This is a genomic window from Methylibium sp. (assembly GCF_035762065.1).
Taxonomy (GTDB): domain Bacteria; phylum Pseudomonadota; class Gammaproteobacteria; order Burkholderiales; family Burkholderiaceae_C; genus Methylibium.
In genome coordinates this window covers 1-109,173 of record NZ_DASTPW010000044.1, presented here as the reverse complement: position 1 = coordinate 109,173, position 109,173 = coordinate 1, and the positions used below count along the sequence as shown (strand labels likewise).

The window sequence follows — 109,173 nt, the reverse complement described above, 5'->3', positions numbered from 1 at the left end:
CGCTGTCGGTGCTGTCGCCCACGCAGTGGCAGGCGCTGCAGGCGCTGGGCCTGCGGCGCCTGCGCGATCTGCGCGGCCTGCCGCGCGCCGGCGTGCAGCGCCGTTTCGGCCGCGAGCTGCCGGGCGCGCTCGACCGTGCCTACGGCGACGCGCCCGACCCGCGCGCCTGGCTGCCGGTGCCCGAGCGCTTCGCGCTGCGTTGCGAGCTGATGCAGCGGGCCGACGATGCCGCCTCGCTGAACACCGCGGTGCAGGCGCTGCTGCCGGCGCTGATCGGCTGGCTGCAATTGCGCTGGGAGGCGGCGAGCGTGCTCGCGCTGCGGCTGCGTCACGAGCATGGCCGCGCGCCGCTGCCCGATACGCGGCTGCTGCTGCGGCTTTCGATCCCGAGCCGCGATGCCGACCAGCTCGCGCTGCTGTGGCGCGAGCGGCTCGCCCGCCTCACGCTGGCCGCGCCGGTCTACGAGATCGCGCTGGAGCTCGACGCTTCGGTGCCGCACGGCGGGCGGCCCGGCGAGCTGCTGCCGGTGGCCGGCGGGGACGCGATCGATCACGCGGCGCTGCTCGATCGGCTCACCGCACGCCTGGGCGCCGAGCGCGTGCTGCGCTGCGAGCCGCAGGCCGACCATCGGCCCGAGCGCGCGCAGCGCATGACGGCGGCGATCGCGGCTGTGGAGGCGAAGCCACCGATGCCTCGATCGACGGCGCAGCGGCTCGCCCGCCCCGCCTGGCTGCTCGATCCTCCCGAGTCTCTGGCCTGCGACACGCACGACCGGCCGCTGCACGGCGGCGGCCCCCTGCAGTTGCGCTCGCGGCCGGAGCGCATCGAGGCCGGCTGGTTCGACGGCGCGCTGGTCTGTCGCGACTACCACGTCGCCGAAGGCCGCGATCACCGGCTGCGCTGGATCTATCGCGAGCGCCGGCTCGAAGCCGACGAGCGCGGTGCACGCTGGTTCCTGCACGGCTGGTTCGGTTGAAGGCGCGCGATGCCGCAACCCGCACCCCCGAAGGAGCCGCGCCCGGCCCTGCCGCCGAGGCCGCCGCCGGACGCGGCACGGCCGCGCCTGCCGGCCTACGCCGAGCTGCACTGCCGCTCGAACTTCAGCTTCCTGACCGCCGCGTCGCATCCCGGCGAGCTGGTCGAACGGGCTGCGCAGCTGGGCTACGACGCGATCGCGATCACCGACGAGTGCTCGGTCGCCGGCGTGGTGCGCGCCCACGAGGCGTTCAAGCCGCTGAACAAGGCCGGCGTGCCGATGCGCCTGGTGATCGGCAGCGAGTTCGCGCTCGACGCGACGGCGAGCGAACCCGCGTTGCGCCTCGTCCTGCTGGCGCAGAACCGCGAAGGCTATGCGCAGCTGTGCGGGCTGATCACGCGCGGGCGCATGCGCAGCGCCAAGGGCGGCTACCGGCTGGGCATCGACGATCTCGATGCGCCGCTCGCCGGCGCCGGCCACGCGAGCGGCGCGCCCGACTGCTTCGCGCTGCTGATCCCGGATCGCGGCGACGACCGCGCCACGCTGCTCGCGCAGGCCCGCACGCTGCAGGCGCGCTTCGGCCCGCGTGCCTTCATCGCCGTCGAACTGCTGCGCCGCGCCGACGACGACGCGCTTGCCGAGCGGTTGATCGAGGTCGGGCAGGCCAGCGGCGTCGCGCTGGTAGCCGCTGGCGACGTGCGCATGCACGCGCGCTCGCGCAAGCCCTTGCTCGACGTGCTGACCGCGATCCGCCTGAAGCGCAGCGTGCACGACTGCGGCCTGGAGCTGCCGGCCAACGCCGAGCAGCATCTGCGCCCGCGGCTCGTGCTCGAACGGCTCTACCGCCCGGAATGGCTCGCACGCAGCGCGGCACTCGCGGCCGAGTGCGAATTCCGGCTCGACGACCTGCGCTACGAATACCCGGCCGAGATCGTGCCGCCCGGCAAGCGCGCGATCGACCACCTCGCCGACCTGACCCGGCTCGGTGCAGCCGCGCGCTACCCGCAAGGCGTGCCGGCCGCGGTGCTCGCGCAGATCGACAAGGAGCTCGCGCTGATCGAGGAGAAGCGCTACGAAGCCTTCTTCCTCACGGTGCACGACGTGGTGTGCTTTGCACGCCGGGAGAAGATCCTCTGCCAGGGCCGCGGCTCGGCCGCGAATTCGGCGGTCTGCTTCTGCCTCGGCATCACCTCGGTCGATCCGACCCGGACGACGCTGCTGTTCGAGCGCTTCATCAGCCGCGAGCGCGACGAAGCGCCCGACATCGACGTCGACTTCGAGCACGAGCGCCGCGAGGAGGTGATCCAGTACGTCTACGGCAAATATGGCCGCCACCGCACGGCGCTCGCCGCGGCGCTGGCGACCTATCGCGTGCGCAGCGCGGTGCGCGACGTCGGCAAGGCGCTCGGCGTCGACGAAGACCGCATCGCGCGGCTCGCGAAGAGCCATCAGTGGTTCGACGCGCGCGATCAGCTGCCCGCGCGGCTGCGCGAGGCCGGCTTCGACCCGGATGCGCCGATCACCCGCCAGTGGCTCGAACTCAGCTGGACGCTGATGGGTTTTCCGCGCCACCTGTCGCAGCACGTCGGCGGCTTCGTGATCGCCAAGGACGAGCTTTCGCGGATGGTGCCGATCGAGAACGCCGCGATGAAGGATCGCTGCGTCATCCAGTGGGACAAGGACGATCTCGAGTCGCTCGGCCTGCTCAAGGTGGACGTGCTCGCGCTCGGCATGCTCACCGTGCTGAAGCGCTGCTTCGGCTTCATGCGCCAGCAGCGCGGCCTCGAGTGGGACCTGGCCGCCGTGCCGCAGGACGACGCCGCGACCTACGAAATGATCCAGCGCGCCGACACCGTCGGCGTCTTCCAGATCGAGAGCCGCGCGCAGCAAAGCATGCTGCCGCGCCTGAAGCCGCACGAGTTCTACGACCTGGTGATCGAGGTCGCGATCGTGCGGCCGGGCCCGATCAGCGGCGGCATGGTGCATCCCTACCTCAAACGCCGCGAAGGCAAGGAGGACGCGAAGTCGCCGAAGCCCGAGCTGGACCAGGCGCTCGCCCGCACCCTCGGCGTGCCGATCTTCCAGGAGCAGGTGATGCAGATCTGCATGATCGCCGCCGGCTTCACCGGCGGCCAGGCCGATGCGCTGCGCCGCGCGATGGCCGCCTGGCGCCGCGGCGGGCATGTCGACAAGTACGAGCGCGACATCGTCGAAGGCATGCAGCGCAACGGCTACGACGAAGCCTTCGCGCGCAAGATCTTCGAGCAGATCAAGGGCTTCGGCGAATACGGCTTCCCCGAGAGCCACGCCTACAGCTTCGCGCTGCTCGCCTACGTGAGCGCATGGTTCAAGTGCCACGAGCCGGCGATCTTCACCGCGGCCTTGTTGAACTCGCAGCCGATGGGCTTCTATTCGCCGTCGCAGCTGGTGCAGGACGCGAGGAAGCACGGCATCGAAGTGCGCTCCATCGACGTGCGCCACAGCGATTGGGAGTGCACGCTGGAGCCAGCGGACCCGCGCGCGTCATCGGTTGCCGTGCCTGCTTCGGCCACCGCGCCCCAGCCGGCGATCCGACTCGGCTTGTGCATGGCCGCCACCTTCAACCGGCCTGCGGCCGAGCGGCTGATGCAGGCGCGTGGCCGCCGGGCGTTCGCGAGCCTCGACGACCTGACCCGCCGCGCCGCGCTCGAGCCGCACGAGTTGCAGGCGCTGGCACGCGCCGATGCGCTGGCCGGCTTGGCAGGCCATCGCCGCGAGCAGGTCTGGGCCGCGACCGGCCAGCAGCGCCGCACCGCCCTGCTCGCCGACGCCGCCCAGCACGAGGCGCCGCTCGCGCTGCCGGCCGCGCCGGAGGGCGAGGCGATCCTGTTCGACTACGCGGCCACCGGTCTCACGCTGCGCCGCCACCCTCTTGCGCTGCTGCGCCCGCGGCTGGCCGCGCGCGGCTGGCGCAATGCCGACGAACTGGCCGCGCTGCGCGACGGTGCACGTGCCTGGGCTTGCGGCATCGTGGTGATGCGCCAGCAGCCCGAGACCGCGAAGGGCACGATCTTCGTCACCCTCGAAGACGAGACGGGCCCCGTCAACGTGATCGTCTGGAAGCGCGTGCGCGAGCGGTACCGTCAGGCCCTGCTCGGCTCACGGCTGCTCGCGGTGGGCGGCGAGTGGCAGAAGTCGCCCGAAAACGTGATGCATCTCGTCGCACGCCGGCTGGTCGACGTGACGCCGTGGCTCGGGCGGCTGGGGACGAGTTCGCGGGACTTCCACTGACGAGGCCCGCCGATCGGCCTCGCCGCCGCCTCAGTAGTCGCTGCCGGCACTTCCCGGCGCGAGGTTGTCGAACTTCGTCAGCGGCTTCAGGAAGGTGAGCTTCGCGGTGCCCGTCGGGCCGTTGCGCTGCTTGGCGATGATGATCTCGGCGACGCCCGGCTCCTTCGACGCGTCCTTGTTGTAGTAGTCATCGCGGTAGATGAACATGATCACATCGGCGTCCTGCTCGATCGCGCCCGACTCGCGCAGGTCGCTCATCATCGGCCGCTTGTCGGTGCGCGTCTCGACGCTGCGGTTGAGCTGCGACAGCGCGATCACCGGGCACTGCAGCTCCTTCGCCAGCGCCTTCAGGCCGCGCGAGATCTCGCCGAGCACGGTCGCTCGGTTCTCCTCGCTGCCGCCGCCGCTGCCGCTCATCAGCTGCAGGTAGTCGACGACGATCAGCCCGAGCTTGCCGCACTGCCGCGCCTGCCGGCGCGCGCGCGCGCGCAGCTCGCTCGGCGTGAGCGCGGCGGTCTCGTCGATAAAGATGCTCGACTTGCTGAGCTTGTCGACGGCTTCGGTGAGGCGGCCCCATTCGTCGTCGCCGAGCCGGCCAGTGCGCAGGTGCTGCTGGTCGATGCGCCCGAGCGAGCCGACCATGCGCAACGCCAGCTGCGCCGCGCCCATTTCCATCGAGAACACGACGGCGGGCAGGCCCTCGTGCACGGCGACGTTCTCGGCGATGTTCAACGCCAGCGCGGTCTTGCCCATGCTGGGCCGCGCCGCCAGCACGATCAGATCGCCCGGCTGCAAGCCCGCCGTCATGCGGTCGATGTCGTAGAACCCGGAACGCACGCCGGTGACTTCCTCGGCGCCGTGATCGGCAAGCTCCTGCACCCGATCGATCAGTTGCAGAGACAGCTTCTCCATCGTGAAGAAGCCCTGCTGCGAACGCGAGCCCTCTTCGCCGATCTTGAGGATCTTTCCTTCGGCCTCGTCGACGATCTGCGTGACGGCCCGGCCTTGCGTGTTGAAGGCCGCGGTGGCGATCTCGTCGCTTGCCTCGATCAGCTTGCGCAGAACGGCCTTCTCGCGAACGATCTCGGCGTAGCGCCGGATGTTCGATGCGCTCGGCACGCTTTGCGCCAGCGCGTTGAGATAGGCGATGCCGCCCGCGTCGTCGGCCTTGCCCGTCGACTGCAGCTTCTCCAGCACCGTGATGACGTCAGCGGGCTGGCTCTTGTCGACCAGCGCACCGATGGCGCTGAAGATGAGCTTGTGCTCGTGCCGGTAGAAGTCGCTCTCGATCAGCACGTCGGCCACGCGATCCCAGGCGTTGCTTTCGAGAAGCAAGGCGCCGAGCACGCTCTGCTCGGCCTCGACCGAGTTCGGCGGCACGCGCAGGTGCGCGACCTCGCTCTCGCCGCGCGACGGGTCGCCGGGCTGAACGACTCTCAACATGTCCTGATCCTCGTCGAGCGCTTCGTGGGCAGCATCCGGGCCGACCCCTTGTTGACGACGCAGCGCAGAAACTGTGAAGAAGCTGTGCGGTGCAGTGGATAACGTATCGCACAAACGAAGAAGGCCGGCAGTGCCGGCCTTCCGCAAGCAAACGACGTGCGCTCGTCAGTCGGTTTCGCCGACCACCGTGACGTTCACGTCCACCACCACGTCGGTGTGCAGGGCGACGGTGACCGCATGCTCGCCGACGGTCTTCAACGGTCCGTTGGGCATGCGCACCTGCGACTTCACGACCTTGTAGCCGGCCTTGTTCAGCAATTCGGCGACGTCGTGATTGGTGACCGAGCCGAACAGTCGGCCGTCGACCCCGGCCTTTTGCGTCGTGGTCAGCGTCTTGCCGGCGAGCTTCTCGCCTTCGGCCTGCGACGCGGCCAGCTTCTCGGCGGCGGCCTTCTCCAACTCGGCGCGCTTGGCCTCGAAGGCCTTGATCGCCTCGGCCGTCGCGCGGCGCGCGGCGCCGGTGGGGATCAGGAAGTTGCGCGCGTAGCCGTCCTTGACCTTGACGACTTCGCCGAGGCCGCCGAGGTTGGCGACCTTCTCCAGAAGAATGATCTGCATGGCGGGATGCTCCTCGTCAGACCTTGTGCTGGTCGCTGTAGGGCAGCAGCGCCAGGAAGCGCGCGCGCTTGATGCAGGTGGACAGCTGGCGCTGGAAGAACGCGCGGGTGCCGGTCAGGCGGGCCGGCGTGATCTTGCCGTTCTCGGCGATGAAGTCGCGCAGCGTATCGACATCCTTGTAGTCGATCTCGGTCACGCCGGTGACGGTGAAGCGGCAGAAGCGCTTGCGGCGGAACAGCAGCGACTGGGTGTTGCGCTTCGGGCGCTTGTCCTTGCCGAAGCGGCCTTTTCCACGGGGCGGGGGCATATGAACTCCTTGCGAACTTGCGATGTTGGGTCGTCGATCAAATGGAGGCGGTGCGGACTTCGGTGATGTGCAACACGACGCCCCGGCCATTGCGCGCGGTGGCGAGGAAGCCGGAAAAACGTGCGGCGGAACCGACCGCGATGCTCCCCAGCTGCTTCGTCACCGGGCCGATCCCCAGGGCCTTCAGCTCCAGGGCGACCTTGCGGGCCATGCCAGCTTCGCTGGCGGTGGACTCGTGCCTGAGCGTCAAGTCCAGCGCCGGCAAGCCGGCGGGCGTGTAGCGCATCGCGCCGCGTTCGATCACCTGCGCGTCGAGGCTGGTGTGGTTGATGCCACCCGCCTCGCCGAGGGCGCCGCCTGCGGCAGCGGAGGCGTCGATCAGGCCGCGGCCTCCTGCTGCTGCGGCTGCTGGGACGACGCCGGCGCCTTGCGCGATTCCTCGCGCTCGACCGCCTTCATCATCACCGAGGGCGTGGTTTCGGCCTTGCTCTTGGCCACCGTCAGGTGGCGCAGCACCGCGTCGTTGAACTTGAAGCCGGTCTCGAGTTCGGCGAGCGTTTCCTTGCCGCACTCGATGTTCAGGCACAGGTAGTGCGCCTTCGCGAGCTTGTTGATCATGTAGGCCAGCTGTCGCCGGCCCCAGTCTTCGACCCGGTGGACCTTGCCGCCGGCTGCGGTAACGAGGCCCTTGTAGCGCTCGAGCATCGCGGGGACCTGCTCGCTTTGATCCGGATGGATCAGCAGGACGATTTCATAGTGACGCATCGTGGCTCCTTGTGGATGTCCGCCGGGTTCTCCGGCGGGAAGCCGCCCCGAGCGTCGACGCAGGGCGGCAAGGATGAAAAGCCGGCGAGTATAGGGGGATCAGGCGGCTCAGCCCGCTTCCGGCGGCAGCGGGCTGCGCAGCCGCTCCACCAGCGCCAGCGCCTTCGCGCTCGGCGGCGCCGACAGGAGGCTGCCGACGACGATCACCGCGAAGCCCAGCGGAACACCGAACACGCCCGCGGCCATCGGCTGGATGCCGAACCACAACGGCATCGGCTCGCCGATCCCGAACAGGCCGCGCAGCCAGGGCTCGCGCGTGACCATGTAGTAGAGCGTCACGCCCAGGCCGGCCAGCATGCCCGCCACGGCGCCCGCCTTCGACGCGCGCTTCCAGAAGATGCCGAGCACCAGCGCCGGAAAGAAGGCCGAGGCCGCGATCGAGAACGCCGCGGTCACGAGGACCACGATGTCGGCGGGCCGGTACGCGGCGACGTAGGCCGCCGCGAGCGCGACCCCCAGCAGCAGGATCTTCGAGATCGCGACCCGCCGCGAGGTCTGCGCCTCGGTGTCGACCAGCCGGTGGTAGAGGTCGTGCGACAGCGCGTTGGTGATCGTCAGCAGCAGGCCGTCGGCGGTCGAGAGCGCCGCGGCCAGCGCACCGGCGGCCACCATGCCGGAGATGACGTAGGGCATGCCGCCGATCTCGGGCGCGGCGAGCACGACGATGTCGGCACCGAGCCGCATCTCGCCGAGCTGGAAGACCTTGTCCTGGTTCACGTCGACGACCGACACCAGTGCCGGATCGACCCGCGCCCACGCGCCGATCCATGCCGGCAGTTGATCGAAGGGCGTGCCGACGAGGTTGTTGAAGACTTCGTACTTCACCATCACGGCCAGCGCCGGCGCGGTGAGGTAGAGCGCCGCGATGAACAGCAGCGACCATGCGACCGACTGCCGCGCCTCGCGCACCGAGGGCGTCGTGTAGAACCGCGTGAGGATGTGCGGCAGGCCGGCGGTACCCACCATCAGGCAGAACACCAGCGCGAGGAAGTTGCGGCGCGAGTCGTCGAACTCCATGCGGGCCTGCGCGTCGCCCTCGGGATCGCCCGCGTACTGCGTCGCATGGCGCGGCATGCCGGCCAGCGGCCTCGCGCGCTCGGCGGCCGCGTTGCGCTGGGCGATGTAGAGCCGGCGGGCCTCGGCCTCGGTGGCGGGCAAGGCGGAGAGCGCACGCGCCGCGGCCTGCACCTCGTTCAGCGGCGCGCCGCGCGAGCGCAGCTCGGCCAGCTGCTGCTCGGCTGCGGCACGGTCGGCGGCCATCGCCGCACTCACGTCCTTCAGCTTCGCTTCGGCGGCGGCGGCACGCGCCGCGAAGATCGCGATCACCTCGCGCTCCTTCGCATCGCCGATCAGCTCGGCCTCCTTCGCGGTGATCTGCCCGAGCTGCGCGCCGTAGGCCAGCGGCGGCAGCGGGTTGCCGGTCTGCTTGACCGACAGCCACACCACCGGCACCAGGAAGGCGAGGATCAGCACGATGTACTGCGCGACCTGCGTCCAGGTGACCGCGCGCATGCCGCCGAGGAAGGAACACACCAGCACGCCCCCCAGGCCTACGAAGACGCCGATCTCGAAGGCCAGCCCGGTGAGCCGCGAGGTGATCAGGCCGACGCCGTAAATCTGCGCGACGACGTAGGTGAACGAGCACAGCACCGTCGCGACCGCGCCGATGCCGCGCGCGAGGTTGCCGTCGTAGCGCTCGCCCAGGAACTCGGGAATCGTGAAGCGGCCGAAGCGGCGCAGGTAGGGCGCGAGCAGCAGCGCGACCAGGCAGAAACCGCCGCTCCATCCGAGGATGAACGCGAGCCCGCCGAAGCCGCTGAGGTAAAGCGTGCCGGCCAGCGTGATGAACGAGGCCGCGCTCATCCAGTCGGCGCCGGTCGCCATGCCGTTGTAGAAGGCCGGCACGCGCCGACCTGCTACGTAGTACTCGGCCGGGTCGGTCGTGCGGCAGACGATGCCGATCACCGCGTACAGCGCGACCGTCGCCAGCAGGAACAGCAGGCCGATCACGTTGCGCGACAGCCCCAGGTGCTCGAGCACCGCGAGCGCCGCGACGAAGGCGACGAAGCCGAGCGTGAAGCCCGCGTAGACGCGATGCAGCCGCCGCGTGAAGACGCTCTGGGTCTGCGCCTCGTTCATTCGGCAGGGCGCGAAAGGCGGCGGTCGAGCCGGTCCATCGCGCGTGCGTAGACGACGACGATCAGCAGGAAGACGAACAGCGAACCCTGCGCCGCCATGTAGAAGCTGAAGGGCCAGCCGAAGAGCACGACGTCGAGCTCGCGCGCGAAGAAAGCCATCACGAAGCTCGCGACGAACCACAGCGCGAGCAGCGCGGCCGTGAGCCGGCGCGTGGCGCGCCAATGCCGTTGCGAGTGACCGTCGACGGGCCCGTCCATCGCCGACGATGTTGCCGGCGCGGCGCGCCGCGGCGCCGCCCGGACTTACCCGCGAGTCGCGGGCGGCGCTCGCTTCGTCAGCGCCTTGCCAGCCGCTGCCAGGTCTCGACCACGGTGTCGGGGTTCAACGAGATCGAGACGATCCCCTCGGCCGCGAGCCAGTCGGCGAAGTCGGGGTGGTCGCTGGGTCCCTGGCCGCAGATGCCGACGTACTTGCCGGTCGCGCGGCAGGCGGTGATCGCGCGGGAAATCATCGCCTTGACGGCCGGGTCGCGTTCGTCGAAGTCCGCCGCGAGCAGTTCAAGTCCCGAATCGCGATCGAGACCGAGCGTCAACTGCGTCAGGTCGTTCGAGCCGATCGACATGCCGTCGAAGTGCTCGAGGAACTGCTCGGCGAGGATCGCGTTGCTCGGCACCTCGCACATCATGATGATCTTGAGATCGTCCTGGCCGCCGGCCGAGGCGCGCCGCAGGCCGTGCTCCGCCAGCATCGCGATCACCCGCTCGGCCTGCTTCAAGGTGCGCACGAAAGGCACCATCAGCTCGACGTTGGTCAGGCCCATGTCGCGCCGCACGCGCTTGAGCGCCTCGCATTCCATCGCGAAGGCGGAGCCGAAGTCGTCGCTGATGTAGCGCGAAGCACCGCGAAAGCCCAGCATCGGGTTCTCTTCGTCGGGCTCGTAGCGTGCGCCGCCGATCAGCTTGCGGTACTCGTTGCTCTTGAAGTCCGACAGTCGCACGATCACCGGCTTCGGCCAGAAGGCCGCCGCGATCGTCGCGACGCCTTCGGTGAGCTTGTCCACGTAGAACGCACGCGGCGACGCATGGCCGCGCGCCACCGACTCCACCGCCTTCTTCAGCTCGGCGTCGACGTTCGGGTAGTCGAGGATCGCCTTCGGGTGCACGCCGATGTTGTTGTTGATGATGAATTCGAGCCGCGCCAGGCCGACGCCGCTGTTGGGCATCTGCGCGAAGTCGAACGCGAGCTGCGGGTTGCCCACGTTCATCATGATCTTGATCGGGCAGTACGGCAGCTCCTCGTGCTTGACCTCGGTGATCTCGGTCTCGAGCAGGCCGTCGTAGATGTAGCCGGTGTCGCCCTCGCTGCAGGCCACGGTGACGAGCGCGCCGTCCTTCAAGGTCTCGGTCGCGTCGCCGCAGCCGACCACCGCCGGGATGCCGAGCTCGCGCGCGATGATGGCCGCGTGGCAGGTGCGCCCGCCGCGGTTGGTGACGATCGCGCTGGCGCGCTTCATCACTGGCTCCCAGTTCGGATCGGTCATGTCGGTGACGAGCACGTCGCCCGGCTGCACCTGGTCCATGTCGGCGATGCCGGAGACGTTGCGCACCGGGCCGGTGCCGATCTTCTGGCCGATCGCGCGGCCCTCGGCGAGCACGGTGTTCTTGCCCGGGTCGCCCTTCAGCTTGTAGCGCTGCTCGGCCTTGCCCTCCTGCTGGCTCTTCACCGTCTCGGGCCGGGCCTGCAGGATGTAGAGCCGGCCGTCGTTGCCGTCCTTGCCCCATTCGATGTCCATCGGGCGGCCGTAGTGCTGCTCGATGATCAGCGCGTACTTCGCGAGCTCGGCAACCTCGTCGTCGTTCAGCGAATAGCGGTTGCGCTGCTCGGTCGGCGTGTCGATCGTCTTGACGAGCTTGCTGGTCTTCCCGACCGCGGCCGCCTTCTCCTCGGGTGTGGTGAACACCATGCGGATCAGCTTCGAGCCGAGGTTGCGCCGGATCACCGCCTTCTTGCCGGCTTTCAGCGCCGGCTTGTGGACGTAGAACTCGTCCGGGTTCACGGCGCCCTGCACCACCGTCTCGCCAAGGCCGTAGCTCGCGGTGACGAACACCACGTCCTTGAAGCCCGATTCGGTGTCGATCGTGAACATCACGCCGGCCGAGCCGAGATCCGAACGCACCATGCGCTGCACGCCGGCCGACAGCGCCACGTCGGCATGCGCGAAGCCCTTGTGCACGCGGTAGCTGATGGCGCGGTCGTTGTAGAGGCTCGCGAAGACCTCCTTCATCTTGTGCAGCACGTCGTCGATGCCGACGACGTTGAGGAAGGTCTCCTGCTGGCCGGCGAAGCTGGCATCGGGCAGGTCTTCGGCCGTCGCGGACGAGCGCACCGCGAACGAAGCGCCCTCGCTGCCGGCCGTCAGCCGGGCGAACTCGGCGCGGATCGCGGCGTCCAGCTCAGCCGGGAAAGGCTGCGCCTCGACCCATCCGCGGATCTGCGCACCGGCTTCGGCCAGCGCACGCACGTTCTCGGTGTCGAGCGTCGAGAGCTTGTCGTTGATCTTCGCGTCGAGCCCGCCGTGCTTGAGGAACTGGCGAAACGCGTGCGCGGTGGTCGCGAAGCCGCCCGGCACCCGCACGCCCGAGGCGGCGAGCTGGCTGATCATTTCGCCGAGGCTGGCGTTCTTGCCGCCGACGCTGTCGACGTCGCTCATCCTGAGCTGCTCGAACGGGACGACCAGCGCCGTCGCATCAAACCTTTCGGTGGGGGCCATGGGGAAAACTCCGTGAAGTGAAGGAAACCTGTGGCCCGCGACGCGCCGCGCTCCGGGCCGACCGCGCCAACGGCAAGGCGCGAGCCCGGGCTGTCGCGAACGGCGAGACGGCGGCGCGCGCTGTTCGAATCGAGGTATGCCGCACCGCCGCCGAGGGGCAAATAATGCGGGCCATTCTAGAAGTCGCCCTTCGCGCAATACCCCCCACGGACCGGCCCCACGTCGCCGCCCGGCACCAGGATCGACATGCCAAATCGCACGGTCTTCTTCGTTTCCGACGGCACCGGGATCACCGCCGAGACCTTCGGCAACTCGATCCTCAACCAGTTCGCCGCGAAGCCGCGCCACGTGCGCCGGCCCTTCATCGACACGCCCGAGAAGGCCCGGCTGGTCGCCCGCGAGATCGACGCCACCTTCGCCGCCGAAGGCAAGCGCCCGATCGTCTTCATCACGCTGATCGATCCCGAGGTGCACGACATCGTCGCGCTCTCCAAGGGCCTGGTGCTCGACATGTTCCAGACCTTCGTCGAGCCGCTCGAGGCCGAGTTCGGCATCAAGAGCAACCACCGCGTCGGCCGCTTCGACGACATCTCCAAGAACCAGGAGTACACCGACCGCATCGAGGCGATCAACTTCGCGCTCGCACACGACGACGGCCAGTCCGCGAAGAACCTCGACACGGCCGACGTGATCCTCGTGGGCGTGAGCCGCTCCGGCAAGACGCCGACCTCGCTCTACCTCGCGATGCAGCACGGCGTGAAGGCCGCCAACTACCCGCTGATCCCCGAGGATTTCGACCGTCACGCGCTGCCCAAGCCGCTCGCGCCGCACAAGGAGAAGTGCTTTGGGCTGACGATCGCGCCGGAGCGCCTGGCCGAGATCCGCCACGAGCGCCGCCCGAACAGCGTCTATGCGTCGATCGAGAACTGCAGGCGCGAGGTGGCCGCGGCCGAGTCGATGATGCGCAGGGAGGGCATCGGCTGGCTGAGCTCGACGCACAAGTCGATCGAGGAGATCGCGACGACGATCCTGCGCGACATCCGGCCGGACCGGCTGATCTACTGAGCCTGCAAGCGCCGCGCCGCCCAGCTCCCCGCCCCGACCATCGCCGCCATCAGCCAGAACAGGCCGGCCGCGCCGAGCACGGTGCCGACGATGCCGAAGCTCAGGGGCATCAGGGTGCTGGAGACGTTGATCGTCATCGAGCGCAGCGCGATCGCCTCGCCGTGGCGCTCGTGCGGCGTGAGCTGGTGCAGCGTGCTCATGATCATCGGCTGCACCACGCCGAGCGCGAGGCCGAGGACCACCGCGCAGGCGCTCATCGTCCAGGCGGTCTGCGCCATCGGGTAGAGCGCGAAGACGGCGGCGACGACCAGCATCGACACCGCCAGCACCTGCGCTTCGCGCATGCGGTGCGCGAGCAGCGGGATCAGCAGTCGCACGCCGGAGACCGCGGCGCCGAACACCGCGAGGATGGTGCCGATCGCCGTCGCGCTCAAGCCGCGCGCGTGGCCGAGGATGGGCACGAGGAAGGCGTGCACGTCCCAGCTGGTCGAGAGCAGCCAGTTGACGAACAAGAGCCGGCGCAGGCCCGGCGTCGCCGACAGCTCGACCGCCGAGGCCCACAGCGGCCGCCTCGGCTGCGCGCGGGCCGCGGCACGCGCCTCGGGCGATTCGCGCGGCACGCGCCGCGCCCAGGCCAGCGCCGCCAGCGGCCACAGCGCGAGCACGGCGAACGCGCCGGTGAAGCCGACGCTGTCGATCAGCACGCCGCCGAGGAAGGCGCCGAGCATGTTCGCCAGCGAAGGCGCGAGACCGAGCCAGCTGAACACCCGCTTGAGCGCGGTGGCCGGCTCGTCGCCCTGCGCCTTCGCCTGGCTCGCGGCGGTGCGCCCCGCGGTGCGCTGGATCGCGATGAGGCCGCAGTTCGCGCCGGCGCCGCTCAGCACCGCCGCGGCGCACAACGCGACGAACACCGCGGTGACCGGCAGTTCGGCGGGCGCCGCGACGCCGACCGCGCCGCCCGCAAGCAGCGCACCGAGCACGGTCAGGCCCACGGCGATGCGCATCGGCCGGTGGTAGCCGTGCCGGTCGGCGAGCCGGCCGGCATGCAGCGCGGTGACGATCGGTGCGGCGGCGAACAGCGCGAGCAGCACGCCGACCGACCATGCGCTGAGCTGCCGGTCCAGCGCCCACAGCGGCAACGCGAGGCGCAGGCCGGCCATGCTGCCGTGGATGCAGAGCTGGCCGCCGATCAGCGGCATCAGCGCCGCGACGAGGCCTGCGTCGAGCGGCCGCTGGCCGGCGGCTGGCGCCGTCATGCGCGCCCGATGCGGGCCAGGTTCGGCGACACGGCGGGCGGCAGGTCGTCGGGCGGCAGGTCGTCGTCGCCCGCGCCTGCAGCGTCCGCGCCCGGCAGCAGCGCTTCGACGCGGCCGTCGTCGAGCGTCTCGACCGACTTCAGCTTGCGCTGCATCTGCCGGGTGCGCGTCTGCGCGAGGTCGATCGTGTCGCTCGCTTCCTTCAGCTTCTTCTGCGTCTTCGCGAGCACGTCGCCGAACTTGCCAAACTCGACCTTGACCGCGCCGAGCACCTCCCACACCTCGGCGCTGCGCTGTTCGAGCGCCAGCGTGCGAAAGCCCATCTGCAGGCTGGTCAGCGTCGCGAGCAGCGTGGTCGGGCCGCACAGCGTGACCCGGTGCTCGCGCTGCAGCGCCTCGACCAGCCCGGGCCGGCGCAAGGCCTCCGCGTAGAGGCCCTCGGTCGGCACGAACAGGATGCCGAACTCGGTGGTGTGCGGCGCGGCGATGTACTTCTCGCGGATCGTGCGTGCCTCGACGCGCAGGCGCTGCTCGATCGCGCGCGCCGCGGCCTCGGCGGCGGGCGCATCGGCGCGCTCCTGGGCATCGAGCAGACGTTCGTAGTCCTCGCGCGGGAACTTGGCGTCGATCGGCAACCACAGCGGCGGCGCGTCGTGGCCCGCGCCGCGTCCAGGAAACTTGATCGCGAACTCGACCCGCGCGCCGCTGCCGGGCACTGTCTCGACGTTCGTGCCCACCTGCTCGCGCGTGAACACCTGCTCGATCAGCCCGGCCAGCTGCACCTCGCCGAACACGCCGCGTGTCTTCACGTTGGTCAGCACGCGGTTGAGCGAGCCGACATCGCTCGCGAGCTTGCGCATCTCGCCCAGGCCGGCGTGCACCGCCTCGAGCCGTTCGGCCACTTGCTTGAAGCTCTCGCCGAGCCGCTGCTCGAGCGTGGCGTGCAGCTTCTCGTCGACCGTCTGGCGCATCTGCTCGAGCTTCTTCTCGTTGTCGGCGGCGAGCGCGCTCAGGCGCTGCTCGACCGTCGTGCGCACCTCGCCCAGGCGACGTTCGTTCGATTCGGTCAGCGCGCGCAGCTGCTCGGCGGTCGCGAGGCCGAAGCGCTGGAGCGCGGCGTCCTGGGCCTCGCGCGCAGCGAGCGCGCCCTGGGTCAGGCTGCCGGCGGTCGAGCGCAGCGTGTCGGCCATCGCCTGCTGCATCTCGCCGAGCTGCTTGCGGAAGCTGTCGATCTGCTCGTTCTGGCCACGCGCCGTTTCGCCGTGCTGCGCCAGCAGGGTCTGCTGGAAGCTGCCGAGCGCGTTGCCGAGCTCGACGCGCGTGCCCTGCGCGCTGCGCGCCAGTTCGTCGCGCAGTTCGCGTTCGAGCCGTTCGCTCGTCGCGGCGACCTGGTCGCGCACGCCGCCGTCGCCGGTCGAGCGCAGCACGGCCCACAAGACGATCGCCGTCAGCACCATGCTCGCGGCCGAGATCAGCCAAGGCAGCCAGGTCATCCAGTCCATCTGGACGATTGTCGGCGCGGCGCGACCTGCCGCTCGAGCGCGTCGAAGCTCCACTGCACGAACAGCGCCAGCACCGCGGCCGGCACCGCGCCGGCCAGCATCGCCTGGGTGTCGTTCAGCGCCAGCCCGGCGACGATGCGCTCGCCCAGGCCACCGGCACCGACGAAGGCCGCGATGGTCGCGGTGCCGACGTTGATGACGGCGGCCGTCTTCACGCCCGCCAGCAGCGTCGGCATGGCCAGCGGCAACTGCACGTGCCGCAGCACCTGCAGCGGCCGCAGCCCGAGCGACAGGCCCGCCTGCGCCAGCGCCGCCGGCACCCCGACCAGCCCCGCGTGCGCGTTGCGCACGATCGGCAGCAGCGCGTAGAGGAACAGCGCGATCAGCGCCGGCACCGCGCCGATGTGGTCGAGCGCGGCGATCAGGAAGGTCAGCAGCGCGAGGGACGGCAGCGTCTGCACGACGCCGACCATGCCGAGCATCCACGGCGCCACCCGCGGCCGCGCCCATGCCCACACGCCGAGCGGCACGCCGAGCAGCACCGCGGCCAGCACCGAGCCGAACACGAGCAGCAGGTGCTGGCCGACGAGCCGCGCGAGATCGGGCGCGAAGAGGCGCGCGGCGAAGCCGTGGCCCGCCTCTGCCGGCGCCGCTGCCGGCCGGGCGTCCGCGCCGGCCGTCGGCGGGAGGCTCGCGACGAAGCCCTGCGCGATCGACGCGAAGCTGCGGCGATCCACTTCGGCCTGCGCGTTCAGGTCGATCATCCGGCGCTCGCCGATGCGCCCGGCGAGCACCGCGAACGGCGCGGCGTCGAGCTCGCGGCGCATCAGCAGCACCGCCTCGTACTTGGGGAAGAAGCCGAGGTCGTCGGCCAGCACGCGCAGCCCGAGCCGGCCGATCTGCGCGTCGGTCGAATAGACGTCGGTCACGTCGATCTGCGCCGCCGCGAGCGCGCCGTAGGCCAGGCCGTGATCGAGCCCGCGCGGCGCCGCTTTCAAGCCGTAGGCGCCCCGCAGCGCCGGCCAGCCGTCGGCGCGCGCGAGGAATTCGTGCGACAGCCCCCAGCGCAGCGCGGCCGCCTCAGGCTTGCGCAGGTCGGACATCTTCTGGAGCCCGAGCCGCTCGGCATCGGCCTCGCGCAGCGCGAGCGCGTAGCGGTTGTCGAAGCCGAGCGGCACGGCCGCCTTGAGGCCGCGCGGCGCGAGCCACGCGTTCAGCTCGTCGAGGCTCGGCCTGCCCTCGCGCTTGAGCAGCTCGCGCACGATCGTTCCCGTGTACTCCGGGTAGACGTCGATCTCGCCCGACGCCAGCGCCTGCTCGAGGATGCCGGTGTTGCCGAGGCCCTGCCGGTGCACCGCGCCGATGCCGGCGCGCTCCGCCGTCTCGCGCAGGATTTCGCCGAGGACGTAGGACTCGGTGAAGCGCTTCGAGCCGATCCTGATCGGCTCCTTCTCGGGCGAGCCGATCCTGATCGGCTCCTCGCCGGGCGATGCGATCCTGACCGGCTCCGCGGCCATCGCGGTCGCAACGAGGAGCACCGCCGCGGCCCAGCACGCCAGCGCGCGGCGGCCGGCGCTCATCGGCGCGCGGCTTGCGGGTTGACGATCGCCGGCAGGTGCCGCCCGTCGCCGAGGCCGAGCGCGGCGAGCAGGTTGTCGGCCGCGAGCTGCGCCATCGCGCGCCGCGTCTTCATCGACGCGCTGCCGATGTGCGGCGTGAGCACCGCGTTCGGTGCGGCCAGCAGCGCCGGGGTCACGTGCGGCTCGCCCTCGAACACGTCGATGCCTGCCGCGCCGATGCGGCCTTCCGCGAGCGAACGCGCGAGCGCCGCGTCGTCGACGATGCCGCCGCGCGCGATGTTCACGAGCGTCGCGCCCGGCTTCATCTGCGCGAGCTCGGCTGCGCCGATCGCGTGGTGCGTCGCGGCGCTGTAGGGCAGCACGAGCACGAGGTGATCCGCCTCGGCCAGCAGCGCCGCCTTCTCGACCCAGCGCGCGCCGAGCGGCGCTTCCTGCTCGGCCGGCAGCCGCGAGCGGTTGTGATAGATCACCCGCATGCCGAAGCCGAGCGCGCCGCGCCGCGCGACCGCCTGCCCGATGCGCCCCATGCCCAGGATGCCGAGCGTCGCGCCGTGCACGTCGGCGCCCATCAGCTGGTCGTAGTGCCACTTGGTCCAGCGACCTTCGCGCAGGTAGCGTTCGCCCTCGCCGACGCGGCGCGCGCAGGCCAGCAGCAGCGCGAAGGCGAGATCGGCGGTGGTGTCGGTCAGCACGTCGGGCGTGTTGGCGACGAGCACGCCGCGCGCACTGCAGGCGTCGACGTCGATGTGGTTGGTGCCGACCGACATCGTGCTCACCGCCTTCAGCGCCGGGCAGGCGTCGAGCAGCGCGGCGTCGATGCGCTCGCTGCCGGTGCAGAAGAGGCCGTCGCAGCCGTCGAGCCTTCCGAGCAGCGCGTCGCGCGACCAGACCTCGTCGGTCGGGTTGTCGGCCACCTCGGCGACGCCGGCGCTCAGGCGCAGGGCCTCGACGATGTCGGGAAAGATCGCGCGGGCCACGAGCAGCTTCTTCGTCGTCGTCATCGATCGCCTCATCGGAACCAGATCAGGGTCATCAGCGCGAACAGCGGCAGCAGGATCGCGCAGCTCCAGCCCATGTAGCCGAAGAAGCTCGGCATCTTCACCCCGCGGTCTTCGGCGATGGCCTTGACCATCAGGTTGGGCGCGTTGCCGATGTAGCTCATTGCGCCCATGAACACCGAGCCGGCGGAGATGGCCGCGAGCACCGGCGCGAGCCGCGTCATCAGCACCTGCGCATCACCGCCGGCGAGATTGAAGAAGACGAGGTAGGTCGGCGCGTTGTCGAGGAAGGCCGACAGCACGCCGGTCGCCCAGAAGTACATCGCCGGGATCGGCTGGCCGTCGGCGCCGGTGACCGCGGCCACCACCGGCGCGAAGGCACCGGCGCTGCCTGCCTTCAGCATGGCGAGCACCGGCGCGATCGTCACGAAGATGCCGGCGAAGAGCTTCGCCACCTCGGCCATCGGCGCCCAGCCGAACTGGTTGTCCTCGTGCACGCGGCGCGGGGTGAGCTTCAGCGACGCGGCGATCACCGCGAGCAGCCCGGCATCGCGCAGCAGCTGCGGCAATCCGACCGGCGTGCCGGCCACGTCGAACACGACACCCGGCTTCCAGGTGCCGCTCATCAATACCAGCGCGACGATCACGCCGAGCAGCGCCAGGTTGGCGCGGCCTTCGATCGCGAAGCGCGGCGCATCGGGCGTCGGATCGCGGCGCGGGGCGCCCTCCTGCGCATCGAAGTGGCGATCGACCAGCCAGAAGACCGCGAGCAGCGCGCCGACGATGAACAGCGTCTCCGGAAGGAGCGTCCTCACGGTCCAGAAGAAGCTCACGCCCTGCAGGAAGCCGAGGAACAGCGGCGGATCGCCGAGCGGCGTCAGCGAGCCGCCGGCGTTCGCGACGATGAAGATGAAGAACACGAACACGTGCGCGTTGCGCCGGCGGTGGTCGTTCGCGCGGATCAGCGGACGGACCAGCAGCATCGACGCGCCGGTCGTGCCCATGAAGCTCGCGAGCACCGCGCCCACCGCCATCAGCCCGGTGTTGAAGCCGGGGCTGCCGTGGAAGTTGCCGCGCAGGTGGATGCCGCCCGCCACCGTGAACAGCGCGCACAGCAGGATGATGAAGGGCAGGTACTCGGCGAGCGCCGCATGCACCAGCGTCGCGCCGGTCAGCGGCAGGCCGAAGCGCTGCGCGAACGGCAACAGGAAGGCCAGTGCCCAAACCGCGGTGATCTTGCCGAAATGGTGATGCCACAGCGCGGGCACGAGCAGCGGCAGCAGCGCGATCGACAGCAGCAGGCCGGCGAACGGGATGGCCCAGGCAGCGGACAGGGAAGCGCCGTCGAGGTCGGCCGCGTGCGCCAGCGGCGTCCAAGCGAACAGGGCGAGGGCGACCAGGCGAGGCAGTGCGTTCATCGTGACTTTCAACAAGGAGCCGCGAGGCGACGGCACGCGACATGAGCGGCCGCCAGATCCCAGGCGGCCTGGCCGACCGTCTTGAACACCGGCGCCGGGCCGGCGGGCGCCGCGGCGCCGAGGTGATCGACGAGCTCGCTGACGCGCGACCAGTCGATGCCGGCCTGGATCAGGTCGCCGGCTTCGCCGCGCGCGCCGTCGAGCGCGTCGACGATCACCGCCCGCGCGTGCAGCAGCGACGGCGGCAGCTCGGCCATCTGCGGCCTGAAGGCGCCGACGCCGACGACGAGCAGGTCCTCCGGCAACTCGGCCGGCAGCACCGGCGCGAGGCTGGTGGTGAGCGCGATCGCCGCGTCGACTCGATCGACCGCCCCGGCCACACCGGACGCGACCTCGACGCGCAGGCGAGGCACTTCGACAGCCAGCCGCGCGGCCAGCGCATCGGCCTGTTCGCGCCTGCGGCCGACCAGATGCAGGCGTTCGATCGGCTCCAGCTCGGCGAGCAGGCGCGCGTGTTCGAGCGCCTGGGCGCCGCAGCCGATCAAGGCGATCGATCGCGGCGGCCGGCGCCCGAGCGTGCGCAGGCCCAGCGCGGTGACGGCGGCCGTGCGTCGCGCGGTGACGGTGGGGCCGTCGAGCAGCGCGAGCGCGCGGCCGTCGCGCGCGTCGCAGACGAGCACCTGGCCGTGGATCGTCGGCAGCCCGCGCCCACGGTTGGCCGGATGCACCGCGACCAGCTTCGCGATCGCGAGCGTCGCGTCGGCCGCTGGCATCGCGAGCCAGCTCGCGCCCTCGGGCAGCGGCAGTGCGAGGCGCTCCGGCGCGTGCAGCGTGCCGGCGCGCCGCGCACGCATCGCCGCCGCGACCGCCTCGACCAGTGGCGCGGCCGGCAGCAGCGCGCGCGTGGCCGCGGCGTCGAAGACCTGCACGAAGCTCAGTCGAGGAAGCGCGCGAAGCCGGCGACCGGCTCGCGGTCGGTCGCGAGCGTGTTCTCGACCGCGGCCGGGTCGGCATGGCCGAGCGCCATGCCGCACACCAGCATCTCGCCTTCGTCGAAGGCGAGCTCCTTGGCGATCACCCGGTGCATCGGCGTGAAGGCGGCCTGCGGGCAGGTGTCGAGGCCCCGGCCGCGCGCGGCGACCATGATGTTCTGCAGGAACATGCCGTAATCGAGCCAGCTGCCCTGCTCGAGGATGCGGTCGATGGTGAAGATCAGGCCGACCGGCGCGTCGAAGAACAGGTAGTTGCGGCCGTGCTGCTCGTGCATGCGCGCCTTGTCGGCCTTGCCGATGCCGAGCAGGCCGTACAGGTCCCAGCCGATCTTGCGGCGGCGGTCGATGTAGGGCGCGACCCACTGGCGCGGGTAGTAGGCGTACTCCTCCTGCTGTGCCGCGGCCTGCGCCGGATCGTCGTGCACCGCCTTCAGCGCGGCGGTGAAGCGCGCGAGCGTGGCGCCGGTCAGCACCCTCACCTTCCAAGGCTGGATGTTGGTGCCCGAGGGCGCGCGCGCGGCGACGGCAAGGATGGCCTCGATGTCCTCGCGCGGCACCGGCGTCGGCAGGAAGGCGCGCACCGAGCGGCGCGTGACGATCGCGGCATCGACCGCGGCGGTGCTCTCGGGTGTGACGGGCGAGGTGTTCAAAGCAGGGCCTCCAGCGTGGTTCGAAGCAGGGTCGGCAAGGCCGCGACCGGCCGGCGCGTCGCACGGTCGACGTAGACGTGCACGAAGTGCCCGTGCGCGGCCGAGGCCTCGGTGCCTTGAGCGAACAGGCCGACCTCGTAGCGCACGCTCGAGCGCCCGAGATGCGCGACGCGCACGCCCGCATCGATGCGCTGCGGAAAGGCGAGCGGCGCGAAGTAGCGGCACTGCGTCTCGACGACGAGGCCGATGACGCCGTCGTTCGCGTACAGGTCAAGCGCGCCGGCGTCGATCAGGTGGCCGTTGACCGCGGTGTCGAACCAGGCGTAGTACACGACGTTGTTGACGTGGCCGTAGACGTCGTTGTCGGCCCAGCGCGTGCCGATCGTGCGCCAGGCGCGGAAGTCGCCACGCGGTCGCGGGGCGGGCCGGGGCTCGGCGGGCGGACTGCTCATCGCGACGAATATAGGGGCGTCTCGGGCGTCGCCCGTGGCTGCCGGGGCCTTCGCTCGCGCCAGTCGGCGAGCGCCGCGCGCACGGTGTTGAGCTGCACCTCGACCGTCACCTCCAGGTCGCGGCCGTAGCCGCCGCCCATCGCGATCGCGACCGGGATGTCGCGCTCGCGGCAGGCATCGAGCACCCGGCGATCGCGCTCGGCGAGGCCCGCGGTCGTGAGCTTCAGGCGGCCGAGGCGATCGCCCTCGTGCGGGTCGGCGCCGGCGAGATAGAGCACCAAGCCGGGCGGCGCTTCGGCGTGGTGCCGCCAGAGCGCCGCGAGCGCGACGTCGAGCGCTTCGAGATAGGGCGCGTCGGTGCAGCCGTCGGGCAATTCGACGTCGAGGTCGCTCGCCTGCTTGCGGGCAGGGAAGTTCTTCGCGCCGTGCAGCGACAGCGTGAACACGGTCGGGTCGTCGCGAAAGATCGCGGCGCTGCCGTCGCCCTGGTGCACGTCGAGATCGACGAGCGCGACGCGCAGCAGCCGCCGATGCGAGCGATGGTGCTCGGCCTGCATCAGCCGAGCGGTGACCGCCAGATCGTTGAACACGCAATAGCCGGCGCCGCGATCGGCGAAGGCGTGATGCGTGCCGCCGGCCAGGTTCATCGCGACGCCCTCGCCGGCCAGCGCGGCGCGCGCCGCGGCGATCGTCGCGCCGACCGAGCGCCGCGCACGCTCGGCCATCGCCGGCGACCACGGGAAGCCGATCTCGCGCTGACGCACGGGCGGGACGGTGCCCTCGACGACGGCGCCGATCCAGTCGGGCTCGTGCGCCAGCGCGAGCTCGCCTTCGCTGGCGGATGGTGCCTCGACGAGCCGCACGCCGGCGACCTCGGCCGCGACGCGCTCGCGCAGCCGGCGGTACTTCGACATCGGAAAGGCGTGGCCCGCGGGAAGCGGCAGGACGAAGGTGTCGCTGTAGTGGGCAAGCATGGCAGCGGCGTGGCGAAACAGGACGGCTAGAACCGCCCCTCTAGATTTGCGGCAGCGCAGCAAAAAGCCCTTGCGCTGGGAAAACCGGCTTCTATACTTCCTTCATGCTGCAGCGCAACAAAGTGCCGCAGTCGTCCTCCCTCAACCACTCCGGAGCACTGCACATGATGACCGCCGAACAACTGATCGCCAGCCACAAGGCCAACCTGGAAACCCTCTTCGGCCTGACCACGAAGGCCTTTGAAGGCGTCGAGAAGCTGGTCGAGCTGAACATGCAAGTCGCCAAGTCGGGCATGACGGAAGCGGTCGAGCACGCGAAGGCCTCGCTTTCGGTCAAGGACGCGCAGGAACTGCTCGCGCTGCAAGCCAGCCTGCTGCAGCCGTCCGCCGAGAAGGCCGCCGCCTACAGCCGCCACCTCTACGAGATCGCGCAAGGCACGAACGCCGAAGTCGGCAAGATCGCCGAGACCAAGATGGCCGAATCGCAGCGTGCCTTCATGGCGCTGGTCGACAGCGCGGTGAAGAACGCGCCGGCCGGCACCGAGAACGCGGTCGCACTGGTCAAGTCGGCCGTCGCCGCCGCGAACAACGCGCTCGAAAGCGTCACCAAGGCCGCGAAGCAGGCGCAAGACGTCGCCGAGGCGAACTTCAACGCGCTGAACACCAGCGCCGTCAAGGCGACCACCGCCGCCAGCAAGCGCGCGCGCTGATCGGCACGGCCGGCGCGGCTCGATTCGCCCGCCGGCTTGAAACCTGCGAGGCAGCTCTGCATCTGAGTCGAGCGGCCGGCGCGCTGTGCAAGCGGCAGTCGGCAGGCTCCTGAAGGTTGTCTCCTCGGTACCTTCGTGAACTGGGTTCCAGGTACCTTGACCCGGGCTTCGGCCCGGGTCTTTTTACTTGCGCTGCGCTTTTCGTTTACAGCGTCTTTGCGGCGATCTTCGTCTTGAGCTCGGCCAGCGCCGCCAACGCGGCCTCCCGGCCGGCCAGCAGCGCGAGTCGCCTTGCGCCGAAGTCCGCGCCCGACACGCCCGCGAGCTTCGGCCGGATCACCACGTCGGCTTCGCGCAGCTGATAGGCGCCGAGGTTGCGGCCCATGATCGCGAAGGTCTGCAGAAGCATCTTCACCGCGTCGGTGGTCGGCTGGTCTTCGGTGGCGGCCGAGATGTCGACCGCGATCACCAGCTGCGCGCCCATCTGCTTGGCGTACTGGACCGGGATCGGCGCGACGAGGCCGCCATCGACGTATTCCCGCCCGCCGATGCTGACCGGCTGGAACACCGCCGGCACCGCGCTCGACGCCCGTACCGCCACGCCCGGATCGCCGCGCTGGAACAGGATGCCCTGGCCGGTGAGCAGATCGGTGGCGACGATGCCCAGCGGCGTCTTCATCTGCTCGATCGTCTTGCCGCCGGTGTGCTCGCGCACGTAGCGCGCGACCGCCTCGCCGCGCAGCAGGCCGCGGCCCGGGTAGGCCCAGTCGGCGAGCGTCGCCTCGTCCATGCTCAGTGCCAGCGCGCCCAGTTCCGCGCCGCGCTTGCCTGCAGCCCACATGGCCGCGACGAGGCTGCCAGCCGAAGTGCCGACCACCAGCTCCGGCTTGAGGCCCTGCTCCTCCAGCACCTGGATCACGCCGATGTGCGCGAAGCCGCGCGCCGCGCCGCCGCCCAGAGCAAGGCCGATGCGCGGCGGCTTCGGCGGCGGCTTCGGCGCTTCGGGCGGCAGCGCGGGAGCCGGCGGCGGGGCGGTGGCGCAGCCGGCCAGCGTGGCCATCAGCACGCCAGCGCCAGCCCTGGCGAGCACGCGGCGGCGTTGCGTGTCGTCGAGCGGTTCGTCGGGTCGGGTCATCGCCGAAATTCTAGGAAGCGGCCCTCGCCGGTCTGTGTCGATATGCGGCTTGCCAATAAGCAAGCGAGAAAACTGTTGTTCGTGCCGATCGAGGGCCTTCTTAAAGTGCCGCCCTTGCCGCGAGCCGACACTCGCGGCCCCGCGCCGCCCTCCACGCTTCCGCATGTACCAGTACACCGCCTTCGACCGCGCCTTCGTGCACCAGCGCGCGGCGCAATACCGCGACCAGCTCGCACGCCATCTCGCCGGCCGACTGCCCGACGAGGACTTTCGTGCGCTGCGGCTGCAGAACGGCTGGTACATCCAGCGCCATGCGCCGATGCTGCGGGTGGCGGTGCCCTACGGCGAGGTGTCGAGCCGGCAGTTGCGTGCGCTGGCACGGATTGCACGCGAGTACGACCGCGGCTACGCGCACTTCACGACGCGCCAGAACACCCAATACAACTGGATCCCGCTCGACAAGTCCGCCGACGTGATGGAGCTGCTGGCCAGCGTCGACATGCACGGCATCCAGACCAGTGGCAACTGCATCCGCAACATCACCAGCGACGCGCTCGCCGGCATCGCGCCCGACGAGCAGATCGACCCGCGCCCCTATTGCGAGATCCTGCGGCAGTGGTCGACGCTGCACCCGGAGTTCGCCTTCCTGCCGCGCAAGTTCAAGATCGCCGTCACGGGCGCGAGCGAAGACCGCGCCGCGACGGCGTGGCACGACGTCGGTCTGCACCTGCACCGCAATGCCGATGGCGCCGTCGGCTTTCGCGTGCTGGTCGGCGGCGGCATGGGCCGCACGCCGATCACCGCCACGGTGGTGCGCGAGTGGATCGACTGGCGGCAGATCCTCGTCTACCTCGAGGCGGTCGTGCGCGTCTACAACCGCTACGGCCGGCGCGACAACATGTACAAGGCCCGCATCAAGATCCTCGTGAAGGCCGAAGGGCAGAAGTTCATCGATGCCGTCGAGCGCGAGTACGCCGACATCCTAAACCTCGACACCGACGGCGAGGCACAGGTCATCCCGCAAGCCGAGTTCGATCGCGTGGCCGCGTGCTTCGCGCCGCCGGCGGGCGTGCAGCCGCGCTCGAGCACCGGCGACGGCGCGCCGGCCGATGCGCCGCTCGCTTACCGCCGCTGGCTCGAACGCAACGTGCATGCGCACAAGTTCGCCGGCCACAAGGCGGTGACGCTTTCGCTCAAGCGAGCGGGGCAGGCACCGGGCGACGCGACCGATGCGCAGATGGAGCAGGCCGCCGCGCTGGCCGACCGCTACAGCGCGAGCGAGCTGCGCGTCACGCACGACCAGAACCTGCTGCTGCCGTGGGTGCGGGAGAGCGATCTCTACGCGCTGTGGCAGGAAGCGAAGGCCGCCGGCTTCGCGACGCCCAACATCGGGCTGGTCACGGACATGATCGCCTGCCCCGGCGGCGACTTCTGCGCGCTCGCGAACGCGCGCTCGATCCCCGTCGCCGCGCAGATCACCGAGCGCTACGCCGACATCGACGAAGCCTTCGACATCGGCGACATCGACCTGCACATCAGCGGCTGCATCAACTCCTGCGGCCACCATCACAGCGGTCACATCGGCATCCTTGGCGTCGACAAGGACGGCAAGGAGTGGTACCAGGTCTCGCTCGGCGGCTCGGACGGATCGGCGCTCTCCGGCGGCGTCGCGGCCTCGACGCCGGGCAAGGTGATCGGCCCCTCGTTCGCGGCCGACGAAGTGGCCGATGCGGTCGAGGCGGTGCTCGACATCTACCGCGAGACGCGCTCGGCCAACGAACGCTTCGTCGACACCGTCAAGCGCATCGGCCTCGATCCGTTCAAGCAGGCCGCGAACGCGGTGCGGCGCAGCACGCGCAAGGAGGCGGCATGAAGTTCGTCGCGCGGCACGGCGACCGCTGGCGCAGCGTGGGCGGCGACGACGGCCCGATGGTCACGATCACGCCCGGGCCCGATCGTCTGCTGACGCTTGGGCAATGGCACAGCGTGCGCAACAGCTGGCCGGCCGGGCTGGAAGTCGGCGTCGCGCTGCCGAACGACGCGCCGGTCGAGGATTTGGCGGCCGACCTCGGCGGCGACGCGCCCATCGCGCTGATCGCGCTCGACTTCCCGAAGTGGACCGACGGCCGCGCCTACAGCCAGGCGCGGCTGCTGCGCGCCCGCTGGCGCTATGCCGGCGAGATCCGCGCGACCGGCGAAGTGCTAGTGGACATGCTGCCGCTGCTGCGCCGCACCGGCTTCGACGCGGTGCTGCTGCGCGCCGACCAGTCGATCGACGCGGCCGAGCGCGCGCTGGCCTTCTTCCACGGCCACTACCAGGCCGACGTGCACGAGCACCGCCCGCTGTTCGCGCTGCCGCAAGGCGAGGCCGACGCGCTCGCGCGCAAGCGCGCGGAGTTCGTCGGCGACGGAGCGTCCATATGAGCGCGATCGCGCTGTATGCCAAGGCCTCGGCCGACCACGACGCGAAGCTCGCCTACGCGATCGAGCTGCTGCACGAGGCGGCGGAGCAGCACGCCGGGCGCATCGTGCAGGCCACCAGCCTCGGTGCCGAGGACATGGTGCTGACCGACCTGATCGCGCGCCATCGCATCCCGATCGCGGTCGGCACGCTCGAGACCGGCAAGCTTCATGCGGAGACGGCCGCGCTGATCGGCCGCATCGAGCAGCGCTACGGCCTCGCGGTCGAGGTCTATCGGCCGCGCGAGAAACACGCGATCCAGTTCGTCCGCACGCACGGCGAGGACGCGATGCGCCGAAGCATCGAGCTGCGCAAGGCCTGCTGCGGGATCCGCAAGCTCGAGCCGCTGTCGCGCATGCTTGCCGAGCGCGACGCCTGGGTCACCGGCCTGCGCCGCGAGCAAAGCGACGCGCGCGGCGAGGTGCCCTTCCACGACCGCGACGACGCCGGCCGCCTGAAGCTCAACGCGCTGGCCGACTGGACCTGGGGCGACGTCTGGCATCACATCGCCGCCAACGAGGTGCCCTACAACCCGCTGCACGACCAGTTCATGCCGAGCATCGGCTGCGCGCCGTGCACGCGCGCGATCGCGGTGGGCGAGCCGTTCCGCTCCGGGCGCTGGTGGTGGGAAGACGAGGCGGCGAAGGAATGCGGGCTGCACGTCCATCACGACGAAGCGCCCGTGGCATCGATGATCGGAGAAGCGCGATGAACGCTCCGACGGACATGACGAGCCTGCGGCCCGAAGTCGATCACCGTCATCTCGACGCGCTCGAGGAAGAAGCGATCTTCATCCTGCGCGAGGTGGCCGGCGCCTTCGAACGGCCGGGGCTGCTGTTCTCCAGCGGCAAGGATTCCTGCGTGGTGCTGCGCCTCGCCGAGAAGGCCTTCAAGATGCGCCGGCGCGGCGGCGACGATCTCGGCGCGTTCGAGGGCAAGCTGCCCTTCCCGCTGGTGCATGTGGACACCGGCCACAACTTCCCCGAAGTGATCGAGTTCCGCGACCGCCGCATCGAAGAGATGGGCGAGCGCCTGGTCGTCGGCCACCTCGAAGACTCGATCGCGCGCGGCACGATCCGCCTCGCGCACCCGCTCGAGTCGCGCAACGGCCATCAAACCGTGACGCTGCTCGAGACCATCGAGGAGCACCGCTTCGATTGCCTGATCGGCGGCGCGCGGCGCGACGAGGAAAAGGCGCGCGCGAAGGAACGCATCTTCAGCCACCGCGACGCCTTCGGCCAATGGCAGCCGAAGGAACAGCGGCCCGAACTGTGGAGCCTGTTCAACACCCGCATCAAGCCCGGCGAGCACTTCCGCGCCTTCCCGATCAGCAACTGGACCGAGCTCGACGTGTGGCTCTACATCGCCCGCGAGAACATCCCGCTGCCGAGCCTGTACTACACCCACCAGCGGCAGGTGATCCGCCGCAAGGGCCTGCTGGTGCCGCTGACCGAGGTGACGCCGCCCGAAACCGGCGAGCGCATCGAAACCGCGCAGGTCCGATTCCGCACCGTCGGCGACATGACCTGCACCTGTCCGGTCGAGAGCGACGCGGCGAGCGCCGCCGACATCGTGACCGAGACGCTCAGCGTCACCGTCAGCGAGCGCGGCGCGACGCGCATGGACGACCGCACCTCGGATGCTTCGATGGAGCGCCGCAAGAAAGAGGGCTACTTCTGATGGGCGCCGACGACCAAGGCCAGCACCAGGCGCTGCGCTTCCTGACTGCCGGCAGCGTCGACGACGGCAAGAGCACCCTGATCGGCCGGCTGCTGTTCGATAGCCAGGCGATCCTCGCGGACCAGCTCGATGCGCTCGAACGCCGTGCGGCCGGCCAGACCATCGATCTCTCGCTGCTGACCGACGGCCTGGAAGCCGAGCGCGAACAGGGCATCACGATCGACGTCGCCTACCGCTACTTCGCGACGCGCCGGCGCAAGTTCATCATCGCGGACGCGCCGGGTCACGAGCAGTACACCCGCAACATGGTCACCGCCGCGGCGGGCAGCGATGCGGCGGTGGTGCTGGTGGACATCACCAAGCTCGACTGGAAGACCAGGCCGGTGAGGCTGCTGCCGCAGACGCGCCGGCATTCGCTGCTCGCGCAACTGCTGCGCTTGCCGAGCGTCGTGTTCGCGGTCAACAAGCTCGACGCCGTCGACGCCGATGCGCAGGCCGCGTTCGACGCGGTGCGCGAGGCGCTGCTCGCCTTCGCGCGCGACGCCGGCCTCGCGATCGCCGGCGTGCTGCCGGTCTCGGCGCTGCGCGGCGACAACGTCACCGCCCGCTCGGCCGTCTGGCGCTGGTACGAGGGCCCGACGCTGCTCGAGCTGCTGCACACGCTGCCCGCCTGCGACGAGCGTCACGACGGCGCACTGCTGCTGCCCGTGCAGTACGTGCAGAAGAGCGCCGCCAAGCAAGCCGAGCAGGGCACCGGCCATCAGCCGCGCACCGTCTGGGGCCGCATCGCGCACGGCCGGGTCAAGGTTGGCGACGAGGTGCAGGTCTTCCCGAGCGGCCAGGTCGCGGTCGTCGCCGAAGTGCACCGCGCGGGCGAGGTGGTCGATGCCTGCGAGGCCGGCCAGTCCGCGGGGCTCGTGCTCGACCGCCAGCTCGACATTTCGCGCGGCGACTGGATCGCCTCGGCCTCGTTGCCCTTGGCGACGACGCAGAGCTTCTCCGCGACGCTCGCCTGGCTCGACACCGAACCCGCGCAAGTCGGCCGCAAGTACTGGCTGCGCCACGGCCACCGCTGGGTGCAGGCGCGCATCACCGCGATCGACAGCGTGCGCGACATCCACACGCTCGAAGACAGCGACGCGCACCAGCTCGCGGTCAACGAGATCGGCCGCGTGCAGGTGCAGACGCAGTCGCCGCTGCCGATCGAGGCCTACGCGGCGAACCGCGTCGGCGGTGCGCTGATCGTGGTCGATCCGGCGAGCAACCGCACCAGCGGCGCGCTGCTCGCGGCCTGAGTCGCCGACGCCGCGCGTGGCCTCGCACCCCGTCGTCTTCATCGGCGCCGGCCCGGGCGAGGCCGACCTCATCACGCTGCGCGGCGCCAAGCGACTGGCTGCGGCCGAGGTGGTGCTGTTCGACGCGCTGGCCGACCCGGCACTGCGCGAGCACGCGCCGCAGGCCGAGTGGATCGACGTCGGCAAGCGCGGATTCTCGTCGCCTGCGTCGTCGCAAGGCGCCGCGCCGCCCTGCCCGGCCGGCGCCCCGACGGCGCAGGAGCGCATCAATGCCGCGATCGTCGAGCACGCACGGCGCGGGCGGCGCGTGGTGCGCTTGAAGGGGGGCGACCCGAGCGTGTTCGGGCGGCTCGAAGAAGAGCTCGAAGCGCTGGCCGCGGCCGGCCTGCGAGCGGAGATCGTCCCCGGCGTCACCGCCGCGGTGGCCGCCGCCGCGCTGACGCAAAGGCCGCTGACGCGACGCGGCGGCGGCCGCAGCGTCAGCCTCGCGACCGCGATGACGCGCACGCTGGACCTGCACGTGATCCCCGGCGCCTCGGGCGGCGCGAAGCCCAGCGGCGACACCGAGGTCTACTACATGGCCGGCCGCCAGCTCGAGGCGATCACCCGGCACCTGATCGACGCCGGCTGGCCGGCCGACGCGCCGTGCTGCGTCACCTCGCGCGCCGGCTGGCCCGATGCGCGCAGCAGCGAGCACCGCGTCGCCGGGCTTGCCGAAGCGCACGCCCTGCATGCCGGGCGGCCGACGATCGTCGTCGTCGGCGCCGGTGCGCGAGCGGTCGTCGCGATGCCCGCGGCGGCCTTCGTCCCGAACCCCGCGCCGTAAACTTCGCGCGCTTCATCTCACGCCTCGTCGAGCCCCGTCATGACCCACGTCGTCACCGAATCCTGCATCCGCTGCAAGTACACCGACTGCGTCGATGTCTGCCCGGTGGACTGCTTCCGCGAAGGCCCGAACTTCCTCGTGATCGACCCCGACGAGTGCATCGACTGCGCGGTCTGCATCCCCGAATGCCCCGTCAACGCGATCCTTCCCGAGGAAGACGTGTCGCAGGACCAGCAGAAGTTCATCGCGATCAACCTCGAACTCGCGCGCAAGTGGCCCAGCATCACCAAGCGCAAGCCGGCGCTGCCCGACGCCGACGAGTGGAAGGACAAGAAGGACAAGCTCGTCGAGCTGATCCGCTGAGCCTCCATCCACGATGCGCAGCGTGATCGAGACCGACGCGCTGATCATCGGCGCCGGGCCGGCCGGCCTCTGGCAGGCGTTCCAGCTCGGGCTGCAGGGCATCCGCGCCCACATCGTCGATGCGCTGCCCGAAGCGGGCGGCCAGTGCATCGAGCTCTACGGCGACAAGCCGATCTACGACATCCCGGCGTTGCCGGTGGCCAGTGGGCGGGAACTGGTCGAGCGGCTGCTCGCGCAGCTGCGGCCGATGCAGCCGGCCTTCCACTTCGGGCGGCTCGTGTCGCAGCTCGCGCGAAGGGACGACGAGCGCTTCGACGTGACGCTCGACGACGGCATGCGCTTCGTCGCGCGCTTCGTCTTCGTGGCAGCCGGCGTCGGCGCCTTCGTGCCGCGCCGGCTGATGCTCGACGAAGCGCGGGCCTTCGAAGGCCGCGGCCTGCTCTACCGCGCCGGCGATCTTTCGAGCCTGCCCGGCGAGCGCTTCGCGGTGCTGGGCGACGGGCCGGAAGCGGTCGATGCCGTCGTTTCGCTCGCCCGGCGCGAACAGGCGAGCATCGCGCTCGTGCATCGCCGCGACAGCTTCAAGGCCGAGGCCGCGAGCGTCGCGCGGCTGCGCGAGCTCGTCGCGGCGGGCCGCGTGCAGCTGGTGATCGGCCAGCCGGTCGGCTTCGACGCGGCCACGGACGACGCCGCGCGGCTCGCCGCGCTGCGCTGGCTGGATGCCGAAGGCAAGGTGCATGCGCTTGCGGTCGATCGCGTGATCGCGCTGCTCGGCATCTCGCCGAAGCTCGGGCCGATCGCCGAATGGGGCCTCGCGCTCGAACGCAAGCAGGTCGTGGTCGACACCGCCAGCTTCGAGTCGAACGTGCCCGGGCTCTACGCGATCGGCGACATCAACCACTACCCGGGCAAGCGCAAGCTGATCCTCTGCGGCTTTCACGAGGCGACGCTCGCGGCCTTCGCCGCGGCGCAGCGGCTGCGCCCCGACGAGCGCATCGCGACGCTCTACACGACGACGAGCGACGTGCTGCAGCAGCGGCTCGGCGTCGGCCGCGCCTGAGCGGCTCCTAGAATCCGCCCCGCGACGCGCGTCCTGCGCGTCGCTCGCTAGGGGTGTTGATGCGCGCCACGGCCGCGTCGACTGAGAGAGTCCCTTCGAACCTGACTGAGGTAATCCTCGCGCAGGGAAGCGTCATGCCGATGGGCGGTGCTGCCGTCGCTCATGGGTATCGCCGACCTGCCATCGACCTTCACCACGATGGCACAGCACCACCACAGCTCGCTCCTCCGCCCACGGCCACGCGCCGTGTTCCTCGCATGCCAGAGCCTCGTCGCCGCGCTGGCCGCGGCGCAGACGCCGGCCGATCCCAAGGCAAGCGAAGCCGCGCTGCCGCGCGTCACGGTCACGGCGCCCGCGCCGGCCATCGCAAGCATCGCCGGCTGGGGCGATCGGCCGCTCGAATCGCTGCCGCTGCAGGCCACGGTGATCGACCGCGGGCAGATCGACGACGCCGGCGCCGACAGCCTCGCCGATCTGCTCAAGCTCGACGCCTCGACCACCGACGCCTACAACGCGCCCGGCTACTGGAGCCTGATCGCGGTGCGCGGCTACACGCTCGACCCGCGCTTCAACTTCCGCCGCGAAGGCCTGCCGATCAGCGCCGAGACCGCGATCCCGCTCGACAACAAGGAGCGCGTCGAGATCCTGAAGGGCACCAGCGGCATCCAGGCCGGTACCAGCGCACCCGGCGGGCTGGTCAACTTCGTCGTCAAGCGGCCGACCACGAGACCGCTCACGACCGCGACGCTTTCCGCCGGCGAGCGCGGCAGCGTCGGCGTGTCGGTCGATTGGTCCGGCGGCAAGTCCGACGACCGGGTGTTCTCCCAACGCATCGGTGCCTCGTACAAAGACCGCCAGCCCGCCATCGACGACTACGGCCACGTGAAACGCGCGCTGATCGCCTGGGCCGGTGACTGGCAGCTCGGCCGCGACACGCTGCTGCAAGCCGAAGTCGAACGCTCGCGCGAGACCGGCGCGAGCATTCCCGGCTACAGCCTCGCCGGCAATGCGCTGCCCGCACCGCGCAAGCCACGCAACCTCGGCGACCTGCCGTGGGCGCTGCCCAACACCTTCGGCGCGACGACGGCGAGCGTGAAGCTCGACCGGCGCATCGGCGAGGCGTGGCGCTGGATCAGCCAGATCGGCACGCAACGGCTGAAGACCGACGACCGGCTGCCGTTCGCGTTCGGCTGCACCGCGAGCAACGGCGACTATTACGCCGACCGCTACTGCCCCGACGGCAGCTTCGATCTCTACGACTTCCGCAGCGACGACGAGCGCCGCCGCACCGATGCCGTCGAGACCTCGCTGCAGGGCCGGCTGCACACCGGCGCACTCGAGCACGCGCTGCGCTTCGGCGTGCAGGCGAGCCGGCAGCGCATCGACACGAACCGGCAGGCCTTCAACTTCGTCGGCACCGGCAGCATCGATGCCGACTTCGCCGCGCCTGCCGATCCCTCGCTCACCGACGAGGGCACGAACCGGCGCGAACGCTCGCGCGAAGTGTTCTTTCAGGACGCGATCGACTGGGGCCGCACGGGCATCACGACCTGGCTCGGCGTGCGCCACACGCGGCTCGAACGCGACAGCGTGCGCACCGACGGCTCGCGGCCGACCGGCTACGCGAAGAGCCTCGTGACGCCCTGGGTCGCGCTGTCGTACGCCTGGGCGCCGGCGCACAGCGCGTACGCCAGCTGGGGCCAGGGCGCCGAATCGAACGTGACGCCGAATCGCGACATCTACGACGCGCCCGGCCGGCCGCTCGAGGTGCAGAAGAGCCGCCAGTGGGAAGCCGGCCTGCGGGGAGCCGCTTCGCACGAGGCCTTGCGCGGCAGCTGGCGCCTCGCGTGGTTCGACATCGACCGGCCGGCGCTCACCGATGCCCCGCCCGCCTACGCCATCGACGGCAGCGCACGCCATCGAGGCATCGACGCCTCGGGCAGCGTCGACCACGGCCCGTGGACGCTCGGCGCCAGCCTGATGTGGCTCGACGCCGAACGCCGCGGCTCGGCCGATGCGGCGATCAACGGCCAACGGCCGGTCAACGTGCCCGAGCGCACCGCCCGCCTGCAGGCCCGCTGGCGCGCGCCGTTCGCGCCGGGCCTCGAACTCGGCACCGACCTGCGCCACGAAGGGCGGCGCAAGGTGCTGGCCGACGGCTCGGTGGAACTGCCCTCGTGGACCCGCACCGACCTGCTCGCGAAGTGGACGCAGGCCACATCGAGCTTCGGCACGCTGACCTGGCGCTTCGGCATCGACAACCTCTTCGACCGCCGCGCCTGGAAGGAGTCGCCGACGCAATTCGGCCACGTCTACCTGTACCCCTTGGAAGCGCGCAGCGTGCGGTTTTCGCTCCAGGCCGCGCTGTGATGCGGGGCCGCTCGCTGGCGTCGGGCGACGGCGCTTGTCTGGCTACAATGCCGGCCGTTGTTCCTCGATAGCTCAGTCGGTAGAGCGCCGGACTGTTAATCCGTAGGTCCCTGGTTCGAGCCCAGGTCGGGGAGCCAAGATAGACAAGAGTCAGCCGGTTAGCGCCGGCTGACTTTTTTGTTGCCTGAACATCTCGTGTCCGACCGGTGTCCGAAAAAGTCAACAAATCGACGGCGTGTCCTGGTAGCAACAGGCGGACGCTACGAGCATCCATCTGCGAGCGATCCTGAAGCGTGGCCCGCGCAACGTCATGCTGCTGTAGACACCCTTCCCTACCTCAAGCTGGGCACCTCCCGCTCCGCAACATCCGCCGGATCGCCGAGATGAGATCAACGCCGTGCGCGAAACCGGCTCGAATCCAGCGCGCGCATGCAGGCGATGGGCTCCTAAAGTCTTTCCATCGCTCAAGCAGGAGGTCGGTCGTGCAACGGATGCCCCCTGAACCAACATCAACACGCGCCGACTCGACGCTCGCTGTGTTCCTACGCATGCCAACCGTCATGAAGATGACGGGCCTGGGCCGTTCGACGATCTACCGCTTGATCGCGGATCAGAAGTTTCCGCGCCCCGTTCGACTCGGCCTGCGTGCAGTCGCATGGCGACGCTCAGACCTTGACCGATGGAGCGAGGCACGTCCCACCAACGCACACTGACCGGACACTCCGACAACAGTCGGCTGCGTCGGTGCAGTCATGCTGGAAGCATCAACTTCAGCACCAGCCCGATCAGCAACATCGCGGCGCCCACCTTGCCCCATCGCCAGGTCGTGAATTGGTAGCGGTGCGTGATCATCAGCGCCGTGTGCAGACGGCGCAATGCGCAGATCAGCGCTACAGCCGTGACCAACGGACCCACGAGGCCGACCGGCTGCGGCGCGTGCTGCACGACCATGATCCACAGCAGCGGCCAGAGCACGGCATCGATGGCAGCGAGCCAGCGTCGGCCCGGCCAATCCCTCGCGTCGGCCCGCGGTTCACGTGCGACGAGCAACCACATCATTCACTCCTGCGGAGTTGGGCGGGCGGCGCAGCCCACCCGCCCGGATCAGTCAATTCGGCAGCCGCCGTAGCTGTGCCGGCAACCAGCGCTTGCCGGCCAGCCGAGCCGCCGCCTTGACCACCAGCACGTCCTTCTTCATCGCGCCGACGCCATCGTCTGCAAGGTCGGGACCCGCTTCCTGGAGTGCCTGGACGATCTGCGCTTTGGGGACGTGGTTCAGGTAGCCCTGCGCCGTGGGCTCCCACCAGTCGGCCATGTCCAGGCCGACAGCGCCAGCGATGGCGTTGGCCCCGCTGACCGCGCCGCAGTTCGGCAAGGCATTGAGGGTCAACGAGGCGCACAGCCCCAACAGGTCGAGCAGCTCGGTCTGGGGCAAGGCGATCAACCAGTGCAGCCACTCCTCGGACCGCTCGGGCAGTCTCTCCTTCCAGGCGAGCTTCGCCGCTTCGATGGCTTGCCATGCCGAGCCGACCTTCAGGTCATCGGCTGCGGCTTGAAGCGCATGCGCGGAAGTCTGTGGTGCGATCTGCAAGGCCGAAGCGACTCGCCGGTAGTCATCGCCGAAGGCCCGTTGCACGAAGGCATGCGCAAGCACGGCCAACGCGATCGGTGTGCTCCGCACCAACTCGGCCTGCAGTGCGACCGTGCGATGAGCCGCGAGCCGCTTGCCGAGGCTTTCGCTGCAGAAGGCTGCGGGCGGCTCCACACGGTTGGTGGCGTCTGGATGGGATGACGAACCGTCCGACGGCTTGCCGACGCGCCGGGCCGATCGGTCCGCAGCTTTCTGCGCGGCAGCCATGGCCTTGCGGTCCGCGTCCTGCATCAAGCCCCGGATCACCTCGGCCTCGCCTTCGCGGTTGATTGTGACGACGGCGCCGGCATGCGCCATGGTTTCGGGCGACCAGACCTTCAGCGCCTCATGAATGGCCCGACGCCGCGCGACGATCGCTTGCTCCTCCAGGTCGATGCGTTCGGCTTCATCCGCCGTCCAGTACGTGGCCTCGGCCATCGCATCAGAGAGTCGCTCAAGCTCCGACGCACGCGCCGCGAGTTCGTCCAGGTCCGCACGCTCCCGCGGCGTCGGCTTGCGCATCGAGGCTTCGCACGGGCTGAACTGCCGCAGCGCACGCGCATCGGCTTCGAGGCGTACCTCCACCCAGGCCCAGCCCTCGGCACGCACAGGGACCGCCAGCGCTTCCAGCTTCTCCGTCGCCAAGCGCTGCAGCAAAGTCGGGTCGGACAAGAATCGACTCTGCTCGTCGTCGAACAAGTCGCGCCGCACCACGCCCCCAGCCGCTTCATAGGCCTCCAGGCCGACGTAGCGCGCCAACGCGTCACTTGCCGCCTCGATCTCGCCCGCTGTGAGCTTGCGCTTCAGGGCCGCGGCCGATCGATCCCAGGACGGCGCATCGAACCATGTGCGTTCCTGCGCCGAATGCTCGTCACTTAGCGCCAGCGCCATCAACTGGTCCAGGTTGATGCCGTCCTCGCGGTACAGCGTCAACAGCTTCGGCGACAAGGCCGACAACTTCAGCCGCCGCTGCACGGTCAACACCGAAACGCCGAAGCGCGCGGCCACATCCTCGACGCCCTTGCCCTCGTCGATCATGGCCTTGAACGCGTCGAACTCATCGGCCGGATGCAGCGCCTCGCGGCCGCTGTTCTCGGCGATGCTGACCTCAAGTGCTCGCTCCGGCGGCAACAACTCGCACAGGACCTCGTGCGTCTTCGGCAGCCGCCCGTGCTGCTGCAACAGCAACAGGGCTCGGCGCCGCCGCTCGCCTGCTGCGACCGCGAACTTGATGCCGCGCGTCTTGCCCCGGCCGACCACCTGTTCGGTGACCATCAGCGGATGCAGCAAGCCTTGCGATTCGATGAGCGCGGCCAGTTCTTCGACCTGTCCCGGCGAGTGCCGTCGCACGTTGAACGGCGACGGCACGAGATCCGACAAGTTGATCGACAGCAGTTCCTTCGTGTGTTCCATGTTGACCTCCAGCAGTTGATGAACCCGTGAAGCGGAGACGGAAACGAGCCATGCGCTCACGGGGGCACACCAGGGAGCGGCACGGCGCCGTTCGGCACACGCGCGTGCCCCTCGCGCCAATCGCCTGTCCTGGCGCGCCGGCCTCGCCGTTCACCTCGGGATCGCATGACCACGTCGTCTTCCTTCCTGACTCAAGACCCCCTGCCCTAAGTTCCGAGGGAGCCGTTGGTGGCTTGGAATCCCTCGGCGTTGGCGGTGGTGTTGAGCTGATGTCTGCCCCGCATTCGTCGGTCGCCGTGCGAGACCGAGAGCGCCGCGATCAAGCGCAGGCGCAAGGGCACCGTGGAATCAATGGAAGGGGCCCGCGGGAGCGAAGCGAGCGTGGGAAGGCGGCCGTTTATCCGCGAAAGGCCCTTGTGCCTGTGCGCGCGGCGCTACGGTTCGCACAGCAGGCGAACGGCGGGTGCGGGAGCTCAACCCGGCCGACGAGAGATGCGGCCAAGCGCAGGGAGACATCCCGGAGTGCGGCCGAAATGACCAGTGCCCGCGCCGCGGGCACTCAAACTGGAATGCACTTGGCCGTCGGGTCCATGCGCGACCAAGTAACTTGCGTCACATCATCGATACAACGCCGTTGTGGACAGATGGGCGGCGGACGGGCTGCAATACCTGCATTGCCTAGATTCGATATGAGCGCTGCAACCTGGGAGCGGGTTACATGCTCGACCGTGATCAGCTGGAAACCTTTGCCACCGTTGCCGAGCAGCAGAGTTTCGAGCGCGCGGCTCAGGCTTTGAACATCACGCGTGGCGCGGTATCGCAACGCATCAAGGCCTTGGAGGAGTCACTCTCCACCGTCTTGCTGCTGCGGGACAAGCCGATCGCACCAACGCCATCCGGGGAGATCCTCCTTCGCCACGTCAAGGCCTTGCGCATGCTCGAAGGCGCGGCCTTGCGGGAGTTGATGCCGCCCGACAAATCGAACATCCCCGTTCCGCTGGCGATCGCGGTCAATGCGGACTCGCTGGCGACATGGTTTCCGCCGGTGCTGCAGACGCTGCTGCTCGAACGTCGCGTCGCTCTTGAGGTCGTCACCGACGATCAGGACTACACATCCGCTCGCCTCAGCCGAGGCGAAGTCGTCGGTTGCATCTCGACCGATGCCAAGGCGGCGGCCGGATTCGTCGCCGAAGCTCTTGGGGCCATGGAGTACCGCTGCTACGCCAGCCCTGGTTTCGCTCGGGAGTTTTTCCCGGACGGTCTCACTGTACCGGCCGTTCTTGCTGCACCTGCGGTCCTCTTCAACCGCAAAGATTCACTGCACGATGAGTTTCTGAGCGATAGATTCGGTTTCTCGATCCAACACTACGCACGTCACTACCTGCCCTCCCCTGCGAGCTTGTTGCAGGGCATCGTCATGGGCGTGGGCTACGGGCTCGTGCCCCGACAACAGGCCCTGACGCTGATGCAGGACCGGCAGCTTATCGATGTCGCTCCGGATCAGCCTGCGTACACGAACCTGTACTGGCATCACTGGGAGGTGGAGCCTCTGCTCTCGTGCGAGATCACCGAGTTGGTCGTGCGGGAAGCGCGAAGGCAGCTTGTGCCCATCACCGCCCCAGGCTCATTTCCTTCCGCTGAGCAAACTTCAGGAACACCAGCGATTCGCTCGGCAAACTTTGCAACGGCGGTCATACAGAGCGCCATGAAGACTGACGCTCCGACACCGGCACCCAGCGAGACAGCATCGGCGGCGTCGCCCAACCATCCTGACCAGCCCGCCACGTAGGCAGCGAACGACATGCTGAAGCCGGCCGTCATCGTCGCAGCCGCATGCGAAGCCGACATTGCCCTGTCTCGGAGCAACAAGACGAAGACCACGGCGATGCTCGCGATGTAGACGACATTGAGCGACACCATCGTGTCGACGATGCCCTGCTCCCGCGCGGCCACAGCTGCCCCGAGGGCCAGCGCGACCACAGCGAAGCCCGGATGCGACTCGTCGTGTCGGCCGGGACCGAGCGATGCAATCGCACTGCTCATGGCTCGCACGATGGCTGCCCCCGACCCCAGCGCGGCAGCCGACAGAGCGGCGAGGAGAACTTTGTCGGCCCCGGGCGCGACGGATTTGGCAACCAGCGCCAACGCAAGAGGCACCACCTGCTTGGCATCCACCACATCCTCAAGCAGCCCGGCTCGGCTCATCGTCACGATGAGTGCAGGAGGCAGGAAGCCGATCAGCAACAGACCCAGACCCGCCAGGATGCACCCCGAGATGGCGGCCGAGGGTCGTCTGGCTGCGAGCACGAACTGTTGGTAGTCGGCCCCGACACACACGAGGATGGCCACCGCCAACATGACCGAGACCCAACGCATCGGGCCGAAGGTACTCAGGTCCTGCACAAACGCTGGCACTGAGCCGAGGAAGGTGTCGGTCCCATTCACGGCCGCCAGCGCGTACACCAGCACGAGGCCGCTGGTGATCAAGCTCAGCGCAAACAACCGGGAAGCGAACTGCAGATCGAGCCGAGATGCGCCGAAGATCAACACCAGAACCGCAGCATGCCCGATCCGTTGATCGAGCCCCAGCAGACCGGCCACCGCGACGCCTCCCTGAATCTGGGCAGCCAGGACCCCTGCCATCCATACCAGCGAGAGCAGCGCGACAACGCCCTGGAGACGCGGACCATAGGCGCGTCCGAACAGGCCCCAGACGGGCATCCCGGTACCCCACAAGCGTTGGGCAAACAGCGCTAGCAACAGCATCCCGATCGCCGTTGCCACGCCGTAGATGCCACCGGCCATTCCTTGCGCCAGGGCCAGTTCACCGGAACCGAACAGCAAGCCGATTCCATAGCTGGCGGACACCAGCAGAGCTGCAACCTGCAGGCTGCTGAGCACCCGCCCCGTCATGGGCACGCCACATCCTGCCAATCTCGAACTACCGCGGTGCGTCCCGCAAAGTAGCCGTCGCACACCTTTGCCTTGGTCCGGTAGGCAGCCGTGGCCCTGAACATGCGATGCGCCTCCGGCAGGCGGTAGTAGGGAACAGCGGGCAAGAGGTGATGCGTCAGGTGGTAGCCGTTGTTGCGCGGGTGGAAGAGCTCGCGCCAGACACCTCGACAGTCCATGTCGCGCGTGAATGAAAAGATGCCGCCCGGTCGCAGCCCGTAGTGGTCACACATCTCCCGCATCGTCGTGATGAGGTGGAACACCGAGCCCCGGGCCAGCAGCCACAGGACAGCGAACACCATGGCGAAGTGCGCCCCACCCGCTGCTTGCAGCAGGGCGAGCACGGCAGTCCACCACAGGACAATAAAGACCTTGCTCGACAACGCCACTTCGCTGCTAGCGAGGTGGCCTGCGAACGATCCCCACCACGCAGCCCCGTTGCAAAGATGACGCTGGTAGCTGGTGAGCCAGTGCTGCGGCGGCTTGCTCGGGATCTCGAGGAGGTCGGGGTCGTGCAAGCGCCGGCCGAGCGCAAGATGGTGCTGCCAGTGCGTCTCGCGGTATCTCGTAAGACTGGTGAACAAGAGGGGCGCGACGAGCGCTCTTGCCAACGCGTCGTTGATCCGGCCGTCGCGGCACAGGTTGCGGTGACCTGCATCGTGCAGGATGTTGCCGAGGGCGCGCTGCCGATTGCCGATCACTACCAGCGCCAGGGGTGCCAGCCAGGGACTGACCCAGGCGACCGCAGCAACCGAGGCGACGACGACGAGCACATCGAACCCCAGGTCAAGCAGCGGCCACGCAAGGTTCAGCCTGAGCAGGCTGCGATGCAGATGGCCCTGCGTACGCAACTGCGCACGCAGCTCTGCCATGTCCGACAGGATCTCCGAAGGCAGCAACATTTCGGAACCCCTTTCCGCACGGCGTGCAGACCGACGACCACAGCGGGGCTCAAGCACCTTGAGCCGCCGTGACGCTCGTTGACGCGCCAAGGTATCAGCCGCGACGGGCAGCTCGATGCGGTTTAGCAACTTTGCGCGACCGGCAGCTTCGCTAACCGCTGCGCAGCCTGGTGTCGCCGATGCATTGCGTCTGCCGGGAGCAGGCTTCGAGCACTGAAGCCCTCTCCCTGCTCATCTTCATAATGCGTGGGACAGGGAGACAGCGCCCAAAGCGCGAGAGGAGAACGTCGCATGAACGGTGAGCGAGACCTCGCAACGCTGCAGCGAGAGATGGCCCCACAGTTGCACGCACCGACCTTCGTCTACTGTTGCTTCCCGGACTTCCAGGTGCCGTCTGGCATCCGGCCGATATGCACTTTTCGGGAAGCCGAAGGGCTAACGGCCATCGTCGAGAAGTCGCAGGCGCAAGAGTCGAACACGAGCTACTGCTTCGAGGCCCGCCTCATCACATTGAGAGTCCACTCTTCGCTCGAAGCGGTTGGCTTCATGGCACTCGTTGCGGGCCAGCTCGCACAGGCACGCATCCCATGCAACGTCGTGGCCGGCTACCACCATGACCACCTCTTCGTCCCCACCGAGCGCGCCGACGACGCGCTCTCGCTGCTCTGCGCATTGAGCACTGCCGACACAGACAGGGTGACTCCGTCCGAAGCGGTTGAGCTGACTTCGCGCTGAGGCGCACAGCGCAACGGCCCAAGTCGTCTCATGCGGTGCCGCGACGAGGCGGGTTGCGTATCTCCAGGCATTTCTGCGTCGAGACGCTCGTCCCTGTTTAGCGCTGCTGCGCACCGCTCAGTTTTGAGCGCGTTGGCCACTCAGGTCTGGCGTTCAGGGCCCGCTGTCCATACGCTCGCGCGACAAGCAGTTCGTTTCGACAGGGCTCAGCAGATCGCGCGGGGTCCGCGCGAGTTGTTCCTGAGCGCTGCGACAGGAGTCATCGATATGAGCATCGATTCCGCAGCAACGGCATCTACCGATCGAGCAGTTGGAGTTCGCACCACGCGTGCTAAGCGCGCGCAACGCTACGACATCGCCCAGCGCGAGATGCCACTCGGTCCCAAGATGGCCCGGCTGCATGCTCGCCGACAGCGGCTGGCGGCGAGTCGTCCGATCAGCGGCTTGACGCAAGGCCAAGGCCGCGACGGCACCACCATCGCGAGCGACGACGGAGCGCTCGCCTACGTGCTCCAAGCCATCCCGTCCGGGCTGTACGTCGAACAGACGCTACGGCGGCCGCTCCAAGCACACCTCGTGCACCACATGCTGTTTCGCAGCGCCGAGAATTTTGCACACTGGTGCGAGCACGAACCCGTTCGGTTCGACCACCCCATCGTCTTCAGCCGCTTGCGGAAGCAAGGCGATGAACTCCTGCGCCGTCCCCGATGAACGCTCCAGCCTGCTGGACCGAACGAGGGCGGTCGACTACGCCGCGCGCGTTTGTGAGACGTTGGCATGCATGCGCTCGGCCACCCATGTCGCGGACGTTGCTGCCTTGTTCGAGCAAGCCGTCAGCCGATTGGGCGCCGACGCTGGCATGTTCACCAGCTTCTTGCGCCCCGATGCCACCCTTGCTTCGTACCGCACCCTGCTGGTCTGCGATCCGTCGCTCGGCAGCCAACGCGCCGCCCATGGATGGTTCGAAGACGATCCATGGCTGCTCCATGCGAAGCACAGCAGTGACCCGGTCAGAGCCAGCGAACTGAAGACTGCCGACCAGCGTCAGTGCGAGTGGGTCGAGGCCGCAGCGCAGCATGGGTTCCGTTCGGCCGTCATCGTGCCCGCACCCTCGCCAGCCGGCCCGGCTCGCGTCGGCGTTCTGTACCTCGGCTCAGCCACCCCGGCCTACTTTGAGGGCGAGGGCTACGGTGTCCTGAAGATGCTGGCTTGGCCGCTGGCGATGGAACTGCATGCGTGGTGGCACGAGGCCATCAAGCGCGAAATGATGTCCCGGTCTCGGTTGACTGAAAGTGATCTCGTCTTGCTCCGTCACGAGGAACAGGGCCACAGCAGCAAAGTCATAGCGCAAACCCTGCAAACCCAACCGACGGCCATTGACTGCCGCTTCCAGCGCATCAGCGCCAAGCTTGCTGCTCCGAACCGACGAGCGGCCGTGCGAGTAGCGAAGCTCTACGGTTTGATCTGAGTCAACGTGCGCCTTACTCGCTCAAGTACTGGCGCAACATTGCTTCAGGCTGCCATGCGGTGTTCGTAGTACGGCCGCTCCCGGTCATCGAGGATCGCGTAGAGCGTCGCGAGGTCGTTGGGGTCCAGTTTCAGCCAAGCATCAATGTGCTCAGCCTTGATCGGCACGATGCAACGGTCGTGTCCTGCAGCGGCCACCTCTTCCGGTGGCTCATCAGTGATCGCAGCGAATGACAGCAGGTCCGGTTCGCCCGGCGCCGTCCACCGTGACCACAGACAGGCCACCAGCATCTCGCGGCCGTCGTGGGGACTGAACTCCAGCACGAGGTTCTTGGTGGTCCCGTCGGGCTCGGTGCGCTGCACGTTCTCGAAGAAGCGGCTGACCACCATGACCCCGTGGCTCACGCCGAACAGGCTCTTCCAGAAGCCTCCGAGGTTGTCTCGGCGGGCGTTGTAGGTGCCGGGGTACTTGGTGTCGTAGAAGGCCGGCTTGCCGGCAAGACGGCACTGGTAGCGCATGGGCTTGATCACGCGTTGACCCTCCTCCATCACCAGGACGGGGGCGTACCAGCCCGGGAAGATGCGTGAGTCGCTGTCTTTTGGCTCGGTCCGCTTCAGGTCGGCCAGCTTGCCAAGCTGCCAGTCGATCTTGTCGGTCGCGATGCGGCGGCTCTCGGTGGCGGCCTTCGTAAGCTTGGTCTGCAGTGATCGCTCGGCATCGGCCAGGCGCTTGCGCTGCACGAACAACGCCTGCTCCAGCTCGGTGGTCTGCTGTCGGTTGAACTCGTCGATCAGCGCCTTGATGGCTCGCTCGTCATCGGTCTGCGGATCGGCGAAAGCGAAGTCCATCGCCTTCGGGATCTTGATGCGCTTGTCGGCCATTCGGAAGCCGTACAGCTCGGCGAAGTCATGGAGGGAAATGCCGGACTTGAAGGCGCGCTCGAACTTGCGCCATGCGGACCAGATCTGCGCGGAGTAGCACATGTTCGACATCGTAGTGCCGGCGGGTCTTCGAGCCACGCTTGCTCACGACTTCGTCGGCTTCGGGATCGCGCCCGTCTTGCGGCATGAACTCTTGCGCCGCGGACGAACAGGCGTTGGTCGCGTGCAGCGTGCTCGGCCCAGCAACCGTTGCTTGGTCCCCATTTGGCCGCGTCGATCGCCGGCGGGACACAGGCTGGAAACGAAGCCAAATCCAGCAGCGGCGCGGTCCATATCGGGTTCTAGAGTTTCTCTGCCGACACCGCTTCCTGCGGCACATGAGTCGGCTGCACTCAACGGACCAAGGGAGAGGCGCCATGTCCACTTCGACGCACCGTACCGCGGGGGGGATGAGTACAGGCCACGCACCCGGCAATCTGCGGTTGTCGTCTCGCATGAGGCTCTGGCGGCCTCACTTCCTGGTGACCGCACTTCTGGTCGCCATCGCGTGGCCCCGATTCGCAAGCGCAGTCGATGGCTGCGAGGTCCTGCTGTGCATGGCAAGCTCGAACTGGCGCTCCATACCGCAGTGTGTCCCGCCGGTGCAGCAGGTGCTCCGAGACCTTTCCAGGGGCAAGCCGTTCCCCGTCTGCCGGATGGCAGGTGCTGGCAACTCGGCCGAGCACTCGCCGGCCCACGCACCTGCAAACTGCCCACCGCAGTACACGCATGTGATCGAGTTGCCGAGCGGCCCGCGCTACCGGTGCGACTACAGCGGCGCGATCTCGGTCTCGGTCGGAGGCGCCCTCTTCTCGCGCACCTGGTGGAGCACGTCGGGCGACGCAGTGACCGAGTTCAGCCCCGCCGCCAAGGCACAACTGGGCCGCTGGGACACACGCTTCGACGACGATCACGCTGCCTGGCTGTCTGCCCAGCCAGCGCCGCTTGCAGCCGACGCGGACCGGTGATCGGCCATGGACATCACGGCTTTCCAGGCACTCGTGCTCATCTGCGCACCGCTGGTCAACGTGCAGACGGCGCAGGCACTCGCCATGGTCGAAAGCGGCTTGAACGCACATGCGATTGGTGTCGTCGGAGGCGGTCTGCTCCGGCAACCCAAGAGCCGAGTCGAGGCGGTTGCGACCGCGCGTGCGCTTCATGCGGAAGGCTGGAACTTCAGCGTCGGGCTGACCCAGATCAACGTCCGCAACTTCGAGCGCCTGGGCTTGAGTATCGACAGCGCGTTCGATCCGTGCGTCAACCTTCGTGCGATGCAGACGGTCCTCGGTGATTGCGTGACTCGCGCCTCGAGTCGCGTTGGCCCTGCGCAGCCCGCCACCCAGCTGGCATTGAGACAGGGACTGTCCTGCTACTACAGCGGCAACTTCGCCACCGGCTTCAAGCACGGCTACGTGCAGCGCGTGCTTGCGGCTGCCGCACGGCTCACGCCCACTGCCATCCGATCCCTGGAGGCCCGATGAAGGTGATCAACATCAACCGTCGCGTTGTTCCAGAGCTCATCGCGGGATTGCTTGTGACCGCGCAGGGCGCGGCTACCGCTCAGGGCTTCGACAAGATCAACACCACGGTCACCAACGTCAACGCCATCCTCGTGACGATCTCGATCGCCGTGGTCACCATCGCGATCATCTGGGCCGGCTTCAAGATGATCTTTCAGGGCGCCCGTCTCTCCGACGTGGCGAACGTGCTGATCGGCGGCACCCTGATTGGTGGCGCCGCGGCCTTCGCCAGCTACATCGTGGCGTGAGCGCAGCACGGGCACCCAACATGCATGCCGAAGCCATCTACAAAGGTGCGACCCGTCCAGCGATGAAGCTGGGCGTTCCGCTCGTACCGCTCGTGGTGCTGTTCGGCAGCGGGATGTTGCTGATCCTCTGGGGCGGCACGTTGGTGAGCTGGGGGATCGCCGTCGGCGTGGTGGCGGCCTTTGTGCCAGCACTGCTGTGGATGCGCTTCGTGACCGCCAAGGACGATCAACGCTTCCGGCAGATGTTCGTCGCCCTGAAGCTGCGCCACCACGACCGCAACCATCGCTTCTGGCATGCGCGCAGCTACGCGCCCACCCTTTATCGAGGAGCCCGCGATGCTTGGCATGTCTAGGGCCACCAGTGCAGCCACCCGGGATGGCCGCGGCCAGGTGCGGCCACGTCACTGGGCCCAGGCCAAAGCCGAGAACCCGCTGACCCGCTTTGTGCCGTTCTCGTCGCTGGTCAGCGACCACGACGTGATCACGCGCGGCGGCGACTACCTGCGCGTCTGGCGTCTCGATGGCGTGCCTTTCGAGTGCGCCGACGAGCACCAGATCGCGGAGCGGCACGAGGCCTTGTGCAGCCTGTTGCGCAACCTTGCCGGCGGCCAATGGGCCGTGTGGACGCACCGGTTGCACCGCGTCGTCAGCGACAACCTGCAGGATCCGGCGCAGCCCGGTTTCGCACGTAACCTGTCATTGGCCTACCAAGCCAAGCTGGCCGAACGCCGGATGATGAGCAACGAGCTGTACCTCACGCTCGTGTATCGACCGAACGCGTCGCGTGTCAGCCGAGCACTGCAATCGACGCAGCGCTCCCGCGCTGCCATCGCGGCGGCGCAAGCCGAGGCACTCCGAGTCATGGAAGAACGCTCCGCCCTCGTCGGCCGGGTGTTGCGCGGCTTCGGTCCCGAACTGTTGGGCACCCGAGGGCATCGCGGCCGGACCTACTCTGACGTGGCTGAGTTTCTTGGCTACCTGGTCAACGGATGCTCGCGGTCCGTCCCGAAGACGGCCGGGCCGCTCTACCGCACGCTGCCGACGGCGCGCTTGTCCTTCGGCGGCGACAAGCTCGAACTGCGTCACGGCGACCAACGACGCTACGCGGCCTTGGCCGACATCAAGGAGTACGCCGACGCGGTCGAGCCCGGCATCCTCAATGCGCTGCTCTACGAAGCCAGCGAGTTCATCGAGACCCAGAGCTTCTCGATCCTGCCGCGTCGCGAAGCCATGCGCGCCCTCGAACTTCAGCGCGATCAGCTGATCGCCAGCGACGACGTGGTGGCGAGCCAGGTCGCCGAGATGGATGTGGCGCTGAACGAACTCGGTGACGGCCAGTTCTGCATGGGCGAGTACCACTACAGCCTAGTCGTCTTCGGCGACGACGTGGCCGATGCCGGTCGCCGCGCGGCGCAGGCCATCGGTGCTGTCGGCGAAGCATCGAGCCTGCAGATGTCGCCGGTCGATCTCGTCGCCGATGCGGCCTGGTTCGCCCAGATGCCGGGCAACTGGCAGTGGCGGCCACGGGACGCGAAGCTGTCCTCGCGCGCTTTCGCGGCTCTGGCTTCAGGCCACAACTTCGCCCGTGGCAAGCGCGACGGCAACCCGTGGGGCGAGGCGCTGGCACTCCTGCGCACGCCATCCGGCCAGCCCTTCTACCTGAACCTGCACAGCAGTCCCGAAGGCGAGGACTCGGTAGACAAGAAGCTGCCTGGCAACACGCTCATCATCGGCTCGACCGGTGTCGGCAAGACCACGCTGGAAATGTTCCTGCTGACGCTCACCCGCAAATGGAACCCGGCGCCGCGATTGGTGCTGTTCGATCTGGACCGCGGCTGCGAGATCGCGATGCGGGCGCTCGGCGGTCGCTACTTCACGCTCGAAGCTGGCAAGCCGACCGGCTGCAACCCGCTGCAACGCGAGCCAACACCGGCGCGCATTCAGTTTTGGGAACAACTGATCCGCACCTGCATCGAGACGCCGGCGCTGCCGCTGCTGCCCTCCGATGAACGCGCCATCGCCGATGCGGTCAAGGCGGTGGCGATGATGCCGCCCTCCTTGCGCCGGTTCTCGACCGTGCGGCAGAACCTGCCGAAGACCGGCGAGAACAGCCTGTACGAGCGGCTCGGCCGCTGGTGCCAGGGTGGCGCGTTGGGGTGGGTGTTCGACCAGGCCGAAGACCGTCTGATCGATCTCGACTCCGCCTCGGTTATCGGCTTCGACACGAGCGAGTTCCTCGACCTGCCCGAGGTCCGAACACCGGTGATGCTCTACCTGCTGCAGGTGATGGAGGAGCTGGTCAACGGCGAGCGACTGATCTACGTCATCTCCGAGTTCTGGAAGGCGCTCGACCACCCGATCTTCAGCGACTTCGCCAAGCAGAAGCAGAAGACGATCCGCAAGCAGAACGGGCTGGGCATCTTCGACACGCAAAGCCCGTCCGACGTGCTGCGCCACCCGATCGGCCGCACGATGATCGAGCAGAGCGTCACCAAGGTCTTCCTCGCCAACCCGGAGGCGGTGCGAGAGGAGTACGTCGAGGGCTTCGGGCTCAGTGAAGCCGAGTACGACATCGTGCGCAGCCTCGGTGCCCAGGGCGGGCGGCGCTTCCTGGTCAAGCAGGGGCACGCGAGCGCGATCTGCGAGCTCGACCTGTCCGGGCTCAACGACTTCATCACGGTGCTCTCAGCGACCACCGACAACGTCGCTCTGCTCGACGACATCCGTGCACGACACGGCAACGATCCGTTTCAGTGGCTTCCCGTGCTGCTGGCTGAGGTTCAGGATCGAAGGTTTCGAACCTCAAGGAGTGCAGCATGAAAGCCGTTCGCCGTCTCCTCGCGATGGTTGCTCTGGCGTTCGCCAGTGCGCCTTCGATGGCGCAGTTCGTCAAGGGCAACGAAGCCGTCAAGGTCATGCCCGACGGGACGAAGATGGTGGAGACACCGCCTCTGCCTTCAGCGACGTTGGGCGCGCCGTGTTCCGCCGACAAGCCCGCCTGCACCGCGAGCGGCTGGAGGATGGTCGAAACCGCCGAAGGTCTTCGCGAATGCACGGAAATCTACGCGCGCCAAGGAACCTGCCGCCCATCGACCTTCGGCACGGAGAAACGTCCCCGGCTGTGGGTAGTGAAGACGCGAGGCCAGTGGATGCAGTGCCAACTTCCCGACATTGGTAGCAAGTGCGTGAGCACGAAGGCGTTGCCGTACAGCGCCATTCAGTGACCGAGGTGACACGATGTTCTCCTGGGTTGGATCTCAGTTCGATGGCGTGCTGAACACGTATGTGCTCGGCGTCGTGTCGGCACTGATGACTGGGATCGCGCCCATCGCCTTAACGGCGATGACTCTTTGGGTCGCGCTCTACGGGTGGGCCGTGCTGCGCAACGAGGTGCCGGAGACCTTGCTCGTCTTCATGTGGAAGGTCTTCAAGATCGGCCTCGTGTTGGCCTTCGCACTGCAGTCCGGCTTTTACATCAGCAACGTGTCCGAAACAGCGAACGCGCTCGCCACCGGGGTTGCCTCAACGTTTCTGCCCGCCGTTGCCAATCCCGCCACGCTCGCCACGCCGTACGCGATCCTCGATGCGTTCAACGACAAGGCTGGTCAGCTCGTGCTCGACGTCTTGAAGGAGGCCGGGATCACGCGATTGGACCTGGTCTTCGCAGCCGTGGTCACGGCCTTCGGCAACGTGATCTTCCTGTGCATTGCGCTCTTCGTGGTCACGCTGGCGAAGGTGTTCCTGACCTTCGTGATTGCTGTCGGCCCCTTGTTCGTGCTCTGCCTTGCTTGGCGGCCCACAGCGCGCTTCTTCGATAGCTGGCTGTCGATGGTGCTGAATGCAGTCGTCCTGACCTGGTTCGCGTTTTTCGCGCTCGGACTCAGTGCATACATGGGAGATGCGTTGGTTCAAGCCATTCAGGATCAAGGCGGGTTCCTCGGCGCGACCTTCAACGTGGTCGGGGAGAGCCTCAAGTACTGCGTCGTGATGATCCTCATGGCCATCATCTGCTTTCAGGCCCCGAGCCTCGCGTCCGCGCTGACCGGTGGCGCCGCAGTCCAGCAAGGCATCCAGATGATCCAGAACGCGATGATGGTTTCGGGCCTGCGCTCCGCGTCGGCGGCGCGAAGCGGCGGCGCCGCCGCCGCAGCGGGTGGTGTGATCCGTTCCGGCGCCGGACTTCCGCACGCGGCCGGTCGCGCAACAGCATCGGCCGCCTACACCGGCAGCCGCATCGCCAAAACGATGGCCACTGGCGCCGCCGACGTGGCGCGCCAGGGATACACCGCGGCACGCACTGCCGCTTACCGGCTCGCCGCGCTTCGCGGCCGGGCCTGATCGCCAACCGCAAGGAGTCACGCCATGCGCTTTCGTCTGAAGAAGCTCGCCGCTGCGACCTGCGTCGCTGTTGCTGCGGTCGCGACAACCCCCGCTCGGGCGACGGGCATCCCGGTGGTGGATATCGCCAACCTCGTGCAAACCATCCTGCAGGTTTTGAACGACATCACCGAGATCCAGAACCAGGTGCAGCAAATCACCCAGCTTCAGGACCAGCTCAACAGCATCAACGGCTTCCGCAACCTAGGCCAGGTGTTCAACAACCCGATGCTGCGCAACTACGTGCCGGCCGAGGCCTACACGGTGATCAACGCGGTCAACACCGGCGGCTACTCGGGCCTGACCGGCACCGCGAAGGCGCTGCGTGATGCGGGCATGGTCTACAACTGCATGGACTTCGCCGGTGCCGAGCGTACGCGCTGCCAGGCAGCGCTCGCCGCGCCCTACCAGACCAAGGGCCTGCTGCAGGACGCGATGAAGTCGGCTGCCGGACGCCTCTCGCAGATCAGCTCGCTGATGGGCCAGATCAACGCCACCGCCGACCAGAAGGCGGTGCTGGAGATCCAGGCCCGCATCGGCGCCGAGAACGCGCTGCTCGCGCACGAGGTCTCGCAAATCCAGATGCTGCAGGGCATGGCCGACAGCGAAGAGCGCATCGCCCGCTCGCGTGACCGCGAGCGCCAGTATCAGATGCTCGGCCGCACCGGCAAGGTCGCCGACTACCTCCCGTAGCGAGAAGCCGCCATGAGTGCCGTCTTGACGGCCGGCGGCAAGCCGGTCGGAGCCGCTGCATTGGCCGACGCACCGATGCGTGCGGATGAAGCCGATGCGGGATTCACAGCGAACCGTGCCTGGGAGATCGACCGCGCGCTGATGCTCGAACGCTCCGAGCGCCGTGCGTGGTGGGTCGCCATCGCCGGCATGTTGCTCGGCCTCATCGGTATCGCAGCCGTGTTCGTGCAGGGGCCACTGCGGCGCGTGGTCGAGATTCCGATCGTCGTTGATCGGGTCACCGGTGAAGCGACGATCCAGCAGCGCCTGAGCGTCGAGACGGTCCCGCCGATGGAGTCGCTCGACAAGCACAACCTGGCGACCTTCGTGCGCGCCCGCGAAGGCTACAGCTGGATGTTCCTGCAGCGCGACTTCGATCAGGTCGCGCGCATGGCGGTGCCGGCCGTCTTCAACGACTACAACCGCCATTTCGAGGGCGACGCGGCGTTGCAGAAGAAGCTCGGCGCTGGCGAGGACTGGCGCATCAGCGTCGTCGGCGTTCGGCTCAGCGCCTCGGGGCGATCAGGCAACCGTGGTGAGGCCCAGGTCACCTACGACAAGATCGTGCGGTTGACCGACCGCAACCTTCCCGAGGTCACGACGCGCCACGTCGCCAGCGTCGTCTTCGAGTACCAGCCCAAGGTGCTGGCGAAGGAGAAGGACCGGCTCGAGAACCCGTTCGGCTTCGTGGTCGTCGCGTACCGGTCCGATCCCGAAATCAACACCGTGGGAGCCAAGCCGTGAAGCGCGTCGCCGTGCTGCTCTTCGCTGGCGCGCTGGTGCCCTCAGTGGCATGGCCCGCCGGCGAGGCCGCGCCGGGCGATCCGCGTCTGCGTGAGGTCATCTACGACGCCAAGGCCGTCGTGACGGTGCCGGTCAAGCGCGGGGTCGTGACGCTCGTTGTCCTCGACCCCGAAGAGTCGATCGCCGAAGTCGCTGCCGGGCTCGGTGGCGACTGCGCCAAGGCCGAAGCAGCGTGGTGCGTCGCGGCGCAGCCAGGCGGGCGACATCTGTTCGTCAAGCCAAAGAGCACGGCCGGCGCCGCAAACACGCTCGCCGTCGTCACCGACCGTCGCACGCATTCGTTCCGCTTCGTCGTGCTGGCCGACGGCGATCCGAGGGCGCCGGTGTATCGGCTGGTCGTCAAGGCGCCGAGGCCGACGGTGGCAGCACGAACTGCGCTGCGTGATGGCTTGGCGCTCCAGGCCATGCCACTGCTGCCGCCTGTGCCGCCACCGCCAAGCCCGCAGCAGGTCATCGCCGAGCGCCTGCAGGCGAAGGCGCAGGTGCTGAACACCAGCTACTCGATCGCCGAGGGCAAGGGGTCCGAGGACATCGTGCCTGCGATGGTGTTCGACGACGGGCGCTTCACCTACATCCGCTTCCCCGGCAACCGCGAGGTGCCCGCCGTGTTCCATGTTCTCGGCGACGGCAGCGAGACGCTCGTGAACGCGCGCATGGAAGACGACCTGCTTGTCGTCGATCGAGTGAGTCGGCGTCTGATGCTGCGCGCGGGCTCGGCCGTCGTTGGGGTGTGGAACGAGGCTTTCGATCTCGATGGCCTGCCGCCAGGTGGTGGCACCACGGTGCCGGGCGTGCAGCGAGCGCTGAAGGCCGATGCAAGCGTGGACGCTTCGCAGCGCCCTCCAGCAAGCCCACAACAGTCGCGCAGTGAGGTCACGCCATGAACGAGCAGCCGGCGCCCGATGGGCGCGCGGAAGGTGAACGCCTCGAAGACGACACCAATGTCATCGCGCCGTTGCCCGGCGAGGCTGGTATTCCGAACGTGGCCGAGCGGCAGCGGATCTCGGTCTCGAAGAAGGGGCTGCTCGCAGTCGGCCTGCTCATCGGCACGCTTGTCGTCGTTGCGGGCTTCACGATGCAAAAGTTCGCGGCGAGCGGCAAAAAGGACGAGGACGCGGGATCGAAGCTGGTGAGCAACCGGCCCACCGCGGCGACGGCCGAGCCTCGACGCCTGGAGGTGCCCGTTCCGATGCTCGCGACCGCCGCAGCGAGCACGCCGACCGCCGCAGGCACACGCATTCCCGCCATCGTGCTTACGGCCGAAGAGCTGGCCGAGCCGATCGGCGTCCGGCGCACTGGTGCGGGTGCTCCGTCTGGAACCGGTGCCAAAATCATGGCCCCGGAGGACGCGCCCGTTCTGCTGGTGACCAGCCGCCCCGGAGCCATGCGCACTGCCGCTGCGACAGCGGCGGGAGTCGCCGAGCAGCAGCAGCAGCAGCAGCCGGGGTTTGAAGCGCCGGAACCCGCCGCAAACGACCCAGTCTCGAACACCGCCCGCAACCTTCAAGGCTATCAGCGCCAGTTGCAGGGGCTGATGGAGACGCTCACCCGAACGACTGCGGCGGCAACAGGCCAGGCCACCGGACAGGTGCCGACGGGAGCACTCCTCGGCGGGCCTCCGATCGGCGGAGTCGCCCCGGCTGGCGCGCCGATCGGTGCAGCAGCACCCGGCGCGGGTCTGTTCGGCGGACAGCTCCAGGGCTCGGCAACCCCGCGCGTGGCCGCCTCAATGCTCGGCAACCGCAGCCTCGTGCTCCCCAAGGGCACGGCGTTCACCTGCGCGCTGAAGACCAAGGTCATCAGCGCAGTGTCGGGACTCGTCGGCTGCCAGGTGCAGCGCAACGTCTTCAGCGACGACGGCCGCGTGCTGCTGATCGAGCGCGGCTCGCACCTCGACGGCGAGTACCGCATCGCCTCCGTGCGACCGGGCACCGTGCGCATCCCCGTTCTCTGGACCCGCATCCGCAGCCCGCTCGGCGTCACGGTGGACATCGACTCTCCCGGCACCGGCCAGCTCGGCGAGTCCGGGATCGACGGCTACGTCGACAACCGTTGGGGCGAGCGCATTGGCGCCGCGATGCTGCTGTCGCTGATCGACGACTCGGTGAAGCTGGTGATCCAGAACCAGTCGAACGACACGCAGGCCAATACGGTCGTGCTGCCGTCGACGACGGCCAACACCAGCAAGCTCGCCGAGAAGGTGCTGGACAGCACCATCAACATCCCGCCGCTGATCTACCAAAACCAGGGCGGCATCGTCGGCATCTACGTCGCGCGCGACGTGGACTTCTCGTCGGTCTACGAATTGAAGCCGGTGCAGCGATGAACGCACAAACGGACGCGCCGCACGACACCGCCGATTCTTGGTGCGGCGACGCCACCTCGGTCGTCGAGTTCCTGCGCCCTCTGCGGGAACAGCTCGACGCCGACGGCGTGCTCGAGGTCTGCGTCAACCGCCCGGGCGAACTGCTCGTCGAAACCGTCAAGGGCTGGCGCGTCGTTCCGGCGCCGGCCATGACGCTGGAGCGCTGCCTGTCGCTCGCCACCGCGGTGGCCACCTATTGCGACCAGCAGGTCAACCAGGAGCGCCCGCTGCTGTCGGCCACGCTGCCCAGCGGCGAGCGCATCCAGTTCGTCATCCCGCCGGCCGTCACGCGAGGCACCGCCTCGATCACCGTGCGCAAGCCCTCGCATCTGATCAAACGGCTCGACGACTTCGAGCGCGACGGACTCTTTGAGCGCACGGCCACGGTCTCCCGCACGGCATCGAGCGGCCTGCTGCCCTTCGAGCAGGAGCTCGTCGCATTGAAGGACGCCGGCCGCTACGCCGAGTTCCTGCGCCTGGCCGTGCGCAAGCACCAGACCATCGTCGTCAGCGGCAAGACCGGCTCGGGCAAGACCACCTTCATGAAAGGCCTCGTCGAAGAAGTGCCGAAGCACGAGCGGCTGATCACGATCCAGGACACGGCCGAGCTGACGCTGCCGAACCACCCGAACGTGGTTCACCTCTTCTACAGCAAGGATGCGCAAGGCACAGCGCGCGTCACGGCCAAGTCGCTGCTCGAAGCCTGCCTGCGCATGAAACCCGACCGCATCTTCCTGGCCGAGGTACGCGGTGACGAGTGCTTCTACTTCGTCCGCCTCGCGGCTTCGGGCCACCCGGGCAGCATCACCAGCGTCCATGCCGGCAGTTGCGCCCTTGCACTGGAGCAGATGTCGCTGATGATCCGCGAGAGCGGTGCCGGCGGTGGCCTGCGCATGAACGAGATCAAGTACCTGCTCGGCGTCGTCGTCGACGTCATCGTGCAGTTCGATCGCGACGAGCGCGGGCGCTTTATCTCGGAACTGTTCTACGAGCCGCGACGGCAGCGTCTCGGACGCTGGGACGAGTCGATGGGAGCGGCGGCATGAGCAGCCTGGCGCTGCCGATGTCGGCGTGGCCCGTGTCGCGAAAGGTGGCGGCTGCGCTCTTCGCCGCGCTGGGGCTCATCGGGCTCGCCGGTGCGGCGCTCTACCTGTCCGCGGTGCTGTTCCTGGTGCTCAACAAGGCGGACCCGAGGCAAGCCCGTTTCACGAGCATCGCGCACTACTGGCAGCTCTACGCCAACGATCCGGCGCTGCGAAAGAAGCTGCTGGTATCGATGGGGTCGTGCGGCATCGGGTTGCTGGTGGTCCTGCCCGCCACGTTGTTCGCAGCCGCCCGACCACGGCGAGCGCTGCACGGCAGTGCGCGCTTTGCCAGCATCGCAGAAGTGCGTGGCGCGGGACTGCTCGGCGAGTCGTACGCAGCAGGTCCAGGCATCCTCGTCGGCCGCTACGGCCGGCATTTCCTCGCGCTGCCGGGCCAGCTCTCGGTGATGCTGTCGGCGCCCACACGCAGCGGCAAGGGCGTCGGCGTGGTGATCCCGAACCTGCTCAACTGGCCGGACTCGGTCGTCGTGCTCGACATCAAGGGCGAGAACTTCGCCGTGACGGCCGGCTACCGGGCAGCGCACGGCCACGCCGTGTATGCCTTCTCGCCCTTCGATGAAGGCGCGCGCAGCCACCGCTGGAACCCGCTCTCGGCCGTTCGGACGAGCCCGCTGCATCGGGTTGGCGATCTGCTCACCATCGGGCAGGTCTTCTTCCCCAACGACGGCAGCGGCACGTCCTCCGAAGCCTTCTTCAACGACCAGGCGCGCAACCTGTTCCTGGGGCTCGGCCTGCTGCTGCTCGAGACGCCCGAGCTGCCGCGCACCGTCGGCGAGATGCTGCGGCAGTCGTCCGGCAAAGGACGGTCGCTGAAGGATCACCTGAGCGTCTTGATCGCCCAGCGGCGCGACACTGGCCAGCCGTTGTCGGACGAATGCGCCGATGCGCTGCAACGGCTGTTGTCGAACTCGGAGAACACGCTGTCGAGCGTGGTCGCGACCTTCAACGCGCCGCTGACGATCTTTGCGGATGCGGTGGTCGATGCCGCGACCAGCGCCGACGACTTCCGGCTCGAGGACGTGCGACGGCGCCGCGTGTCGATCTACGTGCGCATCCCGCCGAACCGGCTGGCGAACGCGCGGCCGTTGCTGGCGCTGTTCTTCTCACAACTCGTCAGCCTCAACACCCAGGCCTTGCCCGAACAGGACCCGACTCTCAAGGTGCAGTGCCTGCTGGTCAACGACGAGTTCACGGCGATGGGCCGTGTCGGCGTGATCACCTCGGCCGCGGCCTTTCTCGCCGGCTACAACCTGCGGCTGCTGACCGTCGTGCAGGCGATGTCGCAGCTCGATGCCGTCTACGGCGACAAGGAAGCTCGCACCTTCGCGACGAACCACGGCATGCAGATCCTCTACGCGCCGCGCGAGCAGCGTGACGCCGACGAGTACAGCGCGATGCTCGGGCACTTCACCGAGCGCGCCACGTCGCGCGGGCGCAGCCGGTCGTTCAGCCAGCACGGCCACAGCTCGGTCAGTCGCAACGAGAGCGAGCAACGCCGCGCGTTGCTGCTGCCGCAGGAATTCAAGGAACTGGGCAGCGAAAGGCTCGTCGTCATCTGCGAGAACTGCAAGCCCATCCTCGGCGAGAAAATTCGCTACCACCGCGAGAAGGTCTTCAAAGCGCGGCTGCGGCCGGCGCCCGCGGTGCCGCGGATGGATATGGACTTGCACTTGGCGCGTGTGCAGCAGCGCTGGCGCTATGCCGATGATGAGCTTGCCGACGGCCAAGGGTTCAGCGTCGCAACGCTGGCGCACGACCTGACGCTGCTGCCCGACACCTTTGAAGGCCTACCGGACGAGATGGCCGAGGTGCTGCTCGACTTCTTCAGCCATGGCGAGCTCGGACAAGGCGGTGGCGCGATCGAGCCCGCGGCGGACGACGACGGCGTGCTGATCGAGCACGAAGCCGAAGCGGAAGCGGCACAAGTCGAGCCGGCCGGCGTGGCATGAACCGACTCAACCGGAGACCTGCAATGAACACGGCTCCTGCCCTCGCTCCCATGCTGCTGCCGTGGCTCCTGCTGCTCAGCTCCTGCAGCTCGCCACCGAAGCCGCCGACCGTGGACGAATCGCAGAGACGGCCGGTCAACTCGGCGATGGCCGTCGAGCTGCAGGTCTGCAGGAGCGATCTGCAGAACACCCGCATCCTGGCGACCGAGTCGGGGCGGATGGCGGAAGCCGCGACTGCAACGGTGCAGCAGCTCGCGGCGCGGCAGCAGGCGATCACCGCGCTCCAGGCCCGCGCCACAGTGCCTCAAGCCAACAGCATCTTCACGGTCCGCTTCGACTTCGGCAGCACGCGCGTGGTGATTCCTGCGGAGATGTCGACCGCGCTGATCGACGAAGCCCGCTTGGCACCCCTCGTGGTGCTGCGGGGCCGCACCGACGGCAGCACCGACTCCGCGACTGAAAGCCGAATCGCGCGCGAGCGAGCGACAGCCGTGCGCGACTACCTGATCCGTGCCGGCGTCGATGCCGCGCGCATCCGGGCAACCCACCAGCCGGCGGGTGACCACGCGGCAGACAACGCAGCCACGACTGGCCGCGCAATGAACCGGCGTGTCGAGATCGAGGTGTACCGAGCGGCACCCGTTGGCGTCGGGATTGCCTCAGCGACTGCCAGCGCCACCGCACCGGCTCAGCCCTGACGACTGATAGAGCCAGCTCGAAGCGAGGACCACATGGATACCGACGCCTCACCCTCAAGAAGCCCGAGCACGACCAGGATGGGCGGCACGGTCGAGCCCGCCAATCGCGCGACGATCGCCAAGGACCTGTTCCAGACACCGATCGACGTGCCGGGCGAGCGCTACGAACTGCGCGACCCGTTCGCCGATGTGACCTACCGCTCGAACCGCATCGCCGAGATCATCGCCAAGGCCGATCAGCTCAGCAGCAACCGCTTCATCGCGCTCGATGCCGAAGGCAGGCGCACGACGGTGCAGCGGGTTGACGGCGAGTGGCAGCGAGGCCCGCAGCGGCCGGCCGCGCCGGAACGGCCGCTAGATCCGGTGCCCGAGCGCGACGAGGTTCCCGACGCGGCGAGCGCTGAGAACGCATCGAGGCCGTCGTTGAGGGGTGAACTGCCGGCGCAAGTCGCGCCCGATGCAGCGGATGCCAAGTCCATGGCGCGCCTCGACGCCCAGGCCGAACGCGCGGCGCTCGTCGCCCGCCTCGAAGCGGCGCTGATCGAGCGCTACCTCATCAAGCGCGCGCCCGTGACGGTGGGCGATGTGAGCATCGGACGCACCGAGTACCGCTTCCGTGGCGACACGTCGCGCGTGGCGTTCACGGAATCGACGTTCAAGCTCGCGACCGACACCAACAGCCCGTCGGTCGCCCGTTCAATGGTCGATGTGGCCGAAGCCCGCAATTGGCGCGCGCTGCGCGTCTCGGGCAACGAGGAGTTCCGGCGCATGGTCTGGCTGGAAGCCTCGGTACGTGACGTCAAGGCCGTGGGCTACGAGCCGAACCCGGCCGACCTAGAGGTGCTGAAGAAGGAGCGCGAGTCGCGCCTGGTCAACCGTATCGAGCCGGCGCGCGATGCGGCTGGCGACAAGGCCACCGGTGCCGCCCCGGCCGAGAAGGGCTCAGCACGCGGTGGTGGTGGCCGCAAGGCCGTGCTCGTCGCGATCGAAGCGGTGCTGGTCGCCAAACGGGTTCCCGAGAAGCAACGCGAAGCGGTGATGGCCGCCGCTGCCGAGAAGCTCGCGCAGCGCATGCGCGACGGCCAGACGCCAAAGGTCAAGGTGTACGACAAGGCCGCGCCATCGCAGCGGCCGGTCATGGTGCCGGTGCCCGAGGTGCAGCGCACGCGTGAGCGTGCTGCACCGGTGCGGTGACGGCACGCGAGAGTCTCGATGGCAACAGCGGCGCCGGAACCGGGTGAAGCCGTCGAGCATGCTGGGCGGCGAGCGGCCTACCTGGTTGGCGGCAAGCGACTCGAAGCCGGAACGGCAGCCTTCGCTGAAGCCATCGCCGCAGCGCACGCAGCGCATCAACGCCCCCGCTGCCTCTGCCTGGTGGGGGGCGTGGAGATGTACGTCGCCCGTCTCGCGGGTTTGGGCGATGGCTACGTCGTCAAGCGCATGCCGGACACCGGCAGCCATCACGCACCCGACTGCACCTCCTACGAGCCACCGCCCGAGGTCTCCGGCCTGGGGCAGGTGCTGCGCTCGGCGATCACCGAAGACCCGGTCACGGGCGAGACGACGCTGAAGCTCGACTTCGCGATGTTGAAGGTCGCGGGCCGTTCGAAGATGCCGACCGCGGGCAGCGATAGCGACAGCGTGGCCAGCAGCGGCACGAAGCTGTCGCTGCGTGGACTGCTGCACTACCTGTGGGACCAGGCCGAGCTGACACGCTGGCAGCCCGGCTTCGCGGGCAAGCGCACCTGGGGCACGGTGCGCAGGCACCTCCTGCAGGCGGCGGAGAACAAGATCGCGCGCGGGGATGCTCTGCGCGCGCGGTTGTTCATTCCCGAAGTGTTTGCGGTCGATCAGCGAGACGCGATCAACGCCAGGCGCATGTCGCAGTGGTCGCAGGCCATCGCGCCGCCCGGCAAGCCGCAGCACCTGATGCTGCTGATCGCCGAGGTGAAGGAGATCGTGCCGGCACGCTACGGCTTCAAGGCGTTGGTGAAGCACGTCCCCGACCAGGCCTTCGCGCTGGACGAAAAGCTCTACCGCCGGCTCGGCCGACGCTTCGAGCCGGCACTCGCGCTGTGGGGTGCCGCCGACGACATCCACATGGTGATGATCGCCACCTTCAGCGTTGCAGCTGCCGGTATCCCGACGATCGTCGAGCTGTCGCTGATGCCGGTCACTCGACAGTGGCTGCCGGTCGAGGACGCATCCGAGAAGCAGCTCGTCGAAAAGCTCGTCGGCGATGGGCGGTCCTTCATCAAGGGGCTTCGCTACAACCTCGGCGCGGCAAACGCGTTGGCTAGTGCGACCCTGACCGACTGCGAAGGTGCGGCGCCCTTGCTGTTCATCTTGCCCATTGGCGTCGAGGACGACTGGCGATACCTTCAGGTGAGCGAGCCTTTGGCGCCCGTGTGGCTATGGCATCCGTCAAGCGAAGCCATGCCGCCGCTGCCACAAGCGGCCTGCCTCCGCACCGTTGGCGCGTGCCAGCACGCAGACTCAAAGAGAACGCCTAAAAATGCATTACTTGCTAATAAGTAGTGCAGTCTGCTACCATCCCCGCATGAGCAGCGCCCATGCCGACAAGCTCCTGCGCATCGCTCAGGCGCAGCCGGCCGTCTCCGCGCGCGAGCTCTCGGCCGCGGGCGTTCCTCCGCGCGTGATCTCACGCATGGCCGCAGGTGGCCGCCTGCGCCGTGTTGGCCGAGGGCTCTACGCCGGCATCGAAGCCTCACCCAGCGCCCACCAGTCGGTGGTCGAGGTGACCAAGCAGGCCCCGAAGGCCGTGGTGTGCCTACTCTCGGCACTTGAGATCCACGAGGTGGGCTCGCAGGCGCCGTTCGAAGTCTGGATCGCACTTCCGGCTGGCACGCATGCCCCCAAGGGGACCGGCACGGCAATCCGGGTGACGCGCCTGTCGGGCGCTGCTTTCTCCGAAGGCATCGAAACGGTGATGCTCGACGGGGCACCTGTGCGCGTCTACGCCCTGGCCAAGACGATCACCGACTGCTTCAAGCTGCGCAGCAAGGTGGGCCTCGACGTGGCGCTGGAAGCACTGCGCGAGGCCTGGAAGGCGCGCAAGGTGACGATGGACGACCTGTCGCGCTACGCCAAGGTCAACCGGATGAGCAACGTGATGCGGCCGTACCTCGAAGCGCTGACCGGATGAGCGCGGACCGTTCCGCCTCGGTGCTTGCCCGCCTGCTCAACCGGTCGAGGAGCACGGGCGAAAACTACAACCTGCTGCTGTCGCGCTTCGTGATCGAGCGGCTGCTGTACCGGCTTTCGGTATCGCCGCATGCGGGTAGCTTCGTGCTGAAGGGCGCACTGCTCTTCGCGCTCTGGTACGACACACCGCATCGACCGACGAAGGATGCCGATCTGCTCGGCTTCGGCGCGGATGACGCCGACACGCTGCGGGCGACGTTCACCTCGGTCTGCGTGATCGACGCCGACGACGGCGTTCGCTACGACATCGACAGCATGCGTATCGCGCCGATCCGCGAGGACAACGTCTATGGCGGACTGCGCATGACACTGACCGCCTTCGTGGGCAATGCGCGCTTGCCGGTCCAGGTGGACATCGGGTTTGGCGACGCGGTCACGCCCGATCCGGAACTCGTCACCTACCCGCCCCTGCTCGTTGGGATGGGCGCAGCGCAACTGCGCGCCTATCCCATCTACACAGTGATTGCCGAGAAGTTCCACGCGATGGCGGAGCTGGGGATCAACAACAGCCGTATGAAGGACTTCTTCGACCTCGCCGTGATCGCCAAGACATCAACTCTCGACGGCAGCGTCCTTGTCGCGGCGCTTCGCGCCACGTTCGCCAGGCGCGGCACGGCTCTCCCGGCGGCACCGCCAATCGCCCTCACTCAGGAGTTCGCGGCGGACCCTGTCAAGGGCAAGCAATGGCGCGCCTTCGTGACGAAGGCTGGGCTACAGGCCGACAAACTTGAGGATGTTCTCGGCGCGCTTGATGCACTTCTTCGGCCACCGATCGACGCAGCCGTTGGCGGGTTGCGCTTCGACGCGAAGTGGAGCCCGGCGCTGCGCCGCTGGACCTGAGCGCCCACTGCTGCGTCAGGTCAGGTCGCTCAGAAACTCCGATACCGGCTCGACGCCAGAAACAAGCAGCCGATCCCTCGCTCGCGTGCACGCCACGTACAGCAAGTGCCGCTCGGTGTCGTAAACCTCCTTTAGGTCTGCCTCGTCGGACACGGCGTCGATGCGCTCCTGAAGCGGCACCACCTCGTCGTCGCAGGCCATCACCGCCACACAGCGGAACTCCAGCCCCTTCGCCAGGTGCATCGTGCCGATGGAAACCTCGTCGGTGTCGGTGTCGACGAGCTCGTCGAGCACATGGTGCGCGAGCCCAGCGATGCTCACCGCGCGCCGCGCCCGTTCGAGTTCGGCATCCGAGCGCACGAAGACCGCGATCTCCCCTGCACGAATTCCTTGCTTGGCGCACTCGGCGATCCATGCGGCCACCGCTTGAACTTCAGCATCAATCGACGCGGCTGTTTGCACCACAGGCAGCGGGCCATTGAAGACCGAGACCGTGCCTCGGCGGTCTTCGGCGTTGCCGTCAACGTCGGCCAGCTCAGGCCCGAGCAGCCGGTCGGCCTGCATGCGAATCTGGTGCGAGGTGCGGTAGTTGACGTGCAGCGTTCGCGACCGCCCGCGCACATCGACGCCGAGCGACTTCCAAGAGAACGGAAGCTGGAAGATGCGCTGCCCCAGATCACCCGCGAAGAACAGCGCATTGCGTTGCTGACCCCCCAGCGCGGCCAGGAAGCGAAGCTGCGGTGCGCTGATGTCCTGCGCCTCGTCCACCACGACATGCTCGAACGGCAGCTTGGTACCGCCGGCGTAGTGCTCTGCAAGGCGGGTGAAGAGTTCAGCCCGCGTCAGGCGGTTCTCGGCACGCAACCGATCACGGACCCGGCTGAAGGTCTGCCATGCCGCCGCACGTTGCCCTTCGGATAGGCGCGTTTTCCGCCCCAGGCGCTTGAAGTCGCGATAGCTCTCCCAGCTGTCGATCTGCCAGGGATCGACCACCTCGGCCCACTCACTCCACAAGAACCCCGCTCCGAACTTGGCCGGTAGCGTCGAAGGTGCTGCCACTGGGCCGGCCGCCACCGCGGCAGCGGCCTCATCCAGATAGTGCCGGACGGTCGCATCGTCTGCCAGCGCCGGTTTGCCGAAAGCAAACTTGAAAAGCCGCGCAGCGAGTTCGTCCATCGCCACCACGTCGATTCGCTCGGCCAACATCGGCGTGCGGCCGACGAGCCGGCGCAGCCGCGTGTGCAGTGCGTGAGCCAAGGCCGGCGTGAACGTCGTCAGCAGGACGCGGGCGCTCTCATTGCTTCGCGCCAGGTACACCGCGCGATGAAGCGCAACGATGGTCTTGCCAGTGCCTGCGGAGCCCGACACACGAGCCGGGCCGCCATGGTCGCGTTCCACCCATTGCCGCTGCGCGGGGTGCAGGAACACCGTCCACTGGTCCCACGGGAATTCGAGCGCACGCTCCAGCTCTTCCACGTCTTGCATCACGCGGAACCGGCGCTGTGCGTCCGGATGGGCGAACGGGTCAGCCCCTGCCGGCGCTGCCTGTGGGCGTCTGGGCGTACCCCCGGTGGCCAGCTCGAGCAATGCCTCGGACGCTTCCGCTGGCAGCTGAGTCGCCAGCGTCAGCAGACTGTCCTCATCGGCTGCGCGAATCTCGGACAACCACTCCGTCGGCACGCCCCAACCCAGCAGGTCGTCGTCGGACATGTGGCCGAAGAGCGGCTGCTTGGCGCTGGCCTGTTTGGCAGCGGCAGGCACCTCCCGGCGAATCACGATCTCGTGGACGCGCTCGCGTACCTCCACCCACTGCGCAGCTCCCGTCGTCGGGTGCGTCTCCAGGCGACGCCGCTCGGCCCATTGGTACGCCTTGTCGTGGTGATCGACGTAGCACAGCAGAAGGCTGTCCGCCGTCTTGTGCACGATCAGCCGGATGTCGCTGCTCACGCGCACCGACCAGAAGTTCTTGTCGCGCGCCTTGTCCAGCTTGTGAAAGCTCATGCCCGGATTGGCCGGGTTCATCTGCAGGTCAAAGGCCGTCGTCTTGACGGCCTTCTGTTCCTCGCCCGTCAGGCGTGCCAGGCTTGCTGTGAACGTGTCGGCAATTCGGAAGTTCACTGCAAGCGACCTCGACTATCAGAAGGGGATGGCGTCATCGTCCACCACTGTAGCGGGCAGCCCAGCCGCAGAACGCAGCATTCGGTTCTTGGCGTCGATCAAGCTCCAAGTCCCCTCATGCAAACCGCAGATGATGTTCAGGCGATAAGCCTTCTGCATCGCGCTGATCATTCGCAGGTGGATGCTGCGCGCCGTTCCGCCCACGAAGAGGGTCGGGCCGAGATGTCCATCCTGATGCGTGTACTCGAACCCCGGCCCTGCCGGATACCACTCGTGCGCGGCGACTAGCATGCCGATGAACGACACCAACAGCTCAGGGAACGGGTTCATCGACTTGCACTCGTGCGCCGCGACCACCGACGAGCTGGCTACGCGGTAGTAAGGCCGCTTGCCACTCGCGTAATCCACGCGCCTGGAGTCGTCGATCGCAGCACCCTTGAGAAGCACAACGATGTCAGGCGTGAACGCGATGTCCGCGTCGACATGAGACTGCACCCTGACTTGCTGGCGTATCTCAAACTCGCCGTCAGGCCCGACCGCCTGCACGAACGAGAAGTTAGCCGGGTTGCCGGATGGCGAGGTCAGGTACCTGTACTCGCTTCCTTCGATGAGGTTCTGCGGAGTCAGCACGTAGCCTTGCGATGCATAGAACTTCAGCAACGCATGCAACGTACCGATCTCAAACGCTGCCGACAGTTGGCGGTCGGTCAACCGCATGACGACCCGATGCTTAGTAGCAAAGGCCTTCGCAAGGGCATCAGCCGTGGCCAGCCAAGTGGGCGCCGCAGCGCTCAACGACGACCCCCTGGATCGCCGTCTGCGCCGGACTCCCGCTCGTGCCGCGCAATGTAGAACACAAGGTCGCCGCAGGTGTTCTTCGTCATCCAGTCGCGCCGAAAGCCGAGTTCATTCACCATGGTGAAGAAGTCCTCGACTGCGCTCCTGACGCGTGCCGTGTGCGCGGCGTCGAATCGCATGGAGCCATGAACGATGGGATGCTGTGACCCCAGCCCTGCCTGCCCCGTCCGCGCCGAAGCATCGAGAGGTCCAAGCACCTCCTGGTAGATGCTGTTCAAGCTGAACAGCGCACTGAGCCGTTGGTCGGTCCAATTGCGCGAACGAATGAAGGCGAGGTTCTCGTTCTCGCGTTCGCCCAGGAAGCCCAGTTCCCGCAGCATCGCCTCATGTCGCCGCGCGACTGCGTTTCGCGGCTTGACGTCGAGGTGGCGCGTTAAGGCCGCCAGCACCGGGTCCGTTGCGCGCGGGACGGTGGCCATGAACCGCTACGACGCCACCTTGAAGACCTTAATCACTTCATCGCCCAGGTGGTTGATCACCTTCACTGCGATGCGGCCGGACTTGGGCTTGGTGAAGGGCCGTGACGTGTCGCTGTGCAGCGTCGTCCAGGCCTCCTCGTCGATCTCGGCTTTGAGCGTGGTCTTCAGCGACTTGTAGGGATCACTCGCGCCCAGGAAGTAGGCATGGCGAACGAAGAAGCTTTCTTCGTTGTAGTCGGTGTCGATGAACCAGCACGCGATCTCGTCGGGTCCGCTGGACTCGACCTTGCCCTCGTTCGGGCGGAAAACATCGACGCCGTTGACCTTCACACGGATGCGGCCGTCGGCCTCGGTCAACAACGAGATGTCGGGCTCGCCGAAGATCACGAACAGGTTGCCCTTGCCGGTGTTCTTCAGGTCCTCGGCCATGTGCAGGTCGGCGTTCATACGCGCCTTCAGCACCGGTAGGTCGGCGAGCTTGTTGAACTCCGTCGTGTGGGCCTCGTAGTTGAAGGCGCAGGCGATCAGCACGTCGAAGCCGGCGTCGCGTGCCTCGCGCGCGGCGGCCACCAGGTCCACGCGGGTGACGGTGCCGAACTCCGGGCCGATGAAGATGGCCGCGCGGCGCTGCCGGGCGCTGTTGCCTTCGCCTTCGTCGTACTTGCCTTCGCCACAGATGTACTCGCCCGGCCAGGCGGTCAGCGCCGTGAACGTGATGCGCCCCTCCTTGTGCGCCTGCTGGACGCCCGCCGTCTTCAGGTTCTCGAGGATCATCTGCGGGAAGCTTTGCTTCGCCGCGTAGTCCGCGTCCGGCTCGGCCACCTTGTCGATCAGTTCGTCGTTCTCGTCGACGCCCAACACTCGGTGCGGAGAAAGACTCTCGGCCGTGAAGGGCCCCGCCACTCGGACGCGCTTGTTGTCCACATACGGCTTGTCGTATAGGTACTCGAACTCGGCCTTGGCGCCGATGCTCGCATCAATCGCTCGCTGGCGAGCGACGAGGGCGGTCCACCAGTCGGTGTGCATCTTTTTCGCGACTTCAGGCCAGTTCGAGTCTAGGTCGCGAGGTACTTCCCACTCGCTCCACTGACGCCCAAGCGCTAGGTTTAGCTGTTTGCGTAGGGGTTCCAGGGTCTGCTGCCACTGTTCCCAGATCACGTCGATCTCGGCGTTGTTAGCGATCGACTTCAGCGTGATGTGCGGAACGCGCTCGTACACAAAGCCCAGGCGAACGCTTCCTTGTGGTGACTGGCTTGAAGGGGCCGACCGCGTAACCTCAGCCTCCTTAAGCTGGCCTTCCCGCGAGTCTGCGAGCAGGTAGTACGGATATCGGGCCCCCATGATCCGGGCTCGCGCCAACGCGAGCGCCACGCGTGACGTGTCGATCGTGATCCATCGACGAGCCCATTGCTCCGCAACGTGCGCGGTAGTGCCTGAACCGCAAGTAGGGTCAAGAACCAGGTCACCCGGATCAGTTGCCATCAAAATGCAACGCTGAACGATGCTTGTGTTTGTCTGGACAACATAGACCTTGGCATCATCGAAGCCAGAGGTCACCGTGTCATCCCATAGGTTCGAGAGCGGGAAGACTGGGAAGTCGTTTAGGAAGCGCACGTAGCGCAAGGTTCTGCCGACCACCATGAGCCGTCTAGCTGCTCGAAGTCGACCCATCCCCACTTGGCCAGTCTTCCAGTAGCCGGTTGGCGGTGTGATCGAGCGGCCCTCAAATTCGACCGGGAAGTCACCTGGCGGACGCTGGCTGGTGATGTTGTCATGAGAAAACAGCCGCCCCTGCCCCTGAGCGGTGGCCACCGATTCGTTCGGTCGTAGAGATCGTCGAGACAGGTCCGCCTGCTCCAAGTAGCGATACTGGGTCGCTCCCGCCTCGCCGGCGGCCTTTAGCAGGAAGGGTCTGCGGTACTTGACCTGGCCTTTCTGTTTAGCTGCCCACAGCACATAGTCGCTGACACCTGCGAGCAACTCGCTGGATGCGCTAGTTGTCTTCTTGACGGTTATCAGGCTGACGAAATTGTCAGGACCGAACACCTCGTCAAGGACACTCCGGACAGCATGAACGTTCTCATCGCCGATCTGGACAAACAGAGACCCAGAGTCAGACAGTAGGTCGCGCGCGACTGTCAAACGATCACGAAGGTACGTGAGGTATGAATGGATGCCATCGCGCCACGTATCCCGAAACGCCTTTACCTGCTCCGGCTCGCGTGTGATGTGTTGCACGTTGCCGTCTTTCACGTCCCGGCTCGTCGTGCTCCACTGGAAGTTGGAGTTAAATTTGATCCCGTAGGGCGGATCGAAGTAGATGCACTGCACCTTGCCGCGCAGGCCCTCGCGCTCGGCCAGCGACGCCATCACCTGCAGTGAGTCGCCCAGGATCATCCGATTCGACCAGTTCTGGTCGTGGGCATAGAACTCGGTCTTGTCGGCACCGTGCGGGATGCCGTTGAAGTCGGCGAACAGGTCGGGCGTCCGCTCGCCTTCGGCGTGTTCCCGCTCGCGGGTTTCACGCAGCAAGTTGTCGATCAGCGCCTTGGCGTGCACCTTCTCCTGAATGTAGAGCGGTGGCGCGTGTACGACCAGATCGCTCCAGTCCTGCTGATCCTTACCCCGCCACACAAGCTGCGGGTCGATGTCGCGATTCCGGGCCTGCTTCTCATCGCCCAGCGCGGCGCCGGCCTCGGCTCGCGGGTACCTCACACGAACCGGCGCGAGCTTCTGCTTCTCGAGTACCGATTGGTACTCAGCAGTCGGGATGTTCTTGCGCTTCGCGTCGTCGTGTTGGATGGCAGTGACGGTCTTGCCAGTGCCCGGCGCACCGTCCGATCCCTTGCGTCCTTTGGAGGTAGCCATGTCTGCGCTCAAGCCGTCGGTGCCGCGGCAACGGCAGCGACCTTTGTGACCATCGCATCGAACGCCTCTCGCAGCTTGACCGCAAAGTCGTGCTGCATGGCGTACACGTCCGTGAACTCGGCGAAGGCCCAGCGGCCGTGGCTCCCCAGCCGGTTCACGCCCGGCACCCAATAGTTGTCCATCGTGCTCTTCTTTTCTTTCGCGTCTTCGCCGCGGTAGCCCTTGATCTCGACGACCAGGTTCAGCAGGTCATCGTCGCCGCGTCCATCGTCGATGCGGACGATGAAGTCCGGCCGGTACTTGCGCATCTCGGCCTGCAGGCGGTACGGCACCTCCAGCCCGAGGTTGTGGTTCTTCACGTAGGCCCGCACGCGCGGGTGCTTCTCGGCCACCCGGCAGAACTCAGCCTCCCAATCGCTGTCGAGCACCACCCAGTTGATGTGGCACAGGTGCGCATCGGTGGCGTAGCGCTCGGTCTTGGTGGTGTTGAAGGCGACGTGGCGCGTGCTGCCGGTCGGGTTGTACGGGTCGAGCACGGCCTGGATCGGCCGTGACTTGGCCAGCTCCGCCCGCACGATGCCGGCCGTGATGCGATCACAGGCCCGCTCGGCCAAGGCCTTGTACTTCAGCTGCGCCGGGTAGGTGCCGCCCTTGCAAACCAAGTGCCCTTCGTCGAGCCACTGCTTGACGATGCGCTTGAGCTGGCCGAACAGGTGCAGGCGCGGCGCTTCGCCAGGGTCGCGCCATTTGTGCAGTACCAGGTGCGACGTGAGTTCGTACACCACCTGCGAGGGGCGCACGTCGGCCGTGTGCGCGAGCGTCAGGTCCACCGGCTCGCCGATGATGCCGCTGTTGCGCGTTTCGGTGGCGCCCACCAGCTCGGGCGTGAGGGTCAGCGTCGAGTCAGGGTCGAACGACGCGGTGATGCGCTCCTCCGGCAGCTCGATGCTGTAGCCCTGCACGCGGGGAAAGCGGATCTCCAGCGCGTCGCGGTCCGGCCGCACGGCTTGGACGCGCACCGTCTCGCGTGGCTTCTGGGGCGGCGCAATCACGGGCTCGGCATTGAAGTCGAACGGGATGCCCAGCACGTCGGCGTACTCGACGTTGAACAGCCCTTCGTTGTTAAGCTCGTAGCTCTGGCGCCGCAACGCGCGGCCAATGACCTGCTCGCACAGCAACTGCGTGCCGAACGCGCGCACGCCGAGAACGTGGGTGACGGTGTTGGTGTCCCAACCCTCGGTGAGCATGCTCACCGACACCACGCAGCGGATGGATTCGCCCAGACGGCCGGCTTTGCCCACGGTGTTCATCACCTCGCGCAGCAAGTCCTGGTCGCTGATGGTGTCGGCCGCGCGCGGATCGCCGCTGCGCTCGATGATCTCGCGGCGGAAGCGCTCGATCTCGTCGGCGGCCACGCCGCGGAAGTTGTCGTCCAGCGCTTCGCCGGACTCGAGCTGCTCACTGTCGATCAGCAGCGTTCGAGGGTGGCCGATGGCGTTGCCATGCTCATCGTGGTTGCGGAACAGCTCGAGGCGCCCGGCTTCGTGCGAGCGCGTGCCGTCATCATGTTCGCGCTCGAAACCTGCGATGTAGTCGTACACCAGCTTCGATGTGGCCGTGTTGTTGCACACAACAATGAAGCACGGCGGCACGTTGATGCCGGCGCGCTTCCACAGCTCGAAGGTCTTGGCGTAGTGGCCGTAGAGCGCTTCCAAGGCCGTGATCAGGGGCGTGGGCAGCTTGTGCGGATCCAGCCCGCTGGCCTTGCCGCGGCCCTTCTTCGGCATCTGCTTGCCGATGTGCTTCCACAGCTCCCGGTACATCGGCATGTCGCCGCCAGGAATATTGTCGGCAATCGGCACGCGCGGCAGCTTGACGATGCCGCACTCGATGGCATCCATCAGCGAGAAGTCGGACAGCGTCCACGGGAACAGCGTCCCCTCGGCATAGCCCGATCCGCGCAAGAAGAACGGGGTGGCCGACAGGTCCATCACGCGACTGACGCCGATCTTGCGTTGCACCGCCTCGATGCCGCTGATCCACAGGCGCGCGGCTTCGTTGTTCTGCTCGGCCTCTTTCTTCTCGTCCCCAGAGAGATCGTCGTCTTCGGCATCGACTTCGGCCTTCGGCTTCTCGCGGTAGCAGTGGTGCGCTTCGTCGTTGATCACGACTACTTGAGACATGCCCATCAGCTCGGGCATCACCCGCTGCAGCATCTGGCCTTCGGTCTCCAGGGTTTCGGGTGCGACGCCAGTGCGGCCTTGGAGGAGTTGCCGGCCCCCTTTGGAGAGTTCGACACGCTCGCGCAGCTTGAATGCGTGGTAGTTGGTGATGACGATCTTGGCCTTGTTGAGGTCGTCGAGCATGTCGCTCGGCACCAATTCGCGGCTGGCGTAGTAGCTGTCCGGATCGTTGGGTTGCAGTACGCGCAGGCGGTCTCGGATAGTGAGCCCAGGCGTCACGACCAGGAAGCCACGGGTGAACTTCTTGCTGCCAGGCCGGCGCACCGCGTTGACGGTCTGCCACGCGATCAGCATCGCCATAACGGTGGTCTTGCCGGCCCCGGTGGCGAGCTTCAAGGCGAGCCGGCTGAGGCCGGGATTGGCGTCCTGGTTCGCGCTGGCCAGGTGATCGATGAAGCGCTCGGCCGCCTTGCCCAGCTGCGGCGCCACTTCGGTCAGCCAGATAGCCGTCTCGGCGGCCTCGACCTGGCAGAAGAACGGACGGGTGTTGCTGAAGGCGTGATGGCGCCAGTGCTCAAGCAGGCGGGCCGTCTCCGGGGAAACACGCCAGTCGCTTGGGTTGGGCAGCGCACGCCACTTATCCACCTCGGCGCGGACCGCGTTGATGACAGCCGTGTGATCGTACTGCTGCTCCTGGGTCGAACGCTCGTCGAACAGCAGCGCGGCTTGCTTGTCGGCCCCCTTGCGCTTCTTTGGCGCTGGGATCGGCATCACGAAGTCTGCGCGTCGGCGGCTATCGACGATGCGCTGCGTGGGCTGCTTGTCCTCGCCAAGTTCCCAGTGGTGCGCCGGGTACTCGTAAGGGGAATTCAGGATCGGGCGCTCGAAGAAGGCGTTAGTCATGCGCCTTCCAGAGGTGCATCAGCCGCTCGGCCTGGTATCTCGACGTCAAGCTCCTGCACGCCTTGGCTCCCGTTGTTTGTGTTCGTTGGAGCGTATTTTCGGTTACTTCCAGTGCCGCATCCCAAACGACACGGTTTCCGGGCGGTGCCCCTCGGAAAGGGCGTCAGCCCCGCGGTCTGACACGACCGACGGGCTCGCCGCAGTCGTCCAAGAGTGGGTGGTCCAAGCGGCTCGACACCGCGGACCCGCATGAACCCGTGCTCGATGGTGACGAGCGTCGGTCTGAAGAGCTGAAACATGACGCCACAGCGCGGCGCTGGAGCGCACGGAGTACGAGGCGGCGGCCGGGTTGGGCGCCTGCGCAATCAACCAAGGTCTCCACGTACCCTTCGTCCGCCCACGCGACAGTAGTTGGCCCTTTGGCGAGGAGCACTCCCCGGCGGCGAAGAAGGCGGATGCGAGCGATCATCCAAAGCTGTATATTTATCCAGTATTTTGCAATGAAGCCATAGACGAAATGCACAAGGTGGGGAACAGGAGCGGGTGAGCTGCTGCTCGGCACGGCTGCGCGCGGCCCCGTGGCCGCGCATCGGCAAGGAGCAGCGCGACAAGACGGCTGAGGAGCTGTGGCGTGCGTGCACTTGGCGCGAACTCAAGCTTGAGCAGGCAGGGGCTGAGCGGATCGACCTAAGTGCGCCGGCTCGGGGGCGGCCGGAATGGAAGTGAAGCTGCCAGCCCAGACCTGATGAAGGCCGCCGCCTAAACTTGGCGCTAGGAAAGCGAGGCATGGCTGAGTCGTCGATCGAGTGGACAGAACACACCTGGAACCCAGTGACCGGCTGCACGAAGCTGTCACCGGGCTGCAAGCATTGCTATGCCGAAACGATGGCCCGCAGGCTCAAGGCGATGGGTGCGCCCGGGTATGAACGCGGGTTCGAGTTGACGCTTCACCCGGAACGGCTCGAACAGCCGCTGCGACGCAAGACTCCGACAACCTACTTCGTCAACTCGATGTCGGACCTGTTCCACGAGGCTGTGCCTGACCGCTTTGTGGATCAGGTGCTTGATGTCTGCCAACGTACCCCGCAGCACACCTACCAGGTGTTGACCAAGCGAGCGGAGCGCTTGCCGACGTTCTTCGCCAGCCGTGTTTGCCCGGCCAACGTCTGGCTCGGCGTTTCAGTGGAAGACCGGAGGTACGGTGTTCCGCGCATCGCGCAATTGCGGAAGGTGAAGGCGGCGGTCCGCTTCTTGTCGGTGGAGCCGCTGCTCGAGGACGTGGGCAAGCTCAACCTCCGCGGCATTCATTGGGTGATTGTTGGCGGAGAGAGCGGCGCAAAAGCTCGACCGATGGATGAGAGCTGGGCCGAGAGCGTTTGCGCCCAGGCCATCGCGCAAGATGTGCCGTTCTTCTTCAAGCAGTGGGGCGCCTGGGGCGCCGATGGCGTTCGGCGCGACAAGAAGCGCAACGGGCGCGAACTCTCGGGTCGCCGCTGGGATGAATTTCCAGTCGCCGTTGTCGCCGCCTAGAACAGGTCCAGACTGCGGTTTTTGTCGCGGGCGACATCGCCCCAGAGCCGAACCGGCAGGTCATGTCTGGCGAAGAAGACCATCCGGTAGATCGGGTGCCCATCGTCGTTGCGCACCAGGGGCATCTCCTTGCTGTACTGGAAGCCGAGTCCCTTGACCAGCCCGCACCAGTAGTTGAAGAACGCGATCGGAACGTTTCGCTTGTTCGATGAGCAGATGATCGGATCGTCTCGCCACCCGGGTGCCGCAGCGTCGAACCGCGCACGCCCCGGGTCGAACTCGAATTCGGCATTTCGCTGCAGGTCCATCGTGCTGAAGTTGATTGCCAGGTCAACCTTCGTCAACGAGGCCAGCGCTTCGATGATCGAGAACGACAGGTACTCCAGGTTGTACGGGTCGATGTACGCCAGGGTAAGCGACCCGCGCGTCGGCACGGCGCTGACCATCGTTCGAACAGTATCAACTGCCGGTCCGGTAAATGGCGTCGATTTGGCCCCCAAGGCGCTCAGCCTGTCAGCGCAGGCCTGAGCCCGCTCCTGTTGAAGATCGCCGACCAGCATCTGTGTGAAGGGGGTGGCTGCGCGCTGAAGCGTTCGCCAGGCAACGACCGCACCGCCGTCACGGGTGAAGCTTTCACCCTTGACTTGAATCCGCCCTGGGCCCCCAAACGGGTCGATGAACACCCGATGGCCCCATTGCCGCCAAGCATGTTGGCTGGCATCCAGGTAGTGCGACAGGAGCCGGTGCTTGTCGAAGGGCACCCAAGAGCCCACTCCCTTGCTATCGGGCCCACGCTCCACGAGCAGTTCCGGGCACGGATCAGGATGAACTTCGACGGACTTGACGTCACGGACTGATCTCGCGGGCATGCGCTGTTCTAGCACGCGTTGGCTATGGATCGGGGTGCGACTCCACTACGAGCCTTATCGACCGGGCCCCATTTCCACCGTCTTGGAGGTCTTCTCAGCCGCAGGCGTTCTGCCTGCTGACCGGTCTACATCGCCAGTCCGCATGCCACTCACGTAGCCTTCAATCGAACGCGCCAGCTCCCTGTCTGCGTCATCGTTCGATGCTCCAAGCACTCGCCCGAGTTGCTGCCAAGCGGCGAGCGCTTCTGCTCGCGACCCGCGCGCCTTGAGGCTCGACTTGGCCGTTGCGAAAGTCTTACGAAGCCGTCCATCTTCCCGCGCCTTGATCCTCCATAGCGGGTCGTAGTCTCGGCTGCTGCCTCGCGTCGCCTGTCGCGTGGCCTCGGCCTCAACACCCCGCTCGCGCAGCTTCCCCGCAAAGGTCTCGCGCCAGCGGTGCAGGTCGGTCTTGCGAGGGTTCAGTCGCCGGCCGTGCTTGGACTCAACGCGCACGCTGATGTGAACGTGCGGGTTGGCTTGGTGGTCGTGCAGCACCATCAGGTACTTGTGGTCGGCCAGCTCGATCTTCGCGAACTCGCGCGCCGCCCACTGCACGGTCAGCGGGTCAGTGCCGCGCGGCATCGACAGCATGATGTTGAAGGCCTCGCGTCGATCGCTCACGTCCTCGATGAGGCTGCCGCCGAAACGCCAGTCGTCGGTCAGCTCGTGCAGCGCCTCCTTGCCTCGCGTTGTCTCGCCGCGCTCATCTTCAATCTCGAGCCGGCCGTTCTTGCTGATGTAGCGGAAGTGCGCCGCGATGGCCTTCATGCCACGCCCGCCGCCGGTCACCTTGACCATCACCTGGGGCGCTCGGCGCACCACCGTCGCCTCGATGCGCTCGCGGATCGCCGCCGCGCGCTGGCGTGCCGCCAGAACACTGAGCTTCGGCTGCGGCTTGGTCTTGACGACGCGGTTGCCGGGATAGAAGAGCCGGTCGCCCCACTGGATCAGCACGCCGTCGATGTTGGGTGGTTGGGACATGTCGGTCTCCTTTGCTTCACGAGGCTGCGGGTCGCCTCGACTCGCCGCGCCCGGCGGATGGGCGCGCGGGCCGGAGGTCGGCCAGGACGCTCGCCGCCAGGATCAGGTGCGCGCGCACGTCGGCGCCCAGCGTGTCGAGCAATCGGCGGTACTGCCGCGCTGGACCCACCTCGCCCTGACGCAGCAAGGCCGTCAGTCGGTGGATCTCCCGGCTCAACGTCGATAGCTCGGCACTCGATGCGGTGAGCGCACCGAGGCAATCGACGCGGCTCGCCGAGTCGCCCGTCAACGACGGCACGTTCGCCAGCAGACCCGCAAGGAAGGCGCCGCGCGATAGGCCGGCGCGCCGTGCTCCGGCATCGAGCTGCTCGGCCTCGCCGCTTATCAATCGGATTGACAGCTTCACGATCGAGCCCGCCGAGGCTGCGGTGCGCATCGCGCCCTCAGGCTCGGGTGATGCATCGACGATCCCCAACTCGCGCTCAACCGCGGCACGCACCAGCACCGACACGCTGACCCGCTGCGCCTGCGCACGCGCCACCAACGCGGCCTTAAGGCCGCGCATGTCCACAGTGACGAACTCGTGAGTCGGGGTGTTCATGGCCGAGCAAATCGATGCGATGCGAGGCAAGCGGAACGCTTCACAACTTGGCGGCAAGCAGCCTATCTCTGCACTCACCTTCGCATTCAGTGTTGGCTCGAATCGTGGCTCTTGAGCCGCTGGATTTCGGCCGGAATCCAGCAGGCGAGGCAGCCTTCATCGCATCGAAAATGCCTTCCAGAGAAACGCATGCGGGACACGAGCGTGACCAGTTCGGAAACTGTGAGACGGCAGCGAAACAACGCGGGACGCAGCCGCGACACGGGCACAACCGCAGCGAGACGGCGTGCGACGCCAGCGGGCTGCGTGCGTGACACACCCGCCACAAGACCGGTTCAAGGTGAAACGCTGACAAGACGGGACCGGGAAGCGGTGACACGAGATCGAGCCTCTGTGCACTCCGCCGAACTCGCGACGCGTGGGAGTGCAGCTTGAACGACACCGGTTCGACGGATCCAACGTCAGCAGACCCGGAAGAGCGCCCGACGAGTGCGCGAGCGATCGTACGGAACGCACTGGGCGCCGTCCGCCTTGTGCCCGGCCTGCCACCTGGCCGATGCACGCGCAAGGCGCTGCCCTTTGCAGACGAGATTCATCGCCTGTACGCCACCGGGTACACGCTGGAGGCCATACGCCAAGCGCTCTCCGCAGCCGGTGTGAACGTGAGCCGAAGCACGGTCCATCGTGAGGTGACCAGGGCAAGCAGACATCCGTCGGCCACTCTTGCGGCAGACACCTCGCGACGCGAGCTTGACCTGAGTTCGCAAGCGGCAGTGGTCGAACCCGCCGCCCAGCCCAAGAGAGATGGGGCACCCGTATCCCCTGGCCGGTCACCCTCCCCCGACCAACCCGGTCAGAGCAGCTTCGCCAACGGCCCGCGCGGCGAGGACGTCGCCAAGGCCTTCATGTCTACCCAGATCACCAACCCCTTCCTGCGTCACAAGGAGCCGCGATGAAGATCGCCGTCATCAACTTCTCGGGCAACGTGGGCAAGTCCACCGTCGCCCGGCACCTCCTGCAGCCGCGCATCGACGGCGCCGACCTGATCAGTGTCGAGAGCTTGAACGCGACCGAAGGCCAGACCCAGACGATCCGCGGAAGGCAGTTCGCCGACCTGCAGGAGTACCTGCAGACCGTCACCAGCGCCATCGTCGACATCGGCGCGAGCAACGTCGAGCAGCTGCTGGAGCTGATGCGCCAGTACCGCGGCAGCCACGAGGACTTCGATGCGTTCGTCGTGCCCACCGTCCCGGCCTTGAAGCAGCAGCAGGACACCATCGCCACGCTCGTCGAGCTGTCGCGGATCGGCGTGCCATCGTCTCGGGTTCGCCTGCTGTTCAACATGGTCGACGATCGAGAAGAACTGGCACGCAGTTTCCATCCCCTGCTCAACTTCGTGGCCGACCATCCGGTCGCACAGTCCGACCTGGCCTGCCGGCTCGGCGAGAACGAGATCTACGCGCGGCTGAAGAGCACAGGGATGAACGTTGGTGAGTGGGTGCGCGACACGATCGACTACAAAGCGCTGATCGCGAGGGCTGAAGATTCCGCGGAGAAGCTTGCCCTGGCGCACAAGTTGGCCACGCGCAGGCTGGCGCATGGCGTGCTGCCGGAACTGGACGCGTGCTTTGCGGCGCTCGGCCTGATGGGCGAAGCCGACACGACGACGCAGCTCTCAGACAGCGCGGCGGCGTGATGACCCCGAGCACGGCGCGCGAGGCACTGATCGTCGAGGCCATCGGCGACATCGCGGGGCTGCTTGATCGGGTCGAAGCGATGGGGGTGGGGATCGACGCGTCGCGCAAAGCGTGCGCCGAGGCGAGCGCGCAATTGTCGGCGGCGATCGAGGCGCTTGAAGGCCGCATGGTGGCCGTCAGCGACACCGCCCGGACGCAGGTGGTCCAGCACATCGTGAAGCGCACGGAGGAAGCCTCGCGACGGGCGCAGGAAGTCCAGTCGAGAGCACTCGCCGAGGCGGCTCGCGAGGTGTTTCGTGTCGAGGTCGAGCGGTCGCTGCAGCGTCTTGCCACGGCAGTGCAGACCGCGAGCTCTCGAACGTCGTCCGCGTGGGAGCCGTGGCTGACACACGCCGCCACCGCAGTGACGGCATCGATCGCCACGTGGACCTTGATGACCTGGTCACAGGGGCGATGAAGTAGAAGCGTGGCTCCGCCGTGCGAAGGCCGGAGCGCCTCCCGCGACCGTACCCGGCCGCCGCGCCTCGACGGCCGGCGGCCGGGACCTCGCGAGCCGGCGCCAGCCGGCGAGCGCGCCTTCAGTCCAAAACGCACGCAAGCACCGTCCCGATGGTCGGGCGGTGCAGCCGGAGTGCGCTGGATTCGAGGGCCGAATCCAGCGTGGTCCCTCAGCGCTCAGTGCTTCAGCTTGCGCATCTCCTCGGCCAGCACCCACAGCGCGCGGTTGAGGCTCACGCTTCGGTCGATGCTGCCGACGGCACGCGTCTGGATGCGCCGGCCCTGCGCCGTGCGGCCGGTCTGCCCGCCCCGCAGCGTGTTCTCCTGAACCCGTTGGAAGGTCGTCCACAGGCTGTGGCCAACATCCTCAGGCCGCCGCGCTTCGATGAGTTGCTCGGCGGTCACCGGGGCAGGCGGCTGACCGTCGCTGCGCTCGCCATAGCGCAGCGCCAGCGCGGCCGTCGCATAGGCCCTCTCCTCGTCGGGCCGAAGTTGCAGCGCCTTCATGCCTTCGGTCGAAGCGTCCACGCCCTCGAAGTCGTCGAGCACGCGAAACGCGCCTTCGATCACGTCGTCCTGAATGCGACCCTTGTGCGGGATGCGGATGTCGTTGGCGACGGTGCCCACGACCAGGCCGTTGCAGCAGACGAAGCGGAACACCCCCGCGAGCATCTGGTACGAGCTGGCGCCGTCGTGGCTGTTGATCAGGATGATCTCGTTCGCTTCTGGCCGGGTCTGCACTTGGCCCGCGTGGCGCATGCGGATCATGTGCTTGGTGAACTCGGTCTTGCCTTCGATGCGGCTCTTGCTCTGCGCCACCATGAAGGGCTCGAAGCCCTCCTTGCGTAGGCCGCGCAGCACCTCGATGGTCGGGATGTGCGTGTAGCGCTCGGAGCGGCTGATGTGCTTGCCCTCCGCAAAGATGGACGGCGCCGCACTGCGCATCTGATCCTCGGCGAGCGGCGTCTCGCTGCGGACGACGAAGGTGCTACGCGCAAAACGCGTGGCCAGGGTCGAGGTGGTGTTCATGCTTGAACCTCCATGATTCGGTGCGTGGATGGATCGGGCGAGGCGAGAAGCGCCCCGCCCTGTGCAGTTCAGGCGGCAGCCTGGGCCGGCTGGCGTTCGCTGCGGGGCTTGCGGCTGCGCATGGGGGCCGCGGCGCCGGCGCTGTCCGTGGTGGCATCCGCGCCCGACGGCGTGCCCCGGTCGGGACCGGCCCCGCGCGAGCGGCGCGCTTCGCCTTCGGCCTTGCTGTCGAGGTAGTCGATCTCCTCGGCGGTGAAGGCCAGGGCATAGATGTCCTGCCCTTCGTTGTCGGTGTAGTTGTTGTTGCGCAGGCGCCCGACGATGTTCACGTGCGAGCCTTTGCCGAGGTACTCGGCCGCGTGCTCGGCCTGCTTGCCCCACAGCGTCCACTGGATCGCCGTGGACTCCTCTCCGCGGGCGTCGCCCGAACCGCGCCGGGTGTTGCTGATCGCGGTCAGCACAGCCTTGGCGACCTTGCCTTCGCGGCCGTTGACGAACTCGAGCTTGACGGCGCCCGCCAGGTGCGCATGACGCTGGATGACTTGAACGTTGGCCATGACCTTCTCCTTGCAGAACGACCGGCCGCATCCGTGTTGGCTGCTTAAAGCTGATCCTTCTGCTTGGCTCTCCTCGCTCCCGCCCTTGGGGGCGGGCGGGGGGTGGGGGTGGCTGTTCGGGCGGTCGCCAACGCACGAAACGGTGAGCCGGTCACCCGGCCCACCGCATCGAAGATCCCCCCACAAGTCCCCCTCGTGGGGACGGGGGCGCAGTTGGGGGGATCGCGGTGGGTTCGACCGGCTCAACGAGCAGCGACCGCAGCGCCCCAGGGCCCGCGCGAAAGCGGCTGCTGTGACAGGTATCCCTGGCACCGCAGCCGCCGCGAGGCGCCAGCCAACCATCACGAGGGCCGGCGACTCTGCGGCCGACGTGCCACCAAGGAAGCCGCAGGCGAACGACTGGCGCGGCGGCCGAGCCGGCCCGAGCTGACTTGGTCTTCAGGGCGGCCCGGCAGCGGGCGTGGCGGGTGGCCGGGGTGACGATCGGGCTCGCTGCGCAGCCTGCGCAGCGCAGCGAAGTCAGCGAGCAGCGGGCCCGTTCGTCAAGCGGACCCGTCGGTCGCGCAGCGACGGACATCAGGGACCGCGATCCCTGGCCACGGGACGGGCCGCCGTCAGGGCGACGCAGGCGCAGCCTGCCTGACCGCGTTGCGCGAGGGATGGAAGCCCGTCAGGGGCGAGACGCCGGGTTGGGGTGCGTTTCCCGGCGGCTCGATGCAAAGCACGACAGCCCGGCCCTGCGCCGCAGGGACGCGCCCCGCACGCAATTCCGAGCGTCGGCCAGACCCGTCAACGGGCATGGCGCGCAATGCACGCACCACACATCCACTCGCCGTCGTCGTAGATGCCGTCGCCCATGTCCACCCGCTGGTCGCACCACGCACACTCGGTCAAGCGTCTCGATGCCTCCTCGCGTTCCTGCAAGGCTGCGAACGGCCGACGCGGTGTGTTGTCCCGGTACCCCGGCTGCAGCGAAGGAAGCAGAGCTGGATCAGGGGGACTGGAGAAGCAACCGCAGTTGGAACACCAGCGGCCCGCGTGATGCTCGATCGTGCTCGACTTTCCGCACCGCTTGCACACAACCTGCGGCTCGACGGCAGCCAGGAGGGTGCGAGGCAGCAGTTCTTCGAGCGCCTCGATGCGCCGGCACTTCACCCCGTTCCGGTTCAGGTGCAGCAGCAAGGGGTCATAGCCTTTGTCGCGCGACAGCACGAAGCACTCGGTCTGCGGCGCCGTCTCGAAGGTGCGCCCCAGATGAAAGGCAACGTGGAAATCGAGCGCATTGCGGCCGGTCCCCTCCACCTTCTGGAAGTCCACTCGGCTGAAGCGATGCGCCGTCGCGGGGTGCCTCGCCGCCTTCGGCGGCTGCTGGTTGGCACCAACGAACACGATCGCGCGATAGCTCTCGTCCAAGATCGACAGATCGATCCGCTGCACGTTTTCGTAGTCCACCAAGACGAGCTTGTCCGACATTCTCACGCCCCGCTTCGCCTGTGCTGTCCATCGCACCGCCGCGCCGTCAACGCAACGTCGCCGCCCGTTCAACCGGCCCGCTGCGACGCCCTCCGTTGCCAGCGAGCCGAACTCCTGCTTGTCGATGCCGTACCGGCGCATCTTCTCCCACAGCGTCTTTCGGCCGATACCCAGGCGAGCCGCGGTATCGGTCGTGGCGCCGCGGTGCGCCTGTAGGGCATCGACCAGGAACGCCCGCTCGCCGGTCTCCAGATGCTCGGTCATCGAGCGTCGCGGCAATTCGGGAGCGCATCTCGTCGATCGACGGCGGCTCCAGCTCGAACGAGATCGCGGTATGGCGCACCACGGCGCATGGATAGCGAGGAACGGCTTGCGCGTCCTTTGGTATGCGATGCGAAGGCTCATGTGAGTCAGCTTGTCGGATGGGCGCCCGTTTCGTCCGAGGCTTGCACGGAAGCGTCGAGCCTGGGCAACAGCAGCAGCGCCACGAGCGCCATCATGCCCAGCGCTGCGGTGACCCAAAGTGAGCCGGCGCCGAAGCGATCGAGCAGCATGCCGAACACCCAGGGTGCGAGAGCCTGCGCCAGACGCGCAGGCACCATCAGCAGGCCCTGTCGATGACCGTAGCCGCTCGGGCCGAACAGCACCAGCGGCAGCGTGCCCTTGGCGATGGTCAGGATGCCGTTGCCCGCACCGTGAAAGACAGCGAACAGCGCTGCCGCCGGCGCGCCAACCACCAGCAGCGCACCAGCGCCGACCGGATGCATCAGCGCCGCCAGTCGCGCCGACAGCAGTGGATGCACTCGGCGCAGGATGCCGACCTCCAGCAGGCGCCCTCCCACTTGGGCCGGCCCGACGAGGGCGCCGATGGCGACAGCCGCGGCGAGGCTCGCGCCGCCGGCTTGCAGCAGGCGAGGCAGGTGCGCCGCCATCGCGGTGCTGATGAACCACGTCACGGCAAACACAAAGGCCAGCAGGACAGCCGCGCGGGTTGCATCGGGTCGTGCTTCGTCCTCGGGTCCGCCGGCATCTGCAGGCGGCACGCCGTGCAAGGTCGCTAACGCGACCTTCGGCAGCAGCGCGTTCAGCGGCAGGCCCAGCACAAGGTGCAACGCCGCCCAGGCAAGACAGGCACCCCGCCATCCGAACTGCGCCTCGAACAGCGTCGTCAACGGCCAGCCGACCGTGCTCGCAAATCCAGCGACAAGCGTGATGCCCGTGATCGCATTGCGCGAGTCACGGCCGTACAGGCGCACCAGCGCCGCGAAGGCCGCTTCGTACAAGCCACTGCTCATCGCGACGCCGATGACGACCCAGGCTGCGAACACGCCGACCGTGCCCTGCGCCATCGCCAGCAGCCCGAGGCCCACAGCGAAGACGAGGTTCGTCGCAAGCAACACCGGCCGACCGCCCCAGCGGTCGATGCTTCGACCCGACCACGGGCCCAGCAGCGCCGACACGATCAGCGCCACCGAGAACGCGGCGAAGACCGTTGGCACCGACATCCCGAGTTCTCGCGCCATCGGCGCGGCCAGCATCGCCGGCAGGTAGTACGACGAGGCCCAGGCGAGCGTCTGGGCCGCGCCCAGCGCGGCGATGGTTCGCCATCGAAGACCGATGCTCATGGCACCGGCCCTTCAGATGGCACGTTGGTTCACCCGCTCGGACAGAGCCTCGGCGCTTTCCTTGCGCTCGCTGTAGCGATCGACCAGGTAAGGCGCCACGTCGCGCGTGAGCAGCGTGAACTTCATGAGCTCTTCCATCACGTCGACCACCCGCTCGTAGTACGCCGACGGCTTCATGCGCCCCGCGTCGTCGAACTCCAAAAATGCCTTGGCCACCGACGACTGGTTCGGGATCGTGATCATCCGCATCCATCGCCCGAGCACGCGCAATTGATTGACGGCATTGAAGGACTGCGACCCACCCGACACTTCCATCACCGCGAGCGTCTTGCCCTGCGTGGGGCGCACGGCTCCGACGCTCAGCGGGATCCAGTCGATCTGCGCCTTCATGATCCCGGTCATCGCGCCATGTCGCTCGGGCGATGTCCATACCATGCCCTCCGCCCAGGCCGCCGCCTCGCGTAGCTCCTGCACTTTGGGGTGCGTGTCCGGCGACGCGTCGGGCATCGGCAGGCCCGCAGGGTCGAAGATGCGGACCTCGCCACCCATCGCGACCAACAGCCGCGCGGCTTCAAGCGTGAGCAGCTTGCTGTAAGAACGCTCGCGCAGCGAACCGTAGAGCAGCAAGAAGCGCGGGGCATTGGATGACGACGCGACCATCGACAGGCGTGCGCCGCTCGGCACATCGAACAGGGGCTGTTCGACGTTCGGCAGACTCAGGTCAAGGATGGACACGGCGGCCTGCCTCGTCGATCACTGACTCGCCATCTTCCTTGGAAAAAGGCCCGCGCTGCGGTGAAGGCAGGATGTCCAGCACCACCTCGGACGGCCGGCACAGCCGCGTACCGAGCGGCGTCACGACGATGGGCCGGTTCATCAGGATCGGGTGCAGGACCATGAAGTCGATCAGTTCGTCGTCGGTCCACTTCACGTCATCGAGCTTGAGTTCGTCGTAGGGCGTGCCTTTTTGGCGAAGCACCCTGCGCACAGGCACAGCGAGGGCCGCAAGCAAGTCGGTGAGCGCGGCGCGGCCCGGTGGGGTCTTCAGGTACTCGACGATCCGCGGCTCGACGCCGCTGTTGCGGATCAAAGCCAATACGTTGCGCGACGTGCCGCAGGCCGGGTTGTGAAAGATCGTGATGTCGCTCATGCGATGCTGCCTACTCGATGGCCGTGGTTCGCTCGACGGTCGCGGCCCGACCTGCCGACGCTTGCGGGGCCTGACGCGGGCTCAGCAGAAGGTGGATGCCGACGCCGATCGCCGCGCCGACCAACTCGGCCGCGATAAAGCCGGGGACGCTGGCCGGAGCGATGCCGGCGAAGCTGTCGCTGAACATGCGGCCGAAGGCTGCCGCGGGGTTGGCAAACGAGGTCGATGCAGTGAACCAGTACGCTGCGCCGATGTAGCAGGCGACCATGGCCGCGACGCGCGAAGCCGGCGCGCGCAGGATGACCAGCAGCAGGCCTGCGGTCGCTACAGCCTCGGCGATCCATGGTCCGGTACCGCTGCGGACCTTGGTCGCGAACTGCACGATGCTCATATCGAACATCGCGTGCGCCAGCCATGCGCCCAACATGGCTCCGAGCAGCTGAACCAGAACGTAGGGACCGAGCAACGAGCGCGGCAGTGCACCGCGTGCAGTCATCGCGAGCGACACCGCGGGGTTGAAGTGCGCACCACTGATCGGCCCGAAGACCTCGATCAGGATGTACAGACCCCCCACGGTTGCCAGCGTATTGGCCAGCAACGCGATCGCCACGTTGCCGCCCGACAGGCGCTCGGCCATGATGCCCGAGCCGATCACCACGGCCAGCAGCAGCGCGGTGCCGAGCGCCTCGGCGAGCAGCTTGCGGGGAACGTCGCTCATCAGCGCGTTCCGATGTCCTTGATCTCGCGCTGGATGCGCTGCGTATCGAGCGAAGGCAGCGGCAAGGCGAGCATCAATTCGATTCGGCGCTTGAGCGTCACCGCCGCAGACAGGAAGGCTTTCGCCTTCTCTTCGTCGGTGCCCTCCACGGCGGCGGGATCGGGCACGCCCCAATGCGCGGTCATCGGCTGGCCGGGCCAGAACGGGCACACCTCGCCCGCCGCGTTGTCGCAGACCGTGAACACAAAATCCATCACGGGCGCGCCGGGCTTCGCAAATTCGTCCCAGCTCTTGCTACGAAAACCATCGGTCGGAATTCGCCAGTTCGCAAGGGTCTGCAACGCGAAGGGGTTCACCACCCCTTTGGGCTGGCTGCCGGCGGAGTAGGCCTTGAAGCGCCGGGTTGGCAGTCGGCTGCCGAGGTCGTTCATCAGACCTTCGGCGAGGATCGATCGCGCGGTATTGCCAGTGCAGATGAAGAGGACGTTGTAGTCCTTGGACTCAGTCATGATCGTTTCTCCGTTGGGTTCAACAGGGGCAGGCAGCCGACGCCACGTCGATCGAGCACTCAGCGCCCTGGCAGCAGTTCTCGGTGAGATAGCCGAGCACCGCATTCATATGACTGAAGGCAGCGCGGTAGATGATGTTTCGGCTGGCGCGCTCCTGCGTCACGAGACCGGCGTGCGCCAGTTCCTTGAGGTGGAACGACAGGGTGTTGGCCGGGATGCCGAGGCCCTCTGCCATCGTTCCGGGCAGCATGCCCTCGCGCCCTGCGACCACCAGTGCCCTGAACACCCGCAGCCGGACCGGATGTGCGAGGGCGGACAGCGACCGGACAATCTCGTTTTCTTCCATAGTTCGATGTTAGTCGAATACTAGAAGCGCGTTCGAGCCTTTCCTTGTGACGGCGGCGAGGCGGCGCAGCGTCGGCCGATGTGCGAGCTTGCCTGGCCCGACGGTTGCAGCGAAAGCACCCTCACCCGTCTTGAAGGTCCGGCGCGTCTGAGCCGGATCGAGCACCAGAGGGCGCAGACCCTCGGACCCATCTGGAGCGACGAGAAGCCATAACGTCATCGCGGCACCTCGGCACCGTTCAGCCGCGCGTCGGACCGTCACTTAAGGTTGCAGCAAATCATGACGTGGCTTCTGGGCTCGATCATCGGCGTCTTGATGGGCATCACCGGAGCCGGCGGCGGTGTCCTGGCCGTGCCGGCGTTGGTGTTCGGGCTCGGCTTTTCGATGCAGCAAGCAGCGCCCGTCGCTCTGATCGCCGTCTCGTTCGCCGCCTGCGTCGGTGCGATCGAAGGGTTGCTTCGACGAACGGTGCGTTGGCGTGCGGCGATCGTGATCGCGATGGCCGCGTTTCCATTCACGGCCCTTGGCGTAGCCCTTGCACAACGCCTGCCCGACGTGGCTTTGCGCCTCTTGTTCATCGGCGTGTTGACGTTCGTCGCCTGGCGCCAGATCGTCAGTCGCGCGCCGCGCGATGAAGCGGAAAGCTACGCACCGACGGGCCACGTCGCCTTGCTGAACCCCGACACCGGCCGCTTCATCTGGACGCGCGATACCTGGGTCGGCTTCGTGTTCATCGGGGGCGTCATGGGGTTCTGTTCCGGTCTGCTCGGCGTGTCAGGCGGCTTCGTGCTCGTGCCGCTGTTGTCGCGCTACACCCCGCTGGGCGCATCGATGCTGGTCGGCACTTCGTTGCTGGTCACCGCTTTCGTTACAGCTTTCGGTGCGTCGGCGTCGGTGCTCCAGGGCGCCACGCTGCCCTGGCCACTGACAGCCTGGTTTGCCACATCGCTGGTGTCCGGCATGGTGGCAGGGCGCCTCCTCGTGCATCACCTGCCGGAGCGCCGCATCCGACAAGCGTTCCTTCTGCTGGTGATCGGCGTCGCGACCGCGCTGTCCATCGATGTATTGCGTCGCTTGGTCATGGGCCCGTGAAGGCAGCGATAGGCCACGGATGTGCCAGAGATGGGCGCCGTCGCCAAGCTCCCGCGCATGCGAGCCGTTCTGGGCAGACTAGTTCACGCTCATCGGCGGCAAGCAACCACCGCCGCGCCAGGCGTCCGCCGAACTGTCGTCGCACGGATTCCGGTGGCTTCCATCATGTCGATGAGCTCAACGCGCAGCACCTCGACGCCGAGCAGCCGGCCGTTGACCTTCGGGACGGCCATGACTGCCGCCAATGGGGGCCCGTCGCAGAACCGCACGCTGCGCTTCGCGCGCCAACCCGCCAAGAATGCCGCACTGCGCCGCGTCACGCACTTCGTCACATTGGTCGCGCAGCGCCTTGAGCTGTTTCTCGAGCTTCCGTAGTTCTCGAATCCGTGTCGCCACGTGGCCGATGTGCTCATCGAGCAGAGCGTTGACCCCACCACACTCCGCCTCCGGCGCGTCCCTCAACCCCAACAGCACGCGGATCTCCTCCAGCGTCATGTCCAGCGATCTGCAGTGCCGCACGAAGGCAAGCCGCTCGACATGGCTGGCTTCGTAAATGCGGTAGTTGCCCTCGCTGCGTGGCGTTGCGGGCAAGAGGCCCTCACGCTCGTAGTAGCGAATGGTCTCGACCGGCGTGCCCGCCGCTGCGGCCAGTTCACCAATCTTCATCGTCCATGCCTCAAGTTGCCCGGGGAAGCGGCTGCAGCGCGATGAGCGCCATGCCGACGAGGCACACAGCACCGCCGATCAAGTCCCAACGCGTTGGCACGATGCCATCGACGCGCCACAGCCACAGCAACGCGACCACGACGTAGACACCGCCATAGGCTGCGTAGGTCCGCCCGGCCGCGCTCGGATGCAGCGTCAGCAGCCACGCAAAAACTGCAAGAGAGCCTGCCGCGGGCAACAGCCACCACACGGGCCGCCCCTGCGTCAGCACCAACCATGGCAGATAGCAGCCGACGATCTCAGCCAAGGCGGTGATGAAGAACAGACCCGTGACGCGAAGAAAGTCGGACATGGCGAGCGTGCGACGCAAGCGGGCACCGCGTGTGGAGGCACTTGATCGTAGCGCTTGACTCTGAAGCCGCTACAGGGTCTCCAATGCGAACTCGACTCTCTGGAATGCTTCATGAGCGATGCCTGCTGCAGCCACGGCTGCGCCACACCAACCGCCGCGCAGAGCCCACGCTATCGGCGTGCGTTGTGGATGGCGCTCGCCATCAACGCCCTGATGTTCGGCATCGAAGTCCTCGGCGGCATGCAGGCCGGCTCGGTTTCGCTGCTAGCGGACGCCGTGGATTTCTTCGGTGACGCGGCCAACTACGGCATCTCGCTGCTCGTGCTCGGCATGGCGCTCACCTGGCGCGCACGCGCCGCGCTGTTCAAGGGCTTCACCATGGGCGCCTTCGGCGTCTTCGTGCTCGCCAAGGCGGCTTGGTCGGCGGCGAGCGGCACGGTGCCCGAGCCGGCGACGATGGGTGCGATCGGCGCCTTGGCGCTCATCGCGAACGTCGCGGTCGCGGTCATGCTCTACGCGTGGCGCGAGGGCGACTCGAACATGCGCTCGGTGTGGCTGTGCAGTCGCAACGATGCGATCGGCAACCTCGCGGTGATGGCTGCGGCGCTCGGCGTGTTCGGCACCGGCAGCGCTTGGCCCGATTTGACCGTGGCCGCGATCATGGGCGGCCTCGCGCTCGCGGCCGCATGGTCGGTGGTGCGCCAGGCCCGCGTCGAGCTTCGGTCGCCCGACGTGAGCCCTGCCGCATCGTGAGCACCGTCGTTCTGACCTCGACGCTCACGTGTCCGCACTGCGCGTGCAGCACAACCGAGTCGATGCCGACCGATCATTGCCTTTGGATGCACGAATGTCCGCACTGCCACGCGATGCTGCGCCCTCGCCACGGCGACTGCTGCGCGTTCTGCTCGTACGGCTCGGTGCCCTGCCCGCTGGTCCAGCAAGCGGGTGACGAGTCGAGGTCATGCTCCGGATGAAAAGCGTGCTTCGTTTTCGGCGCTCGGCGACCGCTGCCGCTAGACTCGGCATCGTGCGTCGCTGGCTCTCCATCCTCCTGCTCGTCCTCCTGCCGTTCCAGTCCGCCTGGGCGCAGGCCGCTCACTACGACTCGCATGAGGGCGGCAGCCACGCCATGCATTTCGGGCATCACGATCACGGCCACAGCGATACGCCCGACGCGTCCGACTCAGACGCCGATACCGGCGCGCAGAAGGTTAAGAGCGACGGCCATCACTGCCACGGTCAGTGTTCGGCAATGCCCGCGTCGGTGTGTCTTGTGCCGACCGTCATCCATTGCTCGACGTTCGACGACCGCAGCGCCGTCTATGGCGGTGCCCATGCGCCGCCACGACCCGAACGCCCTCAGTGGCGTCCCCTCGCCTGATCGGCGAGGCGGGTCTCCTCCTTCACTGAAGCCCGTGCGCGCCTGAGCGCGTGCCGCTGAACGCGGCACCGTCGGGCACGACGCGACCTTTTGGTCGCCCCTTGCCGATCTCCCGTGGGTTGTTGTCAACACTGGAGCATCGGATGCACCGAAGAACACGAGCGACAGCTTGGCTTGCGCGATCTGCAGCGGCAGCTGCGTGGGCAACTTGCGCATGGACCGCGCAAGCTCAGACGAACACGATGGGCGCCGAGCCCGCGAACCTCAAGCAGGTTTTCGAAGCGGCCTGGGCGCGCCAACCCGAAGCGCTGGCTTTGCAGGCGCGACGCGATGCGGCCCGTGCACAGCAGCAGGCCGCCCGATCCTGGACACCCGAGCCGGCGGCGCTGGAGCTGTCGAACAAGACCGACCGCCTGAACCGCAACCAAGGCGCGCGCGAACTCGAAGTGGGCATCGCCGTGCCGATCTGGTTGCCGGGCGAGCGCAGCCGCAGCGCGGCCCTGGCCGATGCCGAAGGCACCGCGCTCGAGAGCCGGGCCAGTGCCGCGCGTTTGCGGCTGGCAGCCACGGTGCGCGACGCCTGGTGGCAATGGTTTCGCGCGCGCATTGAGACCGACAGCGCCCGCGATCAGCTTGACAACACCCGCCGGATCGCCGCGGACGTGAGCAAGCGGACCCGTGCAGGCGATCTGGCCCGCGCAGACCAGCATCAGGCCGACGGTGCGGTCGCAGCCGCGGAATCGAGTTTGGCCCAGGCCACAGCCAGCCTGGCCGCTGCACAACAACAACTCCGGTTCATCGCGGGCAGCTCGCCGGCAGTCGGGTCCGACAGCGGCCTTGCGGAGCCCGACCCCGGCGGCGAGCCGGCCGAGGTCGAGGGACACGCCGCAGTGCAGGCGCTGAAGGATCGCGCGTCGGTCGCCGAACGCACGGCCGCGCTGACCTCGGCCCAGTCGCGCGCCAACCCCGAGCTCACGCTTGCGACCACCCGCGAGCGTGGCGTCTTCGGAGAGATCTCCCAGCAGACGATCACGCTGGGCGTGCGCATCCCGTTCGGCGGTGGACCGCGTCACGACGCCCGCACGGCCAAGGCCCGCGCCGAAGCGACGGAAGTGCAGGCGGAGCTGGCTTTGGAGCGAGAGCGCCTGGCGGCCGAACGAGAGGCCGCTCGCGTGCGCGTCGAAGCAGCCCGGACCCAGCTCGCGTCCGCGGAACGACGCGCCCAACTCGCTCGCGAGTCACGCGGCTTTTTCGACAGGTCGTTCCGGCTTGGCGAGACCGACCTGCCGACGCGGCTGCGCATCGAGGCCGAAGCAGCCGAGGCAGAACGCCAGGCCGCACGCACCCGTATCGAACTCGCCGCGGCGATCTCTGCATGGCGACAGGCTCTCGGCCTGCTCCCTCAGTGACGCACTGATCGAACTCTTCAGGACCCTTCCCATGACAGTCACCAACCTCCTTGCCGCACTGCTTGTCGCAGCCTTCTTCGTCGCCCCCGCTGCCTGGGCTGGCGAGGGACACGACCACGGCGACGCCGCTCCCGCAGCCAGCGGCCAGGCGCTTCCGCGCTTTTCAGCCGTCTCCGAGACCTTTGAACTCGTCGGTGTGATCAGCGGCAAGCAGATCACGCTCTACCTTGATCGCTTTGCCGACAACAGCCCGGTTCGCGACGCGCAGATCGAACTTGAAATGGGCGGCGCGAAGTTCAAGGCGGTGAAGCAAGGCGACGACGAGTACGAGGTAGTGCTGGCCGAAGCACCCAAGCCCGGCGTGCTGCCCGTCACTGCCACGGTGACGGCCGGCACCGAAGCCGACCTGCTGGCCGGTGAATTCGACCTCCACGAGGCGGCCCATGCCGACGAGGCCGCGCCCACCCACTCGTGGAAGGGGTACGCCGGCTGGGCGGTGGCCGGCATCGCCGCCATCGTTTTGCTCGCATGGGGCAGTCGTCGCGTGATGGCTGCGCGCAGCGTTCGCGCCGGAGGTGCAGCATGAAGCGCGCCCTCGTCACGTCCTGCCTGGCGCTGCTGATCGCGCTGGCGGCTTTCGCTCCGGCCCGAGCGGGCGATGGTCATGACCATGGCGACGCACCCGCGGCGCCCACCGCCAATGGACCGCAGCGCCAGCCCGACGGCAGCGTTTTCCTGCCCAAGCCGGCGCAGCGCCAGCTCGACGTGCGAACGGTCCTGACCGAAGCGGCCGAGCTGCCGCGCACGGTGGAACTGGGCGCGAAGGTGTTGATGGACCCCAATGCCGGGGGCAAGGTGCAGGCATTGAACGCCGGCCGGATCGAGTCCGGGCCGCGGGGCCTGCCCAACCCCGGGCAGGCGGTGCGTAAGGGCGAGGTGCTGGCCTATGTCGTGCCGTCGGCGGCGCCGATCGAGCGCTCCAACCAGTCCGCCCAGCTGGCCGAGTTGCGCGCCGCGAAAGCCCTGGCCGACAAGCGCATCGCACGCCTGCAGGAACTGGCCGACACCGTGCCGCGCAAGGAAATCGAGGCGGTGGAAAGCGAGGCCGCCAGCCTGGCGGCACGCATCGCGGCGGTCGGCGCCGGCTTGTCCACCCGCGAAACGCTGCTGGCGCCGGTGTCGGGCGTGATCGCCTCGGCCAACGTCGTCGCCGGCCAGGTGGTGGATGCACGCGAACTCATCTTCGAGATCGTCGACCCCTCGCGCCTGCGCATCGAGGCGCTGGCCTTCGATGCTGCACTGGCGTCGAACATCGGCGGCGCAACGATGGCCATCGGCGAGAAGCGCGTGCCCCTCATCTTCGTCGGTGCCTCGCGCAGCCTGCGCGAGCAGGCGTTGCCGCTGGCGTTCCGCGCCCAGGGCGCCGCGCTCGACCAGCTTGCCGTCGGTCAGCCCACGCGTGTGTTCGTGCAGAGCAAGGACAAGGTCAAGGGCATCTCCGTGCCCGTGTCCTCGCTGATGAAGAACTCGGCGAACCAGACCGTGGTCTGGATCAAGACTGCCGCGGAGCGCTTCGAGCCGAGGACGGTCACGACCGAGCCCCTGGACGGCGTCAACGCCGTCGTGACCTCGGGCCTGATGGCGGGCGACCGGGTCGCGACGCAAGGCGCCACCTTGATCAACCAGGTGCGCTGACATGTTCAAGTGGCTACTCGACAACAGCCTCGCGAACCGACTGCTGGTGATCATCGCCAGCGTGGTGCTGATGGGCTACGGCGCGTTCACGCTTTCGCGCACCCCGGTGGACGTGTTCCCCGACCTCAACAAGCCGACCGTCACCCTCATGGCCGAGGCCGGCGGCATGGCCGCCGAGGAGGTGGAGCAACTCATCACCTTCCCGCTCGAGACGACCATGAACGGTCTGCCCGGCGTGGAGTCGGTGCGCTCGACCTCGTCGGCCGGACTGTCCTTCGTCTATGTCACTTTCGACTGGAGCACCGACATTTTTCGCGCCCGGCAACTGGTGTCGGAGCGGCTGTCGTCGATGGAGGAAGGGATCGCCGAAGGAGTGGTGCCGCGCATGGGGCCGATCAGTTCGATCATGGGCGAGATCATGCAGATTGCGATTCCCGTCGATCCGCAGAAGATCAGTCCGATGGCGGTGCGCGAGTACGCCGACTGGGTGCTGCGCCCGCGGCTGCTGTCGGTGCCCGGCGTCGCGCAGGTGATCCCCATCGGCGGCGAGGTGCGGCAGTTCCAGGTGCAGCCGAACACCACGCGCATGGCCGAACTCGGCATCACGCACGACCAGCTCGAAGGCGCGCTCAAGGGCTACTCCTCCAACACCTCGGGCGGCTTCCTCGAACTCAATGGCCGCGAGTACCTGATCCGCAACCTGGGCCGTACATCCCGACTCGATGACCTCAACAATCTGGCACTGACGGCGAAGGATGGCCAACCGATCCTGCTGCGCCAGATCGCCGAGGTGACCTTCGCCGCAGCGCTCAAGCGGGGCGACGCAGGCTTTGAGGGCAAGCCCGCCGTGATCCTGGGCATCCAGAAGCAGCCGACTGCCGACACGATCGCACTGACGACGTCCATCGAGGACGCCCTGATCGGCCTGAAGGCTTCGCTGCCGGCCGGCATGGAAGCCCCGCGCGTGACCTTCCGCCAGGCCAGCTTCATCGAGGCCTCGATCACCACGCTGCAGGGCAAGCTGATCGGTGCGTCGGTCTTCGTCGCGGTGATCCTGTTCTTCTTCCTCGGCACGCTGCGCCCGACGATCATCGCGCTGACGGCCATACCGGTATCGATCTTCATCACCGCGCTGGTCTTCAAGAATTTCGGGCTGTCGATCAACACCATGACGCTCGGCGGTCTGGCGATCGCGATCGGCGGCTTGGTCGACGATGCGGTGGTCGGTGTCGAGAACGTGCTGCGTCGCCTGAAGGAGGACCGCGCCAAGCACCCGGACCACCGGCTGCACCCCATCGAGATCGTCGCACGCGCGACGATGGAAGTGCGCTCGGCCATCCTCTACGCGACGGTGATCATCGTGCTCGTCTTCATCCCGCTGTTCGCGCTGCCGGGGCTGGAGGGCAAGCTGTTCGTGCCGCTGGGCATCGCGTTCATCGTCTCGACGCTGGCCTCGCTGATCGTCTCCGTGACGGTCACGCCGGTGCTGGGCTTCTACCTGCTGCCGCGCATGAAGAACATCGACCACGGCGACACCAAGGTGCTGGCCTGGTTGAAGGCGCGTTATCGCAGCGGCCTGCAGACCGTGCTCGGCCGCCCTAAAGCGGCGATGGCCGCAGCCGGCCTTGCCGTCGTCGTGGCGGCTGTGGCCGTGCCCTTCTTCCCGACCACCTTCCTGCCACCCTTCAACGAGGGCAGCCTGCTTGTCGGCGTGGCGTTGCGCCCCGGGGTCACTCTTTCTGAGTCGGCGGCTTTAGGCCGACAGGCCGAAGTGCTCATCAGGCAGGTGCCTGAAGTCGTCCACGTCGGCCGCAAGACGGGGCGTGCCGAACTCGACGAACACGCCGAGGGCGTGCACGTCAGCGAGCTCGATGTCGGGCTCAAGCCGGCGGGCGAGATCGATCGTCCAATGGAAGAGGTCACAGCCGACATCCGTTCACGACTGGTCAACCTGCCGGCCGGCATCTCCATCGGGCAGCCCATCTCGCACCGCATCGACGCCATGTTGTCCGGCGTGCGCACTCAGATCGCCGTCAAGATCTTCGGCGAAGATCTCGATGCTCTGCGCGGCCAGGCCGAGGCTTTGCGCGCACGGCTGGCGACGATCCCGGGCATCGCCGACCTGGAGATCGAACGCCAAGTGCTGGCGCCACAGATCAAGGTGCGCATCGATTACGCCGCCGCGGCGCAGTACGGCGTGCCGGCACCGCAGGTTCTCAGCGCCTTGCAGAGCCTGGTCGAGGGCGAGAAGGTCACCCAGATTGTCGAGGGCAGCCGGCGCTTCGCGCTCGTGGTGAAGTTGCCCGAATCGGCACGCTCGGTGGACGGCCTCGGCCAGATCCTCATCGAGACACCGAGCGGGCGCATTCCGCTGTCCAAGATCGCGACGATCGAGGACGGCGACGGCCCGAACCAGATCAGCCGCGACGACGGCAAGCGGCGCATCGTGCTGTCGGCCAACGCGTCGGGGCGCGCGCTGTCGGAGATCGTGGCCGACATCCGAAAGGTGGTGGCCGAGACCAAATTGCCCGAAGGCAGCTTCATCACCCTGGGAGGACAGTTCCAGGCACAGGAGGAAGCCTCTCGACTGGTCGGCCTGCTGTCGATCGTGTCGCTGGCGCTGATGTTCGTCGTGCTCTACAGCCGCTACCGCTCGGCGGTGCTGTCGGCGCTGATCATGGTGAACATCCCGCTCGCGCTCGTCGGCGCGGTGATCGGGTTGTGGTTGTCGGGTCAGCCGCTTTCGGTGGCGGCGCTGGTGGGCTTCATCACGCTGGCCGGCATCTCGGTGCGCAACGGCATCCTGAAGGTCAGCCACTACATCAACCTGATGCGCTTCGAAGGCGAGCAGTTCGACACGAAGATGATCGTGCGCGGCTCGCTGGAACGGCTGAGCCCGGTGCTGATGACGGCGCTCGTCACCGCTTTCGCGCTGGCGCCGCTGCTGTTCGAGGCGGAACGGCCCGGCACCGAGGTGCTGCATCCGGTGGCCGTGGTGATCTTCGGCGGTCTGATCAGTTCGACGCTGCTCGACACCTTCCTCACGCCCGCGATGTTCTGGCTGTTCGGCCGCAAGCCGGCCGAAGCGCTGATGGACGACAGGGACGCCGAAGCCCTGTGATGGCGACGTGATCGCCTCGCACTTCTTTCACCCCTCCTCCCTCCCGAAAGGATCTCCATGAAGACGCAAGCCCTACTCGCTTCGATCACGCTGGCACTCGCCGGCACGGCCTTCGCCGCCGGCGACAAGCATGACCACGCGCACGAGCACAAGCCGCTGCACGGCGGCGTGGTGGTCGAGGTCAAGGACGTGGACTACGAGCTGGTCGCCAAGCCCACCGTGATCCAGCTGCATCTGCGCGACCATGGCAAGGCGACCGATGTGTCCAAGGCCACGGCCAAGGTCACGCTGTTGACCGGCACCGAGAAGCAGGAGGTCGAGCTCAAGCCCGCGGGCGACAAGCTCGAAGCCACCGGCAGCTTCAAGGTCGGCCCGGGTACGAAGGCCGTGGCCGTCGTGACGGTTGCCGGCAAGCCGGCGACGGCACGCTTCACGCTGAAGTGAGACCGCGCATGCCGGAAGCTGCACGCGCCGTGAACGCGCCGCGTCGGCGTCCGGTGGCCGTGCCTGCCCCATTCACGCTCAGGTAAGCCCGAAGGACCGTCATCATGGGTGCTGGACACAACCACGCGCTGCCGTCCGAAGGCAACGAGCGCTCGCTGTCGATCGCGCTGGTTCTGACCTCGGCGTTTCTCGTCGCCGAGCTTGCGGCCGGGCTCTGGTTCAACAGCCTCGCGCTGATTGCCGACGCCGCGCACATGTTCACCGACGCCACCGCATTGGCCATCGCGGTTGCCGCCATACGCATCGCACGCCGGCCCGCGGACGCCAAACGGTCCTACGGCTACCACCGCTTCGAGATCCTCGCTGCGGCCTTCAACGCCCTGCTGCTGCTCGGCGTCGCGGGCTACATCCTGTTCGAGGCGTGGCAGCGCTTCCGGGCACCGGCCGAAGTGCACTCCACCGCGATGCTGGCGGTCGCCGTGCTTGGGATGATCGTCAACCTCATCAGCATGCGGTTGTTGCGTGGCGGCAGCGAGGGCAGCCTCAACGTCAAGGGCGCGTACCTGGAGGTCTGGTCCGACCTGCTCGGTTCGATCGGCGTCATCGTCGGGGCGATCGTGATCCGGCTGACCGGCTGGAACTGGGTGGACACGCTGGTTGCCGTCGGCATCGGCCTGTGGGTGCTTCCGCGCACCTGGGTGCTGCTCAAGGAAAGCCTCAACGTCCTGCTCGAAGGCACACCGGAAGGCATCGACGTGGACGAGGTCGTTCGCGTCATGCGCGCGGTCGATGGGGTCGAGGGTGTGCACGACCTGCACGTCTGGGCGCTGACCAGCGGCAAGAACAACCTGACGGCACATGTGGTGCATGCCGAAGGCGTTCAGGCAGCGATGCTGATCAACAGCCTGCAGGACGTGCTGGCCAATCGCTTCCACATCCAGCACACCACCTTCCAGCTCGAACGCCCGGCATGCGCGCGCGCTGCCGACGGCTGCGTGCTCGATGAGAGCCATGGCCATGCCGGCGCCCACGACGACTCGGCACACCCGCCAGGTCATGCGCATGGAGCGCGAGGGGGAACAGCATGAAGACTCGAAGACACCTCTTGCTCGGCGCCGTGGCGGCGTCCGCAGCCTTGGCCGGCTGTGCAAGCAGCTCGCCGCCCAGCGCAAACGACCGCCGGACCTACTGCATGACCACCGTGCGCACGCGGCGCAAGGTCTGCACGCCGGAACCGATACCCTCCGCTGCGGCCGAAGCGGACGCAAAGCGTTTCGACGCGACGCCCGGCGTGTTCACCGTGTACGTGGTCCGGTCGGCCTGGACCGATGCCATTCGTCCTCTCAACGTGAGGGTGGATGGCACCAGGGACATCGGCACCCTGCCGCGCTCGCTGATCCGGCTGAAGCTCAGCCCCGGTAAGCACGAACTGAGCTTCGAATGGAACGGTCGCGTTTGGAGGCAAGCCCTCCAAGGCGAAGCCGGCGATGTGCGCATCGTCGAACTGATCGGCTCGTCGCTGCCATTCGCGCGCGAGTACCGCTGGTCGGATGCGGATCCTGCCGGCGCGAAGCTGCGTGCCACGCGGCTCATCGCCGACGGCTGACCGAACTGGTGCGAGCCAGCATGCTTAGAAAACTGCCGCCGGCCGACCTTGCTCAGACCATGACGTGGATCTGGCTGGGCATGCTCGCCATCGGCGGGAGCGTCTTCCTCGCGTACCGATACTGGCGCAAGCGTCATCCACGGCCTCCGCAGAAGCCGGAGAAGCAGCCACAAGGCTACGCCCAGCGCCTGCAGCGGCGGATGTCCCAAAAGCGGATCGACTTAAAGCATGCGCCCGATGGGCCCGCTGAAAGCGTCAGCACGCCGAATAGGGACAGATCCGACCACAAAAGTTGAACTCCTACGGCTCCGGTACCCGCGCGGTCCTAGCGGGCTGCGGCAAGCTACTCGCGAACATCCAGGACCATCATCAAGCCGCCACCGCCCTCCTGCTCGACGTTGTTGTTCGTCGTGTGGTGTGGGATGTGGCAATGGACCAGCCACTTGCCGGGCTTGCGCGCCTTCCAGATCACGTCGTAGCGCTGCCCTGGCCCGACGTTGACGGTGTCGGCCTCGAACCGCGCACTCTCCGGCAGCACGATGCCGTCGCGGGCGACGACGGTGAACGGCCCTCCGTGCACATGCATCGGGTGCACGAAATTGTTGTTGCTGCCGACAAAGCGCAGCTTCACGGTCTCGCCGACCTTCATCTGCACGGTGTCGGTCGCTGGGAACGCCTTGCCGTTGATGGTGAAGTAGTTCGGCAGGCCACCTTCCATCAGCATCGCCGGGTAGGTGAGACCCTCGCGCTTCAGCCACTCCTGCAGCTGGATGACGTACTCGTGGTCGGCAGTGGGCTCTGCCGTCGTCAACTTGGGATCGATGATCAAGGCGCCGTACATGCCGAACGCCTGCTGCCGGTCAACCTTGTCGTGCGGGTGATAGAAGTAGGTGCCCGACTGCTCGGTGGTAAATTCGTAGGCGAAAGTTTCGCCGGGCTTGATCGGCGGCTGGACGATTTTCGCGGGGCCGTCCATGCCATTGGGCAGGATGAGCCCGTGCCAATGCACCGTGGTCGTCTCGGGCAGGCGGTTGGTCAGGTTGATGCGCACGCGATCGCCTTCGTTCAGGCGCAGCCTCGGTCCGGGAATCTGCCGGTTGAAGGCGTAGCCCTCGACCTGCACGTCCGGCAGGATGTTCCAGCGCACAACGCTCACGTCAAGGTCGAACACCTTCACGCCGGCTTCCAGTCGCGGTTCCAGCAACTGGTCGCCCCTGGCGACGGCAGGCGCAGTGAAGCGGACATCGCGCGGGTGGATTGCCGACATGTCGCGCATCGCGTCGCCCGGCGTGTCCCAGCTCATGATCATGCCGGGCGGCATGATTGCGCCGCCCACGTCGCGCGCCGACAGCCGCATGTTCACGAACAGCGACGGCACGGTCATGCCGGCCAGCAGCATCAGGCCGGTGGTCATGGTGACGGCGGCCAGCTGAGGTCGCGTGACGTCCGGCTTCATCGCGTGGTGGCCGGCGTGCTGCCGAGGCTCGCCGTGCTGCGCATGCATCGCATGCCCTTCGTGCTCGGGCTTGGAAGTCTTGGCCTGGCGCTCGGTCATCAGCCCGTGCTTCATCCCGCGCGAGACCATCCACACGTTCACCGGATACGCCACCGCGAAGCCGGCAACGACACCGAAGGACATCACGCCCCAGAAAAGCAATTCGGTGGGATCCATCGCGCGCATGTCGCGGCCCATCATCAACAGCGACATCACCGGCGCCATGCCGGCCATCATCGCGTTCATGCTGATGAACTCAGGCGTGAACGACTTCTTGACGTTCTCCCAGTAGCTGCCACCCATCATGTTCTTCATAAACAGGGACTGGAAGATGAAGAGGCCGAAGGCAAAGCCGGCGACGTACTCGACGATGAGATCGATCCACATCGGGAGGCCGAGCGCCGCGGTGATGACGGCCGCGGCGATGATCCCGGTCGCATCGCCGGCGACGCAATGGATCGTCGACCCGACGCCCTGCTTCCAAAGCGGCTTGACAAAGGACTCGTGCTCTCCCGGTCGCGGCTCCTTGTCGGCCATCACGTAAAGCAGCAGCCCGATCGGCCCCATGTAGAGCGTGACGAGCACGAAACCCCACTTCATCACCATCGGCTCGGGGTTGTGCTTGAACTGATCCCAGGCCACGTAACTTGTTGACAGTGCCGCAAGGACGAACCAGGCGACGAGGAAGTAATCGATCGGCTGGGCAATCATCGGACGGCACCTCTTGTTGGCTGGACGCGCACGCGCGGCGGCGCGCGAGCGCTCGCCGTGGGCAATCTGCGTGCTTGAAGTACCAGGCCTATGCGGGCAACGGCGTGTAGCCGGCGTCCTTGATGGCTTCGGCCAGTTCCTGCGCATCGGCCTTGACGGGTTCGATCTCGACGCGGTGCGTCGCAAGATCGATCCTGACCTTTGCGTCGGGGTCGGCGGCCTTCAAGGCCTTGGTTACGGTACTGACGCAATGGCCGCAGGTCATGTCGCGAACTTCGAAGACGAGCATCGTTCTCTCCATTGAGCTGGTTGGGACAGCCAAACTTTTGACCTTCCTGCAGTTGGAAGGTCAAGTAGACGGCATAAAGGCCCTGCGGTCGAAACACCTTCGCTTCAAGCAGATTGACCTTCCCATTGTGGAAAGCTTGAACATCCGCAAGCCAGCTTCAAGGAATGCGCCATGACCACCCTTCCCTCCTCCCTGCATCCGCCCAATTCGTCAAGCGTCGAGCTTCAGATCGAGGGCATGACCTGCGCGTCCTGCGTCACCCGCGTCGAAAAGGCGCTTCGCAAGGTGCCCGGCGTACTGAACGTGGCGGTCAACCTCGCTACCGAGCGGGCCAACGTGCACACCGCGCAGCATGTCGCTTCCGACTCGCTCGAAGCGGCCGTCTCGAAGGCGGGCTACACAGCGAAGGAGGTACTTGCCGGCAAGACGGTGGCCGACCCCGGCCTGCCGGCCTGGTGGCCGGTGGCCTTGAGTACCGCGCTGACGCTGCCGCTGCTCGCACCGATGCTGCTGCAGCTCGTCGGCATCGCATGGATGCTCGACGGCTGGTTGCAGTTGGCGCTCGCGACGCCGGTGCAGTTCGGCCTCGGCTGGCGCTTCTACCGCGCGGGCTGGAAGGCGGTGCTCGCGAAGAGCGGGAACATGGACCTGCTGGTCGCACTGGGCACTTCGGCGGCCTACGGCTTGTCGGTCTATCTGCTGATGAAGCATGCCGCGCACGGCATGCCGCATCTGTACTTCGAGGCTTCGGCCGCGGTCATCACGCTGGTGCTGCTCGGCAAGTGGCTGGAGCAGCGCGCGAAGCGGCAGACGACCGATGCGATCCGCGCGCTGCATGCGCTGCGGCCGACGACGGCGCGCGTGCGCCGCGAGACCGGCGAAGTGGAGTTGCCGATCGAGCAGGTGGCGATCGGCGACCTCGTCGTCGTGCGGCCGGGCGATCGCGTCGCGGTCGACGGCGAGATCGTCGAGGGCCGCAGCCACGTCGACGAGTCGCTCGTCACCGGCGAGAGCCTGCCCATCGCCAAGGCCGTCGGCGAGAAGGTGACCGGCGGCTCGGTCAACGCCGAGGGCGCGCTCGTCGTGCGCACCACGGCGATCGGCGCCGAGACGACGCTGGCGCGCATCGTCCGCATGGTCGAGTCGGCCCAGGCCGCGAAGGCGCCGATCCAGCGCATCGTCGATCGCGTGAGCGCGGTGTTCGTGCCGGTGGTGCTCGGCATCGCCGCGCTGACCTTCGCCGGATGGCTCGCGACGACCGGGCAATGGGAGCCGGCGATCGTCAACGCGGTGGCGGTGCTGGTGATCGCCTGCCCGTGTGCGCTCGGCCTCGCGACGCCGACGGCGATCATGGCCGGCACCGGCGTCGCGGCGCGGCGCGGCATCCTCATCAAGGACGCCGAAGCGCTGGAGACGGCGCACGCGGTGACGGTCGTCGCCTTCGACAAGACCGGCACGCTGACCTCGGGCAAGCCGTCGGTGGCCGCAGTCGAGGCCGTCGAGGGCACGAGCCGCGACGAGATCGTGCAGCTCGCAGCGGCCTTGCAGGCGTCGAGCAGCCACCCGCTGGCGATCGCCGTGACGCAGGCGGCCCGCGAACGCGGCCTCGGCGTCACGCCGGCGCGCGATGCCAAGGCACTGCCGGGGCGTGGCATGGAAGGCATCGTCGACGGGCGCTCGCTGGCGCTCGGCAGCACGCGCCTACTGCGCGAACTGGGTCTGGAACCGGGGCCGCTGCAGGCCGATGCCGAACGCCTGGAGCGCGACGGCAAGACGATCTCGTGGCTCGTGAGCATCGACGCGAAGCGGTTGCTCGGCCTGCTGGCCTTCGGCGACACGGTCAAGCCCTCGGCGGCCGCCGCCGTCGCCGGCCTGCATGCGCTCGGTATCCGCACGCTGCTGCTCACCGGCGACAACCGCGGCGCCGCGGAAGCGGCGGCACGACAGCTCGGCATCGACGACGTGCGCGCCGAGGTGCTGCCCGGCGACAAGGCGGCCGTCGTGCATGAGTTGCGCAGTGCGGGCGAAGTCGTCGGCTTCGTCGGCGACGGCCTCAACGACGGTCCCGCGCTGGCTGCGGCCTCGGTCGGCTTCGCGATGGCCGGTGGCGCCGATGTGGCGACCGAGACCGCCGGCGTCGCGCTGATGCGCGGCGACCCGCGCCTCGTCGCCGATGCGCTCGACGTATCGCGCCGCACGGTGTCGAAAATCCGGCAGGGCCTGTTCTGGGCCTTCGGCTACAACGTGCTCGGCATCCCGCTCGCGGCCTTCGGTCTGCTCGACCCGGTGATCGCCGGTGCGGCGATGGCGTTCAGCAGCGTGAGCGTGGTGCTCAATGCGCTGACGCTGCGCCGGTGGCACGGCGCCGCGGCCGGCGCGATCGACAAGAGCGTTGGCGCACAACGCCCGGCTGCGGCATGAGGAGTCCACGATGACCATGAACATCGGCGAAGCGGCGAAGGCCTCGGGCGTGTCCGCCAAGATGATCCGGCACTATGAGAGCGTCGGCCTGTTCCCCGAAGCCGCGCGCAGCGAGTCGGGCTACCGCCGGTACGGCGACAAGGAGGTGAGCACGCTGCGCTTCGTCCGTCAGTCGCGCGACCTCGGCTTCTCGATCGAGCAGATCCGCGCCTTGCTCGGCCTGTGGCAGAACCGTCGGCGCCCGAGCCGGCAGGTCAGGGCGCTCGCGCAGGCGCACATCGAGGAGCTCGACGCGAAGCTGAAGGAGCTCGAAGCGATGAAGGCGACGCTCGAGCACCTCGTCGCCTGCTGCCACGGCGACGAGCGGCCCGACTGCCCGATCATCGACTCCCTTTCAAGCAGACCCGAAGCCGTGCCTGAGGTACACACCGGTCGGCAGAAGACCTCGGGCCTGCGCAGTGGTCGTGCGGCTGCGCGGGGCTAGGTCGCCTTCTGTAGCGAGGCCCGTCCGGCGAATGGCTTGGGTTAATGACGGTCACTGACCGCCATGCCCTCGCTCGATCAGCGTGTTGAGACGGGCCGATTCGCTGCTGCTAGCCGTGAGCTTGCGGCCGTCCTTGGCCTCGAAGGTCTGCCCCTTCTTGATGGGGGTTGCCCGTCCGAACTTGTCCTCGAGCGCCATCTTCCCGTCCTTGAACGTGTACAGCGTCGAGCCGTCCTTCAACTGCACGGCTTCCGCCTGCGAACGATCCAACTCATCCCGCGCCATGGACGGGGAGGCGGCCGCTACCAGTGCAGCAAACACGGCGGAAGTGATCATGATGCTCGGCTTCATAGTGGGTTCCTTTCAGAGTCGATCTGCGATGGCCGCCTTGCAGCGCAAGGTTTTCAGCCATGAAATTCACTCTAGGAAGACTCGACCAACGAACAGCGAACCGCCGGATGACATTGCCGTCATCAAAGAAGGGACGCGCGATCTGCCAACCACAATCACGGCCCATGCGACTCTTGGTTGTTGAAGACGAAGCCCGCCTGGCCGACTACCTGAAGAAGGGCCTCACAGAGAACGGCTACGTCGTTGACCTGGCCGCCGACGGCATCGACGGCCTGCACTTGGCGCTCGAAGGCAGCTACGACGCCGTGGTGCTGGATGTGATGCTGCCGGGCAAGGATGGCTTCGAGGTGCTGGCCGCACTTCGCGCGCGCAGGAAGACGCCCGTGCTGATGCTTACCGCTCGCGACGCGGTCGAGGATCGGGTGAAGGGCCTCCGGGAAGGCGCCGACGACTACCTGGTCAAGCCGTTCTCGTTCTCCGAACTGCTGGCCCGCGTGCAGGCGCTCCTGCGCCGGGGCGGTGCCGAGCGTGATCCGCAATTGCTCTCGACGCTGAAGCTGGCTGATCTTGAGGTCGACTTGGCGCGCCGCCGCGCCACGCGAGCAGCTCAGCGTCTTGACCTCACGCCGCAGGAGTTCAATCTTCTCGTGGCGCTGCTGCGTCGGCGCGGTGATGTGCTTTCGCGCACGGAGCTGGCCGAGCAGGTGTGGGACATCCACTTCGATAGCGACACCAATATCGTCGACGTGGCTGTCCGCCGTCTGCGCAGCAAGCTTGACGCGCCTTTCGAGCACAAGTTGCTGCACACCGTGCGCGGCGCGGGCTATGTGCTCGACGAGCAGATGCCGTGAATCGCCATCCGCCTTCACTGGGCGCCAAGCTGTCGCTGTGGCTTGCGGTGCAGGGCCTGCTGGCAGCCCTGGTGGTATCGGCAATTGTCTACGCGCTCAACCGAGCGACGCTCGCCGATCGCCAGACCGAGGAGCTGGAACTGAAGCAGCAGGTGATACGCCATGCGCTCTTGGAAACCGCTTCGCCGCCGAACCTGCCTGAACTGAGCCACAAACTGACTGACTTCCTCGCCGGCCATCCGGACATGGCACTCGCAGTGAAGTCCGAGGAGCGGGTGCTGTTCGAGGCTGCGCCTGGACCGCAAGCCAAGAGCCATGGAGACCGCTACGTAACCTTGAACTGGCGCGCGGAATGGCCGCCAGATCAACCCGTCGACGTCGCGCTGCGCCTCGACGTGAGCCGGGACGACGCCCTCCTGCAGCGACTGGGGCTGGCGCTGCTCGGCGCTTCGCTTGCTGCAGCCGCGGTAGTGGCGATCACCGGCTTTGCGCTGGTGCGGCGCGGGCTTCTGCCGGTGCGCCGGCTCGTCGAGCAGGTCGATGCGGTGGCGCTCCGAAGAGGCGATCTTCTGCTGGATGGCTCGGCACAGCCGCATGAGTTGCTACCACTCGTCGAGCACTTCAACGCCTTGCTCACGCGCGTCGATCACGCCGTTGCGCAGCTGCAAGGGTTCAACGCCGACGTTGCGCACGAGTTGCGCACCCCGCTCACCACGCTGATCGGCCTGAGCGAGCTTGCATTGCGCCGCGAACGTCCTGCCGACGAGTTGCGTGACGTGATCGAAGGGAACCTTGAGGACTTGCGGCGCCTGTCCGGCATCGTCAATGACATGCTGTTCGTGGCGCAGGCCGAGCACGGCGTCACAGCTCGGCTAGCGCCGGTGCCCAGCTTGGCGGCTGCGTTCTCCGACATCCTTGACTTCCACGACGCAGCGCTGCGGGAACAGGGCTTGAGCGCTACGGTCGAAGGCGACGCTCACGGCGACTTCGATGCCGCGCTGTTGCGCCGCGCCCTGAGCAACCTCCTGTCCAACGCTGCGCGCTACGCGCGCGTCGGCACAAAAGTCCGCATCCGCATCGCGCCGACGCCGGCCGGACGACTGCGTATCGTCGTGGAGAACGATGGCGAGCCCATCGTTGAGCCGCATCTCCCGAGGCTGTTCGACCGCTTCTACCGAGTCGAGCGCTCCCGGCGCCCAGATGGCAACCATCACGGGCTGGGGCTGTCCATCGTCGCTGCCATCGCGCGCATGCACGGTGGCACGCCCTTCGCCTCATCAGTCGAGGGCGTCACGTCGATCGGCCTCGAGATTCCATGGCGCGCTGCGGGCGAGACAGTCGATCGCGTGACCATGCACGACGGCACGGCATCGGCGCGCTTACCCACCCCTGTTTCACAGACTGGTGATGACGTCCAATCTGAGCGGCTGAAACGGGAAGCCGGGTTGAGCGATGGAGGGGCTGCGCCGAAGATGACCGAATCGTCATGAAGCCGATCGCTCGCAGTCTGGTTCGTCAGTCATCATCGGCATCATCGAGCCCTGCAACTTGGAGGGTCTGTCGCGAAGCGAGTAAAGTCAATTCATGGTTCGCGTGTGGCGTCTGGCGCTGATCTGGCTGATGGTGGCCCTGCTGCCCTTCAAGGCAGTGGCTGGCATCACCATGGTCGGTTGCGGCCCGCAACATGGAGCCGCACACGCGCAGGTGGTCGAGCAACAGATTCATGTCGCTCAACACCACGGTGACGAGAACCATGACCACGCGGCCGAGCACAGCCATGCGATGCATCAAGCGTCAGCAGAGGCTGAAGCCGCGGCAGGTGCGGACCGCGCCGACGTTCACCATGACGGCGCTGTGAAAGTGAAGTGCGGTACTTGTGCGCCCTGCTGCGCCGCTGCGGCTCCAGGGTTCACTGCGCACACTTTGCCCAGTGCCGCTCCGAACGGTGCGGTTGCCAGCCGCGTCTTTGACACCCTTGCGGGCGTCGTCTCCGACGTTCCTCACCGACCCCCTCGCCTGAACCTCGCCTGACGGCACTCGCCGCGCGTCCGCATGGACGCGATGGGCGGGTCGCCTCGTCGCACCACCGCCCGCTGAGCGCAGCGGTGGACCGCTTGGTTCCGTTTGCGAGGTCATGCGATGTTTCACGTACCCATGCGCCGGCTGCTGCCGGTGCCCCTTGCCGTGATCGGCATGGCGGCTGCCGCACAGGCGCCCGCGCCAATCAAGGCCGATCCGCTCGACGCTTCTGCCAGCACTCCCGCCGTGACTTACCGCTCGTCCTTGACGGGCTATCAGCGTCACGCCGAACAGCCCGTCGGCTCCTGGCGCCAAGCCAACGAAACGGTCAACCGTGGCGGTGGCTGGCGTGCCTACGCCCGTGAAGCGGCGCAGCCCGACGCACCAGCCCCCTCGGCTCCCTCGGCTCCCTCGGCTCCGGGCGGCCATGGTGGCCACAAGAACTGAGGCGGCACGATGATGGCATCTGAACGTGCTTTGTCTCGCGGGCGCACCGCAGCCGTGCTGGCTGCCGTTGCTTTGCTTGGTGGGTGCGCGAGCTTCTCCCCCGACGGTGGCTTCAGCAGTGTTGAAGCCACCGCGAAAGAACGTCTCGGCAAGGAGGTCCGCTGGGCTCGTACGACGGCCGACGCCGACAGCAGCGACAAGCGAGTGGCCGAGCTGCTCGCGAAGCCACTGACGGCTGACGATGCAGTGCAGATCGCGCTGCTCAACAACCGCGGACTTCAGGCGCGCTTCGCCGATCTCGGCATTACTGAGGCGGAGGTGGTGCAAGCCGGCCGCTTGTCGAACCCCGGCTTCACCTTCGGTCGCCTCAAGAGCATCGATGGCGTCGAGATCGAACGCAGCGTGCATCTCAATCTCGCGCGTCTCGTCGCCATGCCGCTCGTCAACCGTGTCGAAGCCCGTCGCTTCGAGCAGGTGCGGCGTGAAGTGGCGATGGACGTGCTCGCACTGGCCGCCGACTCACGCAAGGCCTGGGTGCAGGCCGTTGCTGCCGCCGAGACCGTGCGCTACATGCGCCAGGTCAAAGAGGCTGCCGAAGCCAGTGCGGAGTTGGCGCGCCGCATGGAAGAGGTAGGTAACTTCAACAAGCTGGCGCGAGCGCGGGAGCAGAGCTTCTATGCCGATGCAGCGCTTGGCTTGGTGCGTTCCGAGCAAGCCGAGCGCTCCGCTCGCGAGCGCCTGACCCGGCTGCTCGGTCTGTGGGGGCCGCAGGCGAGATTCGATCTCCCCGAGCGTCTGCCCGACCTGCCCTCGGAGCCGAAGGATCAGCCCGACATCGAGCGCCAGGCGATGAGTCAACGCCTGGACGTGCAGGCCGCCAAGCTCGGCGCCGAGCAGACCGCACGCAACCTCGGTTTGACCCGTACCGTGCGCTTCGTCAACGTGCTCGAGCTCGGCCTCGTTCGCAACAAGCTCGAAGACGGCGCGCGCCAGACGGGCTACGAGATCGGGCTCGAGTTGCCTCTCTTCGACTGGGGCGGCGCGCGTATCGCGCGTGCCGAAGCGGTGTACATGCAATCGGTGCAGCGCGCCGCGCAGATCGCGGTCGACGCGCGATCCGAAGTGCGCGAGGCCTACGGCAACTACCGCACCGCCTGGGATGTGGCGCGCCACCAGCGCGACGAGATCGTGCCGCTGAGGAAGCGCATTTCCGAAGAGCAACAGCTGCGCTACAACGGAATGATCATCGGCGTGTTCGAGCTGCTGGCCGACGCGCGTGCGCAGATCGCAGGCGTGAACGGCTACATCGATTCACTGCGCGACTTCTGGCTCGCTCAGGCCGACCTCGACATGGCACTGATCGGCAAGGCTTCGCTCGCGATGCCGGCCGGTCCTGCTGCTGCCAGCGCCGCCGAAGGCGGCGCGGCCCACTGAACACAAGGACATCCGACATGTTTTCCCGACGCAACTTCATCGGCGGCGCAGGAGCGATCACGGCCGCCGTCGGCACCGCCTCCGTCAGCAAGGTGGCGATGGCCGCGCTGCCCGAGCCGGTCATGCAGACCAAGCCCGACACCATGCCGCCGCTGGTGCCCAACACCGGCCGGCCGTACAACCCGGTCGTCACCCTCAATGGCTGGACCCTGCCCTGGCGCATGAACGCCGGCGTCAAGGAGTTCCACCTCGTCGCCGAGCCGGTGGTGCGCGAGATGGCGCCCGGCTTCAAGGCGCACCTGTGGGGCTACAACGGCCAGAGCCCGGGGCCGACGATCGAAGTGGTGGAAGGCGACCGCGTGCGCATCTTCGTCACCAACAGGCTCGGCGAGCTGACCAGCATCCACTGGCACGGCCAGCGGCTGCCCAACGGCATGGACGGCGTGACCGGCCTGAACCAGCCCGGCATCCCGCCCGGCAAGACCTACGTCTACGAGTTCGTGGCGCGCCGCCCCGGCACCTTCATGTACCACCCGCACGCCGACGAGATGGTGCAAATGGCGATGGGCATGATGGGGCTGATCGTCGTGCACCCGCGGAACGCCGCGGCGATGGCGGTGGACCGCGACTTCGTGTTCATCCTGAATGCGTTCGACATCGAGCCGGGTGCCGCGGCACCCAACGTGAACACCATGCTCGACTTCAATCTATGGTGCTGGAACTCGCGCGTGTTCCCGGGCATCGACCACCTGGTCGCGCGGCTGAACGACCGCGTGCGCATCCGCATCGGCAACCTCACCATGACCAACCACCCCATCCACATGCACGGCCCGAGCTTCGAGGTGACCGGCACCGACGGCGGCTGGATCCCCAACGCCGCGCGCTGGCCCGAGGTGACCACCGACATCGGCGTG

Annotated in this window: 102 protein-coding genes, 1 tRNA gene and 1 riboswitch; of the genes, 58 read left to right on the top strand and 45 right to left on the bottom strand. The window is 67.6% G+C overall.

What is annotated here, in order from left to right:
• On the top strand, window positions 1–977 hold a 977-nt coding region (locus VFR90_RS12970; RefSeq protein ID WP_326406556.1), incomplete at its 5' end, for a DNA polymerase Y subunit UmuC family protein.
• A gap of 9 nt (window positions 978–986) precedes the next feature.
• Window positions 987–4,247, top strand: coding sequence for an error-prone DNA polymerase (locus VFR90_RS12965; RefSeq protein WP_326406555.1), 3,261 nt, complete (start codon window positions 987–989; stop codon window positions 4,245–4,247).
• Between the two features lie 30 nt (window positions 4,248–4,277).
• Here VFR90_RS12965 and dnaB read toward each other — a convergent pair whose 3' ends face one another.
• The 8 genes from dnaB to ppsA form a co-directional block, all read right to left on the bottom strand.
• Window positions 4,278–5,690: a replicative DNA helicase gene (dnaB, locus tag VFR90_RS12960; RefSeq protein WP_326406554.1), complete on the bottom strand. Its 1,413-nt coding sequence runs from the start codon at window positions 5,688–5,690 to the stop codon at window positions 4,278–4,280.
• Window positions 5,691–5,855: 165 nt separating this feature from the next.
• A complete protein-coding gene (rplI, locus tag VFR90_RS12955; RefSeq protein ID WP_326406553.1) occupies window positions 5,856–6,308 on the bottom strand; it encodes a 50S ribosomal protein L9 in 453 nt (150 codons plus the stop codon).
• A 16-nt stretch (window positions 6,309–6,324) separates the two neighbouring features.
• Window positions 6,325–6,615: a 30S ribosomal protein S18 gene (gene rpsR, locus VFR90_RS12950; RefSeq protein WP_326406552.1), complete on the bottom strand. Its 291-nt coding sequence runs from the start codon at window positions 6,613–6,615 to the stop codon at window positions 6,325–6,327.
• 37 nt (window positions 6,616–6,652) lie between these two features.
• A complete protein-coding gene (priB, locus tag VFR90_RS12945; protein WP_326406562.1) occupies window positions 6,653–6,946 on the bottom strand; it encodes a primosomal replication protein N in 294 nt (97 codons plus the stop codon).
• Between the two features lie 47 nt (window positions 6,947–6,993).
• Window positions 6,994–7,380 (bottom strand): 30S ribosomal protein S6, encoded by a 387-nt coding sequence (gene rpsF, locus VFR90_RS12940; RefSeq protein ID WP_326406551.1) that lies wholly within the window; start codon window positions 7,378–7,380, stop codon window positions 6,994–6,996.
• Between the two features lie 108 nt (window positions 7,381–7,488).
• Window positions 7,489–9,579 carry a sodium:solute symporter family protein gene (locus VFR90_RS12935; RefSeq protein ID WP_326406550.1) on the bottom strand — a complete coding sequence of 697 codons (2,091 nt, stop codon included), beginning with the start codon at window positions 9,577–9,579 and terminating at the stop codon, window positions 7,489–7,491.
• A complete protein-coding gene (locus tag VFR90_RS12930; RefSeq protein ID WP_326406549.1) occupies window positions 9,576–9,836 on the bottom strand; it encodes a DUF4212 domain-containing protein in 261 nt (86 codons plus the stop codon). The genes VFR90_RS12935 and VFR90_RS12930 overlap by 4 nt, the downstream gene beginning before the upstream one ends.
• A gap of 77 nt (window positions 9,837–9,913) precedes the next feature.
• Window positions 9,914–12,349, bottom strand: coding sequence for a phosphoenolpyruvate synthase (gene ppsA, locus VFR90_RS12925; protein ID WP_326406548.1), 2,436 nt, complete (start codon window positions 12,347–12,349; stop codon window positions 9,914–9,916).
• 246 nt (window positions 12,350–12,595) lie between these two features.
• Here ppsA and ppsR point away from each other — a divergent pair, with 246 nt between their 5' ends.
• Complete coding sequence (ppsR, locus tag VFR90_RS12920) at window positions 12,596–13,414, top strand: phosphoenolpyruvate synthetase regulatory kinase/phosphorylase PpsR (protein ID WP_326406547.1); 819 nt, start codon at window positions 12,596–12,598, stop codon at window positions 13,412–13,414.
• Here the strand turns inward: ppsR and VFR90_RS12915 are convergent.
• From VFR90_RS12915 to VFR90_RS12875, 9 genes are read right to left on the bottom strand one after another with little or no spacing between them, the layout of a single operon-like run.
• A complete protein-coding gene (locus VFR90_RS12915; RefSeq protein WP_326406546.1) occupies window positions 13,408–14,670 on the bottom strand; it encodes an MFS transporter in 1,263 nt (420 codons plus the stop codon). The two genes, ppsR and VFR90_RS12915, sit on opposite strands and share 7 nt — an antisense overlap.
• Window positions 14,667–16,172 (bottom strand): DNA recombination protein RmuC, encoded by a 1,506-nt coding sequence (locus VFR90_RS12910; protein WP_414676532.1) that lies wholly within the window; start codon window positions 16,170–16,172, stop codon window positions 14,667–14,669. The genes VFR90_RS12915 and VFR90_RS12910 overlap by 4 nt, the downstream gene beginning before the upstream one ends.
• Entirely contained in the window at window positions 16,160–17,752 is a 1,593-nt protein-coding gene (locus tag VFR90_RS12905) for a glycine betaine ABC transporter substrate-binding protein (RefSeq protein ID WP_326406545.1), read from the bottom strand. Before VFR90_RS12905 ends, VFR90_RS12910 begins: the two co-directional genes overlap by 13 nt.
• Complete coding sequence (locus VFR90_RS12900) at window positions 17,749–18,753, bottom strand: 2-hydroxyacid dehydrogenase (protein WP_326406544.1); 1,005 nt, start codon at window positions 18,751–18,753, stop codon at window positions 17,749–17,751. Before VFR90_RS12900 ends, VFR90_RS12905 begins: the two co-directional genes overlap by 4 nt.
• A gap of 8 nt (window positions 18,754–18,761) precedes the next feature.
• On the bottom strand, window positions 18,762–20,168 hold the full coding sequence (locus tag VFR90_RS12895) for a sodium:proton antiporter (RefSeq protein ID WP_326406543.1): 1,407 nt from the start codon (window positions 20,166–20,168) through the stop codon (window positions 18,762–18,764).
• Window positions 20,169–20,176: 8 nt separating this feature from the next.
• Entirely contained in the window at window positions 20,177–21,097 is a 921-nt protein-coding gene (locus VFR90_RS12890; RefSeq protein ID WP_326406542.1) for a delta(1)-pyrroline-2-carboxylate reductase family protein, read from the bottom strand.
• A gap of 5 nt (window positions 21,098–21,102) precedes the next feature.
• Window positions 21,103–21,810 (bottom strand): nitroreductase, encoded by a 708-nt coding sequence (locus VFR90_RS12885; RefSeq protein ID WP_326406541.1) that lies wholly within the window; start codon window positions 21,808–21,810, stop codon window positions 21,103–21,105.
• Window positions 21,807–22,262: an acyl-CoA thioesterase gene (locus VFR90_RS12880; RefSeq protein WP_326406540.1), complete on the bottom strand. Its 456-nt coding sequence runs from the start codon at window positions 22,260–22,262 to the stop codon at window positions 21,807–21,809. Before VFR90_RS12880 ends, VFR90_RS12885 begins: the two co-directional genes overlap by 4 nt.
• Window positions 22,259–23,236, bottom strand: coding sequence for a histone deacetylase family protein (locus tag VFR90_RS12875; RefSeq protein WP_326406539.1), 978 nt, complete (start codon window positions 23,234–23,236; stop codon window positions 22,259–22,261). The genes VFR90_RS12880 and VFR90_RS12875 overlap by 4 nt, the downstream gene beginning before the upstream one ends.
• 164 nt (window positions 23,237–23,400) lie before the next feature.
• Here VFR90_RS12875 and phaP point away from each other — a divergent pair, with 164 nt between their 5' ends.
• A complete protein-coding gene (phaP, locus tag VFR90_RS12870) occupies window positions 23,401–23,946 on the top strand; it encodes a TIGR01841 family phasin (protein WP_326406560.1) in 546 nt (181 codons plus the stop codon).
• Between the two features lie 205 nt (window positions 23,947–24,151).
• Here the strand turns inward: phaP and VFR90_RS12865 are convergent, their stop codons facing one another.
• Window positions 24,152–25,081: a patatin-like phospholipase family protein gene (locus VFR90_RS12865; RefSeq protein WP_326406538.1), complete on the bottom strand. Its 930-nt coding sequence runs from the start codon at window positions 25,079–25,081 to the stop codon at window positions 24,152–24,154.
• 163 nt (window positions 25,082–25,244) lie between these two features.
• On the opposite strand from VFR90_RS12865, the gene VFR90_RS12860 reads away from it, so the two are divergent.
• The 11 genes from VFR90_RS12860 (at window position 25,245) to VFR90_RS12810 (ending at window position 35,849) form a co-directional block, all read left to right on the top strand.
• A complete protein-coding gene (locus VFR90_RS12860; RefSeq protein WP_326406537.1) occupies window positions 25,245–26,954 on the top strand; it encodes a nitrite/sulfite reductase in 1,710 nt (569 codons plus the stop codon).
• Window positions 26,951–27,505 carry a DUF934 domain-containing protein gene (locus VFR90_RS12855; protein WP_326406536.1) on the top strand — a complete coding sequence of 185 codons (555 nt, stop codon included), beginning with the start codon at window positions 26,951–26,953 and terminating at the stop codon, window positions 27,503–27,505. Before VFR90_RS12860 ends, VFR90_RS12855 begins: the two co-directional genes overlap by 4 nt.
• Window positions 27,502–28,254 (top strand): phosphoadenylyl-sulfate reductase, encoded by a 753-nt coding sequence (locus VFR90_RS12850; protein WP_326406535.1) that lies wholly within the window; start codon window positions 27,502–27,504, stop codon window positions 28,252–28,254. The genes VFR90_RS12855 and VFR90_RS12850 overlap by 4 nt, the downstream gene beginning before the upstream one ends.
• Entirely contained in the window at window positions 28,251–29,222 is a 972-nt protein-coding gene (gene cysD, locus VFR90_RS12845; RefSeq protein WP_326406534.1) for a sulfate adenylyltransferase subunit CysD, read from the top strand. Before VFR90_RS12850 ends, cysD begins: the two co-directional genes overlap by 4 nt.
• Window positions 29,222–30,517, top strand: coding sequence for a sulfate adenylyltransferase subunit CysN (cysN, locus tag VFR90_RS12840; protein WP_326406533.1), 1,296 nt, complete (start codon window positions 29,222–29,224; stop codon window positions 30,515–30,517). Before cysD ends, cysN begins: the two co-directional genes overlap by 1 nt.
• A 16-nt stretch (window positions 30,518–30,533) precedes the next feature.
• On the top strand, window positions 30,534–31,343 hold the full coding sequence (gene cobA / locus VFR90_RS12835) for a uroporphyrinogen-III C-methyltransferase (protein WP_326406532.1): 810 nt from the start codon (window positions 30,534–30,536) through the stop codon (window positions 31,341–31,343).
• Window positions 31,344–31,382: 39 nt separating this feature from the next.
• Window positions 31,383–31,706, top strand: a complete 324-nt coding sequence (fdxA, locus tag VFR90_RS12830; protein ID WP_326406531.1) for a ferredoxin FdxA — start codon at window positions 31,383–31,385, stop codon at window positions 31,704–31,706.
• Window positions 31,707–31,719: 13 nt separating this feature from the next.
• The gene (locus VFR90_RS12825) at window positions 31,720–32,766 is read left to right on the top strand and encodes an NAD(P)/FAD-dependent oxidoreductase (protein WP_326406530.1); all 1,047 of its coding nucleotides are present in this window, start codon (window positions 31,720–31,722) and stop codon (window positions 32,764–32,766) included.
• Window positions 32,767–32,805: 39 nt separating this feature from the next.
• Window positions 32,806–32,911: riboswitch (TPP riboswitch) on the top strand.
• 2 nt (window positions 32,912–32,913) lie between these two features.
• On the top strand, window positions 32,914–35,136 hold the full coding sequence (locus VFR90_RS12820; protein ID WP_326406529.1) for a TonB-dependent siderophore receptor: 2,223 nt from the start codon (window positions 32,914–32,916) through the stop codon (window positions 35,134–35,136).
• Between the two features lie 61 nt (window positions 35,137–35,197).
• A tRNA-Asn gene (locus VFR90_RS12815) sits at window positions 35,198–35,273 on the top strand.
• Between the two features lie 246 nt (window positions 35,274–35,519).
• On the top strand, window positions 35,520–35,849 hold the full coding sequence (locus tag VFR90_RS12810; RefSeq protein ID WP_326406528.1) for a helix-turn-helix transcriptional regulator: 330 nt from the start codon (window positions 35,520–35,522) through the stop codon (window positions 35,847–35,849).
• Between the two features lie 37 nt (window positions 35,850–35,886).
• Here VFR90_RS12810 and VFR90_RS12805 read toward each other — a convergent pair whose 3' ends face one another.
• Both VFR90_RS12805 and VFR90_RS12800 read right to left on the bottom strand, forming a co-directional pair.
• Window positions 35,887–36,192 (bottom strand): hypothetical protein, encoded by a 306-nt coding sequence (locus VFR90_RS12805; RefSeq protein WP_326406527.1) that lies wholly within the window; start codon window positions 36,190–36,192, stop codon window positions 35,887–35,889.
• A gap of 52 nt (window positions 36,193–36,244) precedes the next feature.
• Window positions 36,245–38,179, bottom strand: coding sequence for a ParB/RepB/Spo0J family partition protein (locus VFR90_RS12800; protein ID WP_326406526.1), 1,935 nt, complete (start codon window positions 38,177–38,179; stop codon window positions 36,245–36,247).
• 718 nt (window positions 38,180–38,897) lie between these two features.
• Between VFR90_RS12800 and argP the strand changes: the two genes are divergently transcribed.
• Window positions 38,898–39,968: an HTH-type transcriptional regulator ArgP gene (gene argP / locus VFR90_RS12795; RefSeq protein WP_326406525.1), complete on the top strand. Its 1,071-nt coding sequence runs from the start codon at window positions 38,898–38,900 to the stop codon at window positions 39,966–39,968.
• Between the two features lie 1,120 nt (window positions 39,969–41,088).
• On the opposite strand, the gene VFR90_RS12790 is transcribed toward argP, so the two are convergent.
• Window positions 41,089–42,033 carry a fatty acid desaturase family protein gene (locus tag VFR90_RS12790; protein WP_326406524.1) on the bottom strand — a complete coding sequence of 315 codons (945 nt, stop codon included), beginning with the start codon at window positions 42,031–42,033 and terminating at the stop codon, window positions 41,089–41,091.
• 291 nt (window positions 42,034–42,324) lie between these two features.
• Between VFR90_RS12790 and VFR90_RS12785 the strand changes: the two genes are divergently transcribed.
• The 3 genes from VFR90_RS12785 to VFR90_RS12775 all read left to right on the top strand — a co-directional run bounded on the left by VFR90_RS12785 (window position 42,325) and on the right by VFR90_RS12775 (window position 44,236).
• Window positions 42,325–42,768 carry an ACT domain-containing protein gene (locus VFR90_RS12785; protein ID WP_326406523.1) on the top strand — a complete coding sequence of 148 codons (444 nt, stop codon included), beginning with the start codon at window positions 42,325–42,327 and terminating at the stop codon, window positions 42,766–42,768.
• A gap of 267 nt (window positions 42,769–43,035) precedes the next feature.
• Window positions 43,036–43,479, top strand: coding sequence for a hypothetical protein (locus VFR90_RS12780; protein WP_326406522.1), 444 nt, complete (start codon window positions 43,036–43,038; stop codon window positions 43,477–43,479).
• The gene (locus tag VFR90_RS12775) at window positions 43,454–44,236 is read left to right on the top strand and encodes a helix-turn-helix transcriptional regulator (protein ID WP_326406521.1); all 783 of its coding nucleotides are present in this window, start codon (window positions 43,454–43,456) and stop codon (window positions 44,234–44,236) included. The genes VFR90_RS12780 and VFR90_RS12775 overlap by 26 nt, the downstream gene beginning before the upstream one ends.
• A gap of 44 nt (window positions 44,237–44,280) precedes the next feature.
• Here VFR90_RS12775 and VFR90_RS12770 read toward each other — a convergent pair whose 3' ends face one another.
• Entirely contained in the window at window positions 44,281–45,219 is a 939-nt protein-coding gene (locus VFR90_RS12770; RefSeq protein WP_326406520.1) for an SOS response-associated peptidase family protein, read from the bottom strand.
• 314 nt (window positions 45,220–45,533) lie between these two features.
• Between VFR90_RS12770 and VFR90_RS12765 the strand changes: the two genes are divergently transcribed.
• The 18 genes from VFR90_RS12765 to VFR90_RS12680 are packed head-to-tail and all read left to right on the top strand — an operon-like array spanning window position 45,534 to window position 63,020.
• The gene (locus VFR90_RS12765; protein ID WP_326406519.1) at window positions 45,534–46,124 is read left to right on the top strand and encodes a hypothetical protein; all 591 of its coding nucleotides are present in this window, start codon (window positions 45,534–45,536) and stop codon (window positions 46,122–46,124) included.
• 6 nt (window positions 46,125–46,130) lie between these two features.
• Window positions 46,131–46,637, top strand: a complete 507-nt coding sequence (locus VFR90_RS12760) for a lytic transglycosylase domain-containing protein (protein ID WP_326406518.1) — start codon at window positions 46,131–46,133, stop codon at window positions 46,635–46,637.
• Window positions 46,634–46,924 (top strand): TrbC/VirB2 family protein, encoded by a 291-nt coding sequence (locus VFR90_RS12755; protein WP_326406517.1) that lies wholly within the window; start codon window positions 46,634–46,636, stop codon window positions 46,922–46,924. Before VFR90_RS12760 ends, VFR90_RS12755 begins: the two co-directional genes overlap by 4 nt.
• Before the next feature lie 20 nt (window positions 46,925–46,944).
• A complete protein-coding gene (locus VFR90_RS12750) occupies window positions 46,945–47,277 on the top strand; it encodes a VirB3 family type IV secretion system protein (protein ID WP_326406516.1) in 333 nt (110 codons plus the stop codon).
• Window positions 47,261–49,744 carry a VirB4 family type IV secretion/conjugal transfer ATPase gene (locus VFR90_RS12745; protein ID WP_326406515.1) on the top strand — a complete coding sequence of 828 codons (2,484 nt, stop codon included), beginning with the start codon at window positions 47,261–47,263 and terminating at the stop codon, window positions 49,742–49,744. Before VFR90_RS12750 ends, VFR90_RS12745 begins: the two co-directional genes overlap by 17 nt.
• Window positions 49,741–50,148: a hypothetical protein gene (locus VFR90_RS12740; RefSeq protein WP_326406514.1), complete on the top strand. Its 408-nt coding sequence runs from the start codon at window positions 49,741–49,743 to the stop codon at window positions 50,146–50,148. The genes VFR90_RS12745 and VFR90_RS12740 overlap by 4 nt, the downstream gene beginning before the upstream one ends.
• A gap of 13 nt (window positions 50,149–50,161) precedes the next feature.
• Complete coding sequence (locus VFR90_RS12735) at window positions 50,162–51,262, top strand: TrbL/VirB6 family protein (protein WP_326406513.1); 1,101 nt, start codon at window positions 50,162–50,164, stop codon at window positions 51,260–51,262.
• Window positions 51,263–51,286: 24 nt separating this feature from the next.
• Window positions 51,287–51,994 (top strand): P-type DNA transfer protein VirB5, encoded by a 708-nt coding sequence (virB5, locus tag VFR90_RS12730; protein ID WP_326406512.1) that lies wholly within the window; start codon window positions 51,287–51,289, stop codon window positions 51,992–51,994.
• Between the two features lie 12 nt (window positions 51,995–52,006).
• Window positions 52,007–52,777 (top strand): VirB8 family type IV secretion system protein, encoded by a 771-nt coding sequence (locus VFR90_RS12725; protein ID WP_326406511.1) that lies wholly within the window; start codon window positions 52,007–52,009, stop codon window positions 52,775–52,777.
• Window positions 52,774–53,721 carry a TrbG/VirB9 family P-type conjugative transfer protein gene (locus VFR90_RS12720; RefSeq protein ID WP_326406510.1) on the top strand — a complete coding sequence of 316 codons (948 nt, stop codon included), beginning with the start codon at window positions 52,774–52,776 and terminating at the stop codon, window positions 53,719–53,721. Before VFR90_RS12725 ends, VFR90_RS12720 begins: the two co-directional genes overlap by 4 nt.
• Window positions 53,718–55,163 carry a type IV secretion system protein VirB10 gene (gene virB10, locus VFR90_RS12715; protein ID WP_326406509.1) on the top strand — a complete coding sequence of 482 codons (1,446 nt, stop codon included), beginning with the start codon at window positions 53,718–53,720 and terminating at the stop codon, window positions 55,161–55,163. Before VFR90_RS12720 ends, virB10 begins: the two co-directional genes overlap by 4 nt.
• Window positions 55,160–56,248 (top strand): P-type DNA transfer ATPase VirB11, encoded by a 1,089-nt coding sequence (gene virB11 / locus VFR90_RS12710; RefSeq protein WP_326406508.1) that lies wholly within the window; start codon window positions 55,160–55,162, stop codon window positions 56,246–56,248. Before virB10 ends, virB11 begins: the two co-directional genes overlap by 4 nt.
• Window positions 56,245–58,257 (top strand): type IV secretory system conjugative DNA transfer family protein, encoded by a 2,013-nt coding sequence (locus tag VFR90_RS12705; RefSeq protein WP_326406507.1) that lies wholly within the window; start codon window positions 56,245–56,247, stop codon window positions 58,255–58,257. The genes virB11 and VFR90_RS12705 overlap by 4 nt, the downstream gene beginning before the upstream one ends.
• Before the next feature lie 23 nt (window positions 58,258–58,280).
• Window positions 58,281–58,955, top strand: coding sequence for an OmpA family protein (locus tag VFR90_RS12700; RefSeq protein WP_326406506.1), 675 nt, complete (start codon window positions 58,281–58,283; stop codon window positions 58,953–58,955).
• A 33-nt stretch (window positions 58,956–58,988) separates the two neighbouring features.
• Window positions 58,989–60,149, top strand: coding sequence for an LPD7 domain-containing protein (locus VFR90_RS12695; RefSeq protein ID WP_326406505.1), 1,161 nt, complete (start codon window positions 58,989–58,991; stop codon window positions 60,147–60,149).
• An 18-nt stretch (window positions 60,150–60,167) separates the two neighbouring features.
• Window positions 60,168–61,493: a DUF1173 domain-containing protein gene (locus tag VFR90_RS12690; protein WP_326406504.1), complete on the top strand. Its 1,326-nt coding sequence runs from the start codon at window positions 60,168–60,170 to the stop codon at window positions 61,491–61,493.
• A gap of 22 nt (window positions 61,494–61,515) precedes the next feature.
• Entirely contained in the window at window positions 61,516–62,121 is a 606-nt protein-coding gene (locus tag VFR90_RS12685; protein ID WP_326406503.1) for a type IV toxin-antitoxin system AbiEi family antitoxin domain-containing protein, read from the top strand.
• Window positions 62,118–63,020 carry a nucleotidyl transferase AbiEii/AbiGii toxin family protein gene (locus VFR90_RS12680; RefSeq protein WP_326406502.1) on the top strand — a complete coding sequence of 301 codons (903 nt, stop codon included), beginning with the start codon at window positions 62,118–62,120 and terminating at the stop codon, window positions 63,018–63,020. The genes VFR90_RS12685 and VFR90_RS12680 overlap by 4 nt, the downstream gene beginning before the upstream one ends.
• 15 nt (window positions 63,021–63,035) lie before the next feature.
• On the opposite strand, the gene VFR90_RS12675 is transcribed toward VFR90_RS12680, so the two are convergent.
• Genes VFR90_RS12675 through VFR90_RS12655 form a run of 5 tightly spaced genes read right to left on the bottom strand, consistent with a single transcriptional unit; the run spans window position 63,036 to window position 72,369 of the window.
• Window positions 63,036–65,138, bottom strand: a complete 2,103-nt coding sequence (locus tag VFR90_RS12675) for a UvrD-helicase domain-containing protein (protein WP_326406501.1) — start codon at window positions 65,136–65,138, stop codon at window positions 63,036–63,038.
• 18 nt (window positions 65,139–65,156) lie between these two features.
• Window positions 65,157–65,933, bottom strand: a complete 777-nt coding sequence (locus VFR90_RS12670; RefSeq protein WP_326406500.1) for a hypothetical protein — start codon at window positions 65,931–65,933, stop codon at window positions 65,157–65,159.
• Window positions 65,930–66,415: a hypothetical protein gene (locus VFR90_RS12665; RefSeq protein ID WP_326406499.1), complete on the bottom strand. Its 486-nt coding sequence runs from the start codon at window positions 66,413–66,415 to the stop codon at window positions 65,930–65,932. Before VFR90_RS12665 ends, VFR90_RS12670 begins: the two co-directional genes overlap by 4 nt.
• Window positions 66,416–66,421: 6 nt before the next feature.
• On the bottom strand, window positions 66,422–69,283 hold the full coding sequence (locus tag VFR90_RS12660) for a site-specific DNA-methyltransferase (protein ID WP_326406498.1): 2,862 nt from the start codon (window positions 69,281–69,283) through the stop codon (window positions 66,422–66,424).
• An 8-nt stretch (window positions 69,284–69,291) separates the two neighbouring features.
• Window positions 69,292–72,369, bottom strand: coding sequence for a BPTD_3080 family restriction endonuclease (locus VFR90_RS12655; protein WP_326406497.1), 3,078 nt, complete (start codon window positions 72,367–72,369; stop codon window positions 69,292–69,294).
• 786 nt (window positions 72,370–73,155) lie between these two features.
• On the opposite strand from VFR90_RS12655, the gene VFR90_RS12650 reads away from it, so the two are divergent.
• The gene (locus tag VFR90_RS12650; protein WP_326406496.1) at window positions 73,156–73,899 is read left to right on the top strand and encodes a phage Gp37/Gp68 family protein; all 744 of its coding nucleotides are present in this window, start codon (window positions 73,156–73,158) and stop codon (window positions 73,897–73,899) included.
• Here VFR90_RS12650 and tcmP read toward each other — a convergent pair.
• The 3 genes from tcmP to VFR90_RS12635 all read right to left on the bottom strand — a co-directional run bounded on the left by tcmP (window position 73,896) and on the right by VFR90_RS12635 (window position 76,389).
• Window positions 73,896–74,660, bottom strand: coding sequence for a three-Cys-motif partner protein TcmP (gene tcmP / locus VFR90_RS12645; RefSeq protein ID WP_326406495.1), 765 nt, complete (start codon window positions 74,658–74,660; stop codon window positions 73,896–73,898). The genes VFR90_RS12650 and tcmP overlap by 4 nt on opposite strands.
• Window positions 74,661–74,822: 162 nt before the next feature.
• Window positions 74,823–75,788, bottom strand: coding sequence for a relaxase/mobilization nuclease domain-containing protein (locus VFR90_RS12640; protein WP_326406494.1), 966 nt, complete (start codon window positions 75,786–75,788; stop codon window positions 74,823–74,825).
• A gap of 16 nt (window positions 75,789–75,804) precedes the next feature.
• Window positions 75,805–76,389: a hypothetical protein gene (locus VFR90_RS12635; RefSeq protein WP_326406493.1), complete on the bottom strand. Its 585-nt coding sequence runs from the start codon at window positions 76,387–76,389 to the stop codon at window positions 75,805–75,807.
• A gap of 952 nt (window positions 76,390–77,341) precedes the next feature.
• Between VFR90_RS12635 and stbB the strand changes: the two genes are divergently transcribed.
• Together stbB and VFR90_RS12625 are read left to right on the top strand one after the other, a co-directional pair.
• Complete coding sequence (gene stbB, locus VFR90_RS12630) at window positions 77,342–78,085, top strand: StbB family protein (RefSeq protein WP_326406492.1); 744 nt, start codon at window positions 77,342–77,344, stop codon at window positions 78,083–78,085.
• Window positions 78,085–78,543: a hypothetical protein gene (locus VFR90_RS12625; protein WP_326406491.1), complete on the top strand. Its 459-nt coding sequence runs from the start codon at window positions 78,085–78,087 to the stop codon at window positions 78,541–78,543. Before stbB ends, VFR90_RS12625 begins: the two co-directional genes overlap by 1 nt.
• A gap of 218 nt (window positions 78,544–78,761) precedes the next feature.
• Here the strand turns inward: VFR90_RS12625 and VFR90_RS12620 are convergent, their stop codons facing one another.
• The 9 genes from VFR90_RS12620 to VFR90_RS12580 all read right to left on the bottom strand — a co-directional run bounded on the left by VFR90_RS12620 (window position 78,762) and on the right by VFR90_RS12580 (window position 85,991).
• Complete coding sequence (locus VFR90_RS12620) at window positions 78,762–79,613, bottom strand: DUF932 domain-containing protein (protein WP_326406490.1); 852 nt, start codon at window positions 79,611–79,613, stop codon at window positions 78,762–78,764.
• A 68-nt stretch (window positions 79,614–79,681) separates the two neighbouring features.
• On the bottom strand, window positions 79,682–80,170 hold the full coding sequence (locus VFR90_RS12615; protein ID WP_326406489.1) for a single-stranded DNA-binding protein: 489 nt from the start codon (window positions 80,168–80,170) through the stop codon (window positions 79,682–79,684).
• Window positions 80,171–80,959: 789 nt separating this feature from the next.
• Window positions 80,960–81,907 carry a PIN domain-containing protein gene (locus VFR90_RS12610; RefSeq protein WP_326406488.1) on the bottom strand — a complete coding sequence of 316 codons (948 nt, stop codon included), beginning with the start codon at window positions 81,905–81,907 and terminating at the stop codon, window positions 80,960–80,962.
• Window positions 81,908–82,053: 146 nt separating this feature from the next.
• Entirely contained in the window at window positions 82,054–83,268 is a 1,215-nt protein-coding gene (locus VFR90_RS12605) for an MFS transporter (protein WP_326406487.1), read from the bottom strand.
• Window positions 83,269–83,280: 12 nt separating this feature from the next.
• On the bottom strand, window positions 83,281–83,928 hold the full coding sequence (gene arsH, locus VFR90_RS12600; RefSeq protein ID WP_326406559.1) for an arsenical resistance protein ArsH: 648 nt from the start codon (window positions 83,926–83,928) through the stop codon (window positions 83,281–83,283).
• 61 nt (window positions 83,929–83,989) lie between these two features.
• A complete protein-coding gene (gene arsC / locus VFR90_RS12595; protein WP_326406486.1) occupies window positions 83,990–84,418 on the bottom strand; it encodes an arsenate reductase (glutaredoxin) in 429 nt (142 codons plus the stop codon).
• Between the two features lie 10 nt (window positions 84,419–84,428).
• A complete protein-coding gene (locus tag VFR90_RS12590) occupies window positions 84,429–85,136 on the bottom strand; it encodes an aquaporin (protein ID WP_326406485.1) in 708 nt (235 codons plus the stop codon).
• A complete protein-coding gene (locus tag VFR90_RS12585; RefSeq protein ID WP_326406484.1) occupies window positions 85,136–85,645 on the bottom strand; it encodes an arsenate reductase ArsC in 510 nt (169 codons plus the stop codon). The genes VFR90_RS12590 and VFR90_RS12585 overlap by 1 nt, the downstream gene beginning before the upstream one ends.
• Window positions 85,646–85,664: 19 nt before the next feature.
• A complete protein-coding gene (locus VFR90_RS12580; RefSeq protein WP_326406483.1) occupies window positions 85,665–85,991 on the bottom strand; it encodes an ArsR/SmtB family transcription factor in 327 nt (108 codons plus the stop codon).
• Between the two features lie 279 nt (window positions 85,992–86,270).
• Here VFR90_RS12580 and VFR90_RS12575 point away from each other — a divergent pair, with 279 nt between their 5' ends.
• Window positions 86,271–87,083 carry a sulfite exporter TauE/SafE family protein gene (locus tag VFR90_RS12575; protein WP_326406482.1) on the top strand — a complete coding sequence of 271 codons (813 nt, stop codon included), beginning with the start codon at window positions 86,271–86,273 and terminating at the stop codon, window positions 87,081–87,083.
• 177 nt (window positions 87,084–87,260) lie between these two features.
• On the opposite strand, the gene cadR is transcribed toward VFR90_RS12575, so the two are convergent.
• Complete coding sequence (gene cadR, locus VFR90_RS12570; protein WP_326406481.1) at window positions 87,261–87,749, bottom strand: Cd(II)/Pb(II)-responsive transcriptional regulator; 489 nt, start codon at window positions 87,747–87,749, stop codon at window positions 87,261–87,263.
• 10 nt (window positions 87,750–87,759) lie between these two features.
• The gene (locus VFR90_RS12565) at window positions 87,760–88,101 is read right to left on the bottom strand and encodes a YnfA family protein (protein ID WP_326406558.1); all 342 of its coding nucleotides are present in this window, start codon (window positions 88,099–88,101) and stop codon (window positions 87,760–87,762) included.
• Between the two features lie 111 nt (window positions 88,102–88,212).
• Between VFR90_RS12565 and VFR90_RS12560 the strand changes: the two genes are divergently transcribed.
• From VFR90_RS12560 to VFR90_RS12515, 10 genes are all read left to right on the top strand, one after another.
• A complete protein-coding gene (locus tag VFR90_RS12560; protein WP_326406480.1) occupies window positions 88,213–88,854 on the top strand; it encodes a cation efflux transmembrane domain-containing protein in 642 nt (213 codons plus the stop codon).
• Window positions 88,788–89,075, top strand: coding sequence for a GDCCVxC domain-containing (seleno)protein (locus tag VFR90_RS12555; protein WP_326406479.1), 288 nt, complete (start codon window positions 88,788–88,790; stop codon window positions 89,073–89,075). Before VFR90_RS12560 ends, VFR90_RS12555 begins: the two co-directional genes overlap by 67 nt.
• Window positions 89,063–89,482 (top strand): hypothetical protein, encoded by a 420-nt coding sequence (locus tag VFR90_RS12550; RefSeq protein ID WP_326406478.1) that lies wholly within the window; start codon window positions 89,063–89,065, stop codon window positions 89,480–89,482. The genes VFR90_RS12555 and VFR90_RS12550 overlap by 13 nt, the downstream gene beginning before the upstream one ends.
• 143 nt (window positions 89,483–89,625) lie before the next feature.
• Complete coding sequence (locus tag VFR90_RS12545; protein ID WP_414676533.1) at window positions 89,626–90,891, top strand: TolC family protein; 1,266 nt, start codon at window positions 89,626–89,628, stop codon at window positions 90,889–90,891.
• Between the two features lie 31 nt (window positions 90,892–90,922).
• The gene (locus VFR90_RS12540) at window positions 90,923–91,477 is read left to right on the top strand and encodes a hypothetical protein (RefSeq protein WP_326406476.1); all 555 of its coding nucleotides are present in this window, start codon (window positions 90,923–90,925) and stop codon (window positions 91,475–91,477) included.
• On the top strand, window positions 91,474–92,586 hold the full coding sequence (locus VFR90_RS12535) for an efflux RND transporter periplasmic adaptor subunit (protein ID WP_326406475.1): 1,113 nt from the start codon (window positions 91,474–91,476) through the stop codon (window positions 92,584–92,586). Before VFR90_RS12540 ends, VFR90_RS12535 begins: the two co-directional genes overlap by 4 nt.
• A gap of 1 nt (window position 92,587) precedes the next feature.
• A complete protein-coding gene (locus VFR90_RS12530; protein ID WP_326406474.1) occupies window positions 92,588–95,707 on the top strand; it encodes an efflux RND transporter permease subunit in 3,120 nt (1,039 codons plus the stop codon).
• A 57-nt stretch (window positions 95,708–95,764) separates the two neighbouring features.
• Window positions 95,765–96,151, top strand: a complete 387-nt coding sequence (locus tag VFR90_RS12525; RefSeq protein ID WP_326406473.1) for a hypothetical protein — start codon at window positions 95,765–95,767, stop codon at window positions 96,149–96,151.
• Between the two features lie 104 nt (window positions 96,152–96,255).
• Window positions 96,256–97,239: a cation diffusion facilitator family transporter gene (locus tag VFR90_RS12520; protein WP_326406472.1), complete on the top strand. Its 984-nt coding sequence runs from the start codon at window positions 96,256–96,258 to the stop codon at window positions 97,237–97,239.
• Window positions 97,240–97,343: 104 nt separating this feature from the next.
• Window positions 97,344–97,757, top strand: coding sequence for a hypothetical protein (locus VFR90_RS12515; protein WP_326406471.1), 414 nt, complete (start codon window positions 97,344–97,346; stop codon window positions 97,755–97,757).
• Window positions 97,758–98,100: 343 nt separating this feature from the next.
• Here VFR90_RS12515 and VFR90_RS12510 read toward each other — a convergent pair whose 3' ends face one another.
• Entirely contained in the window at window positions 98,101–99,963 is a 1,863-nt protein-coding gene (locus VFR90_RS12510; RefSeq protein ID WP_326406470.1) for a multicopper oxidase domain-containing protein, read from the bottom strand.
• 88 nt (window positions 99,964–100,051) lie between these two features.
• On the bottom strand, window positions 100,052–100,252 hold the full coding sequence (locus VFR90_RS12505) for a heavy-metal-associated domain-containing protein (RefSeq protein ID WP_326406469.1): 201 nt from the start codon (window positions 100,250–100,252) through the stop codon (window positions 100,052–100,054).
• Window positions 100,253–100,423: 171 nt separating this feature from the next.
• On the opposite strand from VFR90_RS12505, the gene VFR90_RS12500 reads away from it, so the two are divergent.
• Window positions 100,424–102,673 (top strand): heavy metal translocating P-type ATPase, encoded by a 2,250-nt coding sequence (locus VFR90_RS12500; RefSeq protein ID WP_326406468.1) that lies wholly within the window; start codon window positions 100,424–100,426, stop codon window positions 102,671–102,673.
• A gap of 16 nt (window positions 102,674–102,689) precedes the next feature.
• A complete protein-coding gene (gene cueR, locus VFR90_RS12495; protein ID WP_326406557.1) occupies window positions 102,690–103,157 on the top strand; it encodes a Cu(I)-responsive transcriptional regulator in 468 nt (155 codons plus the stop codon).
• A gap of 51 nt (window positions 103,158–103,208) precedes the next feature.
• Here cueR and VFR90_RS12490 read toward each other — a convergent pair whose 3' ends face one another.
• Window positions 103,209–103,508, bottom strand: coding sequence for a CopK family periplasmic copper-binding protein (locus VFR90_RS12490; RefSeq protein ID WP_326406467.1), 300 nt, complete (start codon window positions 103,506–103,508; stop codon window positions 103,209–103,211).
• A gap of 164 nt (window positions 103,509–103,672) precedes the next feature.
• On the opposite strand from VFR90_RS12490, the gene VFR90_RS12485 reads away from it, so the two are divergent.
• Entirely contained in the window at window positions 103,673–104,359 is a 687-nt protein-coding gene (locus VFR90_RS12485; protein ID WP_326406466.1) for a heavy metal response regulator transcription factor, read from the top strand.
• Window positions 104,356–105,849 (top strand): heavy metal sensor histidine kinase, encoded by a 1,494-nt coding sequence (locus VFR90_RS12480; protein WP_326406465.1) that lies wholly within the window; start codon window positions 104,356–104,358, stop codon window positions 105,847–105,849. The genes VFR90_RS12485 and VFR90_RS12480 overlap by 4 nt, the downstream gene beginning before the upstream one ends.
• Window positions 105,850–105,874: 25 nt before the next feature.
• On the opposite strand, the gene VFR90_RS12475 is transcribed toward VFR90_RS12480, so the two are convergent.
• Window positions 105,875–106,138 (bottom strand): hypothetical protein, encoded by a 264-nt coding sequence (locus VFR90_RS12475; RefSeq protein WP_326406464.1) that lies wholly within the window; start codon window positions 106,136–106,138, stop codon window positions 105,875–105,877.
• 360 nt (window positions 106,139–106,498) lie between these two features.
• Here VFR90_RS12475 and VFR90_RS12470 point away from each other — a divergent pair, with 360 nt between their 5' ends.
• The 3 genes from VFR90_RS12470 to VFR90_RS12460 all read left to right on the top strand — a co-directional run.
• Window positions 106,499–106,825 (top strand): hypothetical protein, encoded by a 327-nt coding sequence (locus VFR90_RS12470; RefSeq protein ID WP_326406463.1) that lies wholly within the window; start codon window positions 106,499–106,501, stop codon window positions 106,823–106,825.
• A 9-nt stretch (window positions 106,826–106,834) separates the two neighbouring features.
• Window positions 106,835–108,259 (top strand): TolC family protein, encoded by a 1,425-nt coding sequence (locus tag VFR90_RS12465; RefSeq protein ID WP_326406462.1) that lies wholly within the window; start codon window positions 106,835–106,837, stop codon window positions 108,257–108,259.
• 17 nt (window positions 108,260–108,276) lie between these two features.
• A partial coding sequence (locus VFR90_RS12460; RefSeq protein ID WP_326406461.1) for a copper oxidase occupies window positions 108,277–109,173 on the top strand: 897 nt, incomplete at its 3' end.

What these genes read in the sequence shown, in the direction of transcription:
- VFR90_RS12965 (WP_326406555.1), top strand. Translation starts at nt 987, where the DNA reads ATGCCGCAACCCGCACCCCCGAAGGAGCCGCGCCCGGCCCTGCCGCCG.
- dnaB (WP_326406554.1), bottom strand. Translation starts at nt 5,690, where the DNA reads ATGTTGAGAGTCGTTCAGCCCGGCGACCCGTCGCGCGGCGAGAGCGAG.
- rplI (WP_326406553.1), bottom strand. Translation starts at nt 6,308, where the DNA reads ATGCAGATCATTCTTCTGGAGAAGGTCGCCAACCTCGGCGGCCTCGGC.
- rpsR (WP_326406552.1), bottom strand. Translation starts at nt 6,615, where the DNA reads ATGCCCCCGCCCCGTGGAAAAGGCCGCTTCGGCAAGGACAAGCGCCCG.
- rpsF (WP_326406551.1), bottom strand. Translation starts at nt 7,380, where the DNA reads ATGCGTCACTATGAAATCGTCCTGCTGATCCATCCGGATCAAAGCGAG.
- VFR90_RS12935 (WP_326406550.1), bottom strand. Translation starts at nt 9,579, where the DNA reads ATGAACGAGGCGCAGACCCAGAGCGTCTTCACGCGGCGGCTGCATCGC.
- VFR90_RS12930 (WP_326406549.1), bottom strand. Translation starts at nt 9,836, where the DNA reads ATGGACGGGCCCGTCGACGGTCACTCGCAACGGCATTGGCGCGCCACG.
- ppsA (WP_326406548.1), bottom strand. Translation starts at nt 12,349, where the DNA reads ATGGCCCCCACCGAAAGGTTTGATGCGACGGCGCTGGTCGTCCCGTTC.
- ppsR (WP_326406547.1), top strand. Translation starts at nt 12,596, where the DNA reads ATGCCAAATCGCACGGTCTTCTTCGTTTCCGACGGCACCGGGATCACC.
- VFR90_RS12915 (WP_326406546.1), bottom strand. Translation starts at nt 14,670, where the DNA reads ATGACGGCGCCAGCCGCCGGCCAGCGGCCGCTCGACGCAGGCCTCGTC.
- VFR90_RS12910 (WP_414676532.1), bottom strand. Translation starts at nt 16,172, where the DNA reads ATGGACTGGATGACCTGGCTGCCTTGGCTGATCTCGGCCGCGAGCATG.
- VFR90_RS12905 (WP_326406545.1), bottom strand. Translation starts at nt 17,752, where the DNA reads ATGAGCGCCGGCCGCCGCGCGCTGGCGTGCTGGGCCGCGGCGGTGCTC.
- VFR90_RS12900 (WP_326406544.1), bottom strand. Translation starts at nt 18,753, where the DNA reads ATGACGACGACGAAGAAGCTGCTCGTGGCCCGCGCGATCTTTCCCGAC.
- VFR90_RS12895 (WP_326406543.1), bottom strand. Translation starts at nt 20,168, where the DNA reads ATGAACGCACTGCCTCGCCTGGTCGCCCTCGCCCTGTTCGCTTGGACG.
- VFR90_RS12880 (WP_326406540.1), bottom strand. Translation starts at nt 22,262, where the DNA reads ATGAGCAGTCCGCCCGCCGAGCCCCGGCCCGCCCCGCGACCGCGTGGC.
- VFR90_RS12875 (WP_326406539.1), bottom strand. Translation starts at nt 23,236, where the DNA reads ATGCTTGCCCACTACAGCGACACCTTCGTCCTGCCGCTTCCCGCGGGC.
- phaP (WP_326406560.1), top strand. Translation starts at nt 23,401, where the DNA reads ATGATGACCGCCGAACAACTGATCGCCAGCCACAAGGCCAACCTGGAA.
- VFR90_RS12865 (WP_326406538.1), bottom strand. Translation starts at nt 25,081, where the DNA reads ATGACCCGACCCGACGAACCGCTCGACGACACGCAACGCCGCCGCGTG.
- VFR90_RS12860 (WP_326406537.1), top strand. Translation starts at nt 25,245, where the DNA reads ATGTACCAGTACACCGCCTTCGACCGCGCCTTCGTGCACCAGCGCGCG.
- VFR90_RS12855 (WP_326406536.1), top strand. Translation starts at nt 26,951, where the DNA reads ATGAAGTTCGTCGCGCGGCACGGCGACCGCTGGCGCAGCGTGGGCGGC.
- VFR90_RS12850 (WP_326406535.1), top strand. Translation starts at nt 27,502, where the DNA reads ATGAGCGCGATCGCGCTGTATGCCAAGGCCTCGGCCGACCACGACGCG.
- cysD (WP_326406534.1), top strand. Translation starts at nt 28,251, where the DNA reads ATGAACGCTCCGACGGACATGACGAGCCTGCGGCCCGAAGTCGATCAC.
- cysN (WP_326406533.1), top strand. Translation starts at nt 29,222, where the DNA reads ATGGGCGCCGACGACCAAGGCCAGCACCAGGCGCTGCGCTTCCTGACT.
- fdxA (WP_326406531.1), top strand. Translation starts at nt 31,383, where the DNA reads ATGACCCACGTCGTCACCGAATCCTGCATCCGCTGCAAGTACACCGAC.
- VFR90_RS12825 (WP_326406530.1), top strand. Translation starts at nt 31,720, where the DNA reads ATGCGCAGCGTGATCGAGACCGACGCGCTGATCATCGGCGCCGGGCCG.
- VFR90_RS12810 (WP_326406528.1), top strand. Translation starts at nt 35,520, where the DNA reads ATGAGATCAACGCCGTGCGCGAAACCGGCTCGAATCCAGCGCGCGCAT.
- VFR90_RS12805 (WP_326406527.1), bottom strand. Translation starts at nt 36,192, where the DNA reads ATGTGGTTGCTCGTCGCACGTGAACCGCGGGCCGACGCGAGGGATTGG.
- VFR90_RS12800 (WP_326406526.1), bottom strand. Translation starts at nt 38,179, where the DNA reads ATGGAACACACGAAGGAACTGCTGTCGATCAACTTGTCGGATCTCGTG.
- argP (WP_326406525.1), top strand. Translation starts at nt 38,898, where the DNA reads ATGCTCGACCGTGATCAGCTGGAAACCTTTGCCACCGTTGCCGAGCAG.
- VFR90_RS12790 (WP_326406524.1), bottom strand. Translation starts at nt 42,033, where the DNA reads ATGTTGCTGCCTTCGGAGATCCTGTCGGACATGGCAGAGCTGCGTGCG.
- VFR90_RS12785 (WP_326406523.1), top strand. Translation starts at nt 42,325, where the DNA reads ATGAACGGTGAGCGAGACCTCGCAACGCTGCAGCGAGAGATGGCCCCA.
- VFR90_RS12780 (WP_326406522.1), top strand. Translation starts at nt 43,036, where the DNA reads ATGAGCATCGATTCCGCAGCAACGGCATCTACCGATCGAGCAGTTGGA.
- VFR90_RS12775 (WP_326406521.1), top strand. Translation starts at nt 43,454, where the DNA reads ATGAACTCCTGCGCCGTCCCCGATGAACGCTCCAGCCTGCTGGACCGA.
- VFR90_RS12770 (WP_326406520.1), bottom strand. Translation starts at nt 45,219, where the DNA reads ATGTGCTACTCCGCGCAGATCTGGTCCGCATGGCGCAAGTTCGAGCGC.
- VFR90_RS12765 (WP_326406519.1), top strand. Translation starts at nt 45,534, where the DNA reads ATGTCCACTTCGACGCACCGTACCGCGGGGGGGATGAGTACAGGCCAC.
- VFR90_RS12760 (WP_326406518.1), top strand. Translation starts at nt 46,131, where the DNA reads ATGGACATCACGGCTTTCCAGGCACTCGTGCTCATCTGCGCACCGCTG.
- VFR90_RS12755 (WP_326406517.1), top strand. Translation starts at nt 46,634, where the DNA reads ATGAAGGTGATCAACATCAACCGTCGCGTTGTTCCAGAGCTCATCGCG.
- VFR90_RS12750 (WP_326406516.1), top strand. Translation starts at nt 46,945, where the DNA reads ATGCATGCCGAAGCCATCTACAAAGGTGCGACCCGTCCAGCGATGAAG.
- VFR90_RS12745 (WP_326406515.1), top strand. Translation starts at nt 47,261, where the DNA reads ATGCTTGGCATGTCTAGGGCCACCAGTGCAGCCACCCGGGATGGCCGC.
- VFR90_RS12740 (WP_326406514.1), top strand. Translation starts at nt 49,741, where the DNA reads ATGAAAGCCGTTCGCCGTCTCCTCGCGATGGTTGCTCTGGCGTTCGCC.
- VFR90_RS12735 (WP_326406513.1), top strand. Translation starts at nt 50,162, where the DNA reads ATGTTCTCCTGGGTTGGATCTCAGTTCGATGGCGTGCTGAACACGTAT.
- virB5 (WP_326406512.1), top strand. Translation starts at nt 51,287, where the DNA reads ATGCGCTTTCGTCTGAAGAAGCTCGCCGCTGCGACCTGCGTCGCTGTT.
- VFR90_RS12725 (WP_326406511.1), top strand. Translation starts at nt 52,007, where the DNA reads ATGAGTGCCGTCTTGACGGCCGGCGGCAAGCCGGTCGGAGCCGCTGCA.
- virB10 (WP_326406509.1), top strand. Translation starts at nt 53,718, where the DNA reads ATGAACGAGCAGCCGGCGCCCGATGGGCGCGCGGAAGGTGAACGCCTC.
- virB11 (WP_326406508.1), top strand. Translation starts at nt 55,160, where the DNA reads ATGAACGCACAAACGGACGCGCCGCACGACACCGCCGATTCTTGGTGC.
- VFR90_RS12705 (WP_326406507.1), top strand. Translation starts at nt 56,245, where the DNA reads ATGAGCAGCCTGGCGCTGCCGATGTCGGCGTGGCCCGTGTCGCGAAAG.
- VFR90_RS12700 (WP_326406506.1), top strand. Translation starts at nt 58,281, where the DNA reads ATGAACACGGCTCCTGCCCTCGCTCCCATGCTGCTGCCGTGGCTCCTG.
- VFR90_RS12695 (WP_326406505.1), top strand. Translation starts at nt 58,989, where the DNA reads ATGGATACCGACGCCTCACCCTCAAGAAGCCCGAGCACGACCAGGATG.
- VFR90_RS12690 (WP_326406504.1), top strand. Translation starts at nt 60,168, where the DNA reads ATGGCAACAGCGGCGCCGGAACCGGGTGAAGCCGTCGAGCATGCTGGG.
- VFR90_RS12685 (WP_326406503.1), top strand. Translation starts at nt 61,516, where the DNA reads ATGAGCAGCGCCCATGCCGACAAGCTCCTGCGCATCGCTCAGGCGCAG.
- VFR90_RS12680 (WP_326406502.1), top strand. Translation starts at nt 62,118, where the DNA reads ATGAGCGCGGACCGTTCCGCCTCGGTGCTTGCCCGCCTGCTCAACCGG.
- VFR90_RS12665 (WP_326406499.1), bottom strand. Translation starts at nt 66,415, where the DNA reads ATGGCCACCGTCCCGCGCGCAACGGACCCGGTGCTGGCGGCCTTAACG.
- VFR90_RS12660 (WP_326406498.1), bottom strand. Translation starts at nt 69,283, where the DNA reads ATGGCTACCTCCAAAGGACGCAAGGGATCGGACGGTGCGCCGGGCACT.
- VFR90_RS12655 (WP_326406497.1), bottom strand. Translation starts at nt 72,369, where the DNA reads ATGACTAACGCCTTCTTCGAGCGCCCGATCCTGAATTCCCCTTACGAG.
- VFR90_RS12650 (WP_326406496.1), top strand. Translation starts at nt 73,156, where the DNA reads ATGGCTGAGTCGTCGATCGAGTGGACAGAACACACCTGGAACCCAGTG.
- VFR90_RS12640 (WP_326406494.1), bottom strand. Translation starts at nt 75,788, where the DNA reads ATGTCCCAACCACCCAACATCGACGGCGTGCTGATCCAGTGGGGCGAC.
- VFR90_RS12635 (WP_326406493.1), bottom strand. Translation starts at nt 76,389, where the DNA reads ATGAACACCCCGACTCACGAGTTCGTCACTGTGGACATGCGCGGCCTT.
- stbB (WP_326406492.1), top strand. Translation starts at nt 77,342, where the DNA reads ATGAAGATCGCCGTCATCAACTTCTCGGGCAACGTGGGCAAGTCCACC.
- VFR90_RS12625 (WP_326406491.1), top strand. Translation starts at nt 78,085, where the DNA reads ATGACCCCGAGCACGGCGCGCGAGGCACTGATCGTCGAGGCCATCGGC.
- VFR90_RS12620 (WP_326406490.1), bottom strand. Translation starts at nt 79,613, where the DNA reads ATGAACACCACCTCGACCCTGGCCACGCGTTTTGCGCGTAGCACCTTC.
- VFR90_RS12615 (WP_326406489.1), bottom strand. Translation starts at nt 80,170, where the DNA reads ATGGCCAACGTTCAAGTCATCCAGCGTCATGCGCACCTGGCGGGCGCC.
- VFR90_RS12610 (WP_326406488.1), bottom strand. Translation starts at nt 81,907, where the DNA reads ATGACCGAGCATCTGGAGACCGGCGAGCGGGCGTTCCTGGTCGATGCC.
- VFR90_RS12605 (WP_326406487.1), bottom strand. Translation starts at nt 83,268, where the DNA reads ATGAGCATCGGTCTTCGATGGCGAACCATCGCCGCGCTGGGCGCGGCC.
- arsH (WP_326406559.1), bottom strand. Translation starts at nt 83,928, where the DNA reads ATGGTCGCGTCGTCATCCAATGCCCCGCGCTTCTTGCTGCTCTACGGT.
- arsC (WP_326406486.1), bottom strand. Translation starts at nt 84,418, where the DNA reads ATGAGCGACATCACGATCTTTCACAACCCGGCCTGCGGCACGTCGCGC.
- VFR90_RS12590 (WP_326406485.1), bottom strand. Translation starts at nt 85,136, where the DNA reads ATGAGCGACGTTCCCCGCAAGCTGCTCGCCGAGGCGCTCGGCACCGCG.
- VFR90_RS12585 (WP_326406484.1), bottom strand. Translation starts at nt 85,645, where the DNA reads ATGACTGAGTCCAAGGACTACAACGTCCTCTTCATCTGCACTGGCAAT.
- VFR90_RS12580 (WP_326406483.1), bottom strand. Translation starts at nt 85,991, where the DNA reads ATGGAAGAAAACGAGATTGTCCGGTCGCTGTCCGCCCTCGCACATCCG.
- VFR90_RS12575 (WP_326406482.1), top strand. Translation starts at nt 86,271, where the DNA reads ATGACGTGGCTTCTGGGCTCGATCATCGGCGTCTTGATGGGCATCACC.
- cadR (WP_326406481.1), bottom strand. Translation starts at nt 87,749, where the DNA reads ATGAAGATTGGTGAACTGGCCGCAGCGGCGGGCACGCCGGTCGAGACC.
- VFR90_RS12565 (WP_326406558.1), bottom strand. Translation starts at nt 88,101, where the DNA reads ATGTCCGACTTTCTTCGCGTCACGGGTCTGTTCTTCATCACCGCCTTG.
- VFR90_RS12560 (WP_326406480.1), top strand. Translation starts at nt 88,213, where the DNA reads ATGAGCGATGCCTGCTGCAGCCACGGCTGCGCCACACCAACCGCCGCG.
- VFR90_RS12555 (WP_326406479.1), top strand. Translation starts at nt 88,788, where the DNA reads ATGGTCGGTGGTGCGCCAGGCCCGCGTCGAGCTTCGGTCGCCCGACGT.
- VFR90_RS12550 (WP_326406478.1), top strand. Translation starts at nt 89,063, where the DNA reads ATGCTCCGGATGAAAAGCGTGCTTCGTTTTCGGCGCTCGGCGACCGCT.
- VFR90_RS12545 (WP_414676533.1), top strand. Translation starts at nt 89,626, where the DNA reads ATGCACCGAAGAACACGAGCGACAGCTTGGCTTGCGCGATCTGCAGCG.
- VFR90_RS12540 (WP_326406476.1), top strand. Translation starts at nt 90,923, where the DNA reads ATGACAGTCACCAACCTCCTTGCCGCACTGCTTGTCGCAGCCTTCTTC.
- VFR90_RS12535 (WP_326406475.1), top strand. Translation starts at nt 91,474, where the DNA reads ATGAAGCGCGCCCTCGTCACGTCCTGCCTGGCGCTGCTGATCGCGCTG.
- VFR90_RS12530 (WP_326406474.1), top strand. Translation starts at nt 92,588, where the DNA reads ATGTTCAAGTGGCTACTCGACAACAGCCTCGCGAACCGACTGCTGGTG.
- VFR90_RS12525 (WP_326406473.1), top strand. Translation starts at nt 95,765, where the DNA reads ATGAAGACGCAAGCCCTACTCGCTTCGATCACGCTGGCACTCGCCGGC.
- VFR90_RS12520 (WP_326406472.1), top strand. Translation starts at nt 96,256, where the DNA reads ATGGGTGCTGGACACAACCACGCGCTGCCGTCCGAAGGCAACGAGCGC.
- VFR90_RS12515 (WP_326406471.1), top strand. Translation starts at nt 97,344, where the DNA reads ATGACCACCGTGCGCACGCGGCGCAAGGTCTGCACGCCGGAACCGATA.
- VFR90_RS12510 (WP_326406470.1), bottom strand. Translation starts at nt 99,963, where the DNA reads ATGATTGCCCAGCCGATCGATTACTTCCTCGTCGCCTGGTTCGTCCTT.
- VFR90_RS12505 (WP_326406469.1), bottom strand. Translation starts at nt 100,252, where the DNA reads ATGCTCGTCTTCGAAGTTCGCGACATGACCTGCGGCCATTGCGTCAGT.
- VFR90_RS12500 (WP_326406468.1), top strand. Translation starts at nt 100,424, where the DNA reads ATGACCACCCTTCCCTCCTCCCTGCATCCGCCCAATTCGTCAAGCGTC.
- cueR (WP_326406557.1), top strand. Translation starts at nt 102,690, where the DNA reads ATGAACATCGGCGAAGCGGCGAAGGCCTCGGGCGTGTCCGCCAAGATG.
- VFR90_RS12490 (WP_326406467.1), bottom strand. Translation starts at nt 103,508, where the DNA reads ATGAAGCCGAGCATCATGATCACTTCCGCCGTGTTTGCTGCACTGGTA.
- VFR90_RS12485 (WP_326406466.1), top strand. Translation starts at nt 103,673, where the DNA reads ATGCGACTCTTGGTTGTTGAAGACGAAGCCCGCCTGGCCGACTACCTG.
- VFR90_RS12475 (WP_326406464.1), bottom strand. Translation starts at nt 106,138, where the DNA reads ATGGCTGTGCTCGGCCGCGTGGTCATGGTTCTCGTCACCGTGGTGTTG.
- VFR90_RS12470 (WP_326406463.1), top strand. Translation starts at nt 106,499, where the DNA reads ATGTTTCACGTACCCATGCGCCGGCTGCTGCCGGTGCCCCTTGCCGTG.
- VFR90_RS12465 (WP_326406462.1), top strand. Translation starts at nt 106,835, where the DNA reads ATGATGGCATCTGAACGTGCTTTGTCTCGCGGGCGCACCGCAGCCGTG.